Genomic DNA, 110,202 nt, shown 5'->3' on the forward strand with positions numbered 1-110,202 from the left:
ATTGCCGGGCGCGACCTGCCGCGCGTCTATGACGGCATCTATCGCGCCGCGCTCTCCTACGGCATGGGCAAGGACATGACGGCGGAGGTCATCCGCGTCCTTGCCAGCAATGTCGATTTCCAGGCGCAGCTGCGGCCCACCGATTCGCTCGAAGCCTTCTTTTCCGTCACCGACCAGAGCGGCGCGGCGACGGAGGAATCCGAGATCCTCTTCCTCGACGCCAAGTTCGGCGACACGGAAACCCGCGTCTACCGTTTCCAGAACCCGGAAGACGACTCGATCGACTATTACGACGAGAACGGCAAGAGCATCCGGCAGTTCCTGCTGCGCAATCCGGTTCCGAACGGCACCTTCCGCTCGGGCTTCGGCATGCGCCGTCACCCGATCCTCGGCTTTTCGCGCATGCATACCGGCGTCGACTGGTCCGCGCCGCGCGGCACGCCGATCATCGCGGCCGGCAACGGCGTCGTCGAGAAGGCCGGCTGGGATTCCGGCGGCTACGGCAACCAGACGCTGATCCGCCATGCCAATGGCTATGTCTCGTCCTACAATCACCAGAACGCCATCGCCAAGGGCATCAAGCCCGGCGTCAAGGTCCGCCAGGGCCAGGTCATCGGCTATGTCGGCTCGACCGGGCTTTCGACCGGCCCGCACCTGCATTACGAGATGATCGTCAACGGCAACAAGGTGGATGCGCTGAAGATCCGCCTGCCCGGCGGCAAGTCGCTGGAGGGCAAGGCCCTCGCCCAGTTCGAGGTCGAGCGCAAGCGCATCGACGACCTGCTCGGCCGCGGCGGATCGACGGAAGTCGCCGAGACGCATTGAGGCTGCGGAAATCCCGAAGGGCTGTGGCGCACAGGCGAACGGCCCCGTCGTTTACGATCAGATCAAGCGACCAGAAACGCGTTCCCGCGGGCTCACGCCTTCTTGCGGATCAGGAAACGATGCCCCGCCTCGACGCGCTCGCTCGCTTCGAGCGCGTGGCCGTTCTCGTGGCAGAAGTGGGGTATGTCGATGACGGCGAGCGGATCGGTGGTTTCCACCCAGAGCGCGCTGCCGGCATCCATCGTCGAAAGGCGCTTGCGCGTCTTCATCACCGGCAGCGGGCATTTCAGGCCGCGCAGGTCGTAGACCTCGGCGTCGTCGCGGGCCACCGTCGCGATCATTTTTGCCAGAACTTCCAGAACGGCTTTTCCGCCGTCTTCTCGACGACCTGGACGCTCGGATTGTCCTCCGGCACCGGCAGGGCAACGGCGCCCGCAGCCGGCTTTTCGACACGCTGGCCGGTGGTCGTGACGGCGGTGCTCTGCGTCGTCTGCACCGCCTGCCCGCCGGCGTCCTGCTGACTCTGCTGCGTCACATCGGCGGCGGGTTCGGCCTTGCGCGGCGCGGTCTTGTTGTTCCAGAATTTCCAGAAGGGCTTCTCTTCCTTCTTCTCGACAGCCGTGACGCCCGGATTGTCCTCCGGCACCGGCAGGGCGCCCGCGCCGCGTGCCTGCTTCTGCGCCTTCTCGGCGGCGACGTCGGCAGCGAAGGCTTCCGCTTCCTTGATCTTCGCCTGCTCGGCCGCAAGCTTCGCCTCTTCGGCCTCGCGCACCGCGCGTTCGGCCGCCTCGACCTTGCGCCTTTCGGCCTCCTCCGCCTTGCGCTTCTGCTCGGCGATCTCGCGGGCCGTCATCAGCTTGCCGGCGTCCAGCGAATTGCCGGTCGGCGCATAGGCGAGCTCACGGCCCTTGCGCTGGTCGGCGACGATCGCCTTGCGCTGGGCCTCGGAGGGTTCGATCCAGACCGTGCCGTCATATTTCTGCATGGCCTTGGCATAGGCAGCGGCATAGGTCTTGTTGTAGCTGCCGAGCGCCACCTCGAGGGCGGCCGGCGTCGTCATCGCCGGGCAGGCACCCGCCGGCGAGAAGGGTTTGTCGGCCTGCTGATTGAAGACATATTTCTTCTCGCAGACATTGACCTCCGGCGGACGCTTGGTCAGCTCGAAATGGTCGTATCCGACCTTCAGCATCTTCCAGAATTCGATATTCGGATTGTCGCGATGGCGCGCCATGTTTTCCGCGGTCATGCGGAAGGGGAAGGCCTGGAGCTGGATCGTCGACTGGCCGCCGTTGAAGGCATCGCGCGCGAAGGCGAAGATTTCCACCATCTGCTCGTCGGTCATCGAATAACAGCCGGACGACGAACAGGCGCCATGGATCATCAGATGGCTGCCGCTCGCCTTGTTGGCGCGGTCATAGGCGTTCGGAAAGCCGGTATTGATTGCCAGGAAGTAGCTCGAATTCGGGTTCATGTGCGCCCTGGACAGCGGGTAGAACCCTTCCGGCGCCTGGCGGTCGCCTTCCTTCATCTTCGGGCCGAGCTTTCCCGACCAGGCGCAGATCTTGTAGTTGCGAACCAGCTGGTAGCGGTTGGAGCGGTCGGCCTTCCACAGTTCCAGCCGGCCCTCTTCCTTGAAGATGCGCAACATCATCGGCGAGGACCGGTCGATGTTCATCGAGGAAAGCTTGCCGAGCACCGCCGAGGAAAGCTGGTAGTCGGTCTTCTTGGAAACCTTGCTGATGTCGACGTCGACCTTGTCGAACGAGTCGAGCGTCTCGTTGGTGCAGCCGGCGGCGGCCACGGCAAGGAGCGATACGGCGGCAAGAACAGTCAGGCGCATTCCAGAAGTCCGTCAACAATCGTCAGATCGCAAGCCGTCGCGCCGGCGGGCGGACGCGCAGTGGTAACCGGCTTATACTTCATAAAGTGTTAACCGGGAATTCTTTCGCGAGGCTGCCGGCACGCCGCATCGTTTCAGACACAAGGATTATGGCCGAGATGGGGCAAAGGGCGGTCCGGGAGCCGCCGACCGGCAAGAATCCCCTCAGAGCTGGCGGCCGATATTGAGGTAGCGCTGACGGCGATCCTTGCGCAACTGGTCGCCGGGCTTGGCGGAAAGCTCCTTCAGCGCATCCGCGATGACATCGCCGGTGCGCGCGATGACGGCCTGCGGATCGCGATGCGCGCCGCCGACAGGCTCCTGGATGATGCCATCGATGATGCCCAGGGCCTTCAGGTCCTCGGCCGTGATCTTCATGTTGCTGGCCGCTTCCTTGGCGCGGGTGGAATCGCGCCAGAGGATGGAGGCGGCGCCTTCCGGCGAGATCACGCTGTAGATCGCATGTTCGAGCATGAAGACGCGGTCGCCGGTGGCGATCGCGATGGCGCCGCCCGAGCCGCCCTCGCCGAGCACCACGGAAACGATCGGCACCCGGACATTGAGGCACATCTCGGTCGATCGGGCGATGGCTTCCGCCTGGCCGCGCTCTTCCGCGCCGATGCCGGGATAGGCGCCGGCCGTGTCGATCAGCGTGATGATCGGCAGGCCGAAGCGGTCGGCCATTTCCATGACGCGGATCGCCTTGCGGTAGCCTTCCGGCCGGGCGCTACCGAAATTGTGCTTGAGGCGCGACTTGGTATCGTTGCCCTTCTCCTGGCCGATGATGGCGACGGCCTCGCCGTTGAAGCGGCCGAGACCGGCCTGAATCGCCTCGTCCTCGGCGAACTTGCGGTCGCCGGCAAGCGGGGTGAACTCTTCGAAAAGCTGGGCGGCGAAGTCGAGGAAATGCGGGCGCTGCGGGTGGCGCGCGACCTGCGTCTTCTGCCAGGGCGTCAGCTTGGCGTAGATATCGGCCATCGCCTCGCGGGCGCGCACTTCCAGCCGGCCGACCTCGTCCGTCGTGTCGATGCTCTCATCTTCCTCGGCGAGCTTGCGGAGCTCGTGGATCTTGCCTTCGAGATCCGAGATGGGCTTTTCGAAATCGAGGTAGTTGTGCATGAGATGCGTTTCCGATCGTTTGCTCAAACCGCGTCAGGATGCCGTTGGCCGGGACCAGTGGCATGAAGAGGGGTCCTAATCCGGTTTTTTTGCCTGTTTGGCAAGGGGGTGATGGGTCTGAACGAGCTGGTGGAGCCGTTCTTCCAGCACATGCGTATAGATTTGTGTCGTCGAAATGTCCGAGTGGCCGAGCAGTTCCTGCACCGCGCGCAGGTCCGCGCCGTTCTGCAGGAGATGGCTGGCGAAAGCATGGCGCAGAACATGCGGCGAGAGCGTCGAGGCCCGGATCCCCGCCCGCCCCGCCAGCGCCTTCAGGTCGCGGGCGAACACCTGGCGCGGCAGGTGGCCCTCCTTGCTTTTCGCCGGGAACAGGAAGGCGCCCGTCGCCGGATCGTCGCCGATATCGGCCGCCAGCGCCTCGCCATAGGTTTCGAGCGCCGCGACGGCGGCGCGCGACAGCGGCACCAGCCGCTCCTTGTTGCCCTTGCCCTTCACGACGAGGAAGCGCCCCGTCTGCGCCAGCACGCTCGCCGGCAGCGAGACAAGTTCGCTGACGCGCAAGCCCGTGGCATAAAGAAGTTCCACCAGAAGATGCATGCGGCGGCGCTGGAGAAGCGTGTCGCCCGGTTCCGCCGCCTCCGCCTCCGCCCGGGCGATCAGGCGGCCGACATCCTCGACGCTCAGCGTCTTCGGCAGCGGCCGGCCCTTGCGGGGAGCATCGAGAATGCCGGTCGGGTCGTCGCCACGCAGCCCCTCGCCATAGAGGAACTTGAAGAACTGCCGCAGCGCCGAAAGCCGGCGGGCCTGCGAGGAGGCGGCAAAGCCCTGCCGGGCGAGATGGGCGAGATAGGCGCGCAGGTCGTCTGCCGTCGCCTCCACCAGCCGCACGCTCCGCTCGTTGAGGAAGGAACGCGCATCCTCCAGGTCCCGCTCGTAGGATTGCAGCGTGTTCGTCGCCGCGCCGCGCTCGGCACTCATCATCTCGAGAAAGGATTCGAGCTGAAGGGCGGATGGATCCCTCATTGTTGCGGGTTTACCCGCTCGGAAGGAATGCGGATCGTCACCTCGCGCTCCGTCGGCTTCACAAAGGTCACCAGCGCCACCATCGTGCCGTAGATCGAACCGGCGATCACGGCGCAGAAGAACAGGAATCGGAACAGGGTCGGCATGGCGCTCTCCGGGACGATGGTCCCTATATCGCCTCGCCCACCGCCGAGCGCAAGGGCGGGGATCCTCGGGTCAAGCCCGAGGAGGACCCGCGGGGAGGAGAGGTTACCGGCCATTAGCCGGTGCGGCAGGGGAAACGGTCTTTCTCGCGGGGCGCCCTCCCTTCTTCCGTCATCCTCGGGCTCGACCCGAGGATCCCCCATCCGCACGGTCTTTGCGGCTCCCGTGCGACGCATGGCTTGACGCTTCCAGCGCTTTTGTCGATACGGAAAGGGACGAAACCCCGGAAAACACGCATGACCGAGCTGACCGACCAGGCCCCTCTCACGCTTGCCGCTGAGGCCCGCGCCGCGCTCGGCAAGCGCAACCTCGTGCTGATCGGCCTGATGGGCGCCGGCAAATCGGCGATCGGCCGCATGACCGCGCAGGTGCTCGGCATTCCCTTCATCGACAGCGACCACGAGATCGAGCGCGTCTCGCGCATGTCGATCACCGACCTGTTCGCGGCCTATGGCGAAGCGGAGTTCCGCGCGCTTGAGACCCGCGTCATCAAGCGCCTGCTGCGCTCCGGCCCGCGGGTCGTGTCGACCGGTGGCGGCGCCTATATCAATGAGAACACCCGCAAGCACATCAAGCGCGGCGGACTGTCAGTCTGGCTGAAGGCCGACCTCGACGTCCTGTGGGAGCGCGTCAACAAACGCGACACCCGCCCGCTGCTGAAGACGGAGAACCCGCGCCAGACACTCGAAAACCTCATGAACGCCCGCTATCCGATCTATGCGCAGGCCGATCTCACGGTCCTGTCGCGTGACGTGAAGAAGGAAACCATGGTGGAGGAGGTGCTCACCGCGATCACCGCCGCCGCCAAGAAAGCCTGACGAGATGACGATGACTGCACCTGCCACCGCCCGCCGCACCGTACGGGTTGACCTCGGCGACCGTTCCTATGACATCCTGATCGGCCCGGGCCTCATATCCGCTGCCGGCCGCGAGATCGCGGGCCGCCTGAAAGGCCGCAAGATCGCCGTCGTCACCGACGCGCATGTCGCTCCCCTCTATCTCGACGATTTCATGGCCGCGCTGAAGGCGGAGGGCATCGAGGCCGTCTCGCTCGTGCTGCCGGCCGGCGAGAAGACGAAGAGCTTCGAACACCTGATCAGCGTCTGCGACAGCGTGCTCGCCGCCCGCATCGAGCGCAACGATGCGGTCGTGGCGCTCGGCGGCGGGGTCATCGGCGACCTCACCGGTTTTGCCGCCGGCATCGCGCGCCGCGGCTCACGCTTCATCCAGGTGCCGACCTCGCTGCTGGCGCAGGTCGATTCCTCCGTCGGCGGCAAGACCGGCATCAACTCGCTGCACGGCAAGAACCTCATCGGCGTCTTCCACCAACCAGACCTGGTTCTCGCCGATACGGACGTGCTCGACACGCTTTCCCCGCGCGAATTCCGCGCCGGCTATGCCGAAGTCGCCAAATACGGCCTGATCGACAAGCCGGACTTCTTCGCCTGGCTGGAAAAGAACTGGCGCGCCGTCTTTGCCGGCGGCGAGGCCCGCATCGAGGCGATCGCCACGAGCTGCCAGGCGAAAGCCGACGTCGTCGCCGCCGACGAGCGGGAGAACGGCCAGCGCGCCCTGCTCAATCTCGGCCATACCTTCGGCCATGCGCTGGAGGCGGCGACACAGTATGATAGCGCCCGCCTCGTGCATGGCGAGGGCGTCTCGATCGGCATGGTGCTCGCCCACCAGTTTTCCACCCGCATGAACCTTGCCAGCCCCGACGAGGGCAAACGCGTCGAGGCGCACTTGCGCGAGGTTGGCCTGCCGACCGCCATGGACCAGATCCCGGGCGGCCTGCCGCCAGCGGAGGTGTTGATGGATGCCATCGCCCAGGACAAGAAGGTCAAGGGCGGCAGGCTCACCTTCATCCTGACGCGCGGCGTCGGCCAGTCCTTCGTCGCCGATGACGTGCCGCAATCCGAGGTCATCGCTTTCCTCAAGGAAAAGCTGCCGAAATGAACAGCGACACGCCCGCCGCGCTCGCTCCCCTTTTCTGGCTGCTGGCCGTTCTTCTGCTCGGCCTGATCGTTCTCACCGTGGCTCTCTTCCGCCGGCGCAAACCGATCGCAGCGCTCTGGCGCGCGCATCAGGAAACACGCGAGGCGGAGGGCGATCGCCGGGGCGGCCAATCCCCCCGCGACGGCGCGGCGGCGAAATCCGACCGGGAGAAATCCCCCGGCATGCTCGATCTCGATGCGCTGGAAGTGTCCGACATCATGATCCACCGCACGACCATGCGGGCGCTCAATGCCGGCGACCCGCCGGAGGAGATCGTCAAGGCCGTGCTCGAAAGCCCCTATACGCGCATGCCGCTCTGGGCCGGCTCGGTCGACAACATCGTCGGCGTCGTGCACGCCAAGGACCTTTTGCGCGCGCTGGCGGAACCCGGCGTCGAACCGAAGAACCTCGACATTACCAAGGTGGCGCAAAAGCCATGGTTCGTGCCCGACACCACGACGCTCAAGGAGCAGCTCGCCGCGTTCCTCCGCCGCAAGGAGCATTTCGCGACCGTGGTCGACGAATATGGCGAGGTGCAGGGCCTCGTCACGCTGCAGGACATCCTGAAGGAGATCGTCGGCGACATCTCCGACGAGAAGGATGTCGACATGCAGGGCGTGCGGCAGGAGGCGGACGGCTCGCTGGTCGTCGACGGTGGCGTGACGATCCGCGACCTCAACCGCGCCTTCGACTGGAACCTGCCCGACGAGGAGGCGACGACCATTGCCGGCCTCGTCATCCATGAATCGAAATCGATCCCGGAAGAGCGCCAGGCCTTCACCTTCTACGGCAAGCGCTTCATCGTGATGAAGCGCGTGAAGAACCGCATCACCAAGCTGCGCGTCCGTCCCGTCGAGCCGGAAGCGCCGCGAGCCTAAAGCAATTCCAGCAAAAGTGTGCAGCGGTTTGCGTCCGGAATTGCGCAAAAACAAAAAATGAGAGCGTTTTCGCTATTCGAAGAAAAGCGGGAATGCGCTCATCACCAGCGGGTTGCTTCCCCGGGCGCGGCCGCCTCGACGGCCAGCGCATGCAGCCCCGCATCGAACTCCGCCTTCACGAGGTCGTTGATCGCCCGGTGGCGCGCCACGCGGCTCATGCCGGCAAAGGCGGAGGCGACGATGCGCACGCGCATATGCGTCTCCCCCTCGCCGTTGAAATCCGGCTGGTGGCCGGCATGCAGGTGGCTCTCGTTGATGACGTAGAGCCGCTCCGGCGTGAAGGCGGCGGTCAGCTTTTCGGCGATGCTGGACTTCATGGACATGGCAGACCTTCGGCGGCGGAAACCGTGCGCCGCGATGCACAAAATGGTTCCACAAAGCCAGCAACAATCCGCTTTGTCAATTCTTGTTGCAGGCCTTCCGGAACCCCATAATGGGGCCATGAAACTCGATTCCAAATACTTCGACCGCATCCGCACGAAGCGGCGCGTGGAGCGTCCCGAACGCTCCGCGCCGATCTGTCAGTGGGATGGCTGCGAAGAAAATGCCGTGCATCGCGCGCCCGTCGGCCGCAATGCCGAAGGCCAGTATTTCATGTTCTGCTTCGAGCACGTCAAGGAATACAACAAGGGCTACAACTACTTCTCCGGCCTCTCCGACGGCGAGATCGCCCGCTACCAGAAGGAGGCGATCACCGGCCACCGCCCGACCTGGACGATCGGCGTGAACAAGGCGGCGAAGAACGGTCCGGCGCAGGGCACGGCGCGTTCGGGTTCCGCCGGGGCAAATCAGCGCATCCGCGATCCCTTCGGCTTCTTCGCCGAGGGGAAAGGCCGCCGCCCGCAGATGGAGCCGCGCGCCAGGAAGCTGAAAACGCTGGAGGCGAAAGCCTACGACACGCTCGGCCTTGCCGCCACCGCGACGGCCCAGGACATCAAGACCGCCTACAAAGCCCTTGTCAAAAAGCATCACCCCGATGCAAATGGCGGAGATAGAGGCTCGGAAGAGCGTTTTCGCGCGGTCATCCAAGCATATCAATTGTTAAAGCAGGCCGGCTTCTGCTAGAGCATTTTGCGGCCGGACGGAATCGCCCGGTTTCGCACGATGCCATCAGGCAAAGGGCGCAGTCGGCGTGCACTAGGATATTGGGGTGGAGGCAAGCCCGCCGCCCGCGGAGACGTGATGAGCAAGATGGATCTCGATATTTCCAACCTCCCCGATACCACGGTATCCGTCCGGGAGGTTTTCGGCATTGATACAGACCTCAAGGTTCCGGCCTATTCCAAGGCGGACGCCTATGTGCCGGACCTCGACCCGGACTACCTGTTCGACCGGGAAACCACCCTCGCCATCCTCGCGGGCTTCGCGCATAACCGCCGCGTCATGGTCTCCGGCTATCACGGCACGGGCAAGTCGACCCATATCGAGCAGGTCGCCGCCCGCCTCAACTGGCCCTGCGTGCGCGTCAACCTCGACAGCCATGTCAGCCGTATCGACCTCGTCGGCAAGGACGCCATCGTCGTCAAGGACGGATTGCAGGTCACCGAATTCAAGGACGGCATCCTGCCCTGGGCCTACCAGCACAATGTCGCGCTCGTCTTCGACGAATACGACGCCGGCCGCCCGGACGTCATGTTCGTCATCCAGCGCGTGCTGGAATCCTCCGGCCGCCTGACCCTGCTCGACCAGAGCCGCGTCATCCGCCCGCACCCCGCCTTCCGCCTGTTCGCCACCGCCAACACGGTCGGCCTCGGCGATACGACGGGCCTCTACCACGGCACGCAGCAGATCAACCAGGCGCAGATGGACCGCTGGTCGATCGTCACCACGCTGAACTATCTGCCGCACGACAACGAGGTCAGCATCGTCGCCGCCAAGGTGAAGCGCCTTGCCGCCGGCAAGGACGGCCGCGACACGATCTCGCGCATGGTCCGCGTCGCCGACCTCACCCGCGCCGCCTTCATCAACGGCGACCTCTCCACCGTGATGAGCCCGCGCACCGTCATCACCTGGGGCGAAAACGCCGAGATCTTCGGCGATCTCGCCTTCGCCTTCCGCGTCACCTTCCTCAACAAGTGCGACGAGCTGGAACGCACGCTGGTCGCCGAACTCTACCAGCGCGCCTTCGGCGTCGAGCTGAAGGAAAGCGCCGCCAACATCGTGCTGGAGGCGACGGCCTGAGGCCCGGGAAAAGCGCATGGCAGCTCGCGGAGACAATTCGAAGCCGAGGCCCGGCGGCGTGGTCGACATGGAGCCGTTCCGCCGCGCGGTGACGGGCTGCGTGCGCGCCGTCGCCGGCGATGCGGAGGTGGAGGTTTCCTTCGCCAACGAGCGGCCCGGCATGACCGGCGAGCGTATCCGCCTGCCGGAACTGACGAAGCGCCCCTCGCCCACCGAAGTCGCGATCACCCGCGGCCTCGGCGATTCGATGGCGCTGCGCAAGGCCTGCCACGACGCGCGCATCCACGCGACCATGTCGCCGCAGGGGGCCGACGCCCGCGCGATCTTCGACGCGGTCGAGCAGGCGCGTGTCGAGGCCATCGGCTCCAACCGCATGCCGGGCATGGCGCAGAACCTCACCACCATGCTGACGGAGAAATACGCCAAGGCGAATTTCGGCGCGATCAGCCGCCAGGCCGATGCGCCGCTCGAAGAGGCCGTCGCGCTCATCGTGCGCGAGAAGCTGACGGGCCAGGCCCCGCCGGCCTCAGCGGGCAAGGTGCTGGACCTCTGGCGCGACTTCATCACCGAGAAGGCCGGCCGCGACATGGACGGCCTCACCGCCGCCATCAACGACCAGCAGGCCTTCTCCCGCGTCGTGCGCAACATGCTCGCCTCGATGAACGTCGCCGAACAGTATGGCGAGGACGAAACCGAGCCGGATGATTCGGAGACGCCCGAGGACGAGGACCAGCCGCGCAGCGACGAGCAGGAAGACAACGAAAGCCAGGAGGACGCCGGCGACGACGCAGCGCCCGCCGACGAGAACGAGACGTCCGACGACCAGATGGACGAAGGCGAGATGGACGGCGCGGAGATCTCCGACGACGATCTCGTCGACGACGACGGCGACGACAGCGAAACACCCGGCGAGGTCCGCCGCCCGAACCATCCCTTCAGCGATTTCAACGAGAAGGTCGACTACACGGTCTTCACCGAGGAATTCGACGAGATGATCACGGCGGAAGAGCTGTGCGACGAGGCGGAGCTCGACCGCCTGCGCGCCTTCCTCGACAAGCAGCTCGCCCATCTGCAGGGCGCCGTCGGCCGCCTGGCGAACCGCCTGCAGCGCCGCCTGATGGCACAGCAGAACCGCGCCTGGGAATTCGACCTCGAAGAGGGCTATCTCGACAGCGCCCGCCTGCAGCGCATCATTATCGACCCGATGCAGCCGCTCTCCTTCAAGCGCGAGAAGGACACGACCTTCCGCGATACGGTGGTGACGCTCCTCATCGACAATTCCGGCTCCATGCGCGGCCGGCCGATCACCGTCGCCGCCACCTGCGCCGATATTCTCGCGCGCACGCTGGAGCGCTGCGGCGTGAAGGTCGAGATCCTCGGCTTCACCACCAAGGCATGGAAGGGCGGCCAGTCGCGCGAGAAATGGCTGGGCAGCGGCAAGCCGCAATCCCCCGGCCGCCTCAACGACCTCCGCCACATCGTCTACAAGGGCGCGGACGCCCCGTGGCGGCGCGCGAGGCGCAATCTCGGCCTGATGATGCGCGAGGGCCTGCTCAAGGAAAACATCGACGGCGAGGCGCTGATCTGGGCGCACAATCGCCTGCTGGCCCGCCCCGAGCAGCGCCGCATCCTGATGATGATCTCGGACGGCGCGCCGGTCGATGATTCGACGCTTTCGGTGAACCCCGGCAACTATCTGGAACGGCACCTGCGCGCCGTCATCGAGCAGATCGAGACGAAATCGCCGGTCGAGCTTCTCGCCATCGGCATCGGCCATGACGTGACGCGCTACTATCGCCGCGCCGTCACCATCGTCGATGCCGACGAACTGGCCGGCGCGATGACGGAACAGCTCGCCTCGCTCTTCGCCGACGAGGCCACCAGCCGACGCCCCGCCGGCCGACGCCGTGCCGGCTGAGCCGGTACCACGCCGGCGCATAATAGGGAGCCTTATGCGAGGCCTCCCTCCTCTCGCCGCCGCCATCGCGCTTTCGCTGCCGTTGCCAGGGCCTGCAGCAGCGGAGGTCGTGGCGCTTCCCGTCACCAGCCGCGCCATCACGCACTTCACCTTCGGCTCCGACCAGCGCACCTTCGGCAAGCTCGAATTCCTCGGCGGCATCAGCTATTCGTCCAGCAATCCCCTGCTCGGCGCCGTCTCGGCGATCCGTTTCCGCGCCGACAGGCAGGATTTCGTCGCCGTGCTCGATACCGGCCACTGGCTGACCGGCCGCATCGAGCGGGACGCCGAAGGCCGGCTGAGCGGCCTTGCCGATCTCAAGATACGCTCGATGCTCAATGAGGAAGGCCAGGACGAAAACGTCAAGTACCAGATGGATGCGGAGGGCCTTGCCCTTGGCAAGGGCGAGGTTCTGGTGAGCTTCGAGAACGTCCATCGCATCGACGCCTATCCCGATCCCGGCTTCATGGACGCAGGGCCCGCCCGCCGCCTCGCCCTGCCCTTCCCCCGGCGCGAGCTGCGCAGCAACCGCGGCATGGAGACGCTGGCGATGTCACCGGAGGCGGGGCCGCTCGGCGCCGTGCCGGTCACCGTCACGGAACGCAGCCTCGATCCCGACGGCAATGTCTTTGCCGCCGTGCTCGGCGGCCCGCGCGCCGGCACGTTCGCTGTCACGCGCAACGATCCCTGGGACATCACCGACGGCGCCTTCCTGCCGAATGGCGACCTCCTGCTGCTGGAGCGCCGCTTCCGGCTCTCCGACGGCATCGGCATGCGCATCCGCCGCATCGACGGCGGGAAGATCCGCCCCGGCGCGGTGGTCGACGGCGACGTGCTGATCGATGTCGACCTCAGCCATCAGATCGACAATATGGAAGGGCTGGACGTCGTGGTGATGGGTGAGGACGATATCCGTCTGATCGTCGTCTCCGACGACAACCACTCCATCCTCCAGCGCAACCTGATGCTCGAATTCCGCCTGCTATCGGGAAAATAACGCCACCGCCACCCCTCCGCCATAGGCCCGGCCTTGAGCCGAGCATTCACGTTCCGGGCGCGGTGATGGGTGGGGCAAGGCCTGTCGTGAACCTGACCCGCCCGTCGGCAGTGCTTTCTTCTCAGGCCAGCTTTTCGACGCCCGGCATAGGCTTCAGCTTGCTCATCAGCGCGCCATAGGGCAGCAGCATGACGAAACCGACCAGAACCTTTACCGAAAAGTCGCCGAGCGCCCAGGAGATCCAGCGCGGGGCTTCCGCGGCAAGAACGCCCAGGATCGGCGCCCATTCGATCGCGAAGGCATCGTTCGGGCCGAAGATGGAAAAGGCCGGCGCGAAGGCGAAGGAGAAGAACAGGATCGTATCCAGCAGCGAGCCGATCAGCGACGCGATCAGCGGCGCACGCCACCAGGCCTGCCGGCGAAGTGTATTGAAGACCGAGATGTCGAGCAGCTGGCCGAACAGGAACGCCGAACCGGATGCGATCGCGATGCGCGGCGAGGCGACGGCGAAGGAGAAGGCCACCGCCACGACGAAACCGGCCGCGACGACGCGGCGCGCGACGCGCGGGCCGAACTGGCGGTTGGTGAGGTCGGTGATGAGGAAGGCGACCGGATAGGTGAAGGCACCATAGGTCAGCAGGTCGCCGAGGTTGATGCCCAGCAGCACGCCCGAAAGCGGATACTGCACCAGCACGTTTGAGGCGACGACCACGGCCGTCATCAGGAGGACATAGAGAAGGGTAATGCGGTTCGCGAGCATTTTTTTATCCTGGGTGATGCCACCAGTTGGAGGGATAAGGCGATTCCGGGAAAGGTGCAAAGCAGCTTTCCGCCAGGAATTGCGTTTTAGCGCAAAGCATTGAGGCCTGCCCGGCGACCGGTCAAGCCTCAATGAAAACGGTCTGACGTGACGCCTTGGATCAGGCGGCTGCAGCGGTCTTCTTGGCGATCTGGCGGCGCAGCAGGCGAGCGCGCATCGACAGTTCGTTCTCTTCGGCCTTCAGCAGGAAGGCGTCGAGGCCGCCGCGGTGCTCGACCGAGCGGAGGGCAGCAGCGGAAACGCGAAGACGGAAACGCTGGCCGAGGGCGTCGGAAATCAGCGTGACATTGCACAGGTTCGGCAGGAACTTGCGCTTCGTCTTGTTGTTTGCGTGGCTCACATTGTTGCCCGACTGGACGCCCTTGCCGGTCAATTCGCAACTACGGGACATGATACACCTATTTTTCTTTGTTCAGGACAATACGTTTCCGGCACCGAAACCGGCCGCAGTCCGTCTGGCCTTTTTGGAAAGTCGCGGTTCTATAGTCACACGCGACGCCGACGTCAAGCCAAACCTGCCGTTCACCCTGAATTCAGTTGCCAAAGGCCATGATTTGCAGGCAAGAGCAAGTGGATCGGACTTTTGCCGCGGCGTAGAATCGCCGCAATGGCAGACTAGGCGGAGCGTCTCAATGGGAGTCGTGAAGATGAACGGGCGGGTTTGGGTTGCTGGCGCTGTCATGTCGCTTGCCCTTATGGGTGGCGCAACGCCGCTTTCGTCGGCGGAAATCGAGCATCGCACGGATTACAGCATCCGCCTGTCCGGCCTGCCGGTGGCCACCGCCACCTTCCGCTCGGCCTTCAACGGCAACCGCTACACGATTTCCGGCAGCCTGCAATCGGCCGGCCTTGCCGATATCTTCTCGAGCACCAAGGGCACGACCTCGGTCTCCGGCACCGTCAGCCGCGGCCGGTTGCACGCCACGAACTATTCGGTGAACTACAAGAGCGGCAAGCGCAGCCGCGCCATCGACGTCACCTTCCACAACGGCAATGTCATCACCGCCAGCATGACGCCGCCGCGGCGCAAGCCGAAGAACTGGGTGCCCGTCTCCACCGCCGACATGCGCGCCGTGCTCGACCCGATTTCCGGCCTCATCATCCCGGAGGGAAGCCGCGTCTGCCCGAAGACGCTGCCGATCTTCGACGGTGAGAGCCGCCTCGACCTGAAACTGAGCTCCAAGGGCACCAAGCCCTATTCCACCAAGGGCTTCGAGGGCGAGGTCGTCGTCTGCGGCATCCGCTTCGTGCCGAAATCCGGCTATCGCAAGGGCCGCGACGACGTGGAATACCTGCGCAAGCTGAAGACGATGGAAATCTGGTTTGCCAAGGCCGAGGGCGCGAAGGTATATGCTCCGGTCTATGTACAGATTCCGACCAAGCTCGGCCCTGTCACCGTCTCGGCCACGCGCTTCGGCGGCTGACGCGCCCGGCCCGTCGGCGGACCGGCGGGAGTGATCGGCCTTGAAGACGCGTGCGACCCTGATTGGCTTTTCGGCGATCCTGATGTGGTCGCTGCTCGCGCTCTTCACCGCGGCCTCCGGCAAGATGCCGCCCTTCCAGCTCTCCGCCGTCTGCTTCCTGATCGGCAGCCTGCCCGGCATCTTCGTGCTCCTCGCCCGGCCCGAGCGCACCAGGCTGCTGCGGCAACCGGCCAAGGTCTGGATCACCGGCATTCTCGGCCTCTTCGGCTACCACTTCCTCTACTTCACCGCGCTGCGCAATGCGCCTGCCGTGGAAGCCGGCCTGATCGCCTATCTCTGGCCGCTCCTCATCGTCGTCGGCTCGGCGCTGCTGCCGGGCGAGCGGCTGAAATGGAATCATGTCATCGGCGCGTTCCTTGGTCTCGGCGGCACGGTGCTCATTGTCGGCCGCAACGGCTTCGCCTTCGATGAGGCGTACCTTGTCGGCTATGGCGCGGCCTTCCTCTGCGCCTTCACCTGGGCGGGCTATTCACTGCTCACCCGCCGTTTCGAGGCGGTCTCGACGGATGTGGTGACCGGCTTCTGCCTCGCCACCGCCCTCCTCTCGCTTGCCTGCCACCTGATGCTGGAAACCACGGTCTGGCCGCAAACGGGCTTCGAATGGCTCGCCGTCGCCGGCCTTGGCCTCCTGCCCGTCGGCGCGGCCTTCTATGCCTGGGATTTCGGCATCAAGAACGGCGACATCCAGATCCTCGGAGCCGCAAGCTATGCCGCACCGCTGCTCTCGACGCTCGTGCTGATCCTGTCCGGCTTTGCCGAACCGTCCTGGCGCATCGGCCTTGCCTGCCTGCTGGTCACGGGCGGGGCCATCCTCGCCGCCAAGGACATGATCTTCCGCAAGGCGGCGGCAAGCCCGGCCTGATCAGGCGCCCGGTTCCCAGCCGGGCGGTGCCATCTCGAAGGACGAGAAGAGAAAGCCCGGCGAGACCGTGCAGCCGACCAGCGTCCAGTCGCCGAGCGGTTCGGCCGCTTGCCACCAGTTCGCCGGCACGATGACCTGCGGCCGTTCGCCCGCCGCAAGATCCGGCCCCAGCACCTGCGTCTCCGCCGGCGCAGCGCCGTCACTCACAGACAGCGCCAGCGGCCCGCCGGCATAATGGTGCCAGACCTCGACCGCATCCTTCACCCGGTGCCAGTGCGAGCGCTCGCCCCGCTCCAGGAGGTAGTAGATCGCCGTCGAATGTCCGCGCGCGCCGCCCGCGGCATCGCGAAAGGTCTGCACATACCAGCCGCCTTCCGGATGCTGCTCCATGCCGAGCCGGGCGATGATATCCTGCGGCGTCATCAGAACCGGTCCTTGCGTGCGCGGATTTCCGCAAAGACCTCGGCATCGCTCGCCGTTTCCATGCCGAGATGGCGGCGGATTGCCGGATCGGCCGCCCGCAGAAAGGGGTTGGTCGCCTTTTCGAGGCCGATGGTCGTCGGCGCGGTGAAAGCGCCCGCCGCCCGAAGCGACTCGATCTCCGCCACGCGGCTTGCGAGGGCGGCATTGCCCGGATCAACGGTTATGGCGAAGCGCGCATTGGAGAGCGTGTATTCATGGCCGAAATAGACGGTCGTCTCCTCCGGCAGCGCGGCGAGCTTTTCAAGCGATTGCCACATCTGCGCCGGCGTTCCCTCGAAGAGCCGGCCGCAGCCGAGCGCAAAGAGCGTATCGGCCGCAAAGAGCAGCTTTTCCACGGGCAGATGGAAGCAGACATGCCCCGCCGTATGGCCCGGCGTCAGGATGACCTCGACACGCCTGCCGGCAAAGTCGAAGCAGTCGCCGCCATCCACCTTGCGGTCGATGCCCGGGATCGTCTCGCGCGCCGGCCCGATGATCGTCGCGCCGAAACGGTCCTTCAGCGCCAGATTGGCCTCGACATGATCGTTGTGGTGGTGCGTCGTGAAGATATGGCTGAGCGTCCAGCCACGGCGGGCGAGCGCATCGAGGATGGGCTTTTCCTCCGGCGCATCGATGCTCGCGGTCGCCCCCGTCGCCGGATCGCGCAGCAGCACGCCGAAATTGTCGCTGCGGCAGGGAAAGAGGTCTATTTCCAGCGGGGTCATGGTGCATTCCTCATCGCATTGCGGGCGGTCGGCGGGAATGTAAGGCAATCGGCCTTGAAGTCCACCGGCCCGTCGCGCACATTCAGGTCATGCATGCCGATATCGTCGACCTTCGTGAATTCTACCACTCGCCGCTCGGGCGCCTCGCCGACCATTCGATCGCCATGGCGCTCGCCTCGCTCTGGGCGCGCCTGCCGGACGAGCGGCTGGTCGGGCTCGGTTATGCCGTGCCCTACCTGGAACGGTTCCGCGCCGATACCGAGCGCACCTTCGCCTTCATGCCGGCCGGCCAGGGCGCGGTGAACTGGCCGCCGGGCGAGCTCTCCTCCACGGCCCTCGTCTTCGACGAGGAACTGCCGCTGCCGGATGCCTCGGTCGATCGCGTGCTGATGGTGCATTCGCTGGAATTTGCGGAAAACCCGCGTGAGACGATGAAGGAGCTCTGGCGCGTGCTGGCCCCGGGCGGGCGGCTCGTCATTGTCGTGCCGAACCGGCGCGGCGTCTGGGCACGCATGGAGCATACGCCCTTCGGCTCCGGCCGGCCCTATTCGCGCGGCCAGCTGACCGCGCTGTTGCGCGAGACCAACTTCACGCCCGGCGCCTCGGCCGAAGCGCTGTTCTTCCCGCCCTCCAAGCTGCGCAGCGTGCAGAAACTGCGCGGTGCCTTCGAGCGGCTGGGGCGCATGCTCTGGCCGATGTTCTCCGGCGTCATCATCGTGGAGGCGCAGAAGCGGCTCTATCAGGGCCTGCCCGTCGCCGCCCGCGCCTCGCGGCGCGTCTTCGTGCCGGTGCTCGCCCCGCAGGGCGTGCCGACGACGCGCGAGCGCGCGCCGCGCTGATCCCCTCGACAAATGCCGGCCCGCCCGCTAGAGCGGGCCCAAGCGGAAACGAAGGGCGAAGGGCATGACGGACGGACATTTCGACAAGATCGCGCTGATCGGCATCGGCCTCATCGGCTCCTCCATCGCCCGCGCCGTCAAGGCGAAGGGCCTTGCCAGGACCGTCACCATTTCGAGCCGCAGCCAGGAGACGCTCGACCGCGCCCGCGAACTCGAGCTCGGCACCGACTACGTCCATGACGCCGGCACGGCCGTGGAAGGCGCCGACCTCGTCATCGTCTCGGTGCCCGTCGGCGCCTCCGGCAAGGTGGCGGAGGACATCGCCCCGCACCTGAAGCCCGGTGCCATCGTCACCGACGTCGGCTCCACCAAGACCTCGGTCGTCGCGCAGATGCTGCCGCACATGCCGAAAACCGTGCATTTCATCCCCGGCCACCCGCTGGCGGGCACCGAGCATTCCGGCCCGGACGCCGGCTTCGCCGAACTGTTCCAGAACCGCTGGTGCATCCTCACCCCCGTGCACGGCACGGACAAGGAGGCCAAGCGCAGGCTCGCCGCCTTCTGGGAGGCGCTCGGCTCCAAGGTCGACGAGATGGACACGGAGCACCACGACAAGGTGCTCGCCATCGTCTCGCACCTGCCGCATATCATCGCCTATAACATCGTCGGCACGGCCGACGATCTGGAGACGGTGACGGAATCCGAGGTAATCAAATATTCCGCCTCGGGCTTCCGCGATTTCACCCGCCTCGCCGCCTCGGACCCGACCATGTGGCGGGACGTCTGCCTGCACAACAAGGACGCGATCCTCGAAATGCTGGCGCGCTTTTCCGAGGACCTCGCCTATCTGCAGCGCGCCATCCGCTGGGGCGATGGCGAGAAGCTCTTCGACCTCTTCACGCGCACCCGCGCCATCCGCCGCTCGATCATCGATGCGGGCCAGGACACGTCCGCGCCGAATTTCGGCCGGCCGGTCGCCGACAAGAAGAGCTGAGATCAGATCGGCGGGATGAACGCGATCGGGAAGAGGCCGAGATAGACCGTCCCGTCCTGCACATTGAGCTTCACCACCGCCCGGTCGCCGCCCTTCGACAGTCCTTCGACCACCTGCGCGACCTGCGCCGCCGTCTCCGCGATCTCCGGAAACGCCTCGGAGATCCGGTCGCGCCAGACCGTGATGCCGGCGATGTCGAGATCGAGCGTGCCCGAGAGGTAGCCGTCGTCACCCACCTTGAGCGGGCCGGAAAGGGTCGCCACCTTGCCGTCGCCGAGGTCGAGCGACAGGCGGCGCAGCTCCATGTTTGCGCCGAGCGGCGCGCCGGCCGGCGGGCCTTCGGCGGAGATCCATGTCGCGGCATCGGCGATCGTCATGTCGGCCGTGACGTCAAGCGGCGGCAGCACCCGGTCGCCAAGATCGAGCGAGAGCGCATCGAAGGAGGCGGCGACATCGAGCGCCCCACCGGATTGACGGATATGCTTTTCACCATGGGCAGCGGTCACGCCGAGCGAAACGGCCTCGGAGGGCACGTTGAGCCGGCCCTTCAGCCCGTCATAGGCGACCGAGGCACGGTCGAGCCCGTTCGTCCAGGCGGTGCCGCTTGCCCGCAGAAGATCCCAGTCGGCATCGAAGACGAGATCGGGCGTCACGCGCACCTGCGCCGGCCCGTCGAGTTCGGCGACCGCATGGCCCGGGCGATAGACCTGCGCGGCCGAGCGGAGCGCCCCGAAGCTCGCCGAAAGGCCCGTCGGGCGGTCGTCGATGCCGACCGCATCGCAGAAGAGGCCGATGCGGAACGGGAAGCCGCGAACGGAAAGATTGCTGCACGAGGCCGAATGCATGCCCTGCGCGGAGGCGGAGAGCTGCCGGTCCAGCGTGTCCTTCAGCCAGCTTGCGGCATAGAACCATCCGCCCGTATAGAGCGCGGCGACGAGAACGACGGCAACGGCGAGCCGGACGAGTTTGCGCGTGACGCCGGACGTGCCGGCGCGGCTTGACGATGCCATGTTGTTCTCCAATGGTGGCGGACATGATTTGCCCGCAAGCGCGTCAAAGCCGGCAATTGCGGCAGCTTTTTGAGAGATGGTCCAGGTGACGGTGGATATGAACGAATTCTGGGTTTTTGGCTACGGTTCGCTGATGTGGAATCCGGGCTTCGAATTCGAGGAGCAGCAGCCGGCCCATCTCTTCGGCTTCCGCCGTTCGCTCTGCGTGCGCTCCTGGGTCCATCGCGGCACGGAGGCCAGACCCGGCCTCGTGCTGGGCCTCGATCGCGGCGGCTCCTGCCGCGGCGTCGCCTTCCGCATCGCACCCGCAAGCCGGGAGGCGGTGGTCGATTACCTGCGCGAGCGGGAACTGGTGACCCATGTCTACAAGGAGCGCACGCTTGCCGCGACGCTCGGCGACGGCCGCCGCGTCTCGACGCTCGCCTATATCTGCGACCGCGCCCACCACCAGTTCGCCGGCGCGCTCTCCGTCGAGGAGGCGGCCGCGACCGTCAGCTCCGCCGTCGGCAAGTCCGGCCACAATATCGACTATGTGCGCAACACGCTGGTGCATCTGCGCGAAATGGGCATCCGCGACCATTGGCTGGAGGATGTCGGCCGCACCGCGGAAAACCTCCACGCACGAAGCTCCGACTGATCAGGCGGCGTGCGCCTTCAGCTCCGCCAGCCGCCGCTCGGCCGTCGGCGGCAAAGGCAGGTTCGGGTTCGCCGCCGCGGTTTCCACCAGCAGCCGGTCGCTCGCCGTCTCCATCACCTCGACGAGATGGGCGAGGAAGGCGTCCGGATCCATGCCCGGCTCGATCGCCGGCAGGATGCGCACCTTGAAGTGCCCGGGATAGCGGATGAACTTGCGCCGCGGCCAGAACAGACCCGGATGCATGACGACCGGCACGACCGGCACCTGGAGATCGCGATAGAGGCGGGCGATGCCGTACTTGTATTCCGGCGTCGCGCCCGGCGGGCGGCGCGTGCCTTCCGGATAGATGATGAGCTGGCGGCCGGAATTCATCTCCGCCTTGGTGCGCTGCATGACGGCGGCCATGACCTTGCCGCGCGCGCTGCGATCGACCGGCACCATGCGTTGCTTCTTCAGATACCAGCCGAAGAGCGGGATCCAGGTGAGTTCACGCTTGAGGATATAGAAGGGATCGTCCAGCCAGGGCAGCAATGCATAGGCATCCCAGAAGGACTGGTGCTTCGGCGCGAAGATGTAGCCGCCCTTCGGGATGTTCTCCAGCCCTTCGATCTCGAAGGTCGTGCCGACGATCGTCTCGAAGAGCCAGTGATTGCTCCTCACCCAGTTCTTGGCGATGCCGTAGGCCTTCTTGCGCGGCAGCAGGAAATAGGCCGGCGTCATGACGATCATCTGCACGATGAGGTTCAGGTAGAAGAGGGTATTGAAGAGCACGGAACGGAAAGCGATCATCAGGCAGCCTGTCAGCGGGACGCGTTTCTTCGCCCTACACGATATTCAAAAGCGTGTCGCGCAAAAGTGTGCACGGTTTTGCACTGACGGGATGCGGAAAAACAAGGGCCTGAAAGGAGGCTTCCGCCATAGCGATCAGCCGCCGGAAAGGCCCGCCATGTCGCCGCGCAGTCCGGACCAGCTGCGCGCGCCGGCAAAGGCGCGGATATGCGCAAGGCTATACTTGAGATATTCCGACAGCATCGCCTTCATCACGCCCGGCTGGCGCAGCCAGTTGCCGTTCTTCAGGTCCGAATTGACGACGGGATAGGCGATGAACTCGGTCCTGGGATCGATGACCTTCAGCTCCAGCAGGCTGCGCGGCATGTGGTAGTTGTTGGTGACGACAAGCACGCGGCGGAACTGGTGGTCGCTGATCCAGCGCGCCGTCTCGTTGGCATTGCCGATCGTGTCGACCGCCTCGTACCCCATGTCGACGCAGCATTCGAACAGCGCAGACGAGCTCTGCGTGAGCTTGCGGATCTGGTTGCCGCTCGTCGCGGGGTTGACGCCCGAGATCAGCAGCCGCTCGCCGGCGCCCTGCTTGAGAAGGTCGATGGCCCGGTCGATGCGCTGGTAGCCGCCGGTCAGCACCACGATGGCATCGGCTTTCGGGTCGCTCGGCGTTTCGAGCGCGGCGACGGTTTCGGCGAAATAGAGGAAGCCACCCGTGCCCGCCACGGCAGCGAGCAGGAGGAGCGCGAGAACCACGCGCACGGCGAGACGGACGGGGCCCTTGCGCCGCCGTCCCGCCCCGTCAGACCGGGCGCCGTGCGGCAGACCCGGTTTTGCCCGTTCAAGCGCGTTCATGATTCCGTCCATAGAACGGGATTGCGGCAACCGATAGTCCGTTTTACGGCGAGCACCTGTCCGGTCCACGTCATGGGTCGGGCAACTGGTCGGTGCGTGAAGGGTCGGAGCGGATCTGGTCGATTTCGTGGATGGTCCGCATTACGGTGAAACGGGCCGTCAGCGTCGTCAGCAGCGCGATCACGACGATCGTGCCGGCAATGCCGAGATAGCCCGTGACCCCCATGGAGAAGGTGCCGAACAGCGCCGTCGCCTGGTCGCTCTGCGGCGTCGCGATGGAGCGCCCCTGCCAGAAGCCGGCGACGGCGAAGAACAGCGCCGCCAGCAGCCCGCCGGCAAGCGAGCCCTTCAGGCTGATCTTCAGGAAATGCTTCTGGAATTCGGAAGCGACGAAGCTCGCCTCGGCGCCGACGAAATGCAGCACCTCGACGATATGCCGGTTGCCGGAAAGCGCGCCGCGCGTCGCGAAGATGACGGTCAGCACCATGGCGGAGAAGACGAGCACCAGCACGCCCGTGCCGATGAAGGCCGTCGTGCGCGCCATGGCGACGAGACGGTCGACCCAGGTGCGGTGGTCGTCGAGGAAGGCCGTCGGGATCTTCTCCGCCAGCGCGGCCCGCATCGCCGTGAAATCCGGCGGGCTCTGCTCGTCGATGGTGACGATGACGAGGCGCGGCACCGGCAGTTCGTCGATGTTCAGCCCCTCGCCGAGCCAGGGTTCGAGCAGCCGTGCCGTCGCCGTCTTGTCGACGATCGTGCCGTCGCGCGTGCCGGAGAAGGTGAGGGCAAGGTCGCGCGCGTCCGTGAGCGCCTTCTCCATGTCGAGATCGTCGTCCGGCTTGATCTGGATGGTGATCTCGCGGGAGATCTGGCTCTGCCAGCTCGCCGCCGTCGCCCGCACCATGCTGACCGCGCCGAAGGTGAGGCAGGCGAGAAAGGCCATGATGGCGATGACGAGCATCAGCGCATTGCCGGAAACATTCGCCGGCGGCACGATGGGCGCCGTCGGGCGCACCTTCATTTCCGGCCGGCGGGCGGGCTGGGCCTCCTGGGCGGTCTCGCGGGGCGCGTCAGTCATAGATGTCGAGCCGCCCTTGCGAGAGGATCATGCGCCGCGCCTCCACCTGATCCATCAGCGAAAGGTCGTGCGTGGCGATCACCACGGCGGTGCCGAGCCGGTTCAGTTCGAGGAAGAGGCTGAGCAGCCGGCGTGCCATCGGCGGGTCGACATTGCCGGTCGGCTCGTCGGCGAGCAGCAGTTCCGGCCGGTCGATGAGGGCGCGGGCAATGGCCGCACGCTGCTTCTCCCCGCCCGACAGCACCGGCGGCAACACGTTGATTCGTTCCCCGAGCCCGACCCATTTCAGAAGTTCGAGCACGTCGGCGCGATAGCTCGCTTCCTCCTTGCCGCGCACGCGCAGCGGCAGGGCGACGTTCTCATAGGTCGTCAGGTGATCGAGCAGGCGGAAATCCTGGAAGACGATACCGATGCGCCGGCGCAGCATCGGCAGCTCGTCGCGCGGAATGGTCGAGATTTCGCGGTCGAAGGTGCGGATGATGCCGCGCGTCGGCTGCAGGGAGAGGAAGAGCAAGCGCAGCAACGTCGTCTTGCCGGCGCCGGACGGCCCGGTCAGGAACTGGAAGGAGCGATGCGGAATATCGAAGGTCAGGTCGCGGAGGATTTCCGGGCCCATTCCATAGCGCAGTCCGACATTCTCGAAGTGAATCAATGATCAATCCGGTTCTAAAGGCGGGTTACCTTGCCTGCCGAAGCAGGTCCGCTGGCGAGGTCGCACAGGAAAGCGGCTCTTTCACGGTCGGGTTTCCGAAGCATTAACCAGTATGGTTTACGTTTCGTAAGGATTTCATTCAATGCCCGACTTTTCGCCCATGATTTTGCGCGGAAAGGGCGCTGGCGCAGCGGGGAGGTCGCGATGAACGCCTTCAGAGCAAGACGCGAGGCGAAGGGCCGGATCGACCTTCTGCCGCCGGAGCCGAAGACGCCGGCCCGCCGGAATGCAAGGCCGTTCCCGGCGCGCCTCGAAGTGGTCGATGCCGATTTCGTCGTCATCCGCAGCACCGCCGCCCGCATGTCGAACGACAATCACCGTCCCCTGAAGCCCACGCCAGCCGACCTGCAGCCGCGCCACCTGCTGCTTCGCGTCGCCGCAGCCGGCGGCCGGCTGTGCGAGGCAGGCTTGCAGCGCCTCCCGGGCCGCGCCTTTGCCGGACTCGTCACGGCGGCCTTCATCTTCGTCTTCGCCTATGCCGGCGGACTTTCCGCCCTCAGGGCGGCGCTTCCCGCAAGCACGCCGGGCGGCGCGCTGCGCATTGCCGATGTCATCACGACGGTCGACGACCGCAACGGCATGAAGGTGCTCGCCGTCTATGGCCGCCTCACCAATGGCGGCGACACCATCGCCGCCGTGCCGCCGGTCGACATCGTCTTCGACGGCATGAGCAAGGCGATCCACCACCGCCTCTCGCTCGAAACCGCAAAGCTCGCGCCGGGCGCCAGTGAGACCTTCGCGTTGCGCATTCCGCACAATGGCGGAAAAGTGCCGAAAGTCTCGGTTTCGCTCGCCGCCGAGGGTGCACCCGCCCCCTGACTGTGCTAAGCGGCTCCTCTGTTTCCCGCAATTCCGCACGCAAGACCGCGGGATTTTGCCGGATTTGCCCACGACCAAGGAGCCGCCTCGCGATGCAGATTGTCCGCGGAAAGAAGATCGAAACGCTCTACGACGCCGCTACGATCGCCAAGCGCAATGAAGAACTGGCGGCCGAGATCGCCAGCGGCCCGACGAAGGACCTCCTCGTCATCGCCGTGCTCAAGGGCTCGTTCATCTTCGCAGCCGACCTCACCCGCGCCCTTCATGCGGCCGGCCTTGCCCCCGAAGTCGAGTTCATCACGCTGTCGAGCTACGGCGCCGGCACCGTCTCGCAGGGCGTGAAGGTCATCAAGGACATCGACAGCGACGTGCATGGCCGCGATATCCTGCTGATCGACGACATCCTCGAATCCGGCCGCACGCTCAGCTTCGCCAAGGAGCTGATGTATGAGCGCGGCGCCCGCAACGTCACGATCGCCGTGCTGCTCGACAAGCACGAGAAGCGCAAGACCGATCTGGAAGCCGACTATGTCGGCTTCGAATGCCCGGATCATTTCGTCGTCGGCTACGGCATGGACGTCGCCTATGCCTTCCGCGAACTGCCCTTCGTCGGCGTCGTGACGGGCGACGCTGACGCCTGACGCCTTCCTGACCGCAGATTCCCCCATCGGTCGTTTACCGATCGACAAGGAAAGTCTGGTCTTTTCGTTCACGGAGCGGCACCGGAGAATCGGCCTGCCGCTCGGCCTTCTGTTCCGCCGCCCAGACAGCGGCAGCCTGGAGCAGGGCCGGATGAACGGACCGAAAGGGGAACCGATGGCCAAGATCCTGATCACCGAGGACGAGGATTCGCTCCGCACCTTCGTGGCGCGGGCGCTGCGCATGGACGGCCACGAGACCGTCGAGGCGCCGGACGGTGCCGCAGGGCTCGACGCCCTGACGGAGGGCGGCTTCGATCTCCTCCTGTCCGACATCCGCATGCCCGTGATGGACGGCATCGAGCTCGCCCACAAGGCGTCCGCCGCCCATCCGGCGCTGAAGATCCTGCTGATGACCGGTTATGCCGAGCAGCGCGAGCGGGCCGACGACCTTGCCTCGAAGATCGTCGACGTGGTGAGCAAGCCCTTCAGCCTGCCGGACATCCGCCGCGCCGTGGCGACGGCGCTCGCGGCCTGACGCGCTTCAGCGGATTCCGAGCAGCCGCTCCAGATAATCCCGTTCGAAACCGGGCGCTGCCCCGGTGCCGAGGCGACGGCGGATCTCCTCCAGGATTTCACGCGCCCGCTGGATGTCGATCTCTTCCGGAACCTTGGTCGGCCCGCCGAAATCCGGGCCCTGCCCGTTGAGGGTGCGCTCGCGGCCCAGCGGATCGCGGCCGTTGCGGCCCGCCTGCGGGATACCTTCGCCCGGTCCCTGGCCCTGTCCCTGCCCCATCATGGCCTGCATCTGGCTCATCATGTTCTGCGCGCCCTGGCGCAGCGCCTCCAGCGCGCGGCCCTGGCTGCCGACGGCCGATTCGCCCTGGCCCTCGCCGAGCGCTTCCGAAGCACCCTTCATCTCGCGGCCGGCCTGGCCAAAGCCTTCGCCGGGCTCCAGCCCCATGCCCTTCAGCGCTTCCTGAATCTCGTCGAGCTGCTTGCCCAGTGCGTCCTGCTGCTCCTGCAGCTTCTTCAGCGCCTCACGCAACTGTTCGGCCGTCATCTGGTCGGTCGGCTGCTGGCCGGCGCCGTTGTCGCCCGGCCGCTGCTCGCCCTCCTCGCCCGGCATCGGATCGCCGCGCTGCTGGCGGTCACGCAGCGCCTGGTCGAACTGGAAGGTCTGCTCCATCAGCTTCTGCTGCTGCTGCATCAGCTGGCCGAGCTTGTCCATCTGCTGGCGCATCGCGTCGTTCTGCTGGCCTTGCTGGCCCTGCTGCGGCCGGCCGGCCTGCAGGTTGTTCATCATGCGTTGCAGCTCGGAGAGCATCTGCTGGGCCTGGTCACGCGCGCCGGAACGGGCCAGATTCTCGATCTGGTCCATCATGCGCTGCAAGTCCTGCTGGCGCAGGATCTGGCCCTGCTGCTGGGCATTCTGCTGCATCTGGCCGTTCTTGGCCGCCTGGCGCGCAAGCTCCTCCATATAGGCCTGCATCGCCTCGCGCAGTTCCTTCATGAGCGCGGCGATCTCCTCGTCGGAGGCGTTGCGCTCCAGCGCCTCGGAAAGCGCCTTCTGCGCCTCGCGCAGCCGGCGGTCGGCCAGCGACAGGTTGCCGTCCTCGATGCCGAGGGCGATTTCCCAGAGATAGTCCGCCGTCTCGCGCATCTGGTCGTCCGTGCGGGAGAGCTTCATGCGCGCATTGGCCGATTGCAGCAGCAGGTAATGCGTGAGGTTGGAGATCGTCTCTTCCGGCCGGATCGTCAGCGCCTCGTTGAGCGCGATCGCATGCGGCAGCTGGTTGGCATCGAGCGCGAAGACCTGCCGCTGTTCGGCGACGGCCGCGGCGAGCGGCTCGAAGAAGGTCTTGGCCGGCAGGATCATCTCGACAGGCTGGCTGCGCCCCTCCTGCCCGGCGGCATCCTTGGCGACGAGCGTGATCTTCACGCGTTTGCCGGAGAGCGGGTGTTCGGACAGGTTGCGGCTCGTCGTGCCCTTGGCGTCGCGCGCGGCACGGCGAGGCAGGTCGAGCCTATACTCCGGCAACGGATAGAGCGGACGCGCATCCTTCGGCTTTTCGACCGGCACGATCTCCGCATGGGCCTCCTGGATCCCGTAATCGTCCTTGGCGATGAAGCTGATCTCCAGCGCCGAGGCGACGGTCTTCTTCGGGATGCCGTCGAAGGCGATTTCCGGCACGCGGTCCGGAATGACCGCAAAGGTCCAGGTCTGGCCGGCAACCGAGAGCGTGCCGTCCTTCAGGATCTTGTAGCGCATGGTCCTGGCATCATTGGCGGCCGCCACCGGCACCTTCGCCTCGACCTTCGAAGCCTCGGCTTTTTCATCCTTCGGCTTTTCCGCCTCGGGGAGGATGGCCGTGGCCGCGGTTTCGCCGGTTACCTGATAGCTCACCGCCTCGTCGCCGCCACCGCCGGTGACGCGCACGGTCAGTTCGCTGAATTGCGGAATGCGGATCTCGCCCCTGGCGGCCTCGCCCGGCTGACCCTGCGGGCTGCCGGTCAGGAAGATGGGCGCGCGCGACGTGTGCGCCGGCGGCGTCACCCAGGCGTCGATGCGCACGTCCGGCGCGGTTTCGGCGGGCGCGCGGACGGTAACCACATCGGCCAGAAGGCCGCCGCGGTTGGAATAGGAAAAGGCAAAGGCGATGGCGACGAGGAGCAGCGGCACCGCACGCAGGGCATGGCGGTCGTACCGGGCGATATCGGGCTCCAGCGCCCCGGTCCTCAGCGTGCCGATCATCCGCGCCATGCGGGCCTGGTGTTCGCGCCACAGCGCCTCGGCAAAGGCATCGCCGCCGGCCGGCCGGTCGTCCTGCACCCGGATCGCCTGGTGGGCGAGCGCATTGCGCGCCTCCAGCATGCGATAGGCCTTGTCGGTCGACGGCCAGACGATGCCGCGCAGGCGGACGAGCAGGCCGACGAGGCCGAGCGCGAAGGCGGCGAGCGTCGCAAGATGCAGCCAGGCCGGCACATGGCGGAAATAGCCGAACCAGGTGAGCGCCAGGAAAGCCGCGACGAGAAGCAGGATCGGCAGCACCCGCGGGGCGAGCGCTTCCAGATAGAGGATGGCCTGGGCGGCAAGGCGTTTTCCCGCGAGCCGGCGGGCCACCGGGCTGCCGGTCGCCTCCTTCCCGCGCTGTCCTCGCGTGTCAATCGCCATCGGTCGCCGCTCTCCGCTGCAGGTTGTCACCACCAAAAGATAACATGCTTTGTGGCGAAGACGAGGGCACGCGCAAAATCGTGATCGCGCAGGCGGCTGGTTTTAGCGCTTCCGAAGGTCAGGCGAGCCAGTCCGGCACCGAATCGAGGCCGATCAGGTCGTCATAGCTCTGCCGCGGCCGCACGACATGGAACGCGGCCCCGTTGACCAGCACCTCCGGCACCAGCAGGCGGCTGTTATAGGTGCCGGCCTGCACGGCGCCATAGGCACCGGCGGAACCGACGGCGATCAGGTCGCCGGGCTTCGGCTGCGCCATTTCGCGGTCCTGCGCCAGATAGTCGCCGGTCTCGCAGACCGGGCCCACCACGTCCGCCCGGATGCGCGGCGCGCTGGCGGCGGAGATGACGACCGGCTGGATCTCGTGCCAGGCCTCGTAGAGCGTCGGGCGGATGAGGTCGTTCATGGCCGCATCGACGATGACGAAGGTCTTCTCGCCGCCGTCCTTCACATAGATGACCTCGGTGACGAGGATGCCGGCATTGCCGACGATCAGCCGGCCGGGCTCGGTGACGATCTTGCAGTTCAGACCCTGGAGCTGGTTCTTGACAATCTCGGCATAGGCGTCCGGCAGCGGCGGCGGCGCATTGTCCGTCTTGTAGGGGATGCCGAGGCCGCCGCCGACATCGACGTGATCGATCGTGTGGCCGTCGGCACGCAGCGTGTCGACGAGTTCGCGCAAGAGCTTGAAGGCGTCCTCGAAGGGTTGCAGCTCGGTGATCTGGCTGCCGATATGCATGTCGATGCCGGTCACCTTGATGCCCGGCAGGCCGGCGGCGCGGGCATAGACGGCGCGGGCGCGCTCCCAGGAAATGCCGAACTTGTTTTCCTTCTTGCCCGTCGAGATCTTGGCGTGCGTGCGGGCATCGACGTCCGGATTGATGCGGAAGGAGACATGCGCCACCTTGCCGGCCTTCACGGCGCGGGCGTTCAACACCTCCAGCTCCGGCTCGGACTCGACGTTGAAGCAGTAGATGCCGGCCTCGAGGCCAAGGTCCATCTCGCGCGGCGTCTTGCCGACGCCGGAGAACATGATGCGCGAGGCGGGGACGCCGGCGGCCAGCGCCCGGCGCAGTTCGCCTTCCGAGACCACGTCGATGCCGGCGCCGAGCCGGGCGAGCGTCTTCAGCACCGCCTGGTTCGAATTCGCCTTCATGGCATAGCACACCATGGCATCGACGCCGTCGAAGGCCTTGGCGAAGACCTTGTAGTGGCGCTCCAGCGTGGCCGTCGAATAGACGTAGAAGGGCGTGCCGACCGCCTTGGCGATCTCCGGAACGGGCACGTCCTCCGCATGGAGGATGCCGTCGCGATGCTCGAAATGGTTCACAGGTCTCGTCCGTTAAACAAGGGCAATTCCGGCAAAACCGTGCAGCGGCTTTGCGTTCGGGAGGACATCAAAACTAGAGAAGGGGATCGAGGATGAAGGGCTTGTCTTCGACCTGCTCGACCTTCTTGCCGTCGACGGTCTTGTAGACCGGCTGCGCGCCGCCCGGCAGGTCGAGATCGCCCTTGCGGCCGCAGGCGGTCAGAACCGCTGCGGAAAGGCAGAGCACGAGAACCAGCCTGCCGATATCGATGCGTGTCATGAAGCGTTCCCTGGAATGCCGGTGATCGGGTGGGCACCATCCTTATCGAATTCGCCCGCCCTTGTGCACCCTTAATCTACTGATGAGTCCTGCAAGCAATCTGATCAGTTCCGCTGCCGCCACCAGGCGATCTGCTTGCGGACCTCCAGGGGCGCGGTGCCGCCGAAACTCTTGCGGCTCGCAACCGAGGCCTCGACCGTCAGGACGTTGAAGATGTCGGCGGTGATGGCGGCATGGATCGCCTGCAGCTCCTCGAGCGACAGGTCGGCAAGGTCGCAGCCCTTGCCCTCGGCCAGCGCCACGGCGCGGCCCGTCACATGATGCGCGTCGCGGAAAGGAAGCCCCGCCTCGCGCACCAGCCAGTCGGCAAGATCGGTGGCGGTGGAATAGCCGGACCCGGCCGCCGCCTTCATCCTGTCGGTGCGGATCGTCATGTCGCGCACCATGCCGGTCATCGCTGCAATCGCCAGCTCGATGCTCTCGGCCGCGTCGAAGACCTGTTCCTTGTCTTCCTGCATGTCCTTGGAATAGGCGAGCGGCAGGCCTTTCATGACCGTCAGGAGCGCGATCAGCGAGCCGTTGATGCGGCCGGTCTTGGCGCGCACCAGCTCGGCGGCGTCCGGATTCTTCTTCTGCGGCATGATGGAGGAGCCGGTGGAGAAGGCATCCGACAGGCGGATGAAGCCGAATTGCGGCGTCGACCAGATGACGATCTCCTCGGCAAGGCGCGACAGGTGAACACCGGCAATCGCGGCGATCGACAGGAATTCCAGGGCGAAATCGCGGTCCGACACGGTATCGATGGAATTGCGGGTCGGCTCGCGGAAGCCGAGCGCCTTCGCCGTCATGTGCCGGTCGATATTGTAGCCCGTGCCGGCAAGCGCGGCGGCGCCGATCGGGCTTTCGTCGAGATGCTCGATGGCGTGGCGCACGCGCTGGCGGTCGCGGCCGAACATCTCGACATAGGCCATGCAATGGTGGCCGAAGGTCACCGGCTGGGCGGTCTGCAGATGGGTGAAGCCCGGCATGACGGTCTCGGCATACTCCTCGGCACGGTCGAGGAAGGCCGATATCAGACCCGTCAGCGCCTTCTCCGTCTTCTGCAGCTCTTCCTTCACCCAGAGACGAAAGTCGAGCGCCACCTGGTCGTTGCGCGAGCGGGCGGTGTGCAGGCGGCCGGCCGCGGGGCCGATCAGCGTCGCCAGCCGCGCCTCGACATTCATGTGGATGTCTTCCAGCCGGCGGGAGAACTCAAAACTTCCGCTTTCGATCTCTGACAGGATCGTGTCGAGACCGTGAACGATCTTTTCCTTATCGTCCGCCGAAATGATGCCCTGGTGGGCGAGCATCTCGGCATGCGCCTTTGAGCCGCGGATGTCCTGGGCGTAAAGCTTCTTGTCGAAGCCGATGGAGGCATTTATCTCCTCCATGATCGCATCCGGTCCCGAGGCGAAACGGCCGCCCCACATCTGGTTCGAGGATTTCGTCTCGGAAGTGCCGTCAGCCATGGGTCCCGTCCTGGAGAATGAAATGACAGTGAAGAAGAAACTCGGCCTGCCGGCAGGAAAGCTCATCGCCATTGCCGGGCTCGCCGGACTTCTCGCCGGTGGTGCTGCGATATACGTGAAGGAAAGCCTGTCTGGCAATGGCGCGGTCGCTTCCGCCGATCCCGCCGCCTGCGCGGCCGCCGCGGCGAAGGCCGAAGCCCTGACGCCCTTTTCCAAGGGGCAGGTCGCCGCCATGCGCACGGTGGACGCACACCGCCCGCTGCCCGATCTCGTCTTCGACGGCCCCGACGGCAAGAAGAGGACGATCGCCGATTTTTCCGGCAAGACGCTGCTCGTCAACCTCTGGGCCACCTGGTGCGTTCCGTGCCGCGAGGAGATGCCGGCGCTCAACGCACTCGAAAAGGAGCTCGGCAGCGACAGGTTCGAGGTCGTCGCGATCAACATCGACACCGGCGACGACGAGAAGCCGAAGGCCTTCCTCACCGAAACGGGCGTCAACGATCTCGGCTACTACCGCGACGCCTCGATGGGCGTCTTCAACACGCTGAAGAAGGAAGGCCTCGCCTTCGGCCTGCCTGTCACGCTGCTGATGGACGACAAGGGTTGTCTGATCTCGGCCATGAACGGCCCCGCCGCCTGGGACAGCGAGGACGCCAAGGCGCTGATCAACGCCGCGCTGGCGGCGCCGGAAAGCTAAGCCGCAGCCGGAGTTTCCCTCACGCCGCCGGATAGGCGCGTGGCCGTCGGATGTCGAGGAAACCCTCCTCGCCCTTGCCGTACGGGAATTCCGGCGCCGTATCGAACTCGACCGGCTGGCCGCTGCCCGTCAGGGCCAGCACGCGGCGCGAATCGGGCCGGTCGATGACGCGCACGATCTTCGCGGCAATGCCTTGCCCCTCGTCGCGCCAGGTGACGTCGGCCGGGCGGAACAGGATCTGGCCGCCGCCATCCGCCACGCCGCCGGCCTCGAAGGCCACGCCGTCGACATAGGCCTTGCCGCCGCGGATATCCGCATCGAGCCGGTTCGCATCGCCGAGGAAGTTCATCACGAAGGCATCGGCCGGGTTGCGGCAGACCGTCTCGGGCGTCCCCTCCTGCACGATCTTGCCCTTGTTCAGGATGACGACCCGGTCGGCAAGGTCCAGCGCCTCTTCCTGGTCGTGCGTGACGAAGAGCGTGGTGATGCCCAGTTCGTCATGAATTTTCCGAAGCCAGCGGCGCAGGTCCCGCCGCACATTGGCGTCGAGCGCGCCGAAAGGCTCGTCGAGCAGCAGCACGCGCGGATCGACGGCGAGCGCCCGGGCGAGCGCCACGCGCTGGCGCTGGCCGCCGGAGATCTGGCCGGGAAAGCGGTCCTTGAGGCCGCCGAGCTGCACGAGATCGAGCAGTTCGGCAACACGTTTGGCGATCGCCTCGGGCGAACGCTTGACCTTGGAGACCTTCATGCCGAAGGCGATGTTCTCGCCGACGGTCATGTGCGGGAAGAGGGCATAGTGCTGGAAGACGAAACCGACGCCGCGCTCGCGCACCGGAATGTCGGTGGCATTCTCCTCGCCGAAATAGATCGCGCCGCCATCGGCATATTCGAGGCCGGCGACCATGCGCAGGATCGTCGTCTTGCCGGAGCCGGAGGGGCCGAGCAGCGCCACCAGCTCGCCGCTCTCGATATCGAGCGACACGCCGTGCACGGCGCGAAAGGTCTGGAACTCCTTGACCACGTTGGTAAGGCGGATCTTCACGGTTTTACCTCCGGGGTGATGCTGTCGGCGCCGGCCAGCTGAGAGGGGCGCTGGACGCGGCCCGCGCCCTGACGCTCCAGTGCCACCTTGGCGATGAGCGTGACGATGGCAAGGCCGGCGAGAATGGATGCGGCGGCGAAGGAGCCGGCCGCGTTGTAGTCGTGATAGAGCAGCTCGATATGCAGCGGCAGCGTGTTCGTCTGGCCGCGGATATTGCCCGAGACGACGGAAACGGCACCGAATTCGCCCATCACGCGCGAATTGCAGAGCACGACACCGTAGAGCAGCGCCCACTTGATGTTCGGCAGCGTGACGGAGAAGAAGGTGCGCCAGCCGCTCGCCCCCAGCGACGTCGCAGCCTCCTCGAGGTCGCGTCCCTGCGCCTGCATCAGCGGGATCAGCTCGCGCGCCACGAAGGGCGCCGTCACGAACATGCTGGCCAGCACGATGCCCGGCAGCGCGAAGAGGATTTTTATCTCCGCCGATTGCAGCGCCGGGCCGAACAGGCCCTGCAGGCCGTAGACGAAGAGATAGGAGACACCCGCCACGATGGGCGACACGGAGAAGGGCAGTTCGATGACGACGGTGAGCAGCCGCTTGCCGCGGAAATCGTGCTTGGTGATGGCCCAGGCCGCCGCGACGCCGAAGGCCGTGTTGACCGGCACCGCGATCAGCGCCGTGACGACCGTCAGCAGGATCGCGTGCCGCGTATCCGGATCGGCGATCGAGGCGGCAAAATAGCCGACACCACGCGAGAAGGCCTCGACGGCGATGACGACGAGCGGTGCGACGATCATCAGCGCGACCAGCACGAGCACGAAGGCGAGCAGCGTGCGGCGGAAGACCGGATTGTCGCCGACGCGGGGCGGCTTGCCCTTTCCGTGATGCGCCATGGTCAGCCCCTTGCCGTGTAGCGCAGGGCGCGGGCCTGCATGAAATTGGTGACAGCCAGCATGACGAAGGCCGTCAGCAGCATGACGGAGGCGATCGCGGCGGAGGCCGGGTAGTCGTATTCCTCCAGCCGGATGAAGGCGAGCAGTGCCGTGATCTCGGTGGAGAACGGCTGGTTGCCGGCGATGAAGATGATGGCGCCGAACTCGCCGAGGCTGCGGGCGAAGGAGAGCGAGACACCGGCCAGAAGCGCCGGCGCCAGGAGCGGCAGGATGACGCCGGTGAAGATCGACAGGTCGCTCGCCCCCAGCGTCTGCCCCGCCTCTTCCAGCGCCGGATCCAGCTCCTCCAGCACCGGCTGCACCGTGCGCACGATGAAGGGGATGCTGGTGAAGCTCATGGCGACGATGATGCCGAGCGGCGTGTAGGCGACCTTGATGCCGAGAAGCGAAAGCGGCCCGCCGAACCAGCCGTTGGTGGCGAAAAGCGTGGTGAGAGCGATGCCCGCGACGGCCGTCGGCAGCGCGAAGGGCAGATCGACAAGCGCATCGACAAGCCGGCGGCCGGGAAAGCGGTAGCGCACCAGCACCCAGGCGAGCGACAGGCCGAAGACAAGGTTGAACACCGTCGCCGCCAGTGCGCAGAGCACCGTGACCCGGTAGCTGGCAAAGGCGCGGTCCGACGAGACGATGCGCCAGTAGTCCTCAGGCCCGAGGCTCGCCGCCTTGAAGACGAGCGCGGCCAGCGGCAGCACGACGATGATCGCCACATAGACGAGGGTTATGCCGAGCGCGAGCGGCAATCCGGGCAGTACACGCCGTCTCAAGAGGCGCTTCCTTTCTCAAGCAATGTCATGAAGAGCATGGGGACGCACTGTTCCGCCGGGATTTGCGCCCTTTTCACGCCACAACCGGCGGGGGTTTCGCCCGCCGGTCGCAATAGAACGAAGGTCGAGGGATCAACGGCTGCCGTAGATCTTGTCCAGCGTGCCGCCTTCGGCGAAGTGCTCCTCGGAGATCTTCTTCCAGCCGCCGAAGACGTCATCGACGTTCACCAGGCGGATCTCCGGGAACTGGTCCTTGAATTCCGCGGCGACCGTCTCGTCATGGACACGGTGGCCGAATTCGGCGGCGATCTTCTGGCCTTCCGGCGCGTAGAGGAAGTCGAGGTAGGATTTTGCAAGATCCCGGCTGCCCTTGGCGTCGGCCACCTTGTCGACGATGGCGACCGGGAATTCGGCGAGCAGCGAGACGGAGGGCACGACGCTCTCGAACTTGTCCTCGCCATACTGCTTGGCGATCGACTTGGTCTCCGCCTCGAAGGTGATGATGACATCGCCGATCTCGCGCTCGACGAAGGTCGTCGTCGCCGCGCGCCCGCCCGTGTCGAAGACCGGCACGTTGTCGAAGATCTTGGTGACGAATTCCTCGACCTTGACCGGGTCGTTGCCGAACGCCTCCTTGGCATAGGCGGTCGCGGCAAGATAGGTGTAGCGCGCGTTGCCCGAGGTCTTCGGGTTCGGGAAGATGACCTTCACGTCGTCGCGGGCAAGGTCGGACCAGTCCTTGATGTTCTTCGGATTGCCGGCGCGAACGAGGAAGGAGGGGAAGGAGTAGAAGGGCGAGGCACTGTTCGGGAACTTCTGCTGCCAGCCTTCCGCGACGAAGCCGTTCTTCACGAGGAAGTCGATGTCCGTCACCTGGTTGAAGGTCACGACGTCGGCTTCGAGGCCCTCGACGATGGCGCGCGCCTGCTTGGAGGTGCCGCCATGCGACTGGTCGACGGTGACGCCCGGATGCGCCTTCACGAAGGCCTCGTTCTCGGCAGCGAAAAGCTCGCGCGCCACGTCATAGGAAGCGTTGAGCAGCTTGTCGGCGGCCTGCGCGGAGAACGGAGCGGCGAGGCCAAGGAGAGCCACGCCGAGAAGGAGCAAACGTTTCATCTGAAAAAACCCCGAATGGAACCTGAATTCGGGCAGACAATAGCGACCGGCCGGTTCCGATCCGAGGCATGGCCTGCCGTGGCGCTTGCAGCAGGCGAAACATTTTTCCCTGAAAGGGACGGCTCGGGGAATGTCCGGCCGCTCAGCGCGTCGGGACCGGGACCTCGCCGCGATAGTCGTAGAAGCCACGGCCGGACTTGCGGCCGAGCCAGCCGGCCTCGACATATTTCACCAGCAGCGGGCACGGACGATACTTCGAGTCGGCGAGCCCGTCGTGCAGCACCTGCATGATCGACAGGCACGTATCGAGGCCGATGAAATCGGCAAGCTGGAGCGGGCCCATCGGATGGTTGGCGCCGAGCTTCATCGCCGTGTCGATGGCTTCCACCGAGCCGACGCCCTCATAGAGCGTGTAGATCGCCTCGTTGATCATCGGCAACAGGATGCGGTTGACGATGAAGGCCGGGAAATCCTCCGCAACGGTGATCGTCTTGTCGAGCTTGGCGACGAATTCCTTGGCGGCGGAGAACGTGCTTTCCTCGGTCGCGATGCCGCGCACGAGCTCCACCAGCTTCATGACCGGGACGGGGTTCATGAAATGGATGCCCATGAAGCGTTCCGGCCGGTCGGTGGCGGACGCCAGCCGGGTGATCGAGAGCGAGGAGGTGTTGGTCGCAAGGATCGCTTCGGGCTTCAGCACCGAACAGACCTGGCCGTAGATCTTGCGCTTGACGGTCTCGTCCTCTGTCGCCGCCTCGATGACGAGATCGGCGTCGGAGAGGTCGTTGATGTCTGCCGACCCCTTGATCAGGGCGAGCGCCTTCTTGCGCTCCTCGTCGGTCATCTTGCCGGAGGAAACCTGGCGGGCGAGGTTGCCGTTGATCGTGGCGAGCCCGGTCTCGATGCGCTCCGGCGACAGGTCGTGGATATGGACCTTGTATCCGGCCATGGCAGAGACGTGCGCGATCCCGCATCCCATCTGGCCTGCACCGACAATACCGACGTTCTTGATCATAGCGCCTATCGCCCCATCGCACCGCCTACGCCTCTACCGCGTCGGCAAAAAAACACCGGGCCGGCGAGCCGGCCCGGTGAAGTGATAAAGCGCCGCGACGCATTTTTCCAGTGAAATCATCGTCGCGAAAGCCGGACCCAAAGCCGGCTCAAAGCGCCTTTTCGAGTTCGGGCAGGGCATCGAAGAGGTCTGCGACGAGGCCGTAGTCTGCGACCTGGAAGATCGGCGCCTCCTCGTCCTTGTTGATCGCCACGATCACCTTCGAGTCCTTCATGCCCGCCAGATGCTGGATCGCACCCGAGATGCCGCAGGCGATGTAGAGCTGCGGCGCGACCACCTTGCCCGTCTGCCCCACCTGCCAGTCGTTCGGCGCATAGCCGGCATCGACGGCAGCGCGGCTTGCACCGACGGCGGCGCCGAGCTTGTCGGCGACCGGAAGGATCACCTCCTGGAACTTCTCCGACGAGCCGAGCGCACGCCCGCCCGAGATGATGATCTTCGCAGACGTCAGCTCCGGACGGTCCGACGAGGAGAGGGCGTCGGATATGTGGGTGGAAAGGCCGGGGTTCGCAGCGGCCGAGACCGTCTCGATCGCTGCGCTGCCGCCTTCGCCTGCCGCGGCGAAGGAGGCCGTGCGCACCGTGATCACCTTCTTCGCATCCGTCGACTGGACCGTCTGGATCGCATTGCCCGCATAGATCGGACGCTTGAACGTGTCGGGGGAAACGACCTCGACGATCTCCGAGACCTGCGCCACGTCGAGCAGGGCGGCAACGCGCGGCAGGACGTTCTTGCCCACCGAGGTGGCGGCCGAGACGATGGCGTCATAGCTGCCGGCAAGCGACACGATCAGCGCGGCCAGCGGCTCGGCGAGGTTGTTGGCGAGGCTTGCATCGTCGGCGAGCAGAACCTTCGTCACGCCCGAGAGTTTCGCCGCCTGTTCGGCCGCGGCCTTCGCATTGCTGCCGACGACGAGCACATGCACGTCGGAGCCGATCTTGCTCGCTGCCGTCAGCGCCTTGGCGGTCTGGTCGGAAAGGTGAGCATTGTCGTGGTCTGCCAGTAGAAGAATGGCCATGATGATGTTCTCCCTTTCCGTTCTCAGAGCACGCCGGCTTCGGTCTTGAGCTTTTCCACCAGCTCGGCGACGCTCTTCACCTTGACGCCCGCCTTGCGGCCCGACGGTTCTTCCGTCTTCAAGACCTTCAGGCGCGGGCTCGTGTCGACGCCGAAGTCGCCGGGCGTCTTCCTGTCGAGCGGCTTCTTCTTCGCCTTCATGATGTTCGGCAGCGAGGCATAACGCGGCTCGTTGAGGCGAAGGTCCGTCGTCACCACCGCCGGAAGCTTGACCTCGATGGTCTGCAGGCCGCCGTCGACCTCGCGCGTCACGTTCGCCGAGCCATCGCCGATCTCGACCTTGGAGGCGAAGGTCGCCTGTGCCCAGCCGAGCAGCGCCGACAGCATCTGGCCGGTCTGGTTCGAATCGTCGTCGATCGCCTGCTTGCCGACGATGACGAGGCCCGGCGCCTCCGCTTCCGCCACGCCCTTGAGGATTTTGGCGACCGCCAGCGGCTCGACCTGGTCCTCGGTCTCGACCAGCACGGCGCGATCGGCACCCATGGCAAGGGCGGTGCGCAGCGTCTCCTCGGCCTTGGCGGGACCGATCGACACCACGACCACTTCCTCCGCCTTGCCCGCCTCCTTCAGCCGAAGCGCCTCTTCCACCGAAATCTCGTCGAACGGGTTCATCGACATCTTCACGTTCGCAAGCTCAACACCAGAGCCGTCCGCCTTCACGCGGATCTTCACGTTGTAGTCAACGACACGCTTGACTGGCACCAAGATCTTCATGGCTTCCTTCCTTCAAATGCCCGCGAGGGAAAATGCGCCTTTGAAAGGCGCCCTGATTGTCGGTTGGCGACATCGATACGCGTTTTTTCCCCAATTACAATGCATCACGGCCTCCCCCGCCACGAAAACGGACGGGTTATAGATTACCTTTACGTTCACGTCAATTTTCTCATCGCGACGCGCTCACCGCCCCCAGTGGGTCGGCGGCACGGAGGGCCGGGAGGCAGCCTCCTCGCTGGCAACGGGCGTCGCCTCGACATGCCGCACCGCCTTCGGCGTGACGATGGTCCGGTCGAACAGCGGCACGCCCCGCCGCCGCAGCACGAGCACGAGAAGCGCGCCCGCGAGGATGCCGCCGACATGGGCGCCCCAGGAAACGCCGCTGTCGCCGTCGACCACCAGCATGTAGAACTGCTGGGCGATCCAGAAGGCGAGCGGAATGACCGCGGGCAGCGGCAGGGGAATGCGGAAGAACACCAGCACCCAGACGCGCACCTTCGGATGCAGCAGGAAATAGGCCGCCACCACGCCGGAGATCGCCCCCGAGGCACCGATCAGCGGCGCCTCCGAATCCGGCTGCACGAGGCCGTGCACCAGCGCGCCGGCCGCCGCGCAGAGGAGGTAGAAAAGGAGGAAGCGGACATGGCCGAGCGCATCCTCGACATTGTCGCCGAACACCCAGAGGAACAGCATGTTCGAGGCAAGGTGCATGAAGTCCCCATGCAGGAACGCATAGGTGATGTAGGTCGCGTCCTCCGGCACCAGCACGAGGCTGGGCTCCAGGTCGGCGAAATCGAAGACGACCGCGGGGATATAGCCGAGGCCGACCACCGTCGCGTCGGAAAAGGCCTGCGTCGAGGCAAGGCCCGTCACCAGCCAGACCGCGACATTGATCACGATCAGGCTGATCGTGACATACTGCACCTTGATGTATTTCAGGGCGTTCGCATCGTGCAGCGGTATGAACATGGATCCCCTTCCCCGAGGCGCGCTGGAAGCGAGCTTACCTGTTCTGGCCCGGAACCCACAATATGTCCGTACGCCCCTTGTCGTTGACCCAGCGCGCGGCAACGAAGAGGAAGTCGGAGAGCCGGTTGATATAGGCCGCGGCCGCGGCCGAGACCGCCTCGCCCTCGCAGGCCTGCAAGGCGACGATCCGCCGCTCCGCCCGGCGCGCCACGGTGCGCGCAAGGTGCAGGGCCGCCGCCGCGGGCGTTCCGCCCGGCAGGACGAAGGAGCGCAGCGGCTGAAGATCGGCATTGAGCAGGTCGATTTCCCGCTCCAGCCGGTCCACCTGGGCCTGCGCGATGCGCAGCGGCTCGTAGTCGAGCCTCTTGCCGGTCTCCGGCGTCGCCAGGTCCGCCCCGAGGTCGAACAGGTCGTTCTGGACGCGCATCAGCATCGCGTCGAGATCGGGATGCTCGGCAAGATGCTGGCGCACGAGGCCGATGCAGGAATTGGCCTCGTCCACCTCGCCATAGGATTCGACGCGCAGGTCATGCTTCTTGCGGCGCGGCCCGGCGACAAGGCCGGTCGTGCCGTCATCGCCCGTGCGCGTGTAGATCTTGTTGAGCTTGACCATGTTCCCCTCAGCGCCCGCCGCCCGTGATCCAGAGCGTCAGCATGATGAGGACGATCGCGATCGCCTGCAAGAGCACGCGAAGCTGCATCAGCTTGTTCGAGGTGCTGCCGCTGCCGCCCTTGGCCATGTTGACGAGACCGCGCACCAGCACGATGGCGACGAGGCCCATGACGAGCAGGGTCATGAAGGTAAGGAAGGAAGACATGCCAACGATCCGATTTGATTTCCGTCAGCCCTATTCACATAGGGCATTCCGCGCAAAGTGCACGCTTTTTGCAGGCGAAACCCCTGCGACGCCGCGCCGCGTCAGCCAAGCTTGCCGATGATCCGGTAGAAGAGCGCCGCCGGCAGCAGCTTTTTCAGGAGCACGCCCTGCTTGGCCGGCGTCGTGACGATATAGTGCGGCCGCGGCGATTTCGCCGTCAGCGCATGGCGCAGCACCGCATGCACCGCCTCGGGGCCGAGCTTTCCGCGCGCGGGCTTTGCCTCGCCGCGCAGCCGGCGCAACTGGCGGCGATACTCTTCCGCATGCACGGAATTTTCAAGATCGATGTTCCGCTCGATATGCGTCAGCGCATTGGCCGTGAAGCGCGAGGCGATCGGCCCGGGCTCGATGAGGCTGACATGCACACCCGAGCCTGCAAGCTCCATGCGCAGTGTCAGCGACAGGGCCTCGAGCGCGAATTTCGAGGCATTGTAGGCGCCGCGCCAGCGATAGGGCACGATGCCGAGGATCGACGAGCACTGCACGATGCGTCCAGAACCCTGCCGGCGCATGACGGGAATCACCCGCCGCGTCAGGTCGTGCCAGCCGAAGACATTGGTTTCGAACTGCATCCGCAGCGCCTCGACCGGCAGGTCCTCGACGGCACCGGCCTGGCCGTAGGCGCCGTTGTTGAAGAGCGCATCGAGCCGGCCGCCGGTGCGCGCCAGCACGGTCTCGACAAGCGCGGCGATCGTCTCCGGCTTCGTATAGTCCATCAGCAGCGCCTCGATGCCGTCGGCCTCGAGGCTCGCCAGATCCTCCTGCCGGCGCACCGTCGCGAAGACGCGCCAGCCTTCCGCCTTCAGCGCCCGGGCGCAATGGGCACCGATGCCCGAGGAGCATCCCGTGACGATGATGCTCGGCACCGTTGACGCATTTGAAGAAGGCATGGCGGTTTCCTGTACAAATCTGCTCGTGTTTCCCATATTCACCACCAGTGCCGCACGTCGTTCCGATGCACGGGCGCGTGGCGGACCATAATCCGGGTCGCCCTTGAACCGATCCCGATGTAAGGGGTTATGCCCGGGCAGACAATGCGAGAGACGGCCGAAGACGGCCGCGAGGGACCGAGATTGCCGATGCCGACCGCCATTCGCCTTGCCTACAAGGTCGTCTTCGATGCGATCTGGCACTTTTCCGAAGACGACGGCTGGGCGATGGCGAGCCATGTCGCGCTCTCGACGCTGCTGGCGATCTTCCCCTTCCTGATCTTCGGCACGGCGCTCGGCTCCTTCCTCGGCGCTGACCAGTTCGCCGAAACCGCCGTGCACCTGATCTTCGACACCTGGCCGGAATCGATCGCCGCACCGATCTCGCGCGAGGTCGTCGCGGTGCTCACCATCCCGCGCGGCGGCTTGCTGACGGTCTCCGTGCTCGCCGCCGCCTATTTCGCCTCGAACGGGGTGGAGGCGCTGCGCGTCTCGCTCAACCGCGCCTACCGGGTGGCCGAGACGCGCTACTGGTACGTGACGCGCCTCGCCAGCCTCGGCTTCGTCATCGCCGGCGTCCTGGCATTGGCGGTCATCAGCATCGTGCTCGTCGCCGCGCCCCTTGCGGTCCGGGCGACGGGCGATTGGCTGCCCTGGCTCACCTATGTCTATTCCTGGGTGGAAAGCTGGGGGCTGTTCGGCACCATCCTGGTGCTGCTCGTCGGCCTCCTGATCGCCCATCTCTGGCTGCCCGCCGGCCGGCGCAAGATCGCCGACGTGCTGCCCGGCATCCTGGTGACGCTCATCGCCTGGGGCATCGGCGCCTATGCCTTCGCCTCCTACCTCGCCACCTTCGCCAACTATGTCTCGACCTATGCCGGCCTCGCCTCGATCATGATCGCGCTGGTCTTCCTCTACATCGTCGGGGCGATCTTCATCATCGGCGCGGAAATCAACGCGGCGCTGATGAAATACCGGGTGAAGCACCTGATCCTCGACCGGATCCGCGGCGTGCGCAAGCCGCCGCAGCCCGAGGAGGATTCAATGGAGGACGAAGCCATAGCCCGCGAGCAGGGCGCGAATGCCGGCCGGTGACACGCCCCTTTCCCGGTAGGCCGCAAGGCCGGTATCCTCGTTGCTCTTGGACAGTTTCCGCCCATCCGGCCCCGGCACCAGCCCATGGTGCCGATAGGAGGGCGCCGGCAGGCCGAGCAGGCTCTGCAGGAGGCGGTGCACGGCCGTCGCATGAAAGAGATCCTGCCCGCGCACCACGTCGGTAATGCCCTGCGCTGCATCGTCGAGCACCACGGCAAGGTGGTAGCTCGCCGGCGCATCCGGCCGCGAGAGGATGACATCGCCCCAGCGCTCCGGCCGCGCCGCGACGGTGCCCGTCTCGCCCTCCGGCCCCTCGCCCGCCTCCGACCATGAGAGCGCCTCCGACACGAGCGCCAGCGCCTTCTCCATGTCGAGCCGCCAGGCGTGCTGGCGGCCTGCGGCGATCCAGCCGAGCGCCCGGTCCCGGTCGAGCGAGCGCTCCTCCGTCGGATAGAGCGGCGCGCCGTCGGGATCGCGCGGCCACACGCCGCCCGCGGCCTCCTGCGCCAGAACCCGCGCCTTCACCTCGCCGCGGCTGAGGAACCCCGGATAGAGCACGCCCATCGCTTTCAGCCGCTCCAGCGCCCCGCCGTAGAAGGCAAGGTGCTCCGACTGGCGCCGCACCGGCTTTTCCCAGTCGAGGCCGAGCCAGGCGAGATCGCGATAGATCGCCGCTTCGAATTCGGGCCGCGAGCGGGCGGGATCGATGTCTTCCATGCGCAGCAGGAAGCGCCCGCCGCAGGCCGCGGCAAGGTCGTGGTTGAGGATCGCCGACAGCGCATGGCCGAGATGCAGAAGGCCGTTCGGGCTCGGCGCGAACCGGAAGACACGATTTTTTGACAAAGCAGTTTGCATGAGGTCTTCTGGCACGAAGAGGTGCGTTACGCCACCAAAGCATGCCGCGCAGAGACGCGCAGCGGTTTGCAGGGGTCTTGGGACAAGTGAGGACCTGAACCGCAAAGGCCGCGGTGACGGCAGGGGTCGAGGCCGCTCGGGAAAATGCAGTTGCACATGATCAGGACGGATGCGGATGTCGCGGCGGGTCTCGTCGACCTGGCTTTGCTCGACGCGCGCCTTTTCACCGTCATCGACAAGGCCGGCCCCGTGCCGCTTCGCCGTCTCTCGCCCGGTTATCGCGGCCTTGCCGGCATCATCGTCGCGCAGATGGTCTCGCGCGCCAGCGCGGACGCCATCTGGCACCGACTCGAGAAGACGGCCGGCGACATCACGCCCCACCATATCCTCGATCTTTCCGACGAGGATTGCCGCGCCGTCGGCCTCTCGCGCGCCAAGACGGAGACGCTGCGCCGTGCCGCGGAAATGGTCGACCGCGGCGAACTCGATCTCGACGCGGTCTGCCACATGGAGGCGGCAGCCGCCATTCGCAGGCTGACCGCGGTCAAGGGCATCGGCCGCTGGACGGCGGATGTCTACCTGCTCTTTTGCGGCGGCCATCCGGATATCTTCCCGTCCGGCGACATCGCACTGCAAAACGCGGTGGCCCATGCGCTCGGCCTTGCCGTGCGCCCGAGCCCGCAGGAACTCGACCGGATCGCGGAGGGCTGGTCGCCCTGGCGCGGCGTCTCCGCCCGGCTGTTCTGGGCCTACTATTCCCGGGAGATGCGCCGCGAGGCGGTGCCGGTGCTCGAAGGCTGAGCTTCCCGCGAAATAGCTTGTTTTCGCTTTTCCTTTCCCGCTTCACAATGCTGTAACAACGGGCCTAATATAGAAGGGCAGATGCCGAATCGATCAGGAGAAGCCCTTGACGATTTCTGTTTCACCACAGGCCCTGCCAGCCCTTGTACTGAATGCTGACTACAGGCCGCTGAGTTATTATCCCTTGTCGCTCTGGTCCTGGCAGGACGCGATCAAGGCCGTGTTTCTAGACCGCGTAAACATCATCGCCGAATACGATCATTCGGTGTCTTCCCCGAGTTTCACGATGCGCCTGCCAAGCGTCGTGTGCCTGAAAACATACGTGCAGCCGTCACGCCACCCGGCCTTCACCCGGTTCAACGTGTTCCTGCGCGACAGGTTCGAATGCCAGTACTGCGGGTCGCCGGACGACCTGACCTTCGACCATGTCATCCCCCGCGCCCATGGCGGCGAGACGACCTGGTGCAACGTGGTCGCGGCCTGCTCCCCGTGCAATCTGAGAAAAGGCAGCAAGCTGCCGAAGCAGGCGGGCATGCACCCGCATCAGAAGCCCTACCAGCCGACGGTTCAGGATCTGCACAACAACGGGCGACTGTTTCCACCCAACTATCTGCACGAAAGCTGGATGGACTATCTCTACTGGGACGTCGAACTGCAGCCCTGATGCCGGAACCGCAGAGACGCCAGGCGTTTTTGCGGCACCCACAGGCATTTGCGACCGGGTTGCGGGGATATCAAGCTTTCGCCGACCGCACGCCCGAAAAGGCGATCGCGGCGAGGATGAGGCTTGCGATCACATTCCAGCCGGCAAAGGAGAGGCCGAGGAAACGGAAGGAGGCTTCCGTGCAGGATGGCCCGTGCTTGGAATTGAGGTCGGCAAGGAGATCGCCGGCATTCTGCGTGACGCCCTGCGCCGAGGTCGCGCAGGTCGCAGGTCCCTCCCAGAAGCCCCATTCGACACCCGCATGGTAGACGCCCATGCCCGCGCCGACGAGCATCATGATGCCGGCGATGGCGAGCAGGAGCCGCGTCAGCCAGACCGGACCGCCGAAGAGCGCCGACAGCAGCGCGGCGATCGCGACCGGAATGCCGTAATAGTAGGGATCGCGCTGCAAAAGGCAGAGCGCACAGGGAATATAGCCACCGATATGCTCGAAGCCGAGCGCCCCGCCCACGGTCGCCGCCATGCCGAGCGTCAGGAGGCCTGCGGATGTCTTGCGGGAAAGGTCGAGGGATGCGGTCATCGGCATTGTCCAATCGGGCCGGCGGGGATGCCGGCGGAACGGCGCCGATTTCTATCAGGTGAGGCGACGTTGTAAATCACCCGCACGCATATGTGATCATAAGCGCACGCGGATTTGCCGGTTGCCGCCCGCGAACGCATCGTGTAAACGGCGATGGCTGCAAGTGCCGTGCCCCATTGGCGGAACTGGTAGACGCGCTCGACTCAAAATCGAGTTCCGAAAGGAGTGCTGGTTCGATTCCGGCATGGGGCACCATAACTTTTCAGGAAATGCCGGTTTCTCAGGCGTTGCAGCCAATGTGGCAGATTTACCCCATCGTTCAAGGATTGCGGCGACTTAGCGTGCCGGCGGATCCTGCACTGGCTGCACATCGGGAACATCCGGGCCGGGTTCGGGAATATCATCGGGCACCACATCGGGGGCCGGCTCTTCGACAGGCCGCTGCGGCACATCCTCGGGCAGGTCGGGCGAGCGCTCGGGCGGCGTCTTCGGGCCGGAATGTTCGGTGTCAACGGTCATGTTCATCTCCTCTCGATATGAGAACAGGCCCGACGCTGCAATGTTCCCTTGGCGCGTTCGATGAGCGATGCGCGAACCGCTGAGGCCGGAGGATATTTGACCGAACGTGATGCGGTGATATTTTCCTTCGCATCTCAGGAGGCAAGACATTGCGACGAGCTGTGACCGTACTCTTTGCCATGACCTTGGTGTCATGCCAGACGCCCGCGCCGGAGGAGGTACTAACCCCGCAAACGGGCCGTTATGCATTGACCGCCGAGGACCAGGCCGCGATAGAGGCAGGGATTGATCGCTCTTCCGGGCAACAAGGATCGAAACTCGTAGAGGCGACAGCCGCGGCCGAAAGTGGCGGAGGAACCTATGTCTGCGGTACTTTCAGTACTGCCAGGGGCGGTGAACAGCGCCGCTTTATCGGCAAGCTGACCCACGTTTCGAGCGAGACGTTCAACACCGTTCTGTTCACCGTCATGGACATGGTTGCCTCGGCGGACGCCGCCGGCCTGGACGAGCGATGCAAGGTTCACGGCGTGATGTAGCTGGCATCGAAACATGCGTGTTCATCCGCCATTCATCTGGCGGAAGTCAAGTTTGCAAAGCCGCTGTGCATGCGGCAAGAGAGGCCCGTAAAGCATCCCCATGCCCTCGGCGGGCCTCTCCCTGTCATCGCAGTGATGGAGGCGCTGTTAGACATGGACACGACACGCGATGTTCTGAAAGAAGCGATCGACGATATCGTTCGTGAAGAAAGGCAGCGGGCGGCGCAGGACCTGCTACGCATTGCCGAAGGGATTGCGGATCTCGCCAAGGCCAGCAGAGCGGCCTTGGATATGGCCGGAGACCATGCCGGGAACGAAGCCGTCGACCACGAAACGCAGGGATTTCAGAGTGGCAGGGGCGACAGGACGGCAACGACCGGAGCGCTGGCTGCGCAATGCCCGCGGGTCAGCAGATAGATCGCACCGCCGAGCAGGAACCCGGCCGCGCCGTATATGACGAACCAGAAGCGCGAGAGATAGCTGTCCCAGCTCCGAATCCGCGATGTGACTTCACAAGCGACCGAGAAAAGGACCAACCCGACGAGGGCATATGCAATCGCGCCATCACACCTGAAGATGCGAATGAAGTCATCCAAACTCACCCCGCCCTCCTCAGATTGCCCCCCACAATCAAAACCACGTCCACGCCGCCCAAAAACAGGCATAGGCAATGACGCCGATAATGAAAATCAAAGCGAGCTGCCGAGCCATAACGCAACATCTCCCCTGGTTCGACAACGAGAAGATGCATCGTCCGGGCGGCGGAGTCGATAGCGGCCGGCATGCTCCCCTAATTGTCCGCGCCTGCAAGTTGTCTCCGCTCAGCTCTTGTCCCTGCCGGAACCTGGCTGCAGACTTTCGATCAGGGATCCGAGCGCTGCCACGATCGCGTTCCGGCTATAGGGCTTGCGCACGATCGGAACGCCTGCCAATGCTTCAGGGAGTTCTGCGCCCTCTCCGTAGCCTGTCGCGAACACAAAGGGTGTCCCTCTTTTGCGCAGTTCTTCGGCGACGGCGAAGGAGTTCGTCGGGCCGAGATTGATATCGAGGATAGCAAGGTCGGGCGGGTTGGCTTCAATCTGTGCCATTGCCTGCTTGACGGAGCTGGTGGTCGCGACCTTCGACAGGCCCTCATCGGCGAGCATGGCCTCCAGGTCGAGGGCTATGAGGATTTGGTCCTCGACGATGAGCACCGCTGGATCGGCTGCGCTCAAAGCGTTGGGTCGCTCGGACGTGTCATCCACCATGCGCGTTGCCGGTCCCGAACCGGATGACGCGAGCTTCACATGCGGGGGCGGAATCCTGAAGACGGCTTCCAGCCCGGACGGCTCGAAGCGGATCGTGCTTTCGCCGTTGAGGTCGTAGGGAACGCTCCGCTCGATCAATGCGCTGCCGAAGCCGCTGCGGGAGGGAACATGCACGACAGGGCCGCCATGTTCGCGCCAACGGATCTCGCAGACGGCCTCCCCGGTCATCGCCCAGGAAATCTCCACGGAGCCCGTCGCCATCGACAAAGCCCCGTATTTGGCGGCATTGGTCGCGAGTTCGTGAAACACCAGCGCCATGACGGAGAAGGCCCGGCTGTCGAGCCAGACGGACGGGCCGGAAAGGCTGATGGTCGATGTCTTTGCCCTGTAGGGCTGAAGTTCCGCCTGCAGCAGCTCGGCGAGGATGCCGCCGCCATCGCCGCGAACCACCTGGTCATGGGCGACCGAGAGGGCCTCGATGCGGCCCTGAAGGGTGGCGACATAGTCCTCAAGCGTGCTCTTGTGATGCTGCGGGCTCGTCACCAGCGACTTGATGACGGCCAGGATGTTTTTCACACGGTGACTCAACTCCTGGTTCAGCATACGCTGCCGCACTTCGGACTTGCGCCGCTCCCCGGCCATCAGTTCGTTGTGGCGCAGAACGATCTCGACGATGGAAACCCGTGCTATTTCCGCAATTTCCCGCTCGGACTCTGTCCAGGCCTGAGCCTGGTCCTTCACCGTTTCCTTCCAGATCGCAAAGCTCTTGCGCGGCGTAAGCCGGTCGCCAAGCGGACCCGTCTCGTAGGTCTTTTCCGGATTGCCCGCCCAGTCGAGCGTCTGCACCAGTTCCTTTCGGAAGAAGAGCAGGCAATCCGATCCTGTCTGCGAGAGCGGAATAGCGAGCACGCCGGCCACGCGGTCGCCGTAGGCCGCGGCTTCGGGCACCTTCTGCGACAGCGCATGGGTCGCCCATACGCGGCCCTCGCTGACCATCCTGATGAAACCGAGGAGATGGGGGACCGTGTCCTCCGGCGGGGTGGCGCCGAGACCCGTCCACTTTCCCTCGAACATCACGCCGACGCCGTCATTCGGCAGGAGCCGGGAGAATTCGCGCAGGCTCTGGCGCAGCAGTTCGCCAACGTCCTCGTGATGGGACGATAGGATGAGGAACCGGTCGAGCGCCTCGCGGGTGCCGGCAACGGCCGCGACGCGCCGGCGCTCCTTGAGTGATTTGAGGTGCAGGGAGAAGAATTCGCCGAACACCTCCATGGCCACGCGCTGCGCCATGGGCAAGGCGCGCGGCGAATAGTGATGGCAGGCGATCAGTCCCCAAAGCGTGCCATCGAGGATGATCGAGATCGACATGGACGCCGCCACGCCCATGTTGCGCAAATATTCGCAATGGATCGGCGAGACGCTGCGCAGATGCGCAAAGCTGAGATCGAGAGGCTCGCCGGACGCGTCGAGCACGGGGCTGACCGGCATCCGCTCGCCGCTGGTATCGGCTATGACGCGGATCGTGTTCTTGAGATAGAGCGTACGCGCCTGCTGTGGAATGTCGCTCGCCGGAAAGTACTGGCCGAGGAAGCTCTCGAGATCCGCGCGTTTCGTCTCGCTGACGACCTTGCCCGAGCCGTCCTGCTCAAAACGATAGATCATCACGCGGTCGTAGCCGGTCGCGCCCGCAACGATCCGCCCCGCGCGTTGCACGAGGCGATCGACATCCGTGATATCGCTGATGCGACCGATCATTTCCCGCGCGATGTGCAGCGGCTGGCCGACGGAGGGCGCCGGCTCGAACTCGATGATGACGGCAGACTTGTAGTGATGGATCGCGATGTCAAACACGCGCTCGCCGCACACCATGTCGAGAAGAAGCGCTGGCCGCGACGCGCTCGACGCCGTTGCGAGTGCGTTGCGCAGGTCATGCAGCAGTTTTTGTCCGATAACGTCGACGGCGCTGCGGCCGAGCGGATTGCAGTCGTGGCCAAGGACCGCCCGTGCATTCTCGGAAGCCCTCTCGATCCTCGTCAGGCCGATATCGCAGGCGAGAAGGCATCCATGCGACTGGATGCTGCCCGGGATGTGGATAGGCTCGCTGTCGCAGGTATCGAGATTGACGGGTTCAGTGGACGACAAGAAGTTCACTTTCAAAGCATTGCAGCGCGAGCGCGAAGACGGAATTGGCGGACGCAGCGGCCTGGTCGATGTCGAAATCCGCAGCCTCGTCCAAGAGCAGGAGAAAAGCGTGCCACTGCGTCAGGTCCTTCGACAGGACGGCGAGATGCCGCGCGCCAAAGGCCTCGTCAAGCCCAAGCGCCGCCGCCCGCCGGCAAAGAACCCGCGCACCGAGCGTGGAGCCCTCCAGCACATAGAGCGCACCGAGCAGGGCACTTTGGTCGGCAAGCGCGATGTCGTGGCTGGTCTCACCCGCGGTCGGAAGGCCGAGATCGATTGCGTCCTTGTCAAGCGATCTGGCGAGGGCGGTGGGACGCCAGGACCAGCCGGCCGGCCAGGCGACACGCTGCAACGCCCCATCCATCGCGGCCCGGAAACTGGCAAGCCCCATCAGATAGTGCCGATACTCCTCCATGGTGCAGAAGCTACCAACGGCTGCATCCAATCGCTCATGCGCCGTCCGCGTGCGTTTCCTCAGATCAAAGCGTCGTTCGCTACCGTCCATCTCTTCTCCACATCGGGAATGCCAACATCGCCCGATGCTCAATTCACCCGCCTTCCTCTGTTTGAAACGGCGGCGTCTCAATCGAATACTGGCAGGACGCAGCGGAACCGGCGAACAATCGCCGTGGAAGGTAGGTCGCTGCGTCCCTCACGACAAGTGCAGGCAGGACCGTTTGGGTAAGAAAGAAAAGCGGCATGCGCGCTCAACGCATTTTTTGATAGTTCACACGGCCGCGGACATGGGGATTCGCCGAGAGACGTTTCCGCAAGTCCGCCCAACACCGCCACCGGCATGGCGAGAAAGTCCCGGCGCAACCGAATAGGCCGGCTGGATCAGCCGTATTCCTGGCATTATCGGAGGCGCGGGCGTCTTGCGCATCCCCATGCTGCACCTGCACAAGGCGGAGGACAGATGAGCGACTGGATCCTGTTCATCATAGGGCTTGCCATCGCCCTGGCTTTTTCCTTCATCCTGAACACGTTCTTCCTCGGTTCGTTCGTCGCGGGCATGAAGCGCTACCTTTTGGGGCGCATCGTCGGCGGCACGATACGGAACACCAGGATCGACCGCGAGGCCACCCATCGTACGCTCGGCCTGTTCGGACTCCAGACACGCAATGGCGGGCCAGGCGACGAGGAAATCGATCGCCTGCGTCCCAAGCGCTGGCAGGAAATATTGACGTGGATCTGCTATGCCGGCATGGGCGCAGGCTTTGCGCTGATGATCTATGCCAAAGTCCGATAGCCAGGCAGCAGGCACCGGCCCTGCCGCCCGCGGACGCCATGTCGGTCCTGCGCGCGGGCGCGGCACGAGGCGCCTACCGATCTCAACGGTCGGCTGCGCGCAAATCATCGATCCGGATCGCTGCCTAGTCCTTCAAAAAATTTGCTTTTTAGCGGGAACAAATTTTGCACGGTCGCATTTATCCGGTGCAACGACAGACACCCCCGGATGTGGTTGCGGAGGGGGACCCGAGAGCGATGTGCACGCTCTTGGGTCTCAACCATGTCGGGGGCAAGGTCGTCGACGTAGGACGACACCTGTCTTTCCTTCAGCCATAGAAGAACAAATTCGTTCATTCCGCGTTTTCAAGCGGACGCCGAGGAAGAGGAGCGCGACATGGTCTTCAAGGAAGGTACCTTCAAGGGCGAGCAGCCCGAGCATTTCGACGGACCGCACCCGGCCTGGCTCGAGACCAGGGTGGCGGACGCGCTGTCCATCGCCGGCGATGTGGATGCCTCCGACGTGAGGGTGACCTGCAAGGGCAGGCGGATCATCCTTTCCGGAAGCGTCGGCTCTGCCGAAGAGGCGGACCGGGCCGTCGCGATCGCCGCCTCCGTCAAGGAGGTCAGCGAGGTGGACAACCGCCTCTCCTGGCTCTGACGCCTGCGAAAAGCCGCCATTGCCGGCGGCCCCTCCGGAATGCTAGGTGCAATGCAGCAAACTGGAGTGACGCCGGATGCTCGCCGAGAGATCGACCTATGATGCGCTGTACCGGGACTTCCGCTGGCAGATCCCCGAGCGGTTCAACATAGGCACCGCGGTTTCCAATGCCTGGGCGGCGCACGCGCCGGACCGGGTCTGCCTCCAGCATTTCCTGCCGGACGCCCCGCCGCTCTCACTCACCTATGGCAAGCTCGCCGCCCGGTCGGATGCCTTCGCCGCTGGCCTTGCCGCGGAAGGGGTGAAGGCCGGCGACCGCGTCGCGATCCTGCTGCCGCAGGGCTTCGAGACGGTCATATCGCATCTCGCCATCTACAAGCTCGGCGCCATCGCCCTGCCGCTCGCCTTGCTCTTCGGCGCCGATGCCCTCTCGTTTCGGCTGAAGAATGCCGAGGCGAAGGCGATCGTCACCAATCGTTTCGGCCTGGAGCGCCTGCAGCCGATCCGGGCGGAGCTGCCGACGCTGGACCTGGTGATCGCCACCGAGCCGGCTGCAGGCGCCACGGCAAAGCCCTTCGAGGACCTCATCGTCCGCCATGCCGGCCCCTTCGCGGCCGTGGACAGCGGCCCGGACGATCCGGCGATGATGATCTACACGTCGGGCACGACGGGGCCGCCGAAGGGCGCGCTGCACGGCCATCGCGTGCTGCTCGGCCATGTGCCGGGCTTCCAGATGCATCACGAATTCCTGCCGCAGCCGGGCGATCGCATCTGGACACCCTCCGACTGGGCCTGGGCGGGCGGGCTTCTCAACGTGCTCCTGCCGGCGCTGCTGCTCGGCGTGCCCGTCGTCTCCTCGCCGGGCCAGAAATTCGACCCCGACATGGCCTATCGCATCATGCAGGACATGGACGTGCGCAATGCCTTCATCCCGCCGACGGCGCTGCGGCTGATGAAAACGGTGGAGAATCCCCGCGAAAAATACCGGCTCAACCTTCGCACCATCGGCTCGGCCGGCGAATCGCTCGGCCGCGAGACCTGGGAATGGGTGCGCGACACGCTGGGCATCACCATCAACGAGTTCTACGGCCAGACCGAGTGCAACATCGTGCTCGGCTCGATCGGCAGGCTCGGCGTGTCGCGGCCGGGGCCGATCGGCAAGCCGGTGCCCGGCCATGTGGTGGCCATCATCGATGCGAACGGCCGGGAAATGCCGCGCGGCTCCGTCGGCCAGGTCGCGGTGAAGCGGCCCGATCCCGTCATGTTCCTCGGCTACTGGAGGAACGAGAAGGCAACGGCGGAAAAATTCATTGGCGACTGGATGACGACCGGCGATCTCGGCCGCATGGACGAGGAGGGCTACGTCACCTTCTTCGGCCGCGACGACGACGTCATTACCTCCTCCGGCTACCGCATCGGGCCGAGCGAGATCGAGGATTGCCTGGCCGGCCACCCGGCCGTGCAGCTTGCCGCCGCCGTGGGCAAGCCCGATCCGGTGCGCACGGAGATCGTCAAGGCCTATGTGATGCTGCGCCCCGGCAACGCACCCTCGGACGCCTTGGCGAGCGACATCCGCGACTGGGTGAAATCGCGGCTCTCCATGCACGAATATCCGCGCGAGGTGGATTTCGTCGATGCTCTCCCGCTGACAACCTCCGGCAAGGTCATCCGCCACCTCCTGCGCAAGCGGGCGGCGGAGGAAACGCCGTTCGCCGCCTAGTTCCTTGGCGCTTTAAAATATTGGGCTGCCGCCCGGGCCGGAATGGCCTCAGCGGCGCGCGAGCGCGCGGATCTTCTCGCGCAGCAGCCGCGCGACATTGCGCGTGTTGCGATAAAGGTGAAGCTGCGTCGCCACCTGGCGCACGTCGCGGTCGCGGTTCTGCTGCAGGCCGACGACGAGCGTGCCCATGTCCTCGCGCTCCTCCCAGAAGCGGCTCATGACCGGATGATCCGGTACCGCGCAGGAATCGGACCGGGCGATATTGGCGTCGTCGAGATGCCACTCCGTCAGCTCCGCCACGAGCAGCTTGCCGGGCGAGAACTTTGCGAATTCCTCGTCATAGGCCGTCTTCCACGTATAGGCCTCGCCGCCCATCATGAAGACGATCATCGAGGCGATGGCGCGGCCGTCGAGGTCGAGCGTATGGATGCGCACGCCGTCGGTCTCGGCAAGGTTGCTGATCGCCTCGCGGGCGAAGGCAGCGCGATAGCGGTCGTTGATCATCGCCGTGCGGCCGCGGCCCTTCCAGCCCGAGGCTTCGAGCAGCAGGAACTCCTCCATGCGCAGCCGGATGTCGGCGGGCTGGCGGGCGACGTTGTAGAAGAGCGCGCCCATCGCATCGAGCTTGCGCCATTGCCGGCGCAATTCGCGGAAATGCTCCGGCGAGATGGCCCGCTGCAGATAGGTCTGGCCGTCGAGCAGGCTCTCCAGCATCGGGCGGCGATAGGTATCGGTGACGGTGACGGGAAGGTTGCGGCCGATGGCGACCGCGCGCATCAGCTGCGCGAAGGCGCCGTTGAGGCGCAGGTCCGGCAGGACGAGGATGCCCGGCAGGCCGCTGCCGGTGCCGCCAAGGGCCTCGAGCACATTGTCGAGCGTTTCGGCGGCATCCTCGGCATCGACGAGCGGCGTCCCGAGCGGCCCGAACGGGTTCGACCAGGCGCGCAGAATGCTGGAGCCGATGGAAAAGCCCGGCTTCTCGATGGAGAATGGCATGAGGAAGCGCATGCGGCTGCGCCCGGCATTCTCGTCGCGCAGCACCGAAAGGCGCACCGTGCGATCCTCGAGGCGCGGCATGGCGGGCGCGAGGAAGCGGCCGGAGAAGAAGACGTTCGGCTCCATGACGCGGTTCGACAGGAAATCGAGTTCCTGCTGCAGCTCATAGCCGGCCGTCGCCGGATAGAGCGCCAGCGACCGGCCGAGGCGGCCGACAGCGATGCGCTGGTCGGCCGGCGGAGCATGCGGCAGGGCGGGCGGAATGGCGGCCTGGGCGCGTCCTGCCGCGATCGTGTGGTCGAAGCCGTAGCTATCGGTCATGGCGGTCCATCCCGTTGGCAAGGCTTGCCTTCACCGGATTGGCGAAGGCGAAGAGAATGATGGAGAGTTTCCGGCGCACGACGAGGTGCAGCAGCATCGCCTCGACGATCATGGCGCCGGTGGTGGCGGCGGCCGCGCCCGTCAGGCCGAAGAGCGGAATGAGCGTGACGTTGAAGCTGATGTTCGCCGCCAGCGCCACGGCATAGACGACGACGCAAAGTTTCTGCTGGCCGGCCATGGTGAGCAGCACCTCGCCCGGCCCGATCAGCGCCTTGGCGAGAATGCCGGCGAAGAGGATGAACATCAGGCTGTAGCCCGCCGTGAAGGCGGCACCGAACAGCGACAGCAGGAAATGGCCGAGCGCCAGCACGCCGAGCCCGACTACCAGCGACGGCCAGAAGCTCCAGCGCACCGTCTCGCCGGCAAAGCGCGCGAGCGCCACCCGGTCGCCGGCGGCAAACAACGCGGAAAAGCGCGGCGCGGCGGCGGCCTTCACCGAGAAGAAGACGAAATGGACGAGCGCCATGGTCTTTGCCGCGGCGAAGTAGATGGCGACGCTTTCCGGGTCGAGATAGAGGCCGACGACGATGACGTCGGAATTGGTGAGCAGGAAACCGAACCCCTCGATGAGGAAGATCGGCAGTGCCGCCTTGATCCAGAGGGCGAATTCCAGCTTGCGCGGCCCCTTGACGTAACGCTTGCTCAGCCGGCGCAGGATGTTGAAGAACTGCACGACGGTGGTGAGGTAGGTGGCGGCGAGCGCGGCGACCATGGCGGTGAGCGCCGTATGGGGCGCATCAAGAGACACCGCCAGCACCATGAAGGCGAGGATCAGCAGCGGGCGGATGATATAGGTCGGGCTGAGGGCCACCACCGCCCAGCTGTGGGCGCGCGCCGTGCTGTCGAGCACATCGCCGAGCGCGATCATCGGCATGCAGAAGAGGCCGACGAAGAGCGGCACGACGTAATAGTCGGCAAAGCTTTCGTGGAAGACCCAGAGGACGAGCAGACCGATGGTCGCCAGCACCGTCGAGGACAGCATGGCGAAGACGCGCGCCGTCGAGGTGAGGCCGCGGATCTCCGCATGCGCGCTGCGCCCGGCATAATCCGGCAGGAAGCGCACCACGGTGGTGTGGATACCGAGACAGGACAGGTCGCCGAAGATGACGACGAGCGCCCAGACGAAGACGAAGATGCCGTATTCGAACTCGCCCATCACGCGGGCAAGGACGATCTGCGAGAGGAAGGCGATCGCCGCGTTGATGACGCGGATGGCGAAGGTGATGAGCGCCATGCGCTGGGCGAGGTTGCGGGGATCGTCGCTGACGAGGATCGTTCCGAGCGCGCGCACCAGCGGTTCCGCCTTGCCGCGCAGGGCCGATGGCAGCAATTTCTCCGCCGACTGAATGACCGCCATCAACACAGGAACCCGTACGCAACGCAGAACTGAACGATAGCCAGTCTTGTCAGATCAGGGTTAACAAACGGTTCGGCCGCAAAGAAAGTGCCGCCCGGACGCGGCAGTCAAAAGGCCAACCGGGGATTGAGCCCTCTCCTCCGTCTTGGTCGGGCCTGACCCGACCATCCATGCTATAAACGCCGTGCACGCCGCGTGAATCCTCGGGTCGAGCCCGAGGATGATGCTGGAGGATGAAGGCGGCGGCAGGGCAGCCGCCAACGTCATTTTTCGATCACGCCTGCTCGAAGGCGCCGTGGCAATGCTTGTATTTCTTGCCCGAGCCGCAGGGGCAGGCCTCGTTGCGCGACACGCGGCCCCAGGTCGACGGATCGTTCGGATCGCGATCCTCCGGCGAAACGCCGACAGCCATGAAGCCGCCGCCATTGCCTTCGCCGAAATCGTCCTCGCCGGTGGTGCCGTCGATATGATGGCCTTCCATCTCCGGCGGCACCGGCGCGGGGGCATCGGCGGCCTGGCGCACCAGTTCGACGCGCATCAGCTGCGCGGTGACGGTCTGGCGCAGGTTCGCCAGCAGCGCCTGGAAGAGCTCGAAGGCCTCGGCCTTGTATTCCTGCAGCGGATCGCGCTGGGCATAGCCGCGGAAGCCGATGACGGAGCGCAGGTGATCGAGGTTGACGATGTGCTCGCGCCAGAGATGGTCCAGCGTCTGGAGCAGCACGGAGCGCTCGACATAGGTCATGATCTCGGGGCCGAAACGCTCCGCACGGTCGGCGGCCGCCTGGTCGGTCGCCTTGTGCAGGCGCTCCAGGATGTCCTTCTCGTCGATGCCTTCCTCGGCCGCCCAGGCGTCGATCGGCAGATCGAGGTTGAGCTGTTCGAGAACGCCCTTCTTGAGGCCCGCGACATCCCACTGCTCGGCATAGGCATTTTCCGGGATGTGCAGGCGGACGAGGTTCTCCACCACTTCGTGGCGCATGTCGCCGACGATTTCGGAGAGGTTCTCGCCGTCCATCAGCTCGATGCGCTGCTCGAAGATGACCTTGCGCTGGTCGTTCAGCACGTCGTCATATTTCAGGAGGTTCTTGCGGATGTCGAAGTTGCGCGCCTCGACCTTCTTCTGCGCGCGCTCCAGCGCCTTGTTGATCCAGGGATGGACGATCGCCTCGCCTTCCTTGAGACCGAGCTTCTGCAGCATGGAATCCATGCGCTCGGAGCCGAAGATGCGCATCAGGTCGTCCTGCAGCGACAGGAAGAACTTGGAGCGGCCCGGGTCGCCCTGGCGGCCGGAACGGCCGCGCAGCTGGTTGTCGATGCGGCGGCTTTCATGGCGTTCGGTGGCGAGAACATAGAGGCCGCCGGCGGCGAGCGCCTGCTCCTTCAGCTTCTTCACCTCGGCGACGATGGCCTCGCGTTTCGCATCGCGCTCCGGACCCGGCTCCATCTCAGCAAGCTCGCGCTCGAGGCGCATGTCGAGGTTGCCGCCGAGCTGGATGTCGGTGCCGCGGCCGGCCATGTTGGTGGCGATCGTCACGGCGCCCGGCACGCCGGCCTGCGAGACGATATAGGCCTCCTGCTCGTGATAGCGGGCATTGAGGACCTGGAAGTCCTTGAAGCCCGACATCTTCAGCCGCTCGGCGAGATATTCGGACTTTTCGATCGAGGTGGTGCCGACGAGGACCGGCTGGCCCTTCTCCCTGGCGTCCTTGATCTCCTGGATGATCGCCTTGTACTTCTCCTCGACTGTCCGGTAGACCTCGTCGTCCTCGTCGAGGCGCTGGATCGGCAGGTTGGTCGGCACTTCGACGACGTCGAGGCCGTAGATGTTGCCGAATTCCTCGGCTTCCGTGGAGGCCGTGCCCGTCATGCCGCCGAGCTTGGAATACATGCGGAAATAATTCTGGAAGGTGATCGAGGCCAGCGTCTGGTTTTCCGGCTGGATCGTGACCTTTTCCTTGGCTTCCAGCGCCTGGTGCTGGCCTTCCGAATAGCGCCGGCCCGGCATCATGCGGCCGGTGAACTCGTCGATGATGACGATCTCGTCGTTGCGGACGATGTAGTCCTTGTCGCGGGTGAAGAGCTTGTGCGCCTTCAGCGCATTGTTGATGTGGTGGACGATGGCGACGTTCTCGACGTCGTAGAGCGATTCGCCCTTGAGAAGCCCCGCCTGGCGCAGGAGACCCTCCAGCTTCTCCGTGCCGACTTCGGAGAAGTTGGCCGAACGCTGCTTCTCGTCGATCTCGTAGTCCGCCTCGTCCAGCATCGGAATGAAGGTGTCGATCGTCGTATAGAGGTCGGAGCGGTCGTCGAGGGGACCCGAAATGATCAGCGGCGTGCGCGCCTCGTCGACGAGGATGGAGTCCACTTCGTCGACGATGGCGAAGAAGTGGCCGCGCTGCACCATCTGGCCGCGCTCGTACTTCATGTTGTCGCGCAGATAGTCGAAGCCGAGTTCGTTGTTCGTCGCGTAGGTGATGTCTGAGGCATAGGCGGCGCGGCGCTGGTCGTCGTCGAGGCCGTGCACGATAACGCCGGTGGTGAGCCCCAGGAAGCCGTAGATCTTGCCCATCTGGGCGCTGTCACGGGTGGCGAGGTAGTCGTTGACCGTGACGACATGCACGCCCTTGCCGGCGAGCGCGTTGAGATAGACGGGCAGCGTCGCGACGAGCGTCTTGCCTTCACCGGTCTTCATCTCGGCGATCGATTTCTCGTGCAGGATCATGCCGCCGATCAGCTGGACGTCGAAGGGACGCAGGCCAAGGACGCGGAGGGCCGCTTCGCGGGCGACGGCAAAGGCCGGGACCAGGATATCGTCGAGCGTCTTGCCGGCGGCGAGCTGCTCGCGGAATTCCACGGTCTTCGCCCGCAGCGCTTCGTCGGAAAGCGCCTTCATCTCGGGTTCGAGCGCGTTGATGGCATCGACGCGGGGCTTGTAGGAGCGGATGCGACGATCGTTCGAGGAACCGAACAACTTGCGGGCTAGGCCGCCGAGGCTGACCATCAGGATGGTCCTTTCTTTGTGGCACCCGGCGCGTGACAGGTCGCACGATATTTGCGCGCAAAGCCTTGAGACGCCCGGAAACTGTTCTGGACGCGGGATTGCGTGACAGATAAGAGGGGGGTCGAATGATGTCAACGGCTCAGGCGGTTGCACAACTGCCACATTCTGGTGGTGTTGAGCCGTCTGGCACCGGATATCGGCCCGATTCCGGCGAGGATGTGAAAGGTCTTTTTCGATATGTTCAAGTACAGCAAGCTCGCAGCAGTCGCCCTGATCGCGATTGCTGCCGCAAGCACCAGCGCCGGCGCACAGGATGCGGCGGCTGACCCGGTCATCGCCAAGGTCGGCACGGTCGAAATCCACGAATCGGAGCTGAAGCTCGCCATTGCCGGCCTCGACCCGCAGCTCGCCAACCTGCCGGACGAGCAGAAGCGCGTCGCCGCCCTCTCCTCGATCATCGACGTGAAGCTGCTCGCCGCCGACGCCGGCAAGGAAGGCCTGCAGGATACGCCCGACTTCAAGCAGCGCCTCGCGTTCCTCACCGATCGCGAGCTGCACAACGCCTATTTCAAGAAGCACGTCGTCGACGCCGTGACCCCGGAAGAGGTGAAGGCCCGCTACGACAAGGAAGTCGCCGCCATCGAGCCGGAAGATGAAATCCGCGCCCGCCACATCCTCGTCAAGACCGAGGAAGAGGCCAAGGCCGTGATCGCCGAACTCGATGCCGGCAAGGACTTCGTCGAGATCGCCAAGGAAAAGTCGACCGACCCGAATAAATCCGAAGGCGGCGACCTCGGCTATTTCGGCAAGGGCCGCATGGTTCCGGAATTCGAGACGGCCGCCTTCGCCTTGGAGAAGGGCGCCTACTCCAAGGAACCGGTGAAGAGCCAGTTCGGCTTCCACGTCATCAAGGTCGAGGACAAGCGCAAGCAGCAGCCCCCGGCGCTCGACCAGGTCGAAAGCCAGGTTCGCCAGCTCGTCATGCGCGACAAGTATCTGGAGCTCCTGGAAAAGGCCAAGGCCGCAGCCCCCGTCGACATCCAGGATGCCGCGCTGAAGACCGCTTATGATGCGGTTAACAAGCCGGAAGCGGCAGGTGAAGGCGAAGGCGCGCCGGCAACCGAAGGCCAGCAGTAATCGACAACGGCCCGGCGACTGCCGGGCCTTTCTTGAAACAGGAAAGCACGATGTCCGGTTCCGTCTCCCCGCTCGCTCCCAAAACCTATGCCGACATGCCGCCGGTGCGCGGCGTGCGCATGGCGACCGCCGCCGCCGGGATCAAGTACAAGAACCGGACGGATGTGCTGATGATGGTGTTCGACCGCCCCGCAGCGGTCGCCGGTGTCTTCACCCGCTCGAAATGCCCCTCCGCGCCGGTCGATTTCTGCCGCGCCAATCTTCCGGGCGGCGTTGCCCGCGCCGTGGTGGTCAATTCCGGCAATGCGAATGCCTTCACCGGCCGCAAGGGCCGCGAATCGACGCAGTTGACCGCGGAAGCCGCCGCAAAGGCCGTCGGCTGCAGCGAAGGCGAGGTCTTCCTTGCTTCGACCGGCGTCATCGGCGAGCCGCTCGACGCGACGAAATTCTCCGGCGTGCTCGACAGCCTCGCCGCCTCCGGCACGGAGGACTTCTGGTTCGAGGCCGCCAAGGCCATCATGACGACGGACACCTATCCGAAGGTCGCCACGCGCACGGCCGAACTCGGCGGCGTCACCATCCGCATCAACGGCATCGCCAAGGGCGCCGGCATGATCGCGCCGGACATGGCGACCATGCTCTCCTTCGTCGTCACCGACGCAAGCATTCCCGCATCGGTGCTGCAATCGCTGCTCTCGGCGGGCGTCGGTGCGACCTTCAATTCCGTCACCGTCGACAGCGACACCTCGACCTCGGACACGCTGATGCTGTTTGCGACCGGCGCGACCGAGGGCCAGGCGCCGGTGACGGCTGACGATGCCACGCTCGACGGTTTCCGCGCCGCTCTCAATGATCTCCTGCGTGACCTTGCGCTCCAGGTCGTACGCGATGGCGAAGGCGCGCGGAAAATGGTGGAAATCACCGTCGAGGGCGCCGAAAGCGACGAGGCGGCCAAGCGCATCGCCCTGTCGATCGCCAATTCTCCGCTGGTCAAGACCGCCGTTGCCGGCGAGGACGCCAACTGGGGCCGCGTCGTCATGGCCGTCGGCAAATCCGGAGAGATGGCCGACCGCGACCGCCTCGCCATCTGGTTCGGCGACGTCCGCGTCGCCGTCGACGGCGAGCGCGACCCCGCCTATTCCGAAGAGGCGGCCACCGCCGTCATGCAGCGCGAGGACATCCCTGTCCGCGTCGAGATCGGCCTCGGCACCGGCAAGGCGACGGTCTGGACCTGCGACCTCACCAAGGAATATGTCGAGATCAACGGCGACTACCGCAGCTGATGCCGCTTCAGCAGATACGCGCAGCGTTTGCTGGTAAAGACACGAGAACAGAGGCCCGGCGCGCGTGACGCCCTCCGAACGAACGACGATGAGCGATCTTCCCAAAGTCCGGCGGCTTGAGGCCGTCGGTTTCCGCGCCTGGCCGGCCGCTTCCGTGCACTACGACGGAAGCTGGCTCTTTCGGCTGACCGCCGGCCATCCCTCGCGCCGGCTGAACTCGGTGAACCCGCTCGACCCGTCCGACACGCGCGACATCGACATCCGCCTGGAAAAGGCGGCCAAGAAGTTTTCCGACTACGGTCGCCCGCTGCTGGTGCGCCAGACGCCGCTGACCCCGCCGAAACTTGTCGCCCACATGGACGATGCCGGCTGGACGGAAGCGGGCCGCACCATCGTCATGACCGCCGACCTTGCCACGCTGCCGCGTGACGAGGGGCTCGACCATCTGCCGAGCCGCGACGTCGGCCGGTTCGTCGATGCGCGTATCCGCGTTGCCGGCGACGACCCGGCGCTGAAGCCCGGCCTCACCGAGATCATCAACGCCATCAAGCCGGAAACCGGGCTGTTCATCTTCGAGGAGCCGGATTTCGGCCCGACGGCCGTGGCGATCGCCGTGCATGACAACGACCTCGTCGGCATCCTCCAGCTTGGCGTCGCGGAGGAAAGGCGCGGCCGCGGTCTCGGCACCGCCGTCCTCCATGCCGCGCTGCGCTGGGCAAAGCTCAAGGGCGCGCGCCAGGCCTGGGTGCAGGTCGAGGCCGAGAATGCCGCCGCCATCGCGCTCTATCGCCGCGCAGGCTTCAAGGACGTCTACCAGTACAGCTACCGGGGGCCTGCCGCGGCATGAGCGAGATCGAAACGAAACCCCGCCGCATCCTGCTCGTCGCCGCCTGCGCGCTCGTCGACGCCGATGGCCGCATTCTGCTGGCGCAGCGCCCGGAGGGGAAATCGCTCGCCGGCCTGTGGGAGTTTCCCGGCGGCAAGGTGGAGCAGGGCGAAACGCCGGAAGAGACGCTGATCCGCGAACTGGACGAGGAACTCGGCATCCGCACGAAGGTGGCCTGCCTCGCCCCGCTGACCTTTGCCAGCCATACCTATGACGACTTCCATCTCCTGATGCCGCTCTACATCTGCCGCCGCTTCGAGGGTACCGCGCACGGCCGCGAGGGGCAGGCGATCAAATGGGTGCGGTCGAAGGCGCTGCGCGACTATCCGATGCCCCCGGCCGACGAACCGCTCATCCCCTTCCTGATGGACCTTCTTTGAAGGCCTGGCGAGAATTTACCCAGCATTTTCCATGCTCCGTTAAGCAATCGTTTAGCACCCTCGTTCAATGATCGGTCTTGAACGTTGCAATGCCTACGAGACCCTGTGATGCGTGACGAAGACTTCTGGAAAGCCGTTCAGGAGAAGGATTTCACGTCGGCCGGCGATACCCGGACCGGCGCGCTCAACCTCGCCCTGCTCTTCGGCACGGCTGTCATCGCGCTTGCGCTCGTCCTGACCCCGGTTCTTTCCGCAAAGACCGACAAGCGCATGATGGCAAATGTGCCGGATGAATTTGACATGATCTCGACGGGATCGATCCCGTCGGACGGCAGAAAGCGCTATACGGTGCGCCGCAGCGTCCTGCAGGAAATGCCGGGCGCCGTCTGCATCGTCAACGGCACCGGTGGAAACAACGGCTGCTGAGCAGAAACAACGATGCGCGAGGGCGCGGGAGCGTGGAATGGTGCTGAAATCACTGAAATCATTCTGCTCCGACCGCACCGGCGGCACGGCTGTCGAGTACGGGCTCCTGCTCGGGCTCATCTCGATCGGCCTGCTGGCCGGCCTCGAAGCCTTCAGCAACAGCCTTTCGGACACCTTCGGCACCATCACCAACACCATCGACTCCGCCGGAACAGAATAAATCAGGTGCCGCCGCCCTGCTTCAGGGCATCGGCGAGGCGCATCGTCGCCGAGCCGGGTTTCAGCGGCTTCTGCTGGCTTTCGTGCGGCGCCCAGCCTGAAACATAGATGACCGAAAAGCTCGCACGGATGCGCCCGTCCGGATCGGAGAAGCGCTCCGCATAAAGCTCCGCCGCGCGCAGGAGGACGCCGCGCGTGAGCGGCCGGCGGCTGCGGCCGGCGAGCGGATTGGCCATGCCCATGGCCCGCAGGTCCTTCATCAGCGGAAAGATCGAATCGTAGCGCACCGTATAGGTCTCCCGGTCCGTCACCGGCAGGGCGAAGCCGCCGCGCTGGAGAAGCGCGCCGACATCGCGCACATCCGGGAAGGGAATGACCCGCGGGCTCGCCCCGCCCGTGACCTCGCTTTCCGCCGCAAGCAGCACCTCGCGCAGTTCCTGCAGGGTGCCGCTGCCGGGGATGGCCGCAAGGAACAGCCCGTCCGGCTTCAGCGCACGGCGGATCTGCACGAAGACACCCGGCGTGTCGTTGGTGAGGTGCAGCGCCAGCGGCGAAACGATGAGGTTGACCGATTGCGGCTCCAATGGCACCGTTTCGAGCGGCGAGACCGTCAGCGCCTCACCCGGCGCGGCGAACCGCGCGTCGCTCTCCACCCGCTCCATCCCGTCCACCTTGCCCGTCGCGACGATCGCCCGCGCGGCGGCACCGGTATGGCCGTGCAGCTCGACAGCCCGCTCGAAGCGGCGCTCGATGACGCTGAGGCGTTCGGCAAGCTCGCGCGCCACCACGTCGAGCAGGAAATCCGCCGGCTCGCCGGCAAGCGCGCGCCGCCGGTTCGTGTCGATCAGGGATTGGTCGAAGAGCGTTTCCATGGGAGGTGTCCGGTTCGCAATTCCATTCGCTTTGGCCGCTTGGACCGACTATTGTCAACCGCATGGGCGAAATCGAGGCCGAGGCAGCGCCGGCAGTCCCGCTCCGGCAGGCCCTTGCCTGCCGGCTGCGCGGCCTTGCGGGCAGCGCCCTCGACCTCGTCTATCCACCGGCCTGCGCGGGCTGCGGCGTGCTGCTCGGCAGCCGTGCAGGCCTTTGCCCGCGGTGCTGGTCGAAGCTCGCCCTGATCGAACGCCCCTATTGCGAGGTGCTCGGCACGCCCTTCTCGCACGATCTCGGCCCTGGCATCCTCAGCGCCGACGCCATCGCCAACCCGCCACCCTTTGACCGGCTGCGCTCCGTCGCGCTCTACGACGACCTTGCCCGCGTGCTCGTCCATGCGCTGAAGTACCGCGACCGCACCGATCTCGCGCCGATGATGGCCGGATGGATGCTGCGCGCCGGCGACGGCACCGTGGAGGCCGCGGACGCCATCGTCCCCGTTCCCCTGCATCGCTTCCGCCTCCTCTGGCGCAAGTTCAACCAGTCGTCGGAGCTTGCCCGCGGGCTCGGCGGGCTTTCCGGCAGGCCCGTTCTTGTCGATGCCGTGCGCCGCACGAAGCGCACCCGACGCCAGATCGGCCTCGGGCCCCGCGCCCGCGAGGAGAACGTGCGCGGCGCCTTCACCGTCACGCCGGAGGGCCGCGAGGCGCTGTTCGGCCGCCGCGTGGTGCTCGTCGACGACGTCTATACGACCGGGGCCACCGTTTCGGCCGTCACGCGCGCGCTGAAACGGGCAGGCGCCGCCGACATCACCGTTTTGACCTTTGCAAGGGCGCTTCCCGGACCTATATGAAAGACAAGGTTTTCCAAGCTTTGGAGCAGGAGAATATGGCTTCGGTCGTCATCTATACGCGTCAGTTCTGCGGCTATTGCAGCGCCGCCAAGAAACTTCTCGAAACCAAGGGCGTGACCTACCAGGAGCACGACGCGACCTATGCGCCGGAGATCCGCCAGGAGATGATCAAGCGCGCCAACGGCCGCAGCACCTTCCCGCAGATCTTCATCGACGAACGCCATGTCGGCGGCTGCGACGACCTGCATGCCCTGGAGCGCGCCGGCGAGCTCGACGCCCTGCTCGCTGCCTGAGGAGTTCGCCATGACCGTCACGATCGCCGCCCTCCAGATGTGCTCCGGGACCGATCCCGTCCGCAACGTGGAGACGATGCGGCGCCTCGTGCGCGAGGCGGCCGCCAAGGGCGCCGTCTATGTCCAGACGCCGGAAATGACCGGCGCGCTCCAGCGCGACCGCGCGGGGCTGCGCGCCATCCTGCGCACGGAGGCCGACGATCTCGTGGTCGCCGCCGCGGCCGAACTTGCCGCCGAGCTCGCCATCCACGTGCATGTCGGCTCCACCGCCATCGCGCTTGCCGACGGCAAGGTCGCCAATCGCGGTTTCCTGTTCGGCCCCGATGGCGGACAGGTCTGCACCTACGACAAGATCCACATGTTCGACGTCGATCTCGACAATGGCGAGAGCTGGCGCGAAAGCGCGGTCTATTCGCCAGGCGTCGTCGCGCGCATGGCGGACCTTCCCTTCGCACGGCTCGGCTTTGCCATCTGTTACGACGTGCGCTTCCCCGAGCTCTTCAAGATGCAGGCCCAGGCCGGCGCCGAGATCATCTCCGTTCCCGCCGCCTTCACGCGCCAGACCGGCGAAGCCCATTGGGAAACGCTGCTGCGCGCCCGCGCCATCGAGAACGGCGTCTACATCATCGCCGCCGCGCAGGCCGGCACGCATGAGGACGGCCGCGAGACCTTCGGCCATTCCATGATCATCGACCCGTGGGGCCGCGTCCTGGCCAGCGCTGGCGGCACGGGCGAGGCCGTCGTGCTCGCCGAGGTTGACAATGCCGCTGTCAAGGCCGCGCACGACAAGATCCCCAACCTGCGCAACGGGCGCACCTTCACGCTGGAAACGGCAAAGGCGCCCGCGAAGGGAGGCGTTGCCGCTTGATCCGCTACGAGCTTTCCTGTGACAACGGGCACGCCTTCGAAGGGTGGTTCGGCTCGGCGGACGATTTCGACCGCCAGCAGAAAAGAGCGCTCGTCTCCTGTCCCACCTGCGGCTCCACCCATGTCGCCAAGCGCCTGATGGCGCCCTCCGTCTCGACCGCCCGCAAGAAGGAGCGCCGTCAGGAGCTCGTGGTGCAGGCCGGCCAGAAGGAGATGATGAACAAGCTTCGGGAGATCGTCTCGACCATCCGCGCCAATTCGGAGGATGTCGGCGAGCGCTTTCCGGAAGAAGCACGCAAGATCCACTATGGCGAGGCCGAACAGCGCGGCCTGATCGGTCGGGCCTCGGCGGACGAGGTGCGCGAGCTGCTGGAGGAGGGCGTCGAGGTCGCGCCGCTTCCCGTCCTGCCCGACGAAACCAACTGATGCGCGGCCATCATCTCGCGATCTACAATTTCGGCCTGCATGTCGACGACTACGAAAGCCCGCGCGTCGAAGGCTTCCGCCTGCGCGAACCACTGAATTTCGAGGCGGCGAACCGGGCGGAGGGGTTCGTCGGCCGTTCCGGCTATGACGGCGAGCCGGGACCGGAAAGCTGGGGCGAGAAGGTCTATCCCCGCTTCATTACCGGCAGCGGCTTTGCGGATGCTCCCTCCTCGCTCTCGCTGTGGAGCGGGCTCGAGGCGCTGATGGCCTTCACCTATAACGGTGTGCACGCCGACGCCCTGAAACACGCCCGCAACTGGAACCAGCGGCAGGCCTGGCCTGCCCTCGTGCTCTGGTGGGTGGCGGAAGGCGTCCGGCCTCTCTGGGCCGATGGCGCCGAGCGGCTGGAGCATCTTGCCGATCACGGCCCGTCGCCCCGCGCCTTCACCTTCAAGACGGCCTTTTGCCCCGACGGCAACACCGTCGGCATCGACCGCGAAAGCGTGAAGGCGATCGCCGCGCGCAACGCGGCCGGGCAGCAGGATCTGCTTGCCGTCGCGAAGACGTTGAAGGCCTGATCGGAGCTTCCGCGCGGGCCGGGCTTCAGGCGGAGGCGCGGCGCGCCACCATCATGTAGTTGACGTCCATGTCCTTCGACAGGTTCCACTGGTTGGACAGCGGGTTGAAGAACACGCCGGTGCGATCGGTCACCGTCAGCCCCGAGGCCGTCAGCGGTTTCTCGATCTCCTCCGGGCGCACCAGCTTTTCATATTGATGGGTGCCGCGCGGCAGCCAGCGCAGCACGTTTTCCGCCGCGAAGATCGCCAGCGCCGCCGCCTTCAGCGTGCGGTTGATCGTGGCGACGAACATCATGCCGCCGGGACGCACCATGGAGGCGCAGGTGGTGAGGAAGAAATCGACGTCGGAGACGTGCTCGACCACTTCCATGTTGAGCACGACGTCGAAGGTCTCGCCGGCTTCCGCCAGCGCCTCGGCGGTCACCGCCCGGTAATCGACCGGAACGCCGCTGCCCGCCGCATGGGCCTTGGCGATGCCGATGTTCTTTTCCGAGGCATCCGCCCCGAGCACATCCGCCCCCATGCGCGCCATCGGCTCGGAGAGCAGGCCGCCGCCGCAGCCGATATCGAGGATGCGCAGGCCCTCGAGCGGGCGATGCGCTGCGGGGTCGCGGCCGAACTGACCGGATACGAGATCGCGGATATAGGTGAGGCGGACCGGATTGAACTTGTGCAAGGGCCGGAATTTTCCGGCCGGGTCCCACCACTCGGCCGCCATCGCCGAAAAGCGGTCGACTTCCGCCTGATCGATCGTCGTGCGGGCTGCCTCGCTCATGGCTCGTCTCCTTCGCGTCCGTGTCCCCCGTGAAGTCGGCCTCCCCGGGTCGGATGTCAAGGGTCGAATGCGGAGGGAGACGAAGTGAAGCGGTTCAGCCGAGCCGCGTCGCCCGGAGTCGGTCCTCGTCGAGGACCACGCCGAGGCCGGGCGTTTCGCCCAGCACAAGCCAGCCGTCCTCGTGCCGCAGCGGCGCCTGCAGCGGGTAGTCACGGCGCGCCTCGCTCCATTCCGGCCCGTCATAGGGATATTCGAGGAAGGGCGCGTCGCCCGCCCCCGCCGTCAGATGCGCATTGGCGAGCACGCCGATGCCGTTCGTCCAGGAATGCGGGGTGAAGGCGACGCCCGCCTCGCGCGCCTGGAAGGCGAGCCGCCGGCATCCCGTGATGCCGCCGACCAGCGCCACGTCCGGCTGGATCACGTCGAAGGCGCGTTCCTCGATGATGTCGCGGAACTCATAGAGCTCGCGCGTCATCTCCCCGCCGGCGATGCGCACGCTCGTCGCCTCCTTCAACGCCTTCATGCCCTTGCGGTCGGAGCGGTGCAGCGGCTCCTCCATCCAGTAGATGCCGAGCCGTTCCAGCTCCCGCACGACGACGAGCGCATCCTTGAAGGTCCAGGAGAGCGTCGTGTCCCAGGGCATGCGCCAACCCTGGTTGCAATCGACCATCAGCTCCAGCCGGTCGCCGACACGGGCGCGGATCGCCTCCAGCGCCTTCACGTCCTCCCGCCAGCCGTTGCGCCCGCCGGCTGAGGAGGAGAAGCGCACCTTCATTGCCGGAAAGCCTTCCGCGATGTAGCGCTCGGCCTGGTCTGCCATGGCGGCGGGTTCTCGCAGCACGCCGGAGGACGCATAGAGCCGCACCCGGTCGGCACGGCCGCCGAGCATGCGCCAGACCGGCTCGCCCGTCACCTTACCCGCAAGGTCCCAGAGCGCCAGATCCAGCGGCCAGCAGCGGCCATAGTGGAAATTGATGTGCGAGAGCACCTCGTAGTGCCGTTCGAGATGGCGCGGGTCCGCGCCGATGAACAGGTCCTCGTGGCCCTCGAACCCCTTCATCAGGTCGCCGGAACCGATGCCTTCGCGACCTTCCTCGTCACGCACGCGCACGATCGTCGCGTCGAAATGCCGGCGTGGGCGCCCGTCCCAGCTCGCCTTGAACGGCGGATCGAGCGGCAGCCGGTGATGGCTGATGCCGATGGAAACGATCCTGCTCATGCGCCCCTCCCCTGGAATTCAATCAGCCGAACTGCTGCCAGATCGTCTTGTAGTCGCAATATTTGTCGATCGCATGCACCGAGCGGTCGCGGCCGAAACCCGATTGCTTGAAGCCGCCGAAGGGCGTCGCGAAATTCGACATGTCGTAGGTGTTGATCCAGACCGTACCGGCATGGATGCCTTCGGAGAAGCGGTGCGCCCGGTCCATGTCTCGGGTGAAGACGGCGCCGGCGAGCCCGTAGATGGTGTCGTTGGCGATGGCGAGCGCTTCCTCTTCCGTGTCGAAGGCGATGGCCGCAAGCACGGGGCCGAAGATCTCCTGCCGGGCGATGCGCATGTCGTTCGTCACATCCGTAATGACACCCGGCGAGACATAGTAGCCGCCCGTCTCGGACAAGACGCGCTCCGCGCCGAAGACGCGGCGCCCGCCGCCCTTTTCGCCTGCCGCGACGAGGCCGAGGACCTTGTCCATATGCTCTGCCTCGATTAGCGCGCCGATCTGCGCCGAAGGCTCGAAGGGATGCGCCAGCACGATCTCGCGCTTCACCACCGTCTCGATCTTCTCGATCAGCGCATCTTGCACCGGGCGCTGCACGAGAAGGCGGGTCGCGGCATGGCAGGTCTCGCCGGAATTGTAGAAGCAGCCCCAGGCGGCCGCGCTCGCCGCCGCGTCGAGATCGGCATCGGCAAAGACGACGAGCGGCGACTTGCCGCCGAGTTCCAGCGCCACGCGCTTGAGGTTCGACTGGGCGGCGTAGCCCATGATCAGCCTGCCCACCTCGGTCGAGCCGGTGAAGGCGACCATGTCGACATCCGCGTGGAGCGCCAGCGGCTTGCCGACCTCCTCGCCGAAACCCGTGACGACGTTGAAGACGCCGGCGGGCAGGCCCGCCTCGACGGCAAGCTCGGCGAGCCGCAGCGCCGAGAGCGAGGACTGCTCGGCCGGCTTCAGCACCACGCAATTGCCGGCCGCGATCGCCGGCCCGAGCTTCCAGGCATCGATGATCATCGGATAGTTCCACGGCGTGATCGCCGCGACGACACCGAGCGGCACCTTGCGGACGAGCGCGCGCGCCTTCGGTCCGGTCGGGGCGATCTCGTCATACATCTTGTCGATCATCTCGCCGTAATACTGGATGCCCTCGGCGCATAGGCGCACGTCGACGCCGAGCGAGGCCTGCACCGGCTTGCCGACATCGAGCGTTTCGAGAAGGGCCAGCTCTTCGCCATGGGCACGGATCAGCTCCGCCCAGCGCAGCATGATCCGCTTCTTCTCCAGCGGCTCCTTGCCACGCCACACACCGCTGGCAAAGGCCTTGCGGGCAGAGGCCACGGCACGGTCGACATCGACCGCATCGCCGCGCGCGAGCACGGCGCCGGGTTGGCCGTCCATGGGCCGCGTGCGGGTAAAAGTCCGGCCGGAAACGGCAGGCTGCACCCTGCCGTCGATGAAATGCCCGCGGGCAAGCGAGAGGCCGGCAAGGCGTTCTTCCCAATAGGCGCGGCTGTGCTGTTCGGTCATGGTCGTCCTCAGAGCGTCCGGGGCAGCGCCATCATGCTGGCGGCGAAGGTATCGATATCGGCATCCGAAACCGTCCGGATCGTCGAGCGGCGCATCGGCTGGTTCTCCGGCGCGCGCATCTCACGGGCGAGGTCTTCGGCGGTGAAGGCGGCAAAGGCGGCCGGCAGGGCGCGGACGATGCCGCAACGGTCCATCAGGTCGGCGACGAAGCCGGGCAGCATCGCCGCATCCTGCAGGCCGCAGGCCCGCGCCGCCGCGGCAAGGTCGGGCGTGTCGGCCTCGACGAGCCAGGCGAGCGTCGCCTCGAAGCCGAGCGCCGTGGCGAGCCCGTGATGCACCGGCGCAAGGCCGGCGAGCGCATGGCTGATCGTATGGGCGATCGCCGTGCCGCAATTGTCGATCGCGATGCCGGCATAACAGGCACCGAGCAGCACCTTGCCGCGCGCCTCCCTGTCCGCCGGGTTCTTGACCGCCGTTTCCAGCGCCTCCACGAGGAGGCCGAGCGCGGCATGGGCATAGAGCGCGGCGCCGGCATGGGCGTTGCGGTTGGTCGCCGCCTCGAAGGCATGCACGAAGGCGTCGAGCCCGCACCAGGCGGTAAGGTTTGCCGGAAGCGTCACGGTGAGCGCCGGATCGAGCAGCACGAGGTCCGCCTTGGTCTCCGGCCCCCAGATCCACAGCTTCTTGCCCTCCGGCCCGGTGAAGATGGTCGTCGCCGACGTTTCCGAGCCGGTGCCCGCCGTCGTCGGCACCAGGATCTTGCGCAGCGGCCTGCCCGGCAAAGGGTGGGCGGCAAGCGCAAAGTGCATCGGGCCGTCCGCGCCCGCCGCCACGCAAGCCGCGATCTTGGCGATATCGAGCGCCGACCCGCCGCCGAGACCGACGACGAGGTCCTTGCCGCTGGCCGCTGCCGTGGCGGCCTCGACCGCGACCAGCTTCGGCTCGCCGGCAAAACCGGAGAAGAATTCCACCGCCACGCCCTCGGCATCAAACTGGTCGGCCAGGCGCCCGCCGAGCCCGCCGAGCCCGCCGGCGGCAAGGAACCCGTCGATGACGACGAGCACGGAGCGGGCACCGAGCGCACGGGCGCATGCGGCGATGGTCTCATGGACCCCTTCGCCGAAACGAATCTCGGGCACGAAAGACGTTGTGAACGGCACGGAACCTCCCGAACGGATTTGTCGAACCGTGCATCACAATTTCAGATTTTCAAATCCTTGGATTTTTCAGTCTTTTTGATAACCTCAGATCATGAAGGACGCCATGCTCGCCCGTATCCCCCTCGAAACCTTCCGTGTCTTCGACGCCGCCTGCCGGCACATGAACTTTTCGCGCGCCGGGCGGGAGCTGAACATCACCCAGGCGGCCGTCAGCCGGCGCATCAAGGGGCTGGAGGATCATCTCGGCACGCAGCTCTTCGCCCGCAGCGGTAAGAACCTGGCCCTGACGCCGCGCGGCGAAAGGCTGTTCCAGCGCGTGCGCGCCTCGCTCGACTATCTGGAGGAAAGCCTGGAGCCGTTCCGCACCGGCGCGGGACAGAGCATCTCGCTCGCCGCCAGCGGGTCTGTCTCCCATCTCTGGCTCGGCCGGCGCCTGCGCGATTTCTCCCGCGACAATCCCGACGTCACGCTCCGCCTCGTCACGTCGGACAGCCCGGCCGACCTCGCCTCCGAGAACAACGACCTCGTCATCCTCTACAGCGCCGGCGAGCACCCCCGCTGGAGGCTGACGCCGCTTCTCGCCGAAACGCTCGCCCCGGTGGCCTCGCCGGACTATATCGCCCGCAAGGGCCTCGATGCCGCCGCCATTGCCCCGGCCGATCTTATCGCCCTCGACCTCATCGACTACGAACGCTTCAATGCCAACTGGATCTCCTTCCGCCCCTGGCTGGAGCGGGTCGCACCACAGGCACTCCGCAAGGCGCCGCCGCGGCCGCACCTCACCTTCTCCACCTATGCGCTCGCCGTCGACGCGGCCCTCAGCGGCGACGGCGTGGCGCTCGGCAGCCTCGATCTCCTTGCCGCCGCGCTTGCCGAGGGCGCCCTGGTGCAGCTCGGGGAGACGCGCCTCGTCACCGGCTACGGCTATCATCTCGGCCTGCCGAAATTCCGCACCTCGCCGCCCGAAGCGCTCCGGCTGCACGACAGCCTGCTCGCCAGCCGCGCCGGGCCGTAAGGCCCCCGCGCTTGCAGGCATCCAGGGAGTAGCCTATCAGGAGCGGGAGATCGATGGATCCGGCCCGGCATGGGCCCGGCACCACCGCATCGACACGGGCAACGGCGCGGTTCGGCATGACGGAGCGGAAGCAAGGCAGATCCGGCTTGGTTGTCTTCGGGCTTTTGGCCGTCGTGCTGCTCGGGGCAATCGGCGCGACCGTGCTCCTGGCCAACGACTACCGCAATCTCAACCGCTTGCTCGCCCGCTTCGGCTACGATCCCGTCACCGTGACGCCGCAGACGCGCGACTTGCGCCCCTATGAACTGAAGGGCAACCGCGTGCCGCGCCCCAGGGGTCTCATCCCGGAACGGCTCCTGACGCCCGTCACGCCGATGCAGACCCGGTTCGTCCGCACCATCCGCAAGGCGCCGGAAATGCTCTGCGATGCGCTGCGCCGCAGCGGCTTCGAGACGGCCGGCTGGAAGGCCGGGCTGTTCGACCAGCAGAGCTGGGAATGCCAGTCCTACCGCGAATTCCCCGACGCGAGCGACGGCACGAATCCGTCCTCCTCCGCCTTCCTGTCGATCCGGGGCAATGCGGAAACCCGCGTCTCCTCCTTCCGCATCAAGCTCAACATCGAGAACACGGCGACGCAGAACCGCGTGACGGATGCCGTCATCGCGGCGATCGAGGTCTTCCTCGACGAGGTGCGCTGGGAAGAGGCGCCCGACATCTTCGCCGATATCCGCGCGCTCAAGGAATTCGACATCATCCGCTTCGGCAACCGCATCCAGCTCAAGAAGGAGTTCAGCGAAACGCCGCGCTACAATTTCATCATCACGCCGGACCGCACGCGAACCCGCGGCACCTACCTGCCGGATTATTTCGATCGCGGCCGCTGGCTGCCGCTGCCCGACAAGCTGTGATGCGCCGGGAGATGGAGCTTGCCATGAAAAGACCGACAAAGCGAACCCGGTGGGCACAGGTGCTTGCTTTCCTCTTCTCGGCGGCCACCGCCCAGGCTGCCGGCCTCGAATCCGGCCCGGTTTCGGACGATCCGATCTGGACCGACAAGCCCGTGCGCATCGACCGCAAGACGCAGGCCTATGAGCGGCTGGCCGTGGAGCCGATCGTGCTGCCGTTGCGCCTTCACCCGTCCGCCCGCGTCACCGTCTTCGACAGCGCCTCCTTCGCGGACGGTGGCCGGCTCTATGTGCTGACGGACGCCGTGCCGGTCGATCCGAAGCGGTTCTGCCGCGATGCCGACGGCATGGTCGCTATCTGCGGCCAGCAGGCGCGCATCGCCCTCAGGCGGCTGGTCGCCGGCAAGAGCCTGACCTGCGAAGAGAATATCCGGTTTTCCGGCGTGTCCTTCCTCACCTGCTCGGCCGGCGGCAAGGATCTCGCCGAAACGCTCGTCGCGACCGGTGCGGCCTCGGCCGCCACGCCGCGGCTTGCCGCCACCCAGGAGGACGCCATGCGGCGAAAGGCCGGCATCTGGATCGACGCGGAATGCCGCGCCCTCAAGCGATGCCCGCCGGGGCGGGGACGTTAGAGCATTCCCGATGAACTCCGGTTCACCAGGAATGCCCCAGACTCTCGCTTTTGCCGCATTATCCGACGCCGATACGCCACTTGCCGGTTCCCTCTCCGGCCCATCCCCGCTATGACAGGACCATGAGCCTCCCTGCCCAGCCCATGCTCCGCCAGCGCCTCACGCTTGCCGCCGACCGGCCGCTCATCTACGCCATCGGCGATGTTCATGGCTGCCTCGACGCCCTGCTGGCGCTTGAGGACAGGATCCGCGCGGACGCCGCGTCCCGCATGGCCGAGCGGCCGCTCCTCCTCTATCTCGGCGACTATGTCGACCGCGGCCCGGCCTCCCGGGCGGTGATCGAGCATCTGGCGAAGCCCGAACACGGCGACGGCATCGAGCGCATCGCGCTGTGCGGCAACCATGACGACACGTTCCTGAAATTCATCTTCAATCCGCACCAGCACCTGCGCTGGCTGGACTACGGCGGCGACGCCACGCTGCGCTCCTACGGGCTGGACCTTGCGGACTATACCGACCCCAGCGAGGCGGTACACACGCTCGGCGCGGCCCTGCGCCGCGCGGTCCCGCAGCACCTTATCGATTTCCTGCAAAACATGCCGATCGCGCTGACGAGCGGCGACCGGCTCTTCGTCCATGCCGGCATCATGCCCGGCATTCCGCTCGCCCGGCAGGAGGATCATGACCTCATCTGGATCCGCGAGCCCTTCCTCAGCGAAGGTCCCGGCCTGCCGCTGACGGTCATCCACGGCCATACGGCGGGGCGCGAGCCGGTCTTCGGCAAGGGCCGCATCTGCATCGACACGACCTGCTACGCCACCGGCCGGCTGACCGCCCTCAGGGTGACCCTTGCGGGCGCGGACCTGATTTAGGGATCATCACCCCCGCCCGAACTCGTCCTCGATACGGATGATGTCGTCCTCGCCGAGATAGGAGCCGGTCTGCACCTCGATCAGTTCGAGCAGGATTTTTCCCGGATTGGCGAGGCGATGCACCTCGCCCTGCGGAATGTAGACGGATTCGTTCTCACGCAGCGGGATCGTCCTGTCGCCGATCGTCACCTCGGCCGTGCCCCGCACGACGATCCAGTGTTCCGAGCGATGGTGGTGCTTTTGCAGCGACAGCCGCTTGCCGGGCGTCACGAACAGGCGCTTGACCTGGAATCGCTCGCCGTTCAGCACCGAGGTATAGCCGCCCCAGGGCCGGTAGGAGGTCGGGTGCGTCTCGGTCAGCTTCGCCGTCTTCGGCAGGCTGGCGAGATGCTTCACCAGCTTGCCGACGTTCTGGCTGTCCTCCATGCGGCCGACATAGACGGCGTCCTCGCTGGCAATGACGGCGACATTGTCGAGACCCTGCACGGCGACGTGGATGTCCCGCGAGATGACCAGCGAGTTGCGCGTGTCGAGCACCGTCGTGCTGCCGTCGGCGACGTTGCCGGCCTCGTCCTGCCGGCCGGTCTTCCACACCGAATCCCAGCTGCCGAGATCGGACCAGGTGATCGGCGAGGGCACGACGGCGGCGATCGGCGTCTTCTCGAAAATGGCATAGTCGACGGAGATGTCGGGCGCGCGCGAAAAGGCCGCCTCGTCGAGCCGCTCGAAGTCGAGGTCGTGCTGTGCCTTGGCGACCGCTTCGCCCGCCGCCTCCAGCACGTCCGGCGCATATTGCCGCAGTTCGCGCAGGAAGAGCCCGACCGGCAGCATGAACATGCCGGAATTCCAGAGATAGCCGCCGGCCGCCAGCATGGCCGTCGCCCTTTCGTGATCCGGCTTCTCGACGAACCGGCGTACCGCATTGGCGCCGTTGCCGAGGTCCTCGCCGATCTCGATGTAACCGTAGCCGGTCGCGGGCTCGCTCGGCGTGATGCCGAAGGTGACGAGGCGGCCGGCCCTCGCGGCGGCAGCCGCCCTGGCGATGCAATCGAAATAGGTGGCGTTGGCATCGATCTCGTGATCGGAGGCAAGCACCTGCATGATCGCGTCGTCGCCGTGATGGCGCGCGATGAAGGTCGCGGCGGCGGCAAGCGCCGGCGCCGTGTTGCGGGCGACGGGCTCGAGCAGGATCGAGGTGAGCGCGACGCCGGCCGCGCGGGCCTGTTCGGCGACGAGGAAGCGGAAGTCGCTGTTGGTGACGACGATCGGCGCCGCATAGAGCCCCGCATCGGCGACGCGCGCCAGCGTTTTCTGGAAGAGCGTGGTTTCCCCGAGGAATTCGAGGAACTGCTTCGGCGCGGAGGCGCGCGACAGCGGCCAGAGACGGGTGCCCTTACCGCCGGCCATGATGACGGGTACGATCTTGCTGCTCATCCTGCTCGTCCTGATGCGTTGGTCCGCCCTCATGGCGCACGCCTTGCGCGCCACTCTCGCCCGGCGTCGTAAAGAAACAGCAAACTACCACAACCTGGCGTTCCGGTCGGGTACGCAATGTTGCGGATAGGGTAAAGAGGACCTTCTTCGCAAGCAGTGAAATGAAGGCAACAAAAAACCCGCCGGAACGGCGGGTTTGACAGGCGCAAAAGCGTACCGCGATCAGGCCGGTACGACGATACCCTGCAGCGTGGTGAGTTCGGCGAGATAGGTCTCGATGCCGAACTTCTGGTCGTCCGACTTGGCATGGCTCAGCTCGGCACGGGCGGCTTCGATGCGGCGAACGATGTCTTCGTTCTTGAAGTCGTCGACGTGCACGGCCGATTCGGCCAGAAGCGTGCAGCCTGTCGGGACGATGTCGGCGAACCCGCCGAAGACCACGTAGCGGTCCTTCTTGCCGTCCGCGAACTTCACGGTGACGACACCCGGCTTGATCGTCGTCATGGTCGGCGCGTGGTTGGCCATGACGGTCATCTCGCCCTCGGTCGCCGGGATGACGACCTCGCTGACGCTGCCGGAAACCAGCAGACGCTCGGGGGAAACGAGTTCAAAGTTGAATTCTGTTGCCATGACCATCTTAGCGAATAGCGAATAGCGAATAGCGAATAGAATTCGTATTCGAGGTTCGCATTTTCCCTATTCGCTACTCCCTATTTCCTATTCGCTGTTAAGCCGCTTCGGCAGCCAGCTTCTTGGCCTTCTCGACGGCTTCTTCCATGGAGCCGACCATGTAGAAGGCGGCTTCCGGCAGGTGGTCGTACTCGCCGTTGACGAGGCCCTTGAAGCCCTTGATCGTGTCTTCGAGCGCGACGAGCTTGCCCGGCGAGCCGGTGAAGACTTCGGCCACGAAGAACGGCTGGGACAGGAAGCGCTCGATCTTGCGGGCGCGGGCAACGGCCAGCTTGTCGTCTTCCGACAGTTCGTCCATGCCGAGGATGGCGATGATGTCCTGCAGCGCCTTGTAGCGCTGCAGGGTCGTCTGGACCTTGCGGGCGACTTCGTAGTGCTCTTCGCCGACAACCATCGGGTCGAGCATGCGCGAGGTCGAGTCGAGCGGATCCACGGCCGGGTAGATGCCCTTTTCGGCGATCGAGCGCGACAGAACGGTCGTTGCGTCCAGGTGGGCGAACGAGGTTGCCGGCGCCGGGTCAGTCAAGTCGTCGGCCGGAACGTAGATGGCCTGGACCGAGGTGATCGAGCCCTTGGTCGTGGTGGTGATGCGTTCCTGCATCGCGCCCATGTCGGTGGCGAGCGTCGGCTGATAGCCCACGGCCGACGGGATGCGGCCGAGCAGAGCCGACACTTCGGAACCGGCCTGCGTGAAGCGGAAGATGTTGTCGACGAAGAACAGAACGTCCTGGCCCTTGTCGCGGAAGTCTTCGGCGATCGTCAGACCCGTCAGCGCAACGCGCGCGCGGGCACCCGGCGGTTCGTTCATCTGGCCGTAGACGAGGGCAGCCTTGGAGCCTTCGCCGCCGCCGTGCTTGTTCACGCCCGATTCGATCATCTCGTGGTAGAGGTCGTTGCCTTCGCGGGTACGTTCACCGACGCCCGCGAACACCGAGTAACCACCGTGCGCCTTGGCGACGTTGTTGATCAGTTCCATGATGAGAACGGTCTTGCCGACGCCTGCGCCGCCGAAGAGGCCGATCTTGCCGCCCTTCGCGTAGGGCGCCAGCAGGTCGACGACCTTGATGCCGGTGACGAGGATCTGCGCTTCCGTGGACTGCTCGACATAGGCCGGAGCATCCTGGTGGATGGCGCGCTTCGCCTTGGTGACGAGCGGGCCGGCTTCGTCGACGGGCTCGCCGATGACATTCATGATGCGGCCGAGCGTCTCGTCGCCGACCGGAACGGAGATCGGGGCGCCGGTGTCGGTCACGGGCTGGCCGCGGACGAGACCTTCGGTCGAGTCCATGGCGATCGTGCGAACCGTGTTTTCGCCGAGGTGCTGAGCGACTTCGAGAACGAGGCGGTTGCCGTTGTTGTCGGTTTCCAGCGCGTTCAGGATGAGCGGCAGGTCGCCCTCGAAGGCGACGTCAACGACGGCGCCGATAACCTGGGTAACGCGACCGGTCGCGCGGGCTGCGACCGGAGCCGCCGCCTTGGTTGCAGCAGCAGTCTTCGCTGCCGGCTTGCGCGCTGCCGGCTTCTTTTCCACTGCGGCGGTTTCCTTCGGGGTAGCTGCCTTAGCCATGTCTCTTACCCTCTTTGTCCTGGTCCTTAGAGCGCTTCAGCGCCCGAGATGATTTCGATGAGTTCCTTGGTGATCTGAGCCTGGCGCTGACGGTTGTAGTTGAGCGTCAGCTTGTTGATCATCTCACCAGCATTGCGGGTCGCGTTGTCCATGGCGCTCATCTTGGCGCCCATTTCGCCGGCGACGTTCTCGAGCAGGGCCCGGAAGATCTGGACGGAAATGTTGCGCGGGATGAGATCCCCGAGGATCGCGCCGGCATCCGGCTCGTAGTCGTAGATCGCGTTGGCACCCGTCGTCTCGGCAGCGACCGCCGGAGCGGAGGCCGGGATGAGCTGGAGCGCGGTCGGGATCTGCGAGATGACCGACTTGAACTCGGAATAGAACAGCGTGCAGACGTCGAATTCGCCCTGCTCGAACAGGCCGATGACCTTGTGGCCGATCTGGTCTGCATTGGCAAAGCCGATGCGCTTGACTTCGCGCAGATCGACGCGGTCGATGATCAGCGACGCGAATTCACGGCGCAGGATATCGAAACCCTTCTTGCCCACGCAGATGATCTTGACCGTCTTGCCGCTCGCCAGAAGCTTGCGGGTGTGGTCACGCGCAAGGCGCGCGATCTGCGAGTTGAAGCCGCCGCACAGGCCGCGTTCGGCCGTGCAGACGACGAGCAGGTGAACCTGGTCCTTGCCCGTGCCGGTCATCAGACGCGGCGCCGAATCGTCCTGGCCGACGGCCTGGGCGATGTTGGCGAGAACGGCGCTCATGCGCTGCGAATAGGGCCGGGCGGCCTCGGCCGCTTCCTGGGCACGCCGAAGCTTTGCCGCGGCGACCATCTTCATCGCCTTGGTGATCTTCTGCGTCGCCTTGACGGAGGCGATCCGGTTTTTCAGATCCTTAAGTGAAGGCATCCGTTTTCCGTCCTGTAACACGATCCGGGAGAGGTCTCCTCAGCGGATCATGCGTCAATCAAAGTTCCCGGGCTGCCTGCGCGCCGGCGGCGCGCAGGGCTCGAACCGTTAGGTCTCAGCCGAAGCTCTTGGCGAAGGCATCGAGAGCAGCCTTGAGCTTGCCCTTGGTGTCGTCGCTGATCGCCTTTTCGGTGCGGATCGTGTCAAGGATCGCTTTGCCTTCGGAGCGCATGTAGCCGAGCAGGCCCTGCTCGAACTTGCCGACCTGGGCGACCGGCAGCTTGTCGAGATAGCCGTTGACGCCGGCGAAGATCACGACGACCTGCTCTTCCGTCTTCAGCGGCGAGAACTGCGGCTGCTTCAGGAGTTCGGTCAGGCGTGCACCGCGGTTGAGCAGGCGCTGCGTTGCGGCATCGAGGTCCGAGCCGAACTGGGCGAAGGCGGCCATTTCGCGATACTGGGCAAGCTCGCCCTTGATCGAGCCGGCGACCTGCTTCATCGCCTTGATCTGTGCGGAGGAGCCCACGCGGGACACCGACAGACCGACGTTAACGGCCGGGCGGATACCCTGGTAGAACAGGTCCGTTTCAAGGAAGATCTGGCCGTCGGTGATCGAGATCACGTTGGTCGGGATGAACGCCGAAACGTCGTTGCCCTGGGTTTCGATGACCGGCAGAGCCGTCAGCGAGCCAGCGCCCATCTCGTCGTTGAGCTTTGCCGCGCGCTCCAGGAGACGCGAATGCAGGTAGAAGACGTCGCCCGGATAGGCTTCGCGGCCCGGCGGACGGCGCAGCAGCAGCGACATCTGGCGGTAGGAAACGGCCTGCTTGGACAGGTCGTCGTAGCCGATGAGGGCATGCATGCCGTTGTCGCGGAAATATTCGCCCATCGCGCAGCCGGCGAACGGTGCGAGATACTGCATCGGGGCCGGGTCGGAGGCGGTTGCAGCAACGATGATCGAGTACTGCAGCGCGCCGCGCTCTTCGAGCACCTTCACGAACTGGGCGACGGTCGAACGCTTCTGGCCGATGGCGACGTAGACGCAGTACAGCTTGTCGCCGTCCGGGCCGTTGTCGTGGATCGCCTTCTGGTTCAGGATCGTGTCCAGGATGATGGCGGTCTTGCCGGTCTGGCGGTCGCCGATGACCAGCTCGCGCTGGCCGCGGCCGACCGGGATGAGGGCGTCGATGGCCTTGAGGCCGGTCGACATCGGCTCATGCACCGACTTGCGCGGGATGATGCCCGGAGCCTTGACGTCAACGCGGGCGCGCTGCTTGGCATTGATCGGGCCCTTGCCGTCGATCGGGTTGCCGAGCGCGTCGACGACGCGGCCGAGCAGCTCCGGGCCGACCGGCACGTCCACGATGGCGCCGGTGCGCTTGACGGTGTCGCCTTCCTTGATGTCACGGTCGGAACCGAAGATAACGACGCCGACATTGTCGCTTTCCAGGTTCAGCGCCATGCCGCGGATGCCGCCGGGGAACTCCACCATTTCACCAGCCTGGACATTGTCGAGGCCGTAAACGCGGGCGATGCCGTCACCGACGGAGAGCACCTGGCCGACTTCCGAGACTTCCGCCTCTTTGCCGAAATTTTTGATCTGATCTTTGAGAATTGCGGAAATTTCCGCGGCGCGGATATCCATCAGCCGACCTCTTTCAGTGCAAGCTTAAGGGTAGAGAGTTTGGTGCGAAGGGAGGTGTCGATCTGGCGGGACCCGACCTTGACGATCAGACCACCGAGAATGGACGGGTCGACGGTGACGGCAATCGCCACGTCTTTGCCGGTGACGCCTTTCAGCGCCGCCTTCAATTCTGTTTCCTGCGCTGCGGTCAGCGCATGGGCCGAGGTGACGTCGGCCGTGATTTCGCCGCGGGCGCGGGCCGCGATGGCGCGGTAGGCCTTGATCATGCCGGGAACGGCGAAGAGGCGGCGATTTGACGCAACCACCTTGAGGAAGTTTGCCACGAGACCCGTGATGCCGGCCTTTGCGGCAACGGCGGCAATGGCCTTGGTCTGATCTTCGGCGGAGAAGACGGGGCTGAGGATCAGCCGCTTCAGGTCGTCGCTTTCGTCGATCAGTGCCTGGAAACGGGCAAGATCGGCACCGACACTGTCAGCCGAACCGGCTTCCTGAGCGAGGTCGAAAAGCGAAGACGCGTATCTTTCTGCAACACCGGAAACAAGCTGGGATGTGTCTGCCACGGGCACAAGCTTCTCTTCTTTTCATTCAAGAGGTCGGGCAGTAGCGAAGCTACGGTCCTAACCAATTGAAATCGTTGCGGTAATCTTCAGTCCCTACAGGCTTTGGCGCCCGCTTTTTCTGAATTTCGCGGTTCGTCTAGCATACGAAACCGGGACTCGCAACACGCCGGACGCAGGAATGCGCCATAAGTCGGCCACAGTCGGGGCAAAAGTTGCCTGCGCGCACTCTGTTCTGGTGTTTATGAAGGCCGGAAGCCGGTTTTCCGGTCAGAGGAAGCCGAAGGCGTAGCCGAGCGGCAGTGCGGCAAGCACCGCCTGCGCGCCGAGCACGGCAAGGTTCTTGAGCGTGAAGGAACCGTCCGACATCAGCGACAGGATGCGGCCGAACGCAGCCAGCGCGAAACCGCCGCCGATGGCCATGTAGATCCAGCTCTGCGCCATCAGCAGCGCGACGATGGCGATCCCCGCATAAAAGCCGCCGGCCGAGCGGACGAAGGCATATCCTTCCCGCGTGCCGTCCCGGACCTGGAGCCCGGCGAGCTTCAAGGCCGTGCCGGGCGCAAAGAGGGCGAAGAGGCCGAAGAGCACGGTCGCGATGGCGGCGCAGAACGCCAGGAACTCGCCCGTCTCGGTGGGGATGTAGAATTCCATCTCGGCGTCTCTCCTTGCCTGCCCGCCGCCCTCTATCGCACAGGCCCGCGACGGGCAGAAGCGCGCCGGGAAAGTTCGCACAACTCTTTGTTAACCACCCATGTCAGAGGAAACTCTGCGGATCGATGTCGAGCTGCACCTGCAGCGAGGCGCGTTCCTTCGGCCCATTGGCCAGCATGGCGCGCAGGAAGGCCTGCATGTCGCTGCCCCGCCGGCCATGCACCAGGAGGCGGAAGCGGTGGCGGCCGCGGATCAGCGCCAGCGGCGCCTCCGCCGGACCGAGGATCGAGATGCCCGAGACCTGCGGTGCTGCCTGCCGCAGCCCCCGCGCATGCGCCTCCGCCTCGCCGCGCGTATCGGCCGAGACGATGACCGAGGCGAGCCGGCCGAACGGCGGCAGCAGCGCCTTCTCCCGCTCGCCGATCTCGCGGTCATAGAACGCCGCCGCATCGCCGGAGACGATGGCCTGCATGACGGGATGGGCCGGCTGGTAGGTCTGGATGAGGCCGTGGCTCTTCAGGCCCGAGCGCCCGGCACGCCCCGTCACCTGCGAAAGCAGCTGGAAGGTCCGCTCGGCCGCCCGCGGATCGCCGTTGGAAAGCCCGAGATCCGCATCCACCACGCCGACCAGCGACATCAGTGGGAAATTGTGCCCCTTGGCGACGAGCTGCGTGCCGATGACGATATCCGCCTCGCCGCGGGCGATCGCCTCCAGCTCCAGCCTGAGCCGCTTCACGCCCATGAGATCGGAGGAAAGCACGATGGTGCGCGCCTCGGGAAAGTGCCGCTCCACCTCCTCCGCAATGCGCTCCACCCCCGGCCCGCAGGCAGCGAGGTGATCGAAGGTGCCGCATTCCGGGCAGGCTTCCGGCGTGCGCTCGGCATAGCCGCAATGATGGCACTGGATCTGCCCGCGAAACCGGTGCTCGACCAGCCAGCTTGAACATTGCGGGCACTGGAAGCGATGGCCGCAGACCCGGCAGAGCGTCAACGGCGCATAGCCGCGGCGGTTGAGGAAGAGCAGCGCCTGCTCACCCTTCTCGATGGTGCGCTGGATGCCGCGCAGCATGACGGGCGACAGGAAGCCGCCGCGCGCCGGCGGGTGCCGCCGCATGTCGACGAGATGCAGGTCCGGCAGCGCCGCATCGCCGTAGCGTGTCGGCAGGTGCAGTTTGCGGTAGCGGCCGACATCGCTGTTGACCCGGCTTTCCACCGAAGGCGTCGCCGAAACCAGCACGGCCGGAAAGTCGCCGATGCGCGCCCTGACCACCGCCATGTCGCGCGCATTGTAAAAGACGCGGTCTTCCTGCTTGTAGGCCGGGTCGTGCTCCTCGTCGACGATGACGAGGCCGAGATTCTCGAACGGCAGGAACAGCGCCGAGCGCGCGCCCGCCACGACCCGCACATCCCCCGTCGTCACCTGCCGCCAGACCTTTTCGCGGATGCGCGGGGCGAGATCGGAATGCCATTCGGCCGGCTTGGCGCCGAAACGATCCTGGAACCGCTCCAGAAAACTCGCCGTCAGCGCGATTTCCGGCAGGAGGATCAGAACCTGCCGGCCCTGCCGCAAGGTCTCGGCGATCGCCTCGAAATAGACCTCCGTCTTGCCCGATCCGGTGATGCCGTCGATCAGCGAGACGGAGAATTCGCCCTTCCGCACGCTCTCGACCAGTTCCGCCGCACTCTCCGTCTGCGGCCCTTCGAGCCGTGGCGCGACATAGTCCGGATCGGGCGGCGCCACGACCGGCGGCGGCGGCAGGAAGACCGTCTCGAACGTGCCCTGCTTCACGAGCCCGTCGATGACGCTCGTCGAGGTGCCGGAGGCATGCGCAAGGCCCGACCGCGTCCAGGGAATGCCGTCCTCGATCAGCTCCAGCACGCGCTCGCGCGCACTCGTCAGCCGCTCCGGCCGGTGGCCGGTGAAGCGCAGCCCCTCGATCATCGGTTCGGGATCGAAGGCGGTGGGCGCGCGCAGCGCCATGCGGGCGACGAGGCCCGGCGGCGTCACCGTGTAGGCGGAGACCCAGTCGAGGAAATCGCGCATCTCCCTGGAAAGCGGCGGGCAGTCGAACACCTTCTCGATGGGCCGCAGCTTCTTCGGATCGACCTTGCCGTCATCGCCGCCGTCCCAGACGACGCCCGGCACCAGCCGCGGCCCGAGCGGCACCTGCACGATCGAGCCCGGCTCCACCGCCATGCCCTCCGGCACCGAATAGGAATAGGGCAAGGGCGTCGGCACCGGCACCATCACGGGCACCGTGCGCGGAAAAAGTTTTTCCCCGAAAAGGTCGGTCGAATCGCTGGTCATCAGGCGCGAAGATGCCCCCGCCGCGACGCGAAGAAAACCGCAAAGATCGCCGCCGTCCTCATTCGTCGTCCCCGGCCATTTCGCCCGTCAGCCGCATGCCGTCGATCCAGGTCGCCCCGTCATTGCGCACGACGCGCTTCGCACGCACGCCGCAGCGTGTCTCCACCTCCTGCGCCAGCCGCTCGGAATGGGTGACGATCCAGAGCTGGCTCGACTGCGCGGCCCGCGCAATCATGTCGGCAAGCGGTGCCAGCATGTCCGGATGGAGGCTTGCTTCCGGCTCGTTGAGCGCGATCAGCGGCGGCGTGCGATAGGAGAGAAGGGCCGCGGCGAGCGCCAGGAAGCGGATCTGCCCGTCCGAAAGCTCGCGCGGCTGGAAGACGCGCTGGGGAAACTGCGGAAACACCAGCCCGTAGGAGGCGAATTCCTCCGGCTCCGGCACGGAAAGCCGCGCCCCGCCGAACGCGTCCGCCACCGCCCGGTCGAGATCGAGCGTATCCTCGCGCGTCCAGGTGAGCGTCGCGAAGACGGCGGCCATGTTCGCCCCGTCCTGATCGAGCAGCGGCGCAGTGACGGCAAGGCAGGGCTGGCGCAGGGCCGAATCGCGATCGGAGCGAAAGCCGTGGAAGAAGCGCCATTGCGAGACGGCGCGGCGGAAGGTGCCGATCTCCGGATAGTGCCCGGCATCGCCGAGCAGGGCGATGGCCGTCTCCGAGGTCAGCGCCTGTTCTGGATGCTCGACCATGCGGCCGGTCTCGTCGCGCACCATGATGCCCGGCCCGGCGCGCTTCATCACCGTCACCGGCCGCCGCCCGGTCTCGATGGTCAGTTCCTCCGCCTTGACCTGCGGCTCGAAGGCAAAGCCCGCGGCGGCTTTCGGCGGTCGCAACCCGGCCTCCACGCGGTAGCGGAAGGTGATCGCACGGTCCTCGTCGAGAAGTTCGGTCTCAAGGCGGATGCGCACCGGCTCGTTCGCCCGCCGCCTGCCCGTCCAGAGCGCCGAGGCCATGCCGCCTTCCGCCGCGATCTCATGGGCGAAGCTACCGCGCACCGCGGCCTGGACCAGCTGGAGCGAGCGGTAGAGGTTCGATTTCCCCGCTCCGTTCTCGCCGACGAACAGGTTCACACGCCCGAGATCCATGCGGATCGAGCGCAGCGAACGGTAGTTTTCGGCAGACATGGAACGCAAAAGCATGATGGTCCCGCAATGGAGGAAGACCCTCTCTATACCAGCCACCGTGTCGACAGGAAGGCGGGCCGCTTTGCCCGGTCTCGACGGGAACGTTAGCAAAACCTTAAGCGGAAATCGCCCATGCTCCGGCAAACGCCAAAGGGCAGGACATGACCGATCTCCTCATCATCGCCGACCCGACACTGATGGCCGAGCGCCAGGGCTGGCTCGCCGCGCTCGCGGAGGAACGGCGGCTTTCCGACAACACGCTGGACGCTTATGAGCGCGACACCCGCCAGTTCCTCGCCTTCCTGACGCAGCACCTTGCCGCCCCGGCGCGCCTCAAGGACATCGGCGACCTGCGGCCGGCGGACCTGCGCGGCTTCCTCGCCGCCCGGCGCCGCGACGGCGCGGGTGCGCGCACGCTCGGCCGCGGCCTTGCGGGCCTGCGTTCCTTCCTGCGCCACCTGGAGCGCAAGGGCCTCGCCAATGCCGCCGGCGCTTCGGCGGTGCGCTCGCCGAAACAGCCAAAATCGCTGCCGAAGCCGCTCTCCGACCGGCAGGCGATCGCCGTCGTCGACGCCCACGAACAGCTGGCCGAGGAACCGTGGATCCGCCTGCGTACCGCCGCTGTCCTGACGCTCCTCTACGGCTGCGGCCTGCGCATTTCCGAGGCGCTGTCGCTGACGCCGGCCGATTTTTCCGGCACGCCGACCGCGCTGCGCATCACCGGCAAGGGCGACAAGACCCGCATCGTGCCGCTGATCGCCCCGGCCCTTGCCGGCGTCGAGGACTACATAAAGCTCTGCCCCTTCCCGCTTGCGGAGGACAAGCCGCTCTTCCGCGGCGCGCGAGGCGGCCCCTTGCAACCGGCAATCATCCAGCGGGAGATGCAGAAGCTGCGCGGTGCCCTCGGCCTGCCGGACAGCGCGACGCCCCATGCGCTGCGCCATTCCTTCGCCACGCACCTGCTGGCCGGCGGAGGGGACCTGCGCACCATCCAGGAACTGCTCGGCCATGCCAGCCTTTCCACCACGCAGGTCTATACCGGCGTCGATTCCGCCCGGCTGCTCGAAATCTACGACCGCGCCCATCCGCGGGCATGAGGCCCGAGGCGTAGCACGTTAAGGGATTGTGAGGGCAACCGGACTAGAGCTTGTCGCACACAAAAGTGCCCAGCGGTTTTGCGAGAACGACAGGCGTAAAATCAAGGCCCTGAAGCGCAGGGGGCGAATCCAGAGGATCGCGACGCGTTTCAGGGCTGCCGAAAAGACAGGGAGTTCGACCATGACAGTCCTTCTTCGCAGACAGCGCCCGGCGCTTGCCGACCGGCTGGCCGATGCCGGCCTCTGGGGGCTGGCCGCCATCCATGTGCTGGTCGCGCTCTCCTTCCTCTTCGTGCTTGCCGCCCTCTCGCCGGCTAGCGCGCAGGAGCCGCCCGTCTGCGGCGGCATCAATCTCCTGGAAAAATTCGAAAAGGACGATCCGGCCGGCTATGCCAAACTGCGGGCCGAGGCCGATGGCGTGCCGAACGGCAAGGGCATCTTCTGGAAGATCGAGAAGGACAGCCAGCCCGCCTCCTGGCTGCTCGGCACCATGCATGTGACGGACCCGCGCGTGCTCGCCATGCCGGAGGCGGCACGCACCGCCTTTGCCGAAGCCGCAACGATCGTGGTCGAATCAGACGAGATCGCGGACGAGAAGAAGGCCGGCGCGGCGATGCTCACCCGTCCCGACCTCACCATGTTCACCGACGGCAGGTCCATCACCGACTTCCTCGACGAGGAGGGCGCAGAGAAACTGGCCGAAGGCCTGAAGCGCCGCGGGCTCTCGCTCGCCGCGGTCGGCCGCATGAAGCCTTGGATGATCGCGAGCTTCGTGGCGCTGCCGGCCTGCGAGATCGCCCGCAAGACGGCCGGCGCCGCCTTCCTCGACCAGCGCCTCGCCAAGGACGCGCTTGCCGAGGGCAAGACGCTGAAGGGTTTGGAAACGCTCGTCGAGCAGATTTCCGCCCTCGATTCCCTGCCGCTCGAACCGCAGGTCCAGGGCCTCGTCCAGACCCTGGAACTCGGCGACACGCTGAAGGACGTCATCGAGACGATGAGCCAGCTCTATCTTTCCGGCGATACCGGCATGATCATGCCGATGATGCGCGCCGCCGCGCCCGAGACGGACGCGGACGCCGAGGCCTATGCCGATTTCGAGCAGCGCATCATCATCGACCGCAACCACACGATGGCGGAGCGCGCCGCGCCGATCCTCGCCGGCGGCAACGTCTTCGTCGCGGTCGGCGCGTTGCATCTTGCCGGCCCGGAAGGGGTCGTGGAGCTGCTGCGCAAGCAGGGCTTCACCGTCACCGTCGTGCCCTGAGCCTCATGGCTCCTGCGTGCGTGAAATCCTGCGGCCGATGCCGGCCAGCATGGTGCGCACGATCAGCTTGTGGAACGGCATGACGGCGGCAAGATAAAGCCGGCCGAGCAGGTTGTTGCGGTGGACGAGCGTCATCACGCTGAGCGTCTGGCCACTCGGCCGGTCCCGTCGAACATCGATGACGATGCGGAAATTGAGATGCCTGTCGTCGAAGCCGAGCACAACCCGGTCGTCGCTCGCGCTGATAACCGGAAAGCCGCCGATCTCCGTCTCCGACGGCACGATCTTCTCGGTCGCCCCTTTCAGGCCGAACGGCCGGACGAGCACGTTGCGCAGCGCCATGAGCCGGCGCACCCAGGCCGGCGGGTGTTCGAGCGCCAGCCGCGCCGCCTCCCGCGCCGTGAGGTTGTCGACGGGCAGGCCCAGCGTGAAGCGATCCGCCCAGTCGGCGGCAGGCAGAAGCGGATGCGGAAGCGAGACCGGTCTCGAAACGGGGGACATGAAGGCCATCCTTTGAGGCCTCCATGGTGCGCCTCTTCGCCGGGCGAAGACAGGCGGCCGGTTGTCGCAGCCGCCTGACCGGATCACATGTGGATCGGCTTGAAGAAGGTCGCGAGCGCGGCTTCCTTGACGGCTTCCGACATGGTCGGATGCGCGTGGCAGGTGCGGCCGAGGTCTTCGGAGGAGCCGCCGAATTCCATCAGCACGGCCGCCTCGTGGATCATCTCGCCGGCGCCGAAGCCGACGATGTGCACGCCGAGCACGCGGTCCGTCTCCTTGTCCGCCAGCACCTTGACGAAGCCGTCCGTCGCCAGCATGGCGCGGGCGCGGCCGTTCGCGGTGAAGGGGAACTTGCCGGCCTTGTAGGCGATGCCCGCGGCCTTCAGTTCCTCTTCCGTCTTGCCGACGGAGGCGACTTCCGGCTGGGTGTAGACGACGCTCGGAATGACGTCGTAGTTCACGTGGCCGGCCTGGCCCGCGAGGATTTCGGCAAGGGCGACACCCTCGTCTTCCGCCTTGTGGGCGAGCATCGGGCCGCGCACCACGTCGCCGATGGCATAGATGCCGGCGACGTTGGTCTGGAAGTGGTTGTCGATCTCGACACGGCCGCGGTTGTCCAGCGCGACGCCGGCTTCCTTGAGGCCGAGGCCTTCGGTATAGGGCTTGCGGCCGGTGGCGACCAGCACGACGTCGGCTTCGATCGTGGCGGCCTCGCCGCCCTTGACCGGCTCGAAGGTCACCTTGGCGCCGGAACCCGCCTTCTCGACGCCCGTCACCTTGGCGCCGAGCTTGAACTCCATGCCCTGCTTGACCAGCATGCGCTGGAATTGCTTGGAGACATCGCCGTCCATGCCGCCGAGGATGGTGTCGAGATATTCGACCACGGTGACCTTGGCGCCGAGGCGGGCCCAGACGGAGCCGAGCTCGAGGCCGATGACGCCGCCGCCGACGACAATGAGGTGGCCTGGCACCTTGTCGAGCGCGATGCCGCCGGTCGAGGAGACGATGACCGTCTCGTCGATCTCAACCGGGACGCCCGGAATGCCGGCGACGTCGGAGCCCGTGGCGATGACGATGTTCTTCGTCTCGAGGACCTGTTCCTCGCCCTTGTCGTTGGTGACGGAGACCTTGCCCGCGCCGAGCACCTTGCCGGTGCCCTGGATGCCGTCGATCTTGTTCTTCTTGAAGAGGAAGGCGACGCCGTCGACATTCGACTTCACCGTCGCATCCTTGTGCCCCATCATCTTGGAAAGGTTCAGCACCGGCTTGACGCCCTCGATGCCGAGCGCGTCCAGACCGTGGGCGGCATGGCTGTAGGTCTCGGAGGCATGCAGCAGCGCCTTGGAGGGGATGCAGCCGACATTGAGGCAGGTGCCGCCGTAGGTCGCACGCTTTTCGACGACCGCGACCTTGAGGCCGAGCTGGGCCGCCTTGATGGCGCAGACATAGCCGCCGGGGCCGGAACCGATAACGATGAGATCATATGCCATGACAAGTCCTTCCTGCGCGGGGGGCTAGCGCCCGCCGCTGACGTTGAGGGCGGCACCCGTCACATAGGACGCCGCATCGGAGAGAAGATAGAGAATGGAATGGGCGACTTCATCGGCCGTGCCCGGCCGCTGCATCGGGATGAGCGACGCCATGTCGCGCGCCCGGTCCGGCAGGCCGCCGGAAGCGTGGATGTCGGTATCGATGATGCCGGGGCGCACGAGATTGACGCGCACGCCCTCCGCGGCGACCTCGCGCGCGAGGCCGACGGTGAAACTCTCGATGGCGCCCTTGCTGGCGGCATAGTCGACATATTGGCCGGCAGCGCCGAGGAGGGCGGCGACCGAGGAGATGTTGACGATGGAACCGCCCTTGCCGCCGTGGCGCGTCGACATGCGGCGGACGGCCTCCTGGGCGCAGCGGATCGAACCCATCACGTTGACGGCGAACATGCGCTCCAGACGCTCGGCGGACATCTCGTCGACGCGCTGCGGCAGCGCGATGATGCCGGCATTGTTGACGAGCCCGTCGAGCCGGCCGAACGTGCCGTCGATGGCGGAGAAAATGGAGGCAAGGCCGAGTTCCGTCCCGACATCGCCGCCGACCGGGATCGCCGAGCCGCCGAGCGCCCGGATGTCGCCGACAACGGCCTCGGCCGCGTCGCGATTGGCGGCATAGTTCACCGCGACCTGCCAGCCGGCGGCACCCGCCATGCGGCAGACGCTGGCGCCGATGCCGCGGCTGCCGCCGGTGACGAGAAGAACGGGAGCCTCCGTCATGGCGCACATCCTTTCCGCCTGAAGACGTCCCAGGGCGCCACGGTCGCCTTGCCGTCGTCCCACAGCGTCGAATAGCGCACCGACGGCCCGAAGCCGGAAAGAAGCAGGGTTTCGGCCGCCGCAACCCCCTCCTCCGGCAGGAGGCCGGCATCGCCGGCGCCGTCGAGCGCGTAGATCACGCCCTCCCAGACGGTGCAGGCGGCGATCTCCTCGCCGGTCACGTCCCCTTCCGGGCAATCGTGCATGACCATGCCGTTCGAGCGGGCGGGCTCGCCCGGCATGACGACGCCGTCGAGCACCACGCCGCTCGCCAGGATCTTCAGCTTGAAATGATGGCTCGTCGCGGCCGCGTCGGAACCGACAGGCTCGAAGGTGAGCTCATAGGCCCCGTCGCGATCCGCATAGAGCGCGCGGTCCTGCCGGCACTCCGCCGCCGAGGCGGCGGTTGCGGCAAGAAATCCGGCAAGGACGAGGACGGCGCGCATCGCTCAGTGGGCCTTTTCCGTGGCGAGCTTGATGCCGAGGGCGATGAAGACGAGGCCGCTCGCCTGGTCGATCCACTGGCTCATGCGCGCGAAGGCCGCACGCATCTTCGGCGTCGTCATGAAGAGCGAGACGCCGACGAACCAGGCGATGAGGCAGGTGGCCATGACGAGGCCGTAGCCGAACTTGATGGCGATCGGCGTATGGGCGCTGACGACCGTGGAGAAAATCGACAGGAAGAAGAAGACCGGCTTGGGGTTCAGCGCATTGGCGAGGAAGCCGAGGCCGAAGGCGCGCAATGCCGATTGCCCGCCCTTGCCGTCTTCGCCGCCCTTCACCGTCTCGACGGAAAGGTCGGCCTTGCCGGCCCTGAGCGCCTTGATGCCGATGTAGACGAGATAGGCGACGCCGCACCACTTCACGATGTTGAAAAGGTAGATCGACTGGGAAATGAGGAGGCCGAGGCCGAGGATCGTGTAGGCGACATGGAACATCAGCGACGTGCCGATGCCGAAGGACGTGACGATCGCCGCACGCCGCCCATGCACGATCGACTGGCGCATCACCATGGCAAGGTCCGCGCCGGGCGAGACGATGGCGAAGGCGAAGATCGCCATCAGCGAGGCGAGTTCGAGGAGATAGTTGCTCATGGAATGCCTGCCTCCTGGAGGATGATCGCGCCCGCCATGACCGCGAGCCCCACCAAAGCGACGGTCCAGACGAGCGAGCGGATATAGGGTACGCCTGCAAGATAGAGCGGAAGATAGACGAGCCGGGCGACGAACCACAACCATGCGCCGGCAAGCCCCCAGCCCGCCGGGTCGCCCGCGATGGCAAGCGCCAGGGCGAGCGCGACGAAGGCCGGATAGGTCTCCCGGAAATTCGCCGACGCGCGCGCGGCGCGTCCGGCGACCAGGCCGGCCGGCTGCCGCGGCTCATCGCGCGGGCCGGCATTCCAGGCGGAGCCAAGCTCCCGTGTCGAGAGCATGCCCTGGAGCCCGATATGGAAGACGAGCAGCGCCACGCTCAATGCCAGAAGCACGAGCATGGGCGAAGACGCTGACGCTGCCGCCTCCATGGGGGTCTCCGCTCAGAGATCGAGAACGAGGCGTTCCGGATCTTCCAGGCTGTCCTTGACGCGCACGAGGAAGGTCACGGCTTCCTTGCCGTCGACGATGCGGTGGTCGTAGGAGAGCGCGAGATACATCATCGGGCGGATGACGATCTGGCCACCGACGACGACCGGACGCTCCTGGATCTTGTGCATGCCGAGGATGCCGGATTGCGGGGCGTTGAGGATCGGCGAGGACATCAGCGAACCGTAGACGCCGCCGTTCGAGATGGTGAAGGTGCCGCCCTGCATGTCGGCCATGGAGAGTTCGCCGTCCCGGGCAGCCTTGCCGAGGCGGCCGATTTCCTTCTCGATCGCGGCAATGCCCATCTGGTCGGCATCGCGCACAACCGGGACGACGAGGCCCTTGTCCGTGCCGACGGCGACGCCGATGTGGCAGTAGTTCTTGTAGATGATGTCCGTGCCGTCGATCTCGGCGTTGACCGCCGGCAGCTCCTTCAGCGCGTGGGTGACGGCCTTGGTGAAGAAGCCCATGAAGCCGAGCTTGACGCCGTGCTTCTTCTCGAAGAGGTCCTTGTAGCGGTTGCGCAGGTCCATCACCGCCGACATGTCCACCTCGTTGTAGGTGGTCAGCATCGCGGCGGTGTTCTGGGCATCCTTCAGGCGCTTGGCGATCGTCTGGCGCAGGCGCGTCATCTTCACGCGCTCTTCGCGCGGCGCATCGGCCTCGGAGGACGGCGCGCGGGCGACGACCTTGGCCGGCTCGGCGGCAGCGGCCGTGGAGGCCGTGATGCCCTTGGCGACGGCGGCGATGACGTCGCCCTTCAGCACCTGGCCGCGCTTGCCGGAACCGTCGACCTGATCGGCCGAGAGGTTGTTTTCGGCGAGCATCTTGGCAGCGGCCGGAGCGGCCGGCATGGCCGAGGCACCGGCAGCGGGCTTGGCCTCGGCGGCGGGCGCGGCAGCAGCGGCCTTCTCCACCTTTTCGGCGGCGGCCGGCGCCGCGGCACCGGCGGATGCGCCTTCGGAGATCTGGCCGAGCAGGCCGCCCGGGGCGACCGTGTCGCCGGCAGCGGCGGTGATTTCCGACAGCACGCCGGCGGCCGGCGCCGGCACCTCGATCGTCACCTTGTCGGTTTCGAGCTCACAGAGCGGCTCGTCGGCCTTGATGACGTCACCGACCTTCTTGAACCAGGTGCCGACGGTCGCTTCGCTGACGGATTCGCCCAGAGTCGGGACGCGGATTTCGGTAGCCATGAGTTGAGTTCCGTTCGTTATATCTTTGTCGCGGTTACTGAAGCAATTCCAGGAAAAGTGTGAAGCGGTTTTCCGTCCGGAATTGCGCGAAAAACTGCCGGGCGGATCAACCGCCCAGCGCGTCCTCGAGGAAGGCGGCGAGCTGCGCAAGGTGCTTCGACATCAGGCCCGTCGCCGGCGAGGCGGCGGCCGGACGGCCGGTATAGCGCACACGCTGGTACTTGGCGTCGATATGGGCGAGCACCCATTCGAGATAGGGGTCGATGAAGGCCCAGGCGCCCATGTTCTTGGGCTCTTCCTGGCACCAGACCATCTCGGCATTGCGGAAGCGCGACAATTCGTTGATCAGCGCCTTGGCCGGGAACGGATAGAGCTGTTCCAAGCGCAGGAGATAGACGTCGTCGATGCCGCGTTTCTCGCGCTCTTCGAGAAGGTCGTAGTAGACCTTGCCCGAGCACATCACGACGCGACGGATCTTGGCGTCCTTCTGCAGCTTGATCGGGCCGTCCTTGATGACCTCGGCATCGTCCCAGAGCAGGCGGTGGAACGAGCTTTCGCCCGCCATTTCCGAAAGCGAGGAGACGGCGCGCTTGTGGCGCAGCAGGGACTTCGGCGTCATCATGATCAGCGGCTTGCGGAAGTCGCGCTTCACCTGGCGGCGCAGGATGTGGAAGTAGTTCGCCGGCGTCGTGACATTGGCGACCTGCATGTTGTCCTCGGCGCACATCTGCAGCCAGCGCTCGAGGCGGGCGGAGGAGTGCTCCGGACCCTGGCCCTCATAGCCGTGCGGCAGGAGGCAGACGAGGCCGGACATGCGCAGCCACTTGCGCTCGCCCGACGAGATGAACTGGTCGAAGACGACCTGCGCGCCGTTGGCGAAGTCGCCGAACTGGGCTTCCCAGAGGGTCAGCGCGTTCGGACGGGCCAGCGAATAGCCGTATTCGAAACCGAGCACCGCTTCTTCCGAGAGCATCGAGTTGATGACCTCGTAGCGCGCCTGGGTCGGCGAGAGGTTGGCGAGCGGGATGTAGCGATCCTCGGTCTCCTGGTCGTAAAGCACCGAGTGGCGCTGCGAGAAGGTGCCGCGTTCGCAATCCTGGCCGGAAAGGCGGATCTTCGTGCCCTCGACGCAGAGCGTGCCGAAAGCGAGCGCTTCCGCCATCGCCCAGTCGATGCCCTCGCCCGTCTCGACCATCTGCATGCGGTTGTCCATGAACCGCTGGATGGTCTTGTGGGCCTTGAAGCCTTCCGGGATCGTCGCGATCTTGCGGCCGACCTCCTTGAGCTGCTTCATCGGCACGGACGTCTTGCCGCGGCGCTGTTCGTCCTGGTTGTCGGCCGAGCGCAGGCCCGACCAGACGCCGTCCAGCCAGTCGGCCTTGTTCGGCTTGTAGGACTGGCCGATCTCGAATTCCGTCTCGAGGTTGGCGCGCCAGTCGGCCTTCATCTTCTCGAATTCACCCTCGCTGATCACGCCCTCGGCAATAAGGCGCGCACCGTAGAGGTTGACCACGGTCTTGTGGGCGCGGATCGCCTTGTACATCTTGGGCTGCGTGAACGCCGGCTCGTCGCCTTCGTTGTGGCCGAAGCGGCGGTAGCAGAAGATGTCGAGAACGACCGGCTTGTGGAACTTCATGCGGAATTCGGTCGCGACCTTGGCCGCGTAGGTCACCGCTTCCGGATCATCGCCGTTCACATGGAAGATCGGCGCCTCGATCATCTTCGCCACGTCCGACGGATAGGGCGAGGAGCGCGAGAAGGCCGGGTTGGTGGTGAAGCCGATCTGGTTGTTGATGATGACATGCACCGTGCCGGCGACGCGGTGGCCGCGCAGGCCCGACAGGCCGAGGATTTCGGCAACGACGCCCTGGCCTGCGAAGGCCGCATCGCCATGCAAGAGCAGCGGCATGACCTTGACGCGCTCGCGCAGCGGGATGATGTCGCCCTCGAAGACCGTCGCCATCTGGTCCTGCTTGGCGCGGGCCTTGCCCATGACGACCGGGTTGACGATTTCAAGGTGCGAGGGGTTGGCGGTCAGCGACAGGTGCACCTTGTTGCCGTCGAACTCGCGGTCCGAGGAGGCGCCGAGGTGGTACTTCACGTCGCCCGAGCCTTCCACGTCGTCCGGCGCGTAGGAGCCGCCCTTGAATTCGTGAAAGACGGCGCGGTGGGGCTTGGCCATCACGTTGGTGAGCACGTTGAGGCGGCCGCGGTGGGCCATGCCGAGCACGATTTCCTTCAGGCCGAGCTGGCCGCCGCGCTTGATGATCTGCTCCAGCGCCGGGATGAGGGATTCGCCGCCGTCGAGGCCGAAGCGCTTCGTGCCCTTGTACTTGACGTCGATGAATTGTTCGAAGCCTTCCGCCTCGATCAGCTTCTGCAGGATCGCCTTCTTGCCCTCGGGCGTGAAGTCGACGCCCTTGTCCGGGCCTTCGATGCGTTCCTGGATCCAGCCCTTCTCTTCCGGGTTGGAGATATGCATGAACTCGACGCCGATCGTCGAACAATAGGTGCGCTCCAGGATCTCGACCATTTCGCGCACGCTCGCATATTCGAGGCCGAGCACGTTGTCGATGAAGATCTTGCGGTCGAGATCCTTCTCCTCGAAACCGTAGTTCGAGGGCGAGAGCTCGTTATAATCCTCGACGGGAACGGCAAGGCCGAGCGGGTCGAGCTTGGCGTGCAGGTGGCCGCGCGCGCGGTAAGCGCGGATCATCATGATGGCGCGCACGCTATCGCGCGTCGCCTGGTTGACGTCGGCCTGGTTGACGGGCGCGCCGGTCTGGGCCGCGACGGCCTCGGCCTTCGCCTGCACCTTCTTCTCCAGCACCTTCTCGACCACGCCCCAATTGCCGTCGAGCGCCGAGACGAGCTCGCCATTGGCGGCAATCGGCCAGTTCGCGCGCTTCCACGAGGCGCCCTTCGCGGCCTTCACGATGTCGGAGGGCTGGTCTTCGAGGGCCTTGAAGAAGGCCCGCCATTCCTCGCCGACAGAGGCGGGATCGGCCTCGTACTTCGCGTAGAGCTGCTCGATATAGGCTGCGTTCGCCCCGTCGAGGAAGGACGTGGCCAGGAATTGTTCGTTGGCGTCTTGTCGTGCCATGGTGTTTCGCGGGCGCCGCGCCCGCCTCCCGAACGATCGTGTTGACCGGGGTTTCCCCCGGCTTGCCGCCCGGCATGACGCCGGGAAGAGACGGATCGGCCGGCATTTTCAGCCGGCCCACCCCATTTTCGTTTCTCAGCCCTTGAGGACTTCGACCAGCGTCTTGCCGAGACGGGCCGGCGAAGGCGAAACGCGGATGCCCGCCGCTTCCATCGCCGCGATCTTGGATTCCGCATCGCCCTTGCCGCCGGAAACGACGGCGCCGGCATGGCCCATGGTGCGGCCCTTCGGCGCGGTGCGACCCGCGATGAAGCCGGCCATCGGCTTCTTGCGGCCCTTCTTGGCCTCGTCAATGAGGAACTGCGCCGCATCTTCCTCGGCCGAGCCGCCGATTTCGCCGATCATGATGATCGAGGTCGTGGCGTCGTCGGCAAGGAACATCTCCAGGACGTCGATGAACTCGGTGCCCTTGACCGGGTCGCCGCCGATGCCGACGGCCGTGGTCTGGCCGAGGCCTTCGTTGGAGGTCTGGAACACGGCTTCATAGGTCAGCGTGCCGGAGCGCGAGACGATGCCGACCGAACCCTTGCGGAAGATCGAGCCCGGCATGATGCCGATCTTGCACTCTTCCGGCGTCAGGATGCCCGGGCAGTTCGGGCCGAGCAGGCGCGAGGAGGAACGGTCGAGGCGCGCCTTGACGCGCACCATGTCGGCGACCGGGATGCCCTCGGTGATGCAGGTGATGAACGGGATTTCCGCATCGATCGCCTCGATGATCGCGTCCGCGGCGCCTGCCGGCGGAACGTAGATCACGGAGGCGTCGGCGCCGGTCTTTTCCTTGCCCTCGGCGACGGAGGCGAAGATCGGCAGGCTTTCGCCCTTCGAGCCGGTCCAGGTTTCGCCGCCCTTCTTCGGGTGGATGCCGCCGACCATCTGCGTGCCGTAGTAGGCGAGTGCCTGCTCGGTGTGGAAGGTGCCGGTCTTGCCGGTCAGGCCCTGAACGAGGACCTTGGTGTTCTTGTTGACGAGAATCGACATGAGGTCAGGTCCTTCAGTTAGCCGTTGACCGCGGCAACGATCTTCTTGGCGGCGTCGTCCAGATCGTCGGCGGCGGTGATCGCCAGGCCCGATTCGTTCAGGATCTTCTTGCCAAGCTCGACATTCGTGCCTTCGAGACGAACGACCAGCGGAACCTTGAGGCCGACTTCCTGCACGGCTGCGACCACGCCTTCGGCGATGACGTCGCACTTCATGATGCCACCGAAGATGTTGACGAGGATGCCCTCGACCTTCGGGTCGGCCGTGATGATCTTGAAGGCTGCCGCGACCTTCTCCTTGCCGGCGCCGCCGCCGACGTCGCAGAAGTTCGCCGGCTCCTTGCCGTAGAGCTTGATGATGTCCATCGTCGCCATGGCAAGGCCTGCGCCGTTGACCATGCAGCCGATATTGCCGTCGAGCGCCACATAGGCGAGGTCCCACTTGGAAGCCTCGATCTCCTTGGCGTCCTCTTCGGTCTCGTCGCGCAGCGCCCGGATGTCGTCGTGGCGGAACAGCGCGTTGCCGTCGAACGAGACCTTGGCGTCGAGGACGCGCATGCGGCCGTTCTTCATGACGATCAGCGGGTTGATCTCGAGCAGGCTCATGTCCTTCTCGACGAAGGCCTTGTAGAGGATCGGGAAGAGCTTTTCGGCGTCGACCTTGGCTTCGCCTTCGAGCTTCAGGGCCGCGGTCAGCGTCGCCAGGTTGTCGGCGGTGACGCCGGTTTCCGGGTTGATCGCGACGGTGACGATCTTCTCCGGCGTGTCATGGGCGACGGCCTCGATGTCCATGCCGCCTTCCGTCGAGACGACGAAGGCGACCTGGCCGACAGAGCGGTCGACGAGCAGCGAGAGATAGAGTTCGCGGTCGATGTCGGCGCCGTCCTCGATATAGAGGCGGTTCACCTGCTTGCCGGCCTCGCCGGTCTGCGCGGTGACGAGCGTGTTGCCGAGCATTTCCTTGGCGTGGGCCTTGGCTTCCTCCACCGAGAAGGCGAGGCGGACGCCGCCCTTGGCATCGGGACCGAGCTCCTTGAACTTGCCCTTGCCGCGGCCGCCGGCATGGATCTGGCTCTTGACCACGTAGAGCGGGCCGGGAAGCGACTTCGCAGCCGCCTCCGCCTCGTCGGCGGAGAAGATCGCGACGCCTTCGGCGACCGGAGCGCCAAAGCTCTTGAGCAGAGCCTTGGCCTGATATTCATGAATGTTCATGGGGAAAATCCTGTCTGGATACCGGGATTACTTCAGCGAAGGCGCGATGTTGATGCAGGCTTCGCAAAGGCCGGCGACGGCGCCGACGGACTTGTCGAAGGCTTCCTGCTCGGCCTTGTTGAGGTCGATCTCGACGATACGCTCGACGCCGCCGGCGCCGATGACGGTGGGTACGCCGACATACATGTCCTTCACGCCGTACTGGCCGGAAAGGTAGGCCGCGCAGGGCAGGACACGCTTCTTGTCCTTCAGGTAGGACTCGGCCATCTCGATTGCCGAAGCGGCCGGGGCGTAGTAGGCCGAGCCGGTCTTGAGCAGGCCGACGATCTCGGCGCCGCCGTCACGGGTGCGCTGGATGATTTCTTCCAGGCGTTCCTTGGTGACCCAGCCCATCTTGACGAGGTCGGTCAGCGGGATGCCGGCGACCGTGGAGTAGCGGGCGAGCGGCACCATCGTGTCGCCGTGGCCGCCGAGAACGAAGGCGGTAACGTCCTGGACGGAGACCTTGAATTCTTCGGAGAGGAAGAGGCGGAAGCGGGCCGAGTCCAGCACGCCGGCCATGCCGACGACCATGTTCTTCGGCAGGCCCGAGAACTTCTGCAGCGCCCAGACCATCGCGTCGAGCGGGTTGGTGATGCAGATGACAAAGGCGTTCGGGGCATATTTCTTGATGCCGGCGCCGACCTGTTCCATGACCTTGAGGTTGATGCCGAGAAGGTCGTCGCGGCTCATGCCGGGCTTGCGGGCAACGCCGGCGGTGACGATGCAGACGTCCGCGCCTTCGATGGCGGCGTAATCGCTGGCGCCCGTCAGCGAGGCGTTGAAGCCCTCGACCGGCGAGGACTGGGCAATATCGAGGCCCTTGCCCTGCGGAATGCCGTCGGCAATGTCGAAGAGGACGATGTCGCCCAGTTCCTTCAGGCCGGCCAGATGCGCCAGCGTGCCACCGATCATTCCAGAACCAATAAGTGCGATCTTCTTGCGGGCCATGAAAGCTTCCTCTTGCTCCGATCAACAGGCCCTCAATGTCGCAATTGCAGGACCTTTCGGCGCAAGGGCTTACGCTTGTCCGCCTAAAAATTCAACACATACTTTCGGATCGAAGTTTTTCAATCGGTTAGATACAAAATATCTTACGTAAACGTAAGAACTTCCGTCACGCTTTCGTCACATCTTCTTCGTAGCGGGCCTTGTGATCGGCAAGATATTCCGTGCTGCGGATCTCGATGAGGCGCGAGACCGTACGGTCGAACTCGAAACCTTCCGTGCCCTTGCGGGTGACAAGCAGGTTTTCCGGCGCCGCCGCCGCGGAGGCGAAGAGCCGCGCGCGATGATCGTAGATCGTGTCGACGAGATTGATGAAGCGTTTCGTCTCGTTGCGCTTCTCCGCGCCGAGCAGGGGAATGTGATCGACGAAGAGCGTGTCGTAGTGCGCGAGGATTTCGAGATAGTCGGCCGCGCCCAGCGGCTTCTCGCAAAGGTCGGAGAAGGAGAAGCGCGCAACGCGCCCCGTCGCCCGCGGCACGGGGATGCTGCGGCCCCGGAAGGCAATCGTCTCGGCCGCCACCGGCCTGCCTGCGGTCTCGCGCCGCCAGGCCGCCTCCATCGCCATGTCGGCTTCGGCGCCGAGCGGATGGCGGAACACCGGCAGGCCGCTGTCCTTCTCCATGCGATAGTCGGTCAGGGAATCGAGCGGCACGATCTCGACATGGCGCTTCAGGAGATCGACGAAGGGCAGGAAGAGGCTGCGGTTGAGGCCGTCCCTGTAGAGGTTGTCCGGCTCGACATTGGACGTCGCGACAAGGATGCAGCCGCGCTGGAAAAGCTCTCCGAAGAGACGCGACAGGATCATCGCATCGGCGATATCCGTCACGGAGAACTCGTCGAAGCAGAGGAGGCGCGCCTCCTCGACGAGGCTTTCCGCCACCGGCGGCACGGGATCGGCCTGCTTCGTCTCGCCGGCCTTCAGCTTCTGGCGGTGCTTGTGGATGCGCTCGTGCACATCGGCCATGAATTCATGGAAATGCGCCCGCCGCTTGCGCTTGACCCGCGCCAGCTCGAAGAACATGTCCATCAGCATGGTCTTGCCACGCCCGACGCCGCCATGGATGTAGAGCCCCTTGGGGGCGCTGACCGTCGCGGGCTTGCGGGAGGCGAAGAGCCAGCCGAGCGCGCTCGACTTGCGCGCCGGACGCTGGGCATGAAGGTCAAGCAGCAGCCGGTCGAAGCGCGCGGCCATCGCCCTCTGCGCCGGATCCGGCTTCAGCTCGCCGCTCGCGACAAGGGCTTGCAGCCTATCCGAAACGCCGTGATCCGGATGGGTCGACCCGCTGTCCCAATCCTTGCCCATGGGCGGCTTTTATCCGTGTCGGTGTCGAAAGGACGGGATCAGCGTGAAAGGCTGACGGGCTGGCCGGAATTGGTCGAGCCGTCGAAACGGGCATCGGCCGTCTTGTAAAGCCGGGCGATGGCGTTGCCGTTGCGGTCCTTCAGCACGACCTGCTTGCCGGCGACCTCCCAGGAGCCCATCGTCGTCAGTTCGCCCGCGCAACCGCGCGTGCCGCCGCGCGAGCCGCTGCCGAGGTTGGTGAGCGTCAGGAACATGTCGCAGGAGGACGGGCCGCTCGCCACCCGCCAGTTGCCGACCATGGATTCCTTGGTGACGTCGAGCGCCGTTGCCGCTGCCGTATCGCCCGTTCCGGTGCCCGTCGTCGCCATCGCCGTGTCGGTCGCCGGCTTTTCCGGGAACTGCGAGGTGTCGGTCGTGGGGTCGGGCAACTGGCTGGAGGAGACGGTGCCGATCGGCTGGGCCTCCAGCGGCGTGATGTTCTGCTGCGTATTGACGCTGTCCATCGAGGTTCGCTGGCAACCGGCCAGAGCAAGCGCCATCATCAGCCCGCCTGCCACATGGTGAATCCGCATGTCGTTACTCCCGATATCTGCCCGATACTGCTGCCGTGCAGCAATTCCCGCCGAATTAACGTGAATCGCCCGCACGAATCAAGACGAAACGGCCCGAATAGTCGGGCCGCCTCCTCACGTTTCGTGAATGTCCATCATATGGGTCAGAGCCGGCGCTCGACCAGCATCTTCTTGATTTCGCCGATCGCCTTGGCCGGGTTGAGGCCCTTCGGGCAGGCCTGGGCGCAGTTCATGATCGTATGGCAGCGGTAGAGACGGAAGGGGTCTTCCAGGTTGTCGAGGCGCTCGCCGGTGGCCTCGTCGCGGCTGTCGATCAGCCAGCGATAGGCCTGGAGCAGGACCGCCGGGCCGAGATAGCGGTCGCCGTTCCACCAATAGCTCGGACAGGAGGTCGAGCAGCAGGCGCACAGGATGCACTCGTAGAGGCCGTCCAGCTTGAGGCGGTCCTCATGGCTCTGCTTCCACTCCTTTGCCGGCGTCGGCGACACGGTCTTCAGCCAGGGCTCGATCGAGCGGTGCTGGGCGTAGAAGTTCGTGAGGTCGGGAACGAGGTCCTTGACGACCGGCATATGCGGCAGCGGATAGACCTTCACCGCACCCTTGATCTCGTCCATGCCCTTGGTGCAGGCGAGCGTGTTGGTGCCGTCGATATTCATGGCGCAGGAGCCGCAGATGCCCTCGCGGCACGAGCGGCGCAGCGTCAGCGTCGGGTCGATCTTGTTCTTGATGTAGAGCAGCGCGTCGAGCACCATCGGGCCGCAGTCGTCGACGTCGATATAGAACGTGTCGACCGACGGGTTCTTGCCGTCATCGGGGTTCCAGCGGTAGATGCGGAACTCGCGGGTGTTCGTGGCGCCTTCCGGCTTCGGCCAGACCTTGCCCTCGGTCAACTGCGAGTTTTTCGGGAGAGCGAGTTCAACCATGTCCTGTTCTCCTCGGGATCAGTAGACGCGGGCCTTGGGCTCGATCTTCTTGGGATCGATCCCGTCCGCGATAAGGTCGGTATGAACAGGGCGATAGTCGAGCGTCACGTCGCCCGCCTCGTTCACCCAGGCGAGCGTGTGCTTGCGCCAGTTGACGTCGTCGCGGCCGCCGAGCGGACCGGTCGCATAGTCCTCGCGGGCATGCGAGCCGCGGCTCTCCTTGCGGGCCTCGGCGCCGTAGACGGTGGTGATGGCGTTCGCCATCAGGTTCTCCAGCTCCAGCGTCTCGACGAGGTCAGAGTTCCAGATCATCGAACGGTCGGTGACCTTGATGTCCGGCATTTCCTTCCAGATCGCCGTCATGCGCTTGCAGCCGCTTTCCAGCGATTCCTGGGTACGGAACACGGCAGCGTCTTCCTGCATGGTGCGCTGCATCTTGTCGCGCAGCACAGCGGTCGGCGTGCCGCCATTGGCGTTCCGCAGGCGATCGAAGCGATCCATGATCCGGTCGCAGGCGGCAATGTCGAGCGCCGGCACCGCCTCGTTGCGGTCGATCACCTGGCCGGCGCGGATCGCGGCGGCACGGCCGAAGACCACGAGGTCGATCAGCGAGTTGGAGCCGAGGCGGTTGGCGCCGTGCACCGAGGCGCAGCCCGCCTCGCCAACCGCCATCAGGCCGGGCGCGATGCGCTCCGGGTTCTGGCCGTCGGCGTTCAGCACCTCGCCCCAGTAATTCGTGGGAATGCCGCCCATATTGTAGTGGACGGTGGGCAGGACCGGGATCGGCTCGCGCGTCACGTCGACGCCGGCGAAGATCTTCGCGCTCTCGGAAATGCCGGGCAGGCGCTCGTGCAGAACCGCCGGATCGAGGTGGTCGAGATGCAGGAAGATGTGGTCCTTGTTCTTGCCGACGCCGCGGCCTTCGCGGATTTCCATCGTCATGCAGCGCGAGACGACGTCGCGCGAAGCGAGGTCCTTCGCCGACGGCGCATAACGCTCCATGAAGCGCTCGCCTTCCGAGTTGACAAGATAGCCGCCTTCGCCGCGGGCGCCCTCGGTGATGAGGCAACCGGCGCCGTAGATGCCGGTCGGGTGGAACTGCACGAACTCCATGTCCTGCAGCGGCAGGCCGGCGCGGGCGATCATGCCGCCGCCATCGCCCGTGCAGGTGTGGGCCGAGGTGGCCGAGAAATAGGCGCGGCCGTAACCACCGGTCGCCAGCACCACCATCTTGGCCGCGAAGCGATGGATCGTGCCGTCGTCGAGGTTCCAGGCGACGACGCCGGTGCAGCGGCCGTCGGCCGACATGATCAGGTCGAGCGCGAAATATTCGATGAAGAATTCAGCATTGTTGCGCAGCGACTGGCCGTAGAGCGTGTGCAGGATGGCATGGCCGGTACGGTCGGCGGCCGCGCAGGTGCGCTGCACCGGCGGGCCCTCGCCATAGTTCTGCATGTGGCCGCCGAACGGGCGCTGGTAGATCTTGCCCTCTTCGTTGCGCGAGAAGGGTACGCCGTAGTGCTCCAGCTCATAGACCGCCTTCGGCGCTTCCATGGTGAGATACTGCATGGCGTCGACGTCGCCGAGCCAATCGGAACCCTTGACGGTGTCGTAAAGGTGCCACTGCCAGCTGTCCGGCGTCATGTTCCTGAGCGATGCCGCGATGCCGCCCTGGGCAGCGACGGTGTGCGAGCGCGTCGGGAAGACCTTGGTGATGCAGGCCGTCTTGAGGCCCTGCTCGGCCATGCCGAGCGTGGCGCGCAGGCCCGCGCCGCCGGCGCCGACGACGATCACGTCGAAGGAATGGTCCACGTAATTATAGGCCTTGCCGTTGGCCGCCGGGGAGGAGATCGCTGCCATGATGGATTATCCTGCGAAAGCGATTTTGAGGACGGCGAAAAGACAGAGCCCACCGACCAGGATCGCGAAGAAGGTATTGAGCATGAGGAGCGCGATCTTCACGCCTTCCGCATGCACGTAGTCCTCGATGATGACCTGCATGCCGAGCTTCATGTGGACGAGGCCGGAGACGACGACGAGGCCCATGAGGACGGCGACGATCGGGTGCGACAGCGCCGCCGTCACCTCCGCATAGGAAGCGCCGTTATAGCAGATCAGGAAGCCGACGAAGAACAGGAGAAGCGGAACGTTGGCGACGGCCGTCAGGCGCTGGCGCCAGAAATGCTCCGTGCCGTCCTTTGCCGAGCCGAGGCCGCGAACCTTGCCGAGGGGGGTGCGCATATCCATGAAATTCTCCTCAGCGGGCCAGATAGCCGACGATCCAGATCAGCACCGTCAGGGCGACGGAGACGACCGGGGTCAGAAGGGCGAGCCTGGTGGCGAAATGCTTCTCGTAGCCGTGGCCCATGTCCCACATGAAGTGGCGAAGACCGCCCAGCATGTGTTGCATCAGCGCCCAGGTATAGCCGAAGAGCACGAGGCGGCCGATCAGCGTGCCGAAGAACCAGTTGACCCAGTCGAAATAGGCCTCGCCCGAGGCGGCGGCGATCAGCCACCAGGCAACGAGTACCGTGCCGAAGTAAAGGGCGGCACCGGTTATGCGATGCACGATGGACATGACCATCGTCGGGATCGGCTTGTAGACCTGGAGATGCGGCGAGAGCGGCCGGCTTCGAGTGACATTCGCCATCTGAACCTCACGGAACCCCGGAGAGCCATAAACTGGACAAATTTTCTCCGGAATTGCAGTATGTTGTGCACAATGCAGTGATTGCGACGTTTAATCACCGGAAAGCGGAACCACAAGCCTCATTGCAGTGCAAAATGAATTTAATCGATTAAGCGGCCTGACGCATTTGTGCCATCCCGGGACGCGGTCCGCCAATTAACGATAACGGGAAAATTCATAACCAAATCCGTGACTTTTGCCGGCCGCTGCCCCATCTTGCCGTTAAGGATCTGTTAAGCGTAATCCGGAAGGCAGGACAGAATGACTCTGTTTTCAGCGTCCCATGCGACCAAAGTTCTAGCGCTTACGGTCGCCCTCGCAGCCGGCGGCATGACGGCCGCCGCGGCCCGCGACCGCAGCCCCGATATCGGCTGGTCGGACAATTCCGACGCGGACTGGTCGAACGGCAGCTTCATCGGCCGCAGCATCGAGCGGCGCGAGCATCGCGACTGGCGCCCGCGCGAGCGCTACCGCGACGACCGCCGGGTGGAGCGGCATCGCGATCGCCATTGGCGCAAGGACCGCAATTTCTACGGCGGCGCCCTCTCGGCCTATCGCGACCCGGGCAACGGCATCTATTTCCATATCGACCGGGATCGCTATTACGACGACCTGATCGATGCTCCCTTCGTCGAAAACCGCGGGCCGAAGGTCATCGTGGTGACGCCGGGCCAGGACGGATGCTCGTGGGAAGCCGGCGTCTGCGTCATCCGCCCCGGCTTTTGACAGCGGGGAAAAGCCTCACGCTTTTGCCGGGCTCGCGCCAAAGCGCCAGACCGTCGTCTTCTTGACCTCGCTGTCCTCCAGTGCCCGCGTCACCGGCACCGTGTAGGTGGCGAGCGCCTCCATGCGCTCGCGCGGGCAATAGGTCCGGCCGGGATCGCCGACGAGCACCAGGGCGCCCCGGGCAGCAAGGGCGGAGAACCAGGGAATGAGCACGTCCGCAAAGCCGCGGTCATAGAAGACGTCGCCGGCCAGCACGACATCCCAGCCCTCGTCCCGGCCGACCATGTCTTCGGCCGTATGGGCAAGGTCGACGCCGTTCAGGGCGGCGTTCAGGCGGATCGCGGTCTTGCTCCAGGGATCGATATCCGCAGCAAGCACCGGCGCAGCGCCCGAAAGCCGCGCCGCGATGCCGACAAGGCCGGAACCGCTGGCAAAATCCAGCACCGACTTTCCGGCCACCAGTGCCGGATGGTCCAGCACATGGCGGGCAAGCCCCTGCCCGCCCGCCCAGGCGAAGGCCCAGAAGGGCGGCGGCAGGCCGATCTCCTCCAGCTCCTCCTCGGTCTTCAGCCAGAGGTCATGCGCCTCGGTGGCAAGATGCAGCGTCACCTCCGGCACATGCGGCGGGGAGAGCACGCCCGTATTGTCGCGGATGAAGACCTCAGGATCCGTCTTCACCGGAGCATCGCTCCACGGCGCCGAACCATCAGCGCGGCGGCTTGTCGAGACCACCCATGCGGCAGACCTCGATCCACTCTTCCTCGGTCACCGGCTGCACCGAAAGGCGCATGGAGGTAACGAGCGACATGTTGGCAAGCTTCGGATTGGCCTTAACGTCCTTCAGCGAGACGGGCCTCGGCATGTCGCACACGGCACGGATGTCGACGCAATCCCAGCGCGGGTCCTCGCCGGCCGTCGAATCGGGATGCGACAGCCCGCAGACCTCGGTGATGCCGACGATCTCCAGCCCCTCGTTGGAGTGATAGAAGAAGCCCTTATCGCCGATCTTCATGGCTCGCATGTTGTTGCGCGCCTGGTAGTTGCGCACGCCGTCCCATTCCTCGCCGGCCGTCCCTTTCGACTTCAGCTTCTCCCAGGAGAACTTGAAGGGTTCGGACTTGTAGAGCCAGTGTGCCATGCGGATCAGGCCTCCGGATTGTTGAAGACCCAGTTCCAGGCCTTCACCTCGACAGAAGCGAAGAGGCCGGCCTTGGCATAGGGATCGTTCTCCGCGATCTGGCGTGCCTCCTCGATCGTCTCGGCCTTGACCACGACGAGGCTGCCGGTCGGCTTGCCGTCATCGCCGAGGAAGGGGCCGGCGAAGGCGAGCTTGCCGTCGGCATTGAGGCCGTTCAGGTAGGCGAGGTGGTCCGGGCGCGTATCGAGGCGCACCTGCAGCGCGCCGGGCTTGTCCTGGCAGAGAAATGCGAAATGCATGAAACGATCCTTCCGTTGTCATTCCTGGGTGATCGGGCGCGTCATCAGCTGCCCGATGGCGGTCTTCACGTCGAGGCTGCCATCGATGATGCGGGCAACCGCATCGGTGATCGGCATGTCGATGCCCTTTTCAGCCGCGACGCTGGAAGCGACCGAGGCGGCGAAGGCGCCCTCCACCAGATCGCCCGACCAGCCGGCGGCATCGCCATGGCGGCCGAGCGCGATGCCGAAGCGCAGGTTGCGCGACTGGTGGCTCGTTCCCGTCAGAACGAGGTCGCCGAGGCCGGAGAGCCCCGTGACCGTGGTGCCCTCCCCGCCATGGGCCGCGACGAAGCGCGACAGTTCCGCAAGCCCGCGAGAAATCAGCGCCGCCCGTGCCGAATCGCCAAGCTCGGCCCCCTCGATGATGCCGCAGGCGATCGCCAGCACGTTCTTCAGCGCGCCGCCGAGCTGCACGCCGATGCGGTCGGTCGAGGGATAGAGCCGGAAGGTCGGCCCGGAAAGGGCCTGCGCCAGCCAGGCGCCGGTCTCGGCCGTGCGCGCGGCGATCACCATCGCCGTCGGCAGGCCCTTCGCGATGTCGGCTGCAAAGCCGGGGCCGGAGAGCACGGCGATCTCGCGGCCCGGAAGCTCTTCTTCCAGAACCTCCGTCAGCAGCCGTCCGGTGCCCTTTTCCATGCCCTTGGCGCAGATCACCACGGCCGTGCCCGGCGCCAGCAGGGGCGCAAGGGAGCGTGCCGCCGCGCGC

115 protein-coding genes, 1 tRNA gene and 1 pseudogene (2 of these 117 running past the window's edge) are annotated in these 110,202 nt (G+C 65.6%); 44 read left to right on the forward strand and 73 right to left on the reverse strand.

All coding sequences use genetic code 11. From position 1 onward, the window contains the following. Positions 1-825: the 3' portion of a M23 family metallopeptidase gene (locus WMC41_RS18675; protein WP_432345600.1), read on the forward strand. The gene continues 1,131 nt to the left of window position 1, outside the view; only the last 825 of its 1,956 coding nucleotides appear in the window; its start codon lies off the left edge, out of view; the stop codon is at positions 823-825. 92 nt (positions 826-917) lie between these two features. On the opposite strand, the gene WMC41_RS18680 is transcribed toward WMC41_RS18675, so the two are convergent. The 5 genes from WMC41_RS18680 to WMC41_RS18700 all read right to left on the reverse strand — a co-directional run bounded on the left by WMC41_RS18680 (position 918) and on the right by WMC41_RS18700 (position 4,992). Continuing rightward, positions 918-1,166 carry a sulfurtransferase TusA family protein gene (locus WMC41_RS18680; protein ID WP_288080929.1) on the reverse strand — a complete coding sequence of 83 codons (249 nt, stop codon included), beginning with the start codon at positions 1,164-1,166 and terminating at the stop codon, positions 918-920. Then, positions 1,163-2,665 (reverse strand): L,D-transpeptidase family protein, encoded by a 1,503-nt coding sequence (locus WMC41_RS18685; RefSeq protein WP_432345602.1) that lies wholly within the window; start codon positions 2,663-2,665, stop codon positions 1,163-1,165. The genes WMC41_RS18680 and WMC41_RS18685 overlap by 4 nt, the downstream gene beginning before the upstream one ends. 204 nt (positions 2,666-2,869) lie before the next feature. Continuing rightward, positions 2,870-3,823 carry an acetyl-CoA carboxylase carboxyltransferase subunit alpha gene (locus tag WMC41_RS18690; protein ID WP_244769413.1) on the reverse strand — a complete coding sequence of 318 codons (954 nt, stop codon included), beginning with the start codon at positions 3,821-3,823 and terminating at the stop codon, positions 2,870-2,872. A 75-nt stretch (positions 3,824-3,898) separates the two neighbouring features. Continuing rightward, a complete protein-coding gene (xerD, locus tag WMC41_RS18695) occupies positions 3,899-4,846 on the reverse strand; it encodes a site-specific tyrosine recombinase XerD (protein WP_432345606.1) in 948 nt (315 codons plus the stop codon). Further along, complete coding sequence (locus WMC41_RS18700; protein WP_432345609.1) at positions 4,843-4,992, reverse strand: hypothetical protein; 150 nt, start codon at positions 4,990-4,992, stop codon at positions 4,843-4,845. Before WMC41_RS18700 ends, xerD begins: the two co-directional genes overlap by 4 nt. A 294-nt stretch (positions 4,993-5,286) precedes the next feature. On the opposite strand from WMC41_RS18700, the gene WMC41_RS18705 reads away from it, so the two are divergent. The 3 genes and pseudogenes from WMC41_RS18705 to WMC41_RS18715 form a co-directional block, all read left to right on the forward strand. Then, positions 5,287-5,868, forward strand: a complete 582-nt coding sequence (locus tag WMC41_RS18705; protein WP_432345611.1) for a shikimate kinase — start codon at positions 5,287-5,289, stop codon at positions 5,866-5,868. A gap of 10 nt (positions 5,869-5,878) precedes the next feature. After that, entirely contained in the window at positions 5,879-7,006 is a 1,128-nt protein-coding gene (gene aroB, locus WMC41_RS18710) for a 3-dehydroquinate synthase (RefSeq protein WP_432345614.1), read from the forward strand. Positions 7,007-7,224: 218 nt separating this feature from the next. Continuing rightward, positions 7,225-7,923: pseudogene (locus WMC41_RS18715) on the forward strand (transporter associated domain-containing protein); the annotation flags it as partial. A 101-nt stretch (positions 7,924-8,024) separates the two neighbouring features. Here WMC41_RS18715 and WMC41_RS18720 read toward each other — a convergent pair. Next, on the reverse strand, positions 8,025-8,306 hold the full coding sequence (locus WMC41_RS18720) for a BolA family protein (protein WP_432345616.1): 282 nt from the start codon (positions 8,304-8,306) through the stop codon (positions 8,025-8,027). 118 nt (positions 8,307-8,424) lie between these two features. On the opposite strand from WMC41_RS18720, the gene WMC41_RS18725 reads away from it, so the two are divergent. From WMC41_RS18725 to WMC41_RS18740, 4 genes are all read left to right on the forward strand, one after another. After that, positions 8,425-9,048, forward strand: coding sequence for a J domain-containing protein (locus WMC41_RS18725; protein ID WP_244769407.1), 624 nt, complete (start codon positions 8,425-8,427; stop codon positions 9,046-9,048). A 117-nt stretch (positions 9,049-9,165) separates the two neighbouring features. Continuing rightward, the gene (cobS, locus tag WMC41_RS18730; protein WP_064331569.1) at positions 9,166-10,164 is read left to right on the forward strand and encodes a cobaltochelatase subunit CobS; all 999 of its coding nucleotides are present in this window, start codon (positions 9,166-9,168) and stop codon (positions 10,162-10,164) included. Between the two features lie 16 nt (positions 10,165-10,180). After that, positions 10,181-12,082: a cobaltochelatase subunit CobT gene (cobT, locus tag WMC41_RS18735; RefSeq protein WP_288080949.1), complete on the forward strand. Its 1,902-nt coding sequence runs from the start codon at positions 10,181-10,183 to the stop codon at positions 12,080-12,082. Between the two features lie 34 nt (positions 12,083-12,116). Further along, a complete protein-coding gene (locus WMC41_RS18740; RefSeq protein WP_288080951.1) occupies positions 12,117-13,118 on the forward strand; it encodes an esterase-like activity of phytase family protein in 1,002 nt (333 codons plus the stop codon). Between the two features lie 121 nt (positions 13,119-13,239). Here WMC41_RS18740 and WMC41_RS18745 read toward each other — a convergent pair whose 3' ends face one another. Next, positions 13,240-13,878: a VUT family protein gene (locus tag WMC41_RS18745; RefSeq protein ID WP_244769404.1), complete on the reverse strand. Its 639-nt coding sequence runs from the start codon at positions 13,876-13,878 to the stop codon at positions 13,240-13,242. Positions 13,879-14,038: 160 nt separating this feature from the next. Beyond that, a complete protein-coding gene (rpmB, locus tag WMC41_RS18750) occupies positions 14,039-14,329 on the reverse strand; it encodes a 50S ribosomal protein L28 (RefSeq protein WP_064331573.1) in 291 nt (96 codons plus the stop codon). Between the two features lie 241 nt (positions 14,330-14,570). Here rpmB and WMC41_RS18755 point away from each other — a divergent pair, with 241 nt between their 5' ends. Next, on the forward strand, positions 14,571-15,362 hold the full coding sequence (locus tag WMC41_RS18755; protein ID WP_432345620.1) for a DUF3108 domain-containing protein: 792 nt from the start codon (positions 14,571-14,573) through the stop codon (positions 15,360-15,362). A 40-nt stretch (positions 15,363-15,402) separates the two neighbouring features. Further along, positions 15,403-16,284 carry an aromatic amino acid exporter YddG gene (yddG, locus tag WMC41_RS18760; RefSeq protein ID WP_288080954.1) on the forward strand — a complete coding sequence of 294 codons (882 nt, stop codon included), beginning with the start codon at positions 15,403-15,405 and terminating at the stop codon, positions 16,282-16,284. On the opposite strand, the gene WMC41_RS18765 is transcribed toward yddG, so the two are convergent. Further along, the gene (locus tag WMC41_RS18765; protein ID WP_432345623.1) at positions 16,285-16,707 is read right to left on the reverse strand and encodes a cupin domain-containing protein; all 423 of its coding nucleotides are present in this window, start codon (positions 16,705-16,707) and stop codon (positions 16,285-16,287) included. After that, complete coding sequence (gene gloB, locus WMC41_RS18770) at positions 16,707-17,471, reverse strand: hydroxyacylglutathione hydrolase (protein WP_432345626.1); 765 nt, start codon at positions 17,469-17,471, stop codon at positions 16,707-16,709. The genes WMC41_RS18765 and gloB overlap by 1 nt, the downstream gene beginning before the upstream one ends. A gap of 89 nt (positions 17,472-17,560) precedes the next feature. Between gloB and WMC41_RS18775 the strand changes: the two genes are divergently transcribed. Both WMC41_RS18775 and WMC41_RS18780 read left to right on the forward strand, forming a co-directional pair. Beyond that, positions 17,561-18,310: a class I SAM-dependent methyltransferase gene (locus WMC41_RS18775; RefSeq protein WP_244769399.1), complete on the forward strand. Its 750-nt coding sequence runs from the start codon at positions 17,561-17,563 to the stop codon at positions 18,308-18,310. Positions 18,311-18,374: 64 nt separating this feature from the next. Continuing rightward, positions 18,375-19,304 carry a prephenate/arogenate dehydrogenase family protein gene (locus tag WMC41_RS18780; RefSeq protein WP_244769398.1) on the forward strand — a complete coding sequence of 310 codons (930 nt, stop codon included), beginning with the start codon at positions 18,375-18,377 and terminating at the stop codon, positions 19,302-19,304. Positions 19,305-19,306: 2 nt separating this feature from the next. Here WMC41_RS18780 and WMC41_RS18785 read toward each other — a convergent pair whose 3' ends face one another. Then, on the reverse strand, positions 19,307-20,314 hold the full coding sequence (locus WMC41_RS18785) for a DUF2125 domain-containing protein (RefSeq protein ID WP_244769397.1): 1,008 nt from the start codon (positions 20,312-20,314) through the stop codon (positions 19,307-19,309). Positions 20,315-20,399: 85 nt separating this feature from the next. On the opposite strand from WMC41_RS18785, the gene WMC41_RS18790 reads away from it, so the two are divergent. Further along, positions 20,400-20,951, forward strand: coding sequence for a gamma-glutamylcyclotransferase (locus tag WMC41_RS18790; RefSeq protein WP_432345630.1), 552 nt, complete (start codon positions 20,400-20,402; stop codon positions 20,949-20,951). Here the strand turns inward: WMC41_RS18790 and WMC41_RS18795 are convergent, their stop codons facing one another. The 4 genes from WMC41_RS18795 to ftsE all read right to left on the reverse strand — a co-directional run bounded on the left by WMC41_RS18795 (position 20,952) and on the right by ftsE (position 24,319). Further along, positions 20,952-21,740: a lysophospholipid acyltransferase family protein gene (locus tag WMC41_RS18795; protein WP_244769395.1), complete on the reverse strand. Its 789-nt coding sequence runs from the start codon at positions 21,738-21,740 to the stop codon at positions 20,952-20,954. A gap of 135 nt (positions 21,741-21,875) precedes the next feature. Continuing rightward, positions 21,876-22,589: a YdcF family protein gene (locus tag WMC41_RS18800; protein ID WP_432345634.1), complete on the reverse strand. Its 714-nt coding sequence runs from the start codon at positions 22,587-22,589 to the stop codon at positions 21,876-21,878. A 70-nt stretch (positions 22,590-22,659) separates the two neighbouring features. Then, on the reverse strand, positions 22,660-23,667 hold the full coding sequence (locus tag WMC41_RS18805; protein WP_288080963.1) for a cell division protein FtsX: 1,008 nt from the start codon (positions 23,665-23,667) through the stop codon (positions 22,660-22,662). Next, positions 23,660-24,319, reverse strand: a complete 660-nt coding sequence (gene ftsE / locus WMC41_RS18810) for a cell division ATP-binding protein FtsE (RefSeq protein ID WP_244769392.1) — start codon at positions 24,317-24,319, stop codon at positions 23,660-23,662. The genes WMC41_RS18805 and ftsE overlap by 8 nt, the downstream gene beginning before the upstream one ends. Before the next feature lie 204 nt (positions 24,320-24,523). Between ftsE and WMC41_RS18815 the strand changes: the two genes are divergently transcribed. From WMC41_RS18815 to WMC41_RS18825, 3 genes are all read left to right on the forward strand, one after another. Continuing rightward, positions 24,524-25,198, forward strand: a complete 675-nt coding sequence (locus WMC41_RS18815) for a hypothetical protein (protein WP_432345637.1) — start codon at positions 24,524-24,526, stop codon at positions 25,196-25,198. A 92-nt stretch (positions 25,199-25,290) separates the two neighbouring features. Beyond that, the gene (hpt, locus tag WMC41_RS18820) at positions 25,291-25,839 is read left to right on the forward strand and encodes a hypoxanthine phosphoribosyltransferase (protein WP_432345640.1); all 549 of its coding nucleotides are present in this window, start codon (positions 25,291-25,293) and stop codon (positions 25,837-25,839) included. 175 nt (positions 25,840-26,014) lie between these two features. Further along, the gene (locus WMC41_RS18825; protein WP_064331584.1) at positions 26,015-26,374 is read left to right on the forward strand and encodes a response regulator; all 360 of its coding nucleotides are present in this window, start codon (positions 26,015-26,017) and stop codon (positions 26,372-26,374) included. Positions 26,375-26,380: 6 nt separating this feature from the next. On the opposite strand, the gene WMC41_RS18830 is transcribed toward WMC41_RS18825, so the two are convergent. The 4 genes from WMC41_RS18830 to argH form a co-directional block, all read right to left on the reverse strand. After that, positions 26,381-29,011, reverse strand: coding sequence for a TIGR02302 family protein (locus tag WMC41_RS18830; protein WP_432345643.1), 2,631 nt, complete (start codon positions 29,009-29,011; stop codon positions 26,381-26,383). Between the two features lie 118 nt (positions 29,012-29,129). Next, entirely contained in the window at positions 29,130-30,398 is a 1,269-nt protein-coding gene (lysA, locus tag WMC41_RS18835) for a diaminopimelate decarboxylase (RefSeq protein WP_244769388.1), read from the reverse strand. 73 nt (positions 30,399-30,471) lie between these two features. Continuing rightward, positions 30,472-30,657, reverse strand: coding sequence for an LPS translocon maturation chaperone LptM (gene lptM / locus WMC41_RS18840; RefSeq protein WP_432345646.1), 186 nt, complete (start codon positions 30,655-30,657; stop codon positions 30,472-30,474). A 104-nt stretch (positions 30,658-30,761) separates the two neighbouring features. Next, on the reverse strand, positions 30,762-32,165 hold the full coding sequence (argH, locus tag WMC41_RS18845) for an argininosuccinate lyase (protein WP_432345648.1): 1,404 nt from the start codon (positions 32,163-32,165) through the stop codon (positions 30,762-30,764). Between the two features lie 22 nt (positions 32,166-32,187). Between argH and tlpA the strand changes: the two genes are divergently transcribed. Next, the gene (gene tlpA / locus WMC41_RS18850; RefSeq protein ID WP_432345650.1) at positions 32,188-32,862 is read left to right on the forward strand and encodes a thiol:disulfide interchange protein TlpA; all 675 of its coding nucleotides are present in this window, start codon (positions 32,188-32,190) and stop codon (positions 32,860-32,862) included. A 19-nt stretch (positions 32,863-32,881) separates the two neighbouring features. On the opposite strand, the gene WMC41_RS18855 is transcribed toward tlpA, so the two are convergent. The 11 genes from WMC41_RS18855 to WMC41_RS18905 all read right to left on the reverse strand — a co-directional run bounded on the left by WMC41_RS18855 (position 32,882) and on the right by WMC41_RS18905 (position 42,340). Continuing rightward, on the reverse strand, positions 32,882-33,904 hold the full coding sequence (locus WMC41_RS18855; RefSeq protein ID WP_432345651.1) for a sulfate/molybdate ABC transporter ATP-binding protein: 1,023 nt from the start codon (positions 33,902-33,904) through the stop codon (positions 32,882-32,884). After that, entirely contained in the window at positions 33,901-34,797 is an 897-nt protein-coding gene (gene cysW, locus WMC41_RS18860) for a sulfate ABC transporter permease subunit CysW (RefSeq protein WP_432345653.1), read from the reverse strand. The genes WMC41_RS18855 and cysW overlap by 4 nt, the downstream gene beginning before the upstream one ends. 2 nt (positions 34,798-34,799) lie before the next feature. Continuing rightward, positions 34,800-35,621 carry a sulfate ABC transporter permease subunit CysT gene (cysT, locus tag WMC41_RS18865; protein WP_288080976.1) on the reverse strand — a complete coding sequence of 274 codons (822 nt, stop codon included), beginning with the start codon at positions 35,619-35,621 and terminating at the stop codon, positions 34,800-34,802. Between the two features lie 132 nt (positions 35,622-35,753). Further along, positions 35,754-36,737, reverse strand: a complete 984-nt coding sequence (gene cysP, locus WMC41_RS18870) for a sulfate ABC transporter substrate-binding protein (protein WP_244769381.1) — start codon at positions 36,735-36,737, stop codon at positions 35,754-35,756. A gap of 142 nt (positions 36,738-36,879) precedes the next feature. Further along, positions 36,880-37,752, reverse strand: a complete 873-nt coding sequence (locus WMC41_RS18875; protein ID WP_432345655.1) for a 3-hydroxybutyryl-CoA dehydrogenase — start codon at positions 37,750-37,752, stop codon at positions 36,880-36,882. 148 nt (positions 37,753-37,900) lie between these two features. Further along, the gene (locus WMC41_RS18880) at positions 37,901-38,830 is read right to left on the reverse strand and encodes an electron transfer flavoprotein subunit alpha/FixB family protein (RefSeq protein ID WP_432345657.1); all 930 of its coding nucleotides are present in this window, start codon (positions 38,828-38,830) and stop codon (positions 37,901-37,903) included. Positions 38,831-38,853: 23 nt separating this feature from the next. Next, positions 38,854-39,603 carry an electron transfer flavoprotein subunit beta/FixA family protein gene (locus WMC41_RS18885; protein ID WP_432345659.1) on the reverse strand — a complete coding sequence of 250 codons (750 nt, stop codon included), beginning with the start codon at positions 39,601-39,603 and terminating at the stop codon, positions 38,854-38,856. A gap of 183 nt (positions 39,604-39,786) precedes the next feature. After that, complete coding sequence (locus tag WMC41_RS18890; RefSeq protein ID WP_244769377.1) at positions 39,787-40,572, reverse strand: rhomboid family intramembrane serine protease; 786 nt, start codon at positions 40,570-40,572, stop codon at positions 39,787-39,789. A 34-nt stretch (positions 40,573-40,606) separates the two neighbouring features. Then, on the reverse strand, positions 40,607-41,185 hold the full coding sequence (locus WMC41_RS18895; RefSeq protein WP_432345661.1) for a cob(I)yrinic acid a,c-diamide adenosyltransferase: 579 nt from the start codon (positions 41,183-41,185) through the stop codon (positions 40,607-40,609). Between the two features lie 7 nt (positions 41,186-41,192). Continuing rightward, the gene (locus tag WMC41_RS18900; RefSeq protein ID WP_432345663.1) at positions 41,193-41,390 is read right to left on the reverse strand and encodes a twin transmembrane helix small protein; all 198 of its coding nucleotides are present in this window, start codon (positions 41,388-41,390) and stop codon (positions 41,193-41,195) included. Between the two features lie 101 nt (positions 41,391-41,491). Continuing rightward, positions 41,492-42,340 carry an SDR family oxidoreductase gene (locus tag WMC41_RS18905; RefSeq protein WP_432345665.1) on the reverse strand — a complete coding sequence of 283 codons (849 nt, stop codon included), beginning with the start codon at positions 42,338-42,340 and terminating at the stop codon, positions 41,492-41,494. A gap of 189 nt (positions 42,341-42,529) precedes the next feature. Between WMC41_RS18905 and WMC41_RS18910 the strand changes: the two genes are divergently transcribed. After that, positions 42,530-43,474, forward strand: a complete 945-nt coding sequence (locus tag WMC41_RS18910; protein ID WP_244769374.1) for a YihY/virulence factor BrkB family protein — start codon at positions 42,530-42,532, stop codon at positions 43,472-43,474. Here WMC41_RS18910 and gluQRS read toward each other — a convergent pair. Further along, on the reverse strand, positions 43,421-44,329 hold the full coding sequence (gene gluQRS / locus WMC41_RS18915; RefSeq protein ID WP_432345667.1) for a tRNA glutamyl-Q(34) synthetase GluQRS: 909 nt from the start codon (positions 44,327-44,329) through the stop codon (positions 43,421-43,423). The two genes, WMC41_RS18910 and gluQRS, sit on opposite strands and share 54 nt — an antisense overlap. 150 nt (positions 44,330-44,479) lie before the next feature. Here gluQRS and WMC41_RS18920 point away from each other — a divergent pair, with 150 nt between their 5' ends. Both WMC41_RS18920 and WMC41_RS18925 read left to right on the forward strand, forming a co-directional pair. Beyond that, entirely contained in the window at positions 44,480-45,130 is a 651-nt protein-coding gene (locus tag WMC41_RS18920) for a DNA-3-methyladenine glycosylase family protein (protein ID WP_432345669.1), read from the forward strand. A 106-nt stretch (positions 45,131-45,236) separates the two neighbouring features. Continuing rightward, positions 45,237-45,794 (forward strand): HNH endonuclease, encoded by a 558-nt coding sequence (locus WMC41_RS18925; RefSeq protein WP_432345671.1) that lies wholly within the window; start codon positions 45,237-45,239, stop codon positions 45,792-45,794. 70 nt (positions 45,795-45,864) lie between these two features. Here the strand turns inward: WMC41_RS18925 and WMC41_RS18930 are convergent, their stop codons facing one another. Continuing rightward, positions 45,865-46,380: a disulfide bond formation protein B gene (locus tag WMC41_RS18930; RefSeq protein ID WP_432345673.1), complete on the reverse strand. Its 516-nt coding sequence runs from the start codon at positions 46,378-46,380 to the stop codon at positions 45,865-45,867. Positions 46,381-46,544: 164 nt separating this feature from the next. Between WMC41_RS18930 and WMC41_RS18935 the strand changes: the two genes are divergently transcribed. Continuing rightward, positions 46,545-46,629, forward strand: a tRNA-Leu gene (locus WMC41_RS18935). Between the two features lie 81 nt (positions 46,630-46,710). Here WMC41_RS18935 and WMC41_RS18940 read toward each other — a convergent pair. After that, complete coding sequence (locus WMC41_RS18940) at positions 46,711-46,893, reverse strand: hypothetical protein (RefSeq protein ID WP_244769370.1); 183 nt, start codon at positions 46,891-46,893, stop codon at positions 46,711-46,713. A gap of 149 nt (positions 46,894-47,042) precedes the next feature. Here WMC41_RS18940 and WMC41_RS18945 point away from each other — a divergent pair, with 149 nt between their 5' ends. Together WMC41_RS18945 and WMC41_RS18950 are read left to right on the forward strand one after the other, a co-directional pair. After that, positions 47,043-47,429 (forward strand): hypothetical protein, encoded by a 387-nt coding sequence (locus WMC41_RS18945; protein WP_288080989.1) that lies wholly within the window; start codon positions 47,043-47,045, stop codon positions 47,427-47,429. A gap of 153 nt (positions 47,430-47,582) precedes the next feature. Further along, entirely contained in the window at positions 47,583-47,846 is a 264-nt protein-coding gene (locus tag WMC41_RS18950; protein ID WP_432345675.1) for a hypothetical protein, read from the forward strand. A 404-nt stretch (positions 47,847-48,250) separates the two neighbouring features. Here WMC41_RS18950 and WMC41_RS18955 read toward each other — a convergent pair whose 3' ends face one another. After that, positions 48,251-50,818, reverse strand: coding sequence for an HWE histidine kinase domain-containing protein (locus WMC41_RS18955; protein ID WP_432345677.1), 2,568 nt, complete (start codon positions 50,816-50,818; stop codon positions 48,251-48,253). After that, positions 50,805-51,302, reverse strand: coding sequence for a biliverdin-producing heme oxygenase (locus WMC41_RS18960; RefSeq protein WP_432345679.1), 498 nt, complete (start codon positions 51,300-51,302; stop codon positions 50,805-50,807). Before WMC41_RS18960 ends, WMC41_RS18955 begins: the two co-directional genes overlap by 14 nt. 471 nt (positions 51,303-51,773) lie before the next feature. Between WMC41_RS18960 and WMC41_RS18965 the strand changes: the two genes are divergently transcribed. The 3 genes from WMC41_RS18965 (at position 51,774) to WMC41_RS18975 (ending at position 54,465) form a co-directional block, all read left to right on the forward strand. Continuing rightward, positions 51,774-52,106 carry a hypothetical protein gene (locus WMC41_RS18965; protein ID WP_432345681.1) on the forward strand — a complete coding sequence of 111 codons (333 nt, stop codon included), beginning with the start codon at positions 51,774-51,776 and terminating at the stop codon, positions 52,104-52,106. Positions 52,107-52,481: 375 nt separating this feature from the next. After that, positions 52,482-52,745: a BON domain-containing protein gene (locus WMC41_RS18970; RefSeq protein WP_244769365.1), complete on the forward strand. Its 264-nt coding sequence runs from the start codon at positions 52,482-52,484 to the stop codon at positions 52,743-52,745. A gap of 76 nt (positions 52,746-52,821) precedes the next feature. Beyond that, positions 52,822-54,465 carry an AMP-binding protein gene (locus WMC41_RS18975; RefSeq protein WP_432345683.1) on the forward strand — a complete coding sequence of 548 codons (1,644 nt, stop codon included), beginning with the start codon at positions 52,822-52,824 and terminating at the stop codon, positions 54,463-54,465. 48 nt (positions 54,466-54,513) lie between these two features. On the opposite strand, the gene WMC41_RS18980 is transcribed toward WMC41_RS18975, so the two are convergent. The 3 genes from WMC41_RS18980 to secA form a co-directional block, all read right to left on the reverse strand. Next, positions 54,514-55,782, reverse strand: coding sequence for a GNAT family N-acetyltransferase (locus WMC41_RS18980; protein ID WP_272806894.1), 1,269 nt, complete (start codon positions 55,780-55,782; stop codon positions 54,514-54,516). Next, positions 55,772-57,199 carry a lipopolysaccharide biosynthesis protein gene (locus tag WMC41_RS18985; RefSeq protein WP_432345686.1) on the reverse strand — a complete coding sequence of 476 codons (1,428 nt, stop codon included), beginning with the start codon at positions 57,197-57,199 and terminating at the stop codon, positions 55,772-55,774. The genes WMC41_RS18980 and WMC41_RS18985 overlap by 11 nt, the downstream gene beginning before the upstream one ends. A 274-nt stretch (positions 57,200-57,473) precedes the next feature. After that, positions 57,474-60,200 (reverse strand): preprotein translocase subunit SecA, encoded by a 2,727-nt coding sequence (gene secA, locus WMC41_RS18990; protein WP_432345688.1) that lies wholly within the window; start codon positions 60,198-60,200, stop codon positions 57,474-57,476. A gap of 237 nt (positions 60,201-60,437) precedes the next feature. On the opposite strand from secA, the gene WMC41_RS18995 reads away from it, so the two are divergent. From WMC41_RS18995 to WMC41_RS19020, 6 genes are all read left to right on the forward strand, one after another. Then, positions 60,438-61,337 carry a peptidylprolyl isomerase gene (locus WMC41_RS18995; RefSeq protein WP_244769360.1) on the forward strand — a complete coding sequence of 300 codons (900 nt, stop codon included), beginning with the start codon at positions 60,438-60,440 and terminating at the stop codon, positions 61,335-61,337. A gap of 50 nt (positions 61,338-61,387) precedes the next feature. Further along, the gene (gene argJ, locus WMC41_RS19000; RefSeq protein ID WP_432345690.1) at positions 61,388-62,620 is read left to right on the forward strand and encodes a bifunctional glutamate N-acetyltransferase/amino-acid acetyltransferase ArgJ; all 1,233 of its coding nucleotides are present in this window, start codon (positions 61,388-61,390) and stop codon (positions 62,618-62,620) included. 88 nt (positions 62,621-62,708) lie between these two features. Then, positions 62,709-63,467 (forward strand): GNAT family N-acetyltransferase, encoded by a 759-nt coding sequence (locus WMC41_RS19005; protein WP_244769358.1) that lies wholly within the window; start codon positions 62,709-62,711, stop codon positions 63,465-63,467. Beyond that, positions 63,464-63,886: an 8-oxo-dGTP diphosphatase MutT gene (mutT, locus tag WMC41_RS19010; RefSeq protein ID WP_272806898.1), complete on the forward strand. Its 423-nt coding sequence runs from the start codon at positions 63,464-63,466 to the stop codon at positions 63,884-63,886. The genes WMC41_RS19005 and mutT overlap by 4 nt, the downstream gene beginning before the upstream one ends. A gap of 108 nt (positions 63,887-63,994) precedes the next feature. Then, entirely contained in the window at positions 63,995-64,312 is a 318-nt protein-coding gene (locus WMC41_RS19015) for a hypothetical protein (RefSeq protein WP_244769356.1), read from the forward strand. Positions 64,313-64,349: 37 nt separating this feature from the next. Further along, positions 64,350-64,532 carry a Flp family type IVb pilin gene (locus WMC41_RS19020; protein WP_244769355.1) on the forward strand — a complete coding sequence of 61 codons (183 nt, stop codon included), beginning with the start codon at positions 64,350-64,352 and terminating at the stop codon, positions 64,530-64,532. Position 64,533: 1 nt separating this feature from the next. Here WMC41_RS19020 and WMC41_RS19025 read toward each other — a convergent pair whose 3' ends face one another. Beyond that, positions 64,534-65,403: a methyltransferase domain-containing protein gene (locus tag WMC41_RS19025; RefSeq protein ID WP_432345693.1), complete on the reverse strand. Its 870-nt coding sequence runs from the start codon at positions 65,401-65,403 to the stop codon at positions 64,534-64,536. Between the two features lie 62 nt (positions 65,404-65,465). Between WMC41_RS19025 and WMC41_RS19030 the strand changes: the two genes are divergently transcribed. The 5 genes from WMC41_RS19030 to WMC41_RS19050 are packed head-to-tail and all read left to right on the forward strand — an operon-like array spanning position 65,466 to position 68,421. Then, the gene (locus WMC41_RS19030) at positions 65,466-66,257 is read left to right on the forward strand and encodes a ComF family protein (protein ID WP_432345695.1); all 792 of its coding nucleotides are present in this window, start codon (positions 65,466-65,468) and stop codon (positions 66,255-66,257) included. A gap of 35 nt (positions 66,258-66,292) precedes the next feature. Further along, positions 66,293-66,550: a glutaredoxin 3 gene (gene grxC / locus WMC41_RS19035; protein ID WP_432345697.1), complete on the forward strand. Its 258-nt coding sequence runs from the start codon at positions 66,293-66,295 to the stop codon at positions 66,548-66,550. Between the two features lie 10 nt (positions 66,551-66,560). Next, a complete protein-coding gene (locus WMC41_RS19040) occupies positions 66,561-67,418 on the forward strand; it encodes a carbon-nitrogen hydrolase family protein (RefSeq protein WP_432345699.1) in 858 nt (285 codons plus the stop codon). Then, positions 67,415-67,843 (forward strand): DUF1178 family protein, encoded by a 429-nt coding sequence (locus WMC41_RS19045; RefSeq protein ID WP_064331717.1) that lies wholly within the window; start codon positions 67,415-67,417, stop codon positions 67,841-67,843. Before WMC41_RS19040 ends, WMC41_RS19045 begins: the two co-directional genes overlap by 4 nt. Beyond that, positions 67,843-68,421 carry a DUF3291 domain-containing protein gene (locus WMC41_RS19050; RefSeq protein ID WP_432345701.1) on the forward strand — a complete coding sequence of 193 codons (579 nt, stop codon included), beginning with the start codon at positions 67,843-67,845 and terminating at the stop codon, positions 68,419-68,421. Before WMC41_RS19045 ends, WMC41_RS19050 begins: the two co-directional genes overlap by 1 nt. A 25-nt stretch (positions 68,422-68,446) precedes the next feature. Here the strand turns inward: WMC41_RS19050 and ubiG are convergent, their stop codons facing one another. From ubiG to WMC41_RS19070, 4 genes are all read right to left on the reverse strand, one after another. Continuing rightward, positions 68,447-69,196 (reverse strand): bifunctional 2-polyprenyl-6-hydroxyphenol methylase/3-demethylubiquinol 3-O-methyltransferase UbiG, encoded by a 750-nt coding sequence (gene ubiG / locus WMC41_RS19055; protein WP_432345703.1) that lies wholly within the window; start codon positions 69,194-69,196, stop codon positions 68,447-68,449. Positions 69,197-69,290: 94 nt separating this feature from the next. After that, complete coding sequence (locus WMC41_RS19060; RefSeq protein ID WP_432345705.1) at positions 69,291-70,415, reverse strand: mandelate racemase/muconate lactonizing enzyme family protein; 1,125 nt, start codon at positions 70,413-70,415, stop codon at positions 69,291-69,293. Between the two features lie 22 nt (positions 70,416-70,437). Further along, positions 70,438-71,937 (reverse strand): aldehyde dehydrogenase, encoded by a 1,500-nt coding sequence (locus WMC41_RS19065; RefSeq protein WP_432345707.1) that lies wholly within the window; start codon positions 71,935-71,937, stop codon positions 70,438-70,440. Positions 71,938-71,945: 8 nt separating this feature from the next. Then, positions 71,946-73,097 (reverse strand): iron-containing alcohol dehydrogenase, encoded by a 1,152-nt coding sequence (locus WMC41_RS19070; RefSeq protein ID WP_432345709.1) that lies wholly within the window; start codon positions 73,095-73,097, stop codon positions 71,946-71,948. 103 nt (positions 73,098-73,200) lie between these two features. Between WMC41_RS19070 and WMC41_RS19075 the strand changes: the two genes are divergently transcribed. The 4 genes from WMC41_RS19075 (at position 73,201) to WMC41_RS19090 (ending at position 76,521) form a co-directional block, all read left to right on the forward strand. After that, positions 73,201-74,112 (forward strand): LysR substrate-binding domain-containing protein, encoded by a 912-nt coding sequence (locus WMC41_RS19075; protein WP_432345711.1) that lies wholly within the window; start codon positions 73,201-73,203, stop codon positions 74,110-74,112. Positions 74,113-74,258: 146 nt separating this feature from the next. Beyond that, a complete protein-coding gene (locus tag WMC41_RS19080) occupies positions 74,259-75,020 on the forward strand; it encodes a DUF6030 family protein (protein ID WP_432345713.1) in 762 nt (253 codons plus the stop codon). 23 nt (positions 75,021-75,043) lie between these two features. Next, the gene (locus tag WMC41_RS19085; protein ID WP_432345715.1) at positions 75,044-75,649 is read left to right on the forward strand and encodes a thermonuclease family protein; all 606 of its coding nucleotides are present in this window, start codon (positions 75,044-75,046) and stop codon (positions 75,647-75,649) included. 122 nt (positions 75,650-75,771) lie between these two features. Then, a complete protein-coding gene (locus tag WMC41_RS19090; protein ID WP_432345717.1) occupies positions 75,772-76,521 on the forward strand; it encodes a metallophosphoesterase family protein in 750 nt (249 codons plus the stop codon). Positions 76,522-76,527: 6 nt separating this feature from the next. On the opposite strand, the gene WMC41_RS19095 is transcribed toward WMC41_RS19090, so the two are convergent. From WMC41_RS19095 to WMC41_RS19135, 9 genes are all read right to left on the reverse strand, one after another. Next, entirely contained in the window at positions 76,528-77,955 is a 1,428-nt protein-coding gene (locus tag WMC41_RS19095; RefSeq protein WP_244769343.1) for a mannose-1-phosphate guanylyltransferase/mannose-6-phosphate isomerase, read from the reverse strand. Between the two features lie 222 nt (positions 77,956-78,177). Then, the gene (locus tag WMC41_RS19100) at positions 78,178-78,585 is read right to left on the reverse strand and encodes a F0F1 ATP synthase subunit epsilon (RefSeq protein ID WP_244769342.1); all 408 of its coding nucleotides are present in this window, start codon (positions 78,583-78,585) and stop codon (positions 78,178-78,180) included. A 97-nt stretch (positions 78,586-78,682) separates the two neighbouring features. Next, entirely contained in the window at positions 78,683-80,212 is a 1,530-nt protein-coding gene (gene atpD, locus WMC41_RS19105; protein WP_432345720.1) for a F0F1 ATP synthase subunit beta, read from the reverse strand. 26 nt (positions 80,213-80,238) lie between these two features. Further along, the gene (locus WMC41_RS19110; RefSeq protein WP_244769340.1) at positions 80,239-81,120 is read right to left on the reverse strand and encodes a F0F1 ATP synthase subunit gamma; all 882 of its coding nucleotides are present in this window, start codon (positions 81,118-81,120) and stop codon (positions 80,239-80,241) included. Positions 81,121-81,235: 115 nt separating this feature from the next. Continuing rightward, a complete protein-coding gene (atpA, locus tag WMC41_RS19115; RefSeq protein ID WP_244769339.1) occupies positions 81,236-82,765 on the reverse strand; it encodes a F0F1 ATP synthase subunit alpha in 1,530 nt (509 codons plus the stop codon). After that, positions 82,765-83,331: a F0F1 ATP synthase subunit delta gene (locus tag WMC41_RS19120; RefSeq protein WP_244769338.1), complete on the reverse strand. Its 567-nt coding sequence runs from the start codon at positions 83,329-83,331 to the stop codon at positions 82,765-82,767. Before WMC41_RS19120 ends, atpA begins: the two co-directional genes overlap by 1 nt. 261 nt (positions 83,332-83,592) lie before the next feature. Beyond that, a complete protein-coding gene (locus tag WMC41_RS19125; RefSeq protein WP_432345722.1) occupies positions 83,593-83,976 on the reverse strand; it encodes a DUF4345 domain-containing protein in 384 nt (127 codons plus the stop codon). Between the two features lie 103 nt (positions 83,977-84,079). Further along, a complete protein-coding gene (locus WMC41_RS19130; protein ID WP_432345724.1) occupies positions 84,080-86,284 on the reverse strand; it encodes a primosomal protein N' in 2,205 nt (734 codons plus the stop codon). Positions 86,285-86,342: 58 nt separating this feature from the next. Continuing rightward, positions 86,343-87,479 (reverse strand): AAA family ATPase, encoded by a 1,137-nt coding sequence (locus WMC41_RS19135; protein WP_244769335.1) that lies wholly within the window; start codon positions 87,477-87,479, stop codon positions 86,343-86,345. Between the two features lie 146 nt (positions 87,480-87,625). Between WMC41_RS19135 and WMC41_RS19140 the strand changes: the two genes are divergently transcribed. Continuing rightward, positions 87,626-88,561 (forward strand): tyrosine recombinase XerC, encoded by a 936-nt coding sequence (locus WMC41_RS19140; protein ID WP_432345726.1) that lies wholly within the window; start codon positions 87,626-87,628, stop codon positions 88,559-88,561. A 181-nt stretch (positions 88,562-88,742) separates the two neighbouring features. Beyond that, positions 88,743-89,825, forward strand: a complete 1,083-nt coding sequence (locus WMC41_RS19145; RefSeq protein ID WP_272806921.1) for a TraB/GumN family protein — start codon at positions 88,743-88,745, stop codon at positions 89,823-89,825. 3 nt (positions 89,826-89,828) lie between these two features. Here WMC41_RS19145 and WMC41_RS19150 read toward each other — a convergent pair whose 3' ends face one another. The 17 genes from WMC41_RS19150 to sdhC form a co-directional block, all read right to left on the reverse strand. Beyond that, complete coding sequence (locus WMC41_RS19150; protein ID WP_432345728.1) at positions 89,829-90,326, reverse strand: DUF2867 domain-containing protein; 498 nt, start codon at positions 90,324-90,326, stop codon at positions 89,829-89,831. A gap of 83 nt (positions 90,327-90,409) precedes the next feature. Then, a complete protein-coding gene (gene lpdA, locus WMC41_RS19155) occupies positions 90,410-91,816 on the reverse strand; it encodes a dihydrolipoyl dehydrogenase (RefSeq protein WP_432345730.1) in 1,407 nt (468 codons plus the stop codon). A 24-nt stretch (positions 91,817-91,840) separates the two neighbouring features. Further along, on the reverse strand, positions 91,841-92,593 hold the full coding sequence (locus tag WMC41_RS19160) for an SDR family oxidoreductase (protein WP_244769330.1): 753 nt from the start codon (positions 92,591-92,593) through the stop codon (positions 91,841-91,843). Further along, entirely contained in the window at positions 92,590-93,078 is a 489-nt protein-coding gene (locus tag WMC41_RS19165) for a hypothetical protein (protein ID WP_432345732.1), read from the reverse strand. Before WMC41_RS19165 ends, WMC41_RS19160 begins: the two co-directional genes overlap by 4 nt. Positions 93,079-93,081: 3 nt before the next feature. Then, positions 93,082-93,726, reverse strand: a complete 645-nt coding sequence (locus WMC41_RS19170; protein ID WP_432345734.1) for a LysE family translocator — start codon at positions 93,724-93,726, stop codon at positions 93,082-93,084. Further along, on the reverse strand, positions 93,723-94,154 hold the full coding sequence (locus WMC41_RS19175; protein ID WP_288081038.1) for an MAPEG family protein: 432 nt from the start codon (positions 94,152-94,154) through the stop codon (positions 93,723-93,725). Before WMC41_RS19175 ends, WMC41_RS19170 begins: the two co-directional genes overlap by 4 nt. 12 nt (positions 94,155-94,166) lie before the next feature. Beyond that, complete coding sequence (gene odhB, locus WMC41_RS19180; RefSeq protein WP_272806927.1) at positions 94,167-95,405, reverse strand: 2-oxoglutarate dehydrogenase complex dihydrolipoyllysine-residue succinyltransferase; 1,239 nt, start codon at positions 95,403-95,405, stop codon at positions 94,167-94,169. Between the two features lie 106 nt (positions 95,406-95,511). Further along, positions 95,512-98,508: a 2-oxoglutarate dehydrogenase E1 component gene (locus WMC41_RS19185; RefSeq protein ID WP_432345737.1), complete on the reverse strand. Its 2,997-nt coding sequence runs from the start codon at positions 98,506-98,508 to the stop codon at positions 95,512-95,514. Between the two features lie 135 nt (positions 98,509-98,643). Continuing rightward, positions 98,644-99,546, reverse strand: coding sequence for a succinate--CoA ligase subunit alpha (sucD, locus tag WMC41_RS19190; RefSeq protein ID WP_244769324.1), 903 nt, complete (start codon positions 99,544-99,546; stop codon positions 98,644-98,646). Positions 99,547-99,563: 17 nt separating this feature from the next. Continuing rightward, positions 99,564-100,757, reverse strand: a complete 1,194-nt coding sequence (sucC, locus tag WMC41_RS19195) for an ADP-forming succinate--CoA ligase subunit beta (RefSeq protein WP_432345738.1) — start codon at positions 100,755-100,757, stop codon at positions 99,564-99,566. A gap of 27 nt (positions 100,758-100,784) precedes the next feature. Then, positions 100,785-101,747, reverse strand: coding sequence for a malate dehydrogenase (gene mdh / locus WMC41_RS19200; RefSeq protein WP_244769322.1), 963 nt, complete (start codon positions 101,745-101,747; stop codon positions 100,785-100,787). Between the two features lie 166 nt (positions 101,748-101,913). After that, entirely contained in the window at positions 101,914-103,107 is a 1,194-nt protein-coding gene (gene zapE / locus WMC41_RS19205; RefSeq protein ID WP_432345741.1) for a cell division protein ZapE, read from the reverse strand. A gap of 38 nt (positions 103,108-103,145) precedes the next feature. Further along, entirely contained in the window at positions 103,146-103,679 is a 534-nt protein-coding gene (locus WMC41_RS19210; RefSeq protein WP_244769320.1) for a protease inhibitor Inh/omp19 family protein, read from the reverse strand. A 143-nt stretch (positions 103,680-103,822) separates the two neighbouring features. Beyond that, positions 103,823-104,602 carry a succinate dehydrogenase iron-sulfur subunit gene (locus tag WMC41_RS19215; protein ID WP_432345743.1) on the reverse strand — a complete coding sequence of 260 codons (780 nt, stop codon included), beginning with the start codon at positions 104,600-104,602 and terminating at the stop codon, positions 103,823-103,825. A gap of 18 nt (positions 104,603-104,620) precedes the next feature. Then, positions 104,621-106,462 carry a succinate dehydrogenase flavoprotein subunit gene (gene sdhA, locus WMC41_RS19220; RefSeq protein WP_244769318.1) on the reverse strand — a complete coding sequence of 614 codons (1,842 nt, stop codon included), beginning with the start codon at positions 106,460-106,462 and terminating at the stop codon, positions 104,621-104,623. 6 nt (positions 106,463-106,468) lie between these two features. Continuing rightward, on the reverse strand, positions 106,469-106,849 hold the full coding sequence (gene sdhD, locus WMC41_RS19225) for a succinate dehydrogenase, hydrophobic membrane anchor protein (protein WP_288081053.1): 381 nt from the start codon (positions 106,847-106,849) through the stop codon (positions 106,469-106,471). 10 nt (positions 106,850-106,859) lie between these two features. Beyond that, positions 106,860-107,252 carry a succinate dehydrogenase, cytochrome b556 subunit gene (gene sdhC / locus WMC41_RS19230; protein ID WP_272806931.1) on the reverse strand — a complete coding sequence of 131 codons (393 nt, stop codon included), beginning with the start codon at positions 107,250-107,252 and terminating at the stop codon, positions 106,860-106,862. A 300-nt stretch (positions 107,253-107,552) separates the two neighbouring features. Between sdhC and WMC41_RS19235 the strand changes: the two genes are divergently transcribed. Then, entirely contained in the window at positions 107,553-108,017 is a 465-nt protein-coding gene (locus WMC41_RS19235) for a hypothetical protein (protein WP_432345746.1), read from the forward strand. A 15-nt stretch (positions 108,018-108,032) separates the two neighbouring features. Here WMC41_RS19235 and WMC41_RS19240 read toward each other — a convergent pair whose 3' ends face one another. The 4 genes in view from WMC41_RS19240 to WMC41_RS19255 are tightly spaced (at most 28 nt apart) and all read right to left on the reverse strand, a layout consistent with a single transcriptional unit that may run on beyond the window. Further along, a complete protein-coding gene (locus WMC41_RS19240; RefSeq protein WP_432345748.1) occupies positions 108,033-108,695 on the reverse strand; it encodes a class I SAM-dependent methyltransferase in 663 nt (220 codons plus the stop codon). A gap of 28 nt (positions 108,696-108,723) precedes the next feature. Then, positions 108,724-109,155: an EVE domain-containing protein gene (locus tag WMC41_RS19245; RefSeq protein ID WP_432345750.1), complete on the reverse strand. Its 432-nt coding sequence runs from the start codon at positions 109,153-109,155 to the stop codon at positions 108,724-108,726. 5 nt (positions 109,156-109,160) lie between these two features. Further along, positions 109,161-109,454, reverse strand: a complete 294-nt coding sequence (locus WMC41_RS19250) for a YciI-like protein (RefSeq protein ID WP_050745545.1) — start codon at positions 109,452-109,454, stop codon at positions 109,161-109,163. Positions 109,455-109,472: 18 nt separating this feature from the next. Continuing rightward, positions 109,473-110,202, reverse strand: the 3' portion of a protein-coding gene (locus WMC41_RS19255; protein WP_432345752.1) for an NAD(P)H-dependent glycerol-3-phosphate dehydrogenase. It continues 257 nt past the right edge of the window; 730 of the gene's 987 nt are visible here — the last part of the coding sequence; its start codon lies beyond the right edge, outside the window — the gene reads right to left on this strand; the stop codon is at positions 109,473-109,475.

The sequence above is a fragment of the Shinella yambaruensis genome, assembly GCF_050859155.1.
GTDB classification, from domain to species: Bacteria; Pseudomonadota; Alphaproteobacteria; order Rhizobiales; family Rhizobiaceae; genus Shinella; species Shinella yambaruensis.

Coding starts and splice junctions, on each gene's coding strand:
- WMC41_RS18680 (WP_288080929.1), bottom strand. CDS start 1,166: ATGATCGCGACGGTGGCCCGCGACGACGCCGAGGTCTACGACCTGCGC.
- WMC41_RS18685 (WP_432345602.1), bottom strand. CDS start 2,665: ATGCGCCTGACTGTTCTTGCCGCCGTATCGCTCCTTGCCGTGGCCGCC.
- WMC41_RS18690 (WP_244769413.1), bottom strand. CDS start 3,823: ATGCACAACTACCTCGATTTCGAAAAGCCCATCTCGGATCTCGAAGGC.
- xerD (WP_432345606.1), bottom strand. CDS start 4,846: ATGAGGGATCCATCCGCCCTTCAGCTCGAATCCTTTCTCGAGATGATG.
- WMC41_RS18700 (WP_432345609.1), bottom strand. CDS start 4,992: ATGCCGACCCTGTTCCGATTCCTGTTCTTCTGCGCCGTGATCGCCGGT.
- WMC41_RS18705 (WP_432345611.1), top strand. CDS start 5,287: ATGACCGAGCTGACCGACCAGGCCCCTCTCACGCTTGCCGCTGAGGCC.
- aroB (WP_432345614.1), top strand. CDS start 5,879: ATGACTGCACCTGCCACCGCCCGCCGCACCGTACGGGTTGACCTCGGC.
- WMC41_RS18720 (WP_432345616.1), bottom strand. CDS start 8,306: ATGTCCATGAAGTCCAGCATCGCCGAAAAGCTGACCGCCGCCTTCACG.
- WMC41_RS18725 (WP_244769407.1), top strand. CDS start 8,425: ATGAAACTCGATTCCAAATACTTCGACCGCATCCGCACGAAGCGGCGC.
- cobS (WP_064331569.1), top strand. CDS start 9,166: ATGAGCAAGATGGATCTCGATATTTCCAACCTCCCCGATACCACGGTA.
- cobT (WP_288080949.1), top strand. CDS start 10,181: ATGGCAGCTCGCGGAGACAATTCGAAGCCGAGGCCCGGCGGCGTGGTC.
- WMC41_RS18740 (WP_288080951.1), top strand. CDS start 12,117: ATGCGAGGCCTCCCTCCTCTCGCCGCCGCCATCGCGCTTTCGCTGCCG.
- WMC41_RS18745 (WP_244769404.1), bottom strand. CDS start 13,878: ATGCTCGCGAACCGCATTACCCTTCTCTATGTCCTCCTGATGACGGCC.
- rpmB (WP_064331573.1), bottom strand. CDS start 14,329: ATGTCCCGTAGTTGCGAATTGACCGGCAAGGGCGTCCAGTCGGGCAAC.
- WMC41_RS18755 (WP_432345620.1), top strand. CDS start 14,571: ATGGGAGTCGTGAAGATGAACGGGCGGGTTTGGGTTGCTGGCGCTGTC.
- WMC41_RS18765 (WP_432345623.1), bottom strand. CDS start 16,707: ATGACGCCGCAGGATATCATCGCCCGGCTCGGCATGGAGCAGCATCCG.
- gloB (WP_432345626.1), bottom strand. CDS start 17,471: ATGACCCCGCTGGAAATAGACCTCTTTCCCTGCCGCAGCGACAATTTC.
- WMC41_RS18775 (WP_244769399.1), top strand. CDS start 17,561: ATGCATGCCGATATCGTCGACCTTCGTGAATTCTACCACTCGCCGCTC.
- WMC41_RS18780 (WP_244769398.1), top strand. CDS start 18,375: ATGACGGACGGACATTTCGACAAGATCGCGCTGATCGGCATCGGCCTC.
- WMC41_RS18785 (WP_244769397.1), bottom strand. CDS start 20,314: ATGGCATCGTCAAGCCGCGCCGGCACGTCCGGCGTCACGCGCAAACTC.
- WMC41_RS18795 (WP_244769395.1), bottom strand. CDS start 21,740: ATGATCGCTTTCCGTTCCGTGCTCTTCAATACCCTCTTCTACCTGAAC.
- WMC41_RS18800 (WP_432345634.1), bottom strand. CDS start 22,589: ATGAACGCGCTTGAACGGGCAAAACCGGGTCTGCCGCACGGCGCCCGG.
- WMC41_RS18805 (WP_288080963.1), bottom strand. CDS start 23,667: ATGACTGACGCGCCCCGCGAGACCGCCCAGGAGGCCCAGCCCGCCCGC.
- WMC41_RS18815 (WP_432345637.1), top strand. CDS start 24,524: ATGAACGCCTTCAGAGCAAGACGCGAGGCGAAGGGCCGGATCGACCTT.
- hpt (WP_432345640.1), top strand. CDS start 25,291: ATGCAGATTGTCCGCGGAAAGAAGATCGAAACGCTCTACGACGCCGCT.
- WMC41_RS18825 (WP_064331584.1), top strand. CDS start 26,015: ATGGCCAAGATCCTGATCACCGAGGACGAGGATTCGCTCCGCACCTTC.
- WMC41_RS18830 (WP_432345643.1), bottom strand. CDS start 29,011: ATGGCGATTGACACGCGAGGACAGCGCGGGAAGGAGGCGACCGGCAGC.
- lptM (WP_432345646.1), bottom strand. CDS start 30,657: ATGACACGCATCGATATCGGCAGGCTGGTTCTCGTGCTCTGCCTTTCC.
- argH (WP_432345648.1), bottom strand. CDS start 32,165: ATGGCTGACGGCACTTCCGAGACGAAATCCTCGAACCAGATGTGGGGC.
- tlpA (WP_432345650.1), top strand. CDS start 32,188: ATGACAGTGAAGAAGAAACTCGGCCTGCCGGCAGGAAAGCTCATCGCC.
- cysW (WP_432345653.1), bottom strand. CDS start 34,797: ATGGCGCATCACGGAAAGGGCAAGCCGCCCCGCGTCGGCGACAATCCG.
- cysP (WP_244769381.1), bottom strand. CDS start 36,737: ATGAAACGTTTGCTCCTTCTCGGCGTGGCTCTCCTTGGCCTCGCCGCT.
- WMC41_RS18875 (WP_432345655.1), bottom strand. CDS start 37,752: ATGATCAAGAACGTCGGTATTGTCGGTGCAGGCCAGATGGGATGCGGG.
- WMC41_RS18880 (WP_432345657.1), bottom strand. CDS start 38,830: ATGGCCATTCTTCTACTGGCAGACCACGACAATGCTCACCTTTCCGAC.
- WMC41_RS18885 (WP_432345659.1), bottom strand. CDS start 39,603: ATGAAGATCTTGGTGCCAGTCAAGCGTGTCGTTGACTACAACGTGAAG.
- WMC41_RS18890 (WP_244769377.1), bottom strand. CDS start 40,572: ATGTTCATACCGCTGCACGATGCGAACGCCCTGAAATACATCAAGGTG.
- WMC41_RS18895 (WP_432345661.1), bottom strand. CDS start 41,185: ATGGTCAAGCTCAACAAGATCTACACGCGCACGGGCGATGACGGCACG.
- WMC41_RS18900 (WP_432345663.1), bottom strand. CDS start 41,390: ATGTCTTCCTTCCTTACCTTCATGACCCTGCTCGTCATGGGCCTCGTC.
- WMC41_RS18905 (WP_432345665.1), bottom strand. CDS start 42,340: ATGCCTTCTTCAAATGCGTCAACGGTGCCGAGCATCATCGTCACGGGA.
- WMC41_RS18910 (WP_244769374.1), top strand. CDS start 42,530: ATGCCGACCGCCATTCGCCTTGCCTACAAGGTCGTCTTCGATGCGATC.
- gluQRS (WP_432345667.1), bottom strand. CDS start 44,329: ATGCAAACTGCTTTGTCAAAAAATCGTGTCTTCCGGTTCGCGCCGAGC.
- WMC41_RS18930 (WP_432345673.1), bottom strand. CDS start 46,380: ATGCCGATGACCGCATCCCTCGACCTTTCCCGCAAGACATCCGCAGGC.
- WMC41_RS18940 (WP_244769370.1), bottom strand. CDS start 46,893: ATGACCGTTGACACCGAACATTCCGGCCCGAAGACGCCGCCCGAGCGC.
- WMC41_RS18950 (WP_432345675.1), top strand. CDS start 47,583: ATGGACACGACACGCGATGTTCTGAAAGAAGCGATCGACGATATCGTT.
- WMC41_RS18965 (WP_432345681.1), top strand. CDS start 51,774: ATGAGCGACTGGATCCTGTTCATCATAGGGCTTGCCATCGCCCTGGCT.
- WMC41_RS18970 (WP_244769365.1), top strand. CDS start 52,482: ATGGTCTTCAAGGAAGGTACCTTCAAGGGCGAGCAGCCCGAGCATTTC.
- WMC41_RS18975 (WP_432345683.1), top strand. CDS start 52,822: ATGCTCGCCGAGAGATCGACCTATGATGCGCTGTACCGGGACTTCCGC.
- WMC41_RS18980 (WP_272806894.1), bottom strand. CDS start 55,782: ATGACCGATAGCTACGGCTTCGACCACACGATCGCGGCAGGACGCGCC.
- WMC41_RS18985 (WP_432345686.1), bottom strand. CDS start 57,199: ATGGCGGTCATTCAGTCGGCGGAGAAATTGCTGCCATCGGCCCTGCGC.
- secA (WP_432345688.1), bottom strand. CDS start 60,200: ATGGTCAGCCTCGGCGGCCTAGCCCGCAAGTTGTTCGGTTCCTCGAAC.
- WMC41_RS18995 (WP_244769360.1), top strand. CDS start 60,438: ATGTTCAAGTACAGCAAGCTCGCAGCAGTCGCCCTGATCGCGATTGCT.
- argJ (WP_432345690.1), top strand. CDS start 61,388: ATGTCCGGTTCCGTCTCCCCGCTCGCTCCCAAAACCTATGCCGACATG.
- WMC41_RS19005 (WP_244769358.1), top strand. CDS start 62,709: ATGAGCGATCTTCCCAAAGTCCGGCGGCTTGAGGCCGTCGGTTTCCGC.
- mutT (WP_272806898.1), top strand. CDS start 63,464: ATGAGCGAGATCGAAACGAAACCCCGCCGCATCCTGCTCGTCGCCGCC.
- WMC41_RS19015 (WP_244769356.1), top strand. CDS start 63,995: ATGCGTGACGAAGACTTCTGGAAAGCCGTTCAGGAGAAGGATTTCACG.
- WMC41_RS19020 (WP_244769355.1), top strand. CDS start 64,350: ATGGTGCTGAAATCACTGAAATCATTCTGCTCCGACCGCACCGGCGGC.
- WMC41_RS19025 (WP_432345693.1), bottom strand. CDS start 65,403: ATGGAAACGCTCTTCGACCAATCCCTGATCGACACGAACCGGCGGCGC.
- WMC41_RS19030 (WP_432345695.1), top strand. CDS start 65,466: ATGGGCGAAATCGAGGCCGAGGCAGCGCCGGCAGTCCCGCTCCGGCAG.
- grxC (WP_432345697.1), top strand. CDS start 66,293: ATGGCTTCGGTCGTCATCTATACGCGTCAGTTCTGCGGCTATTGCAGC.
- WMC41_RS19040 (WP_432345699.1), top strand. CDS start 66,561: ATGACCGTCACGATCGCCGCCCTCCAGATGTGCTCCGGGACCGATCCC.
- WMC41_RS19050 (WP_432345701.1), top strand. CDS start 67,843: ATGCGCGGCCATCATCTCGCGATCTACAATTTCGGCCTGCATGTCGAC.
- ubiG (WP_432345703.1), bottom strand. CDS start 69,196: ATGAGCGAGGCAGCCCGCACGACGATCGATCAGGCGGAAGTCGACCGC.
- WMC41_RS19060 (WP_432345705.1), bottom strand. CDS start 70,415: ATGAGCAGGATCGTTTCCATCGGCATCAGCCATCACCGGCTGCCGCTC.
- WMC41_RS19065 (WP_432345707.1), bottom strand. CDS start 71,937: ATGACCGAACAGCACAGCCGCGCCTATTGGGAAGAACGCCTTGCCGGC.
- WMC41_RS19075 (WP_432345711.1), top strand. CDS start 73,201: ATGCTCGCCCGTATCCCCCTCGAAACCTTCCGTGTCTTCGACGCCGCC.
- WMC41_RS19085 (WP_432345715.1), top strand. CDS start 75,044: ATGAAAAGACCGACAAAGCGAACCCGGTGGGCACAGGTGCTTGCTTTC.
- WMC41_RS19090 (WP_432345717.1), top strand. CDS start 75,772: ATGAGCCTCCCTGCCCAGCCCATGCTCCGCCAGCGCCTCACGCTTGCC.
- WMC41_RS19095 (WP_244769343.1), bottom strand. CDS start 77,955: ATGAGCAGCAAGATCGTACCCGTCATCATGGCCGGCGGTAAGGGCACC.
- WMC41_RS19100 (WP_244769342.1), bottom strand. CDS start 78,585: ATGGCAACAGAATTCAACTTTGAACTCGTTTCCCCCGAGCGTCTGCTG.
- atpD (WP_432345720.1), bottom strand. CDS start 80,212: ATGGCTAAGGCAGCTACCCCGAAGGAAACCGCCGCAGTGGAAAAGAAG.
- WMC41_RS19110 (WP_244769340.1), bottom strand. CDS start 81,120: ATGCCTTCACTTAAGGATCTGAAAAACCGGATCGCCTCCGTCAAGGCG.
- atpA (WP_244769339.1), bottom strand. CDS start 82,765: ATGGATATCCGCGCCGCGGAAATTTCCGCAATTCTCAAAGATCAGATC.
- WMC41_RS19125 (WP_432345722.1), bottom strand. CDS start 83,976: ATGGAATTCTACATCCCCACCGAGACGGGCGAGTTCCTGGCGTTCTGC.
- WMC41_RS19130 (WP_432345724.1), bottom strand. CDS start 86,284: ATGACCAGCGATTCGACCGACCTTTTCGGGGAAAAACTTTTTCCGCGC.
- WMC41_RS19135 (WP_244769335.1), bottom strand. CDS start 87,479: ATGCTTTTGCGTTCCATGTCTGCCGAAAACTACCGTTCGCTGCGCTCG.
- WMC41_RS19140 (WP_432345726.1), top strand. CDS start 87,626: ATGACCGATCTCCTCATCATCGCCGACCCGACACTGATGGCCGAGCGC.
- WMC41_RS19145 (WP_272806921.1), top strand. CDS start 88,743: ATGACAGTCCTTCTTCGCAGACAGCGCCCGGCGCTTGCCGACCGGCTG.
- WMC41_RS19150 (WP_432345728.1), bottom strand. CDS start 90,326: ATGTCCCCCGTTTCGAGACCGGTCTCGCTTCCGCATCCGCTTCTGCCT.
- lpdA (WP_432345730.1), bottom strand. CDS start 91,816: ATGGCATATGATCTCATCGTTATCGGTTCCGGCCCCGGCGGCTATGTC.
- WMC41_RS19160 (WP_244769330.1), bottom strand. CDS start 92,593: ATGACGGAGGCTCCCGTTCTTCTCGTCACCGGCGGCAGCCGCGGCATC.
- WMC41_RS19165 (WP_432345732.1), bottom strand. CDS start 93,078: ATGCGCGCCGTCCTCGTCCTTGCCGGATTTCTTGCCGCAACCGCCGCC.
- WMC41_RS19170 (WP_432345734.1), bottom strand. CDS start 93,726: ATGAGCAACTATCTCCTCGAACTCGCCTCGCTGATGGCGATCTTCGCC.
- WMC41_RS19175 (WP_288081038.1), bottom strand. CDS start 94,154: ATGGAGGCGGCAGCGTCAGCGTCTTCGCCCATGCTCGTGCTTCTGGCA.
- odhB (WP_272806927.1), bottom strand. CDS start 95,405: ATGGCTACCGAAATCCGCGTCCCGACTCTGGGCGAATCCGTCAGCGAA.
- WMC41_RS19185 (WP_432345737.1), bottom strand. CDS start 98,508: ATGGCACGACAAGACGCCAACGAACAATTCCTGGCCACGTCCTTCCTC.
- sucD (WP_244769324.1), bottom strand. CDS start 99,546: ATGTCGATTCTCGTCAACAAGAACACCAAGGTCCTCGTTCAGGGCCTG.
- sucC (WP_432345738.1), bottom strand. CDS start 100,757: ATGAACATTCATGAATATCAGGCCAAGGCTCTGCTCAAGAGCTTTGGC.
- mdh (WP_244769322.1), bottom strand. CDS start 101,747: ATGGCCCGCAAGAAGATCGCACTTATTGGTTCTGGAATGATCGGTGGC.
- zapE (WP_432345741.1), bottom strand. CDS start 103,107: ATGGGCAAGGATTGGGACAGCGGGTCGACCCATCCGGATCACGGCGTT.
- WMC41_RS19210 (WP_244769320.1), bottom strand. CDS start 103,679: ATGCGGATTCACCATGTGGCAGGCGGGCTGATGATGGCGCTTGCTCTG.
- WMC41_RS19215 (WP_432345743.1), bottom strand. CDS start 104,602: ATGGTTGAACTCGCTCTCCCGAAAAACTCGCAGTTGACCGAGGGCAAG.
- sdhA (WP_244769318.1), bottom strand. CDS start 106,462: ATGGCAGCGATCTCCTCCCCGGCGGCCAACGGCAAGGCCTATAATTAC.
- sdhD (WP_288081053.1), bottom strand. CDS start 106,849: ATGGATATGCGCACCCCCCTCGGCAAGGTTCGCGGCCTCGGCTCGGCA.
- sdhC (WP_272806931.1), bottom strand. CDS start 107,252: ATGGCGAATGTCACTCGAAGCCGGCCGCTCTCGCCGCATCTCCAGGTC.
- WMC41_RS19235 (WP_432345746.1), top strand. CDS start 107,553: ATGACTCTGTTTTCAGCGTCCCATGCGACCAAAGTTCTAGCGCTTACG.
- WMC41_RS19245 (WP_432345750.1), bottom strand. CDS start 109,155: ATGGCACACTGGCTCTACAAGTCCGAACCCTTCAAGTTCTCCTGGGAG.
- WMC41_RS19250 (WP_050745545.1), bottom strand. CDS start 109,454: ATGCATTTCGCATTTCTCTGCCAGGACAAGCCCGGCGCGCTGCAGGTG.